The following is a 115,343-nucleotide window of genomic DNA, read 5'->3' as shown; positions in this document are numbered from 1 at the left end:
TAAAGTGTACCGCCATTTCCAACCACCACTCCGTTATTTTCATCTAAGAAGCTGATTGAATTTAACTTAACATTCGGAATTCCGGTATTAGCTGATGTCCAGTTATTTCCTCTGTTAGTGCTTTTATATACGATGCCTCCGTCGCCGCAGACATAACTTATGATGCCAAGGTTAGAACATGAATTAAGAGTATTCGATGTAGGCAGTTGAATAGTTGTTATAGGCGAGAGAGTTTTCATTGTTTTAAAAAGCTTTCCACCTGAACCGACTATCCAAACATTATCATTATAACTGCAAACCCACATTAAATTGTCAGTACCGATTGTATTACTTGACCAGGTATTACCTCCGTTAGATGAACGGAATAATAATCCGTTGTTACCGACTGCTGTAACGTTCTGCCCGTCGTTTGTGGTAACACTGTTAAAACCCTGAGCAAAAATATTTGTTGTGAGGAAAAGCGAAAGAAGGAGTACAATAGATTTCATATAATATGGTTTGAGTTATTGAGTAAAGAATACAAAAAAACCTGATACAGAAAAATTTCCTTTCCATATCAGGTTTAAAATTAAAAAGAATTATTTACTTAATCAAAAGCATTTTCTTTGTCTCTCTGAAGTCATTTGCCAAAATTGTATAGAAATAAACTCCTGAAGTCAGATTTGAAGCATTGAAATTAAGTTCGTAGCTTCCTGCATTTTTGAATTCATTTACAAGATTAGCCACTTCTCTTCCTGAAACATCGAATACTTTTATCATAACCTGGCTGTTAACAGGAATATCGTATTTAATTTTGGTTGCCGGGTTGAAAGGATTTGGATAGTTCTGAGAAAGAGCGAATCTTTCAGGAATAATTGAAGAAACGGTTTCTTCGACAGAAGTTATTACCTCATAGGTAATCTGCATCTTAAAAACATTGGAAGTCTGCTGGCTGATAATCCATCCTCTTTCCGGAACGATAACGCCTGCACCGGAACCTGACATGCCTGATGTTCCGGTAGTCCAGTTTGCACCATTATTTGTAGTGAATGATGAACTCGGTCCGTAATTTCCCGTATAAATTACATTCGGGTCCTCGTGGCAAATATCAGATGCCCAACCGCTAAAACCTGTGCTGTGACTAATTTCAAAATTATATCCGAAGTTTGTTGAACGGTAAATTTGTGAACCCGACCATTCAGTTGCATAAATTTTTGATAAATCAAATACGGTATTACACATTGAGGGAATTTCACTTGCAGTTGCTGTTCTTACGTCAGTCCAGTTAACTCCCCCGTTTGATGAACGGAAAATTTTTGCCTGACCTGAACCTGTGACGCCGTCACCAACAAAAATAACATTCGAGCTGTCCCACATTACAAGAACATCGCAGGGACTTCTGAACGGGTAATTTCCGCTGATTTCAGTCCAGTTAGCGCCCATATTGGTTGATTTCCAGAATCCACCGTTATCGGGAGCAAAATAATATGTATTAGGATTGTTTTGATCTTGTTCTAACGGCTGACCATAGTTACTGAAATTTGCCGAATGAACTGCAGTCCATGTTTGACCGTAGTTTGTTGAGCGAATAACTTTATCGGGTGAAGATTCAACTGCAGCAAGCATAATATTTGTATCAATTGGATTTACATAAAATGAATGCGCATTATTTCCGGTTGCACCCCATGTTGCAATCTGGGTCCAGTTATCACCTCTGTTCCAGCTTACATAAACTCTGTTACCCATAGTAACAAAAACTGCATCGTTATTATAAGGATGTCTGCATAAATTATTTCCGATACCTCCGCTGGTTGTAAGTTTTTGCTGCCAGGTTCTTGAAACTGATGTTCCTGAAGGCCAATTCCATATAGTTCCGCCGTTAGTTGTTTTTATGACAACTTTGTTTAAACTGCTGACTGCAAATCCCAATGTGGCATTGTGATAATAAATGTCAACAAGATTTGCCTGCATCGGATTAGTTTCGAAATTATAAAACTTTGAATTGCCGCTTGTATTATTTCTTATAAAACCGCCGCCTCCGCAAATGTGAAGGTCAGTCATTGAAGTTCCCGATATTCCGCGAATGTCGGAACGGGTCCTGGTATTTAATGCACTCCAGTTAACTCCGTTTCTTGTTAAAAGTGTGCCCCATTCACCAACTGCAATAGCGCCGTTAGAAAAGGTTCTGACTCTTAATAAATTTCTTGTGGTTCCGGAAGTCTGCTGTGTCCATCCGCTTCCGCCGTTATTTGTAACATAAATTGTTCCGTTATCACCTACAACAGTTCCGTTGTTGGCATCAGAAAAATGAATGCTATTCAATTTAACAGAAGAAATTCCCGAACTTGAAGAAGTCCAGTTGTTTCCGCCATTAACGGTTTTATAAACTACACCACCGTCACCGCAAACAAAGCCTGTTGAAGAATTTACAAAAAATACCGAGTTAAAAGTATTTGAAGTTCCGGTCTGGACTGAACTAAGCGGCGAGGAAGTCTTAAAAGTTTTATAAACTTTTCCGCTGCTTGCTGCAATCCACACATCATTATCTATTGCATATACAGATTTAAAATTGTCAGAGCCATAAGTATATTGAGCCCAGACGTCGCCGGAATTTGAAGACCTGAAAACAAGTCCTGCATCTCCGACTGCAGTAACATAAATTCCGTCAGGGGTATAAACACTGTTTAAACCTTGTGCATTTACTTGGCTAAATGCGAGGAGTGTAACTGCTAAAGAAAGTATAAAATACTTTAGAAGAGAAGGTTTCATTTAATTTTTTTGGATTGAAAGTTATTAAAATTAATTTTTTTACATCATAGGAACTTATAAAATAAAAATTCAATTATCAATGAAGATACTGATTTATCAGTATTTTTGTTCAAAAAAGTGGTGTATTTTGTATCGTGAATTTAGTAATTATTTTGGGTAATTTTAATGGTTGAAACATATGTATAAAATCTTATTATTTTTAGTTCTGCTCACGGAACCGGTTTTTTCCCAGATTAACTCCCCTATAGTTTTTGTTTCAAGAAATCCGGCATCAAACGGAAATATTTTCTTCCCTCAGGCAGGTTTACTTCCCGGCATGGGCGGCTTTTCAAGGTTCAAAGCTCCAGGCGGCAGAATGCTAATAAGAGAAACTAATGGAAACGTCATAACACTTCTTGACAGCATAAAAATAATCAACGGCATTCGTTTAATTGACGTTCAGCAGCCCTGCGTAAGCTGGGATGGTTTAAGAATCTTATTTGCTGGTATTGAAAACCGTGACAGCAATTGGAGAATATATGAAATCACTGCCGATGGCAGCAGCTTAAGAAAAATTACTCATACCGACAGGTTCATTAATTTATCACAATTCGGACCCGCGGCATCAAAGTTTGTAAAATATGATGACATTGACCCGGTTTATTTACCAAACGGAAAAATAATTTTTGCTTCGACAAGATTCCCTACTCTATCTCAGATTGACGGTTATCCTGCAACGAATCTTTATATTATGGATTCGACAGGACAAAATATGTTCAGGATTACTACCGAAAGAAACAGTGCTGAGAAACCTACAATTGACCCGCTCGGACATATAGTTTATTCACGATGGCTTTTAAATATCGACAGACCAAGTAACTCAGCACCTAATAATATCACACGCATTGACTCACTTGCCTTAACCAATGATATTGCAAACATATGGCAGAACATTCAGATAAGACCTGACGGTGATATAATGAAAATTTACAGCGGTGACCCGCGAAACCGTAAATCATTTTTTACATACCGTTCAAGAGTTGCTCAGGACGGCACTCTCTTCGGAGTTTATGTCCCGAGTCTTTCCATGTCGTTCACAGGAGGAAGTCCGGGCATAAGATATTTTGAAAAAGGTTTAGCTCAATATAAACACATAATCGGTGTCGATACAACAACGTCGCTTTATGTTAATAATCCCCCGTCAACAGGAACATATTCACCCCCTTATGCAACCGACCCGTTGCCATTGAATAACGGAAATATCTTATTGTCTTATGCAACTGACCCGCTGACTGCTGATTTCGGAATTTACACATGCAATATCAACGGTTCGGGATTACAGCAGGTAATTAACTTCCCGGGAACACTTGAGCTCAATGCAGAACTTTTGGTTGCGAGACCTGTGCCGCCGTCATTACCTTATCTCACAACATTTGATACTAATAGAGTTCCGCCGACTTCTGATCCTTCAACTTTTTATCAGGGCGGATTATTCAGATTTGATTGTCTAAACATTTATACAAATGCACCTGTTGACGTTCCGATTGATGATGCCCCTAAGATTAACCGCAAAGTAAAGATTCAATTTTTTATGAATCATCAGCGACAGGACCCGAACGGGCAGGACTTCCCTATTTTATTCGGTGAACAGCCGATTGAACTCACAGGGCTTCTTGCAAGCGGTGAAAGTCCCGCAAACGTAAATTTATTTGAACAACTTGTCGATGACAGCGGAAAAGTACTCACTAACAACAACGGAAAATTTGCTCACGTTTCGGGAATGAACTTTGGCATTAACGGCTCAGGCGCAAAATGTGTCGGATGCCACGCAGGACACACATTGATTCCGCTCCCTAACTCAATCGGTGAAGCTCAGTTCACGAATTATTCGACCTCGGCTCATGTAATCGAAAGCAGTGTAACGGGAAATTACAAAGGCAAAAACGCAATCGACAGAAAAGCTCAGAATAAAAATCTGAACGTCAACTGGATTTCTGCCGGAACGCAAGACCAGTATCTCGAGCTTAGCTGGGATTTATATATGGACGTTCGTGAATTAAAATTATATAACATTCTTTCAAATTCCGAAAACGGTACTAATATAAACGTTAATGACTGCGATGTTACATTTTACAAAGACGGCGAGGTTGTGAATTTTATTAACTCGACAGGTGTTTTAAAACCAGACGGCAAGTCTGTTCCTGTATCACCGGCTGTTCTTTGCAACAAAATAAAAGTACGTATAAAAGAATTTACCGGAACTGTGAACGGAATGAATGTTGCCGGACTTGCGGAAATCGAAACGATTGCAAAAATCAGTTACGCAAATATCGTGAACGTGAATAACGGAACCGAGATAGTCGGTGAATATAAATTATTCCAGAATTATCCGAACCCGTTCAATCCTGCAACGAAGATTGATTATTATCTTCCGAAAAGCGGACATACGAGCTTAAGAATTTATGACATAACAGGAAAAATGATTGCAGCTCTTGTTGAAGGTAAAATGGAAAAAGGTTTTAACTCGATTGTGTTCGATGCAAAGAGCTTACCATCGGGAGTTTATTTTTATATTCTGAAATCGAATGACTTCGTGCAGTCTAAAAAAATGGTGTTACTTAAATAATTTTTTTCTTTTAATAATTTTGTTATGATGCATAGACCCGATAAAGGAAAAATATTAATCTCCGCCCCCTTTCTAAACGATATATTCAAGCGCTCAGTAATTTTTTTAACTGAACATAACGATGCAGGCAGTGTCGGTTTTATCTTAAACAAAAAACTCGACATTAAGCTTGATGATGTTGTCGAGGACTTTCCTCAATTTGATGCGAATGTTTATATCGGAGGACCTGTCGAACAGGAAACGCTGAACATTGTTCACCGGGTCGGTTCGGTTATCGATGATTCATTTGAAATCGGCGACGGGATTTACTGGGGCGGCAACTACGAGCAAATCAAATCTCTCATTTCTACAGGCGTTTTAAAATCCGATGATGTTTTGTTTTTTTTGGGATATTCCGGCTGGAGTCCCAACCAACTTGACGGTGAAATTAACACCAAATCATGGTATGTTTCCGATATCGATGAAGAAAATTTATTTGATAACGACCATTCACATCTCTGGGCTGACTCGCTCAAACGCATGGGCGGCGAGTATTCCATCATTTCCACCTTCCCCGAAGACCCGATTGTCAATTAGTAATTTGCAATTAGTAATGTGCAATAATAATTAGTAATTAGTAATTAGTAATGAGTAATTAATAATGAATATATTTTTTTATTACAACATGAGTGTGTCATTCTGAGCGAAGCGAAGAATCCCCTTTCAATATCGATTTATTCAAATCTTTATTAAAAACTTTTAACTAGAAATGTCATTCCCGCGCAGGCGGGAATCCCAGTACCTCTCTCAATCCCTCTTTCACTCCCAACGGCATCAATCCAAGCTTCTTAATTTTTTCTGTATTCATTGAAACATCCTTAACTTTTTTTATATTAGAAATTTCATCCATCGAAATTGCCTCAATTAAAGAATTATCAAAACCCTTCAATTCACACAACGTCTCCGCAAGCTCCACCCTGTTCACTCTCTCTGCACCTCCCCAATTTAATATAATATTGCCAACTTCCATATCGCATAATTTCGCAATCAATCTTGCAGAATCAATCACTGACATCGGAGTTCTATACTGGTCATAAAATAATTTTGTTTTTCTGCCCTCATTGAAATTATCATACATTGTCTTAAAATAATTCATCGCTTTGCTCAAACTGAAACCATACATCAACGCCTGCCTCAAAATGATATAATTCTTTGCAGTTTTTCTGATAAGCTCTTCACCTTTGTATTTTGTCTCTGCATAGACCGTGATGGGATTTATCTTTGCTTCTTCGTTCAGCATCTCTCCCTGCTCGCCGTCATAGACTAAATCGGTCGAGGTATAAATTAATTTTGCTGAAAATGAATTGCAAAGCTCTGCAAGAAACTGCGGAAGCTCCGAGTTTATTTTATAGACTTCTTCATAAGGCATCTTGTCGCAAAGGTCGGTGCGTGAAATCGCCGCAGTGTGAACAATCACGTCCGGCTTAAACTCCCTCACCATCTTCTCGACCTTGTCGAAGTCGGTGAGGTCAATTTTGATTGAATTATAATTCAGACAGTTGCCGGTATTGTTATTATAAGTTGTGAGTACCTCATTCTCCTTCGAAAGAAAAACATTGAGATACTCTCCCAGCATCCCGCTTCCACCGGTTATAAGGATTTTTTGATTTGGCAAATTTAAAAATAAATTTTATTAGAATTTAGAGGTGACAATTTTTATTTATTTATCATCGGTATTCTCTTTATTTTCTTCTTCCCGTATAAATTGAGGTAATTCTTTTATATCTGGAATTTCCAATTGCCGGGTATCTGGTATTAGTTCTTTTGTTTCTTCAGGCGCCTTCAATTGTGGTGTAACAAAAAGTCCTTGTCCTAATAAATTAGATAACTTATCAATTGCAGCAGAAACAGAGTTTGTTAATTCAGGAGTTATTTTTAATTTTATGTCAATTTTTTCTGAAACCTTACTATCTTCATATTCTTTAATCGTTTCCTTGGTAGCCTCTATAACAATAGTTGCTTGCTCACTAATTTCCTTTTTTAATTTTTCCTTAATCTCATTTTCTGTTTCAGACTTATTTGTAGTTTTAATCTTTAATTCACTTAAAGTTTTTTTAAATTCTAAAAATTTCTTTTTAACATTCAAAATATGTTTAGCACTTATTACAATTAAACCTATAAACTTGACTAATATTTTTGCATTTTCCACTGGTTCATCTATATTTTCCACAAAAGTTTTAAAATCTAACCACAATGAACCAATGTCATAATCAGTGATTTTTATATTTCCTCCTAATCTTGCAATTGGATCAGAGAAAATAATATATAATTCGTTAATAACTTTTTGAAGTTTTTGAACGTCTTTGATATCTTCAGGAATTTTTATACTAAATGAATAATCTTGATTTTTAATATATAGATTTACAAAATTATATAATAATCTACTTCTTTCTTTAATTTGGTTTAAAGTACTTACTAGACGAGAATAATCATTGGAAGAAATTATAGTTCTGTTTGAATTATCCTTCGCTACTACAATTTGCCCTAATGTTACCAATTCTTCATTAAAAATATCTAACAAACTTAAATTACTCTTTAGTGCCAACAGTTTATCATAACTTTCTAAATAATGTCGCTCATTTCCACCAAAATCTACTCGTTTAAATTCAGTAAGTAATATTTCTTCTAAAACTAGTTTAACCTCTCTTAATCTCATATTATTTATTTATTTTTATAAAAATAACATTGTAATTCACCGCAAACAATTCAAGAAAAATGTCTATTTTTATAGTATGTTAGTAAGTTTAAAATATTAATAATACTCCTCAAATTCCATCTATCCTCTCATTATATTTGTTTTACGTTTGACGTTTTACGTTTTAAAGAATTACTTTCTTTTCTCAAATATCCCTTATATATTTACGGTATGGAAGTCAGCTCGAAATATTTCATACCGCGAGAGGACGGCAAAGACGTCTGGCATGCGAAACGCGTGCGGATGATGCCGAATTATTCCTTTCCACACTTCAGGGACATGGATTACCGCATCAAGGAGCATAAGAACAGGTTTTTTATGCACTTCGACATAGACGCTTTTTATGCGCAATGCGAACAGCGCGACAACCCGCATTTCCGAGGCAAGCCGGTTGCTGTCGGCGGCTCCGAAGACGGCAAAGGAATTGTGCTCTCGGCTTCCTATGAGGCGCGCGCAAAAGGTGTTGCAACCGTAATGTCGATGTATGAGGCACTGAGAATTTGTCCTGATATAATCTGCCTTCCCTGCTGCGGTCAGAAATACGAAGCCGCACTCATTAGTATTCTTGAGATTCTTGAAAATTTTGTCCCGCCGGAGTTCATCGAACAGTACAGCATAGACGAGTGCTTCGTTGAGCTTACACCAATGGCGAAGAATTTCGATGCTGCTGTGAAGCTTGCGCAAGCAATCAAACAGGAAATAAAAAATGTCGAGGGACTCACTGTCTCCGCAGGAATTTCAAATAACAAAACTTACGCAAAACTCGGAGCGGGACTTAACAAGCCCGACGGGTTTGTAGTTTTAAAACCTGAAGAAAAAGAAGAAAAAGTTTATCCGCTTCCCGCAGGTAAAATCTGGGGAATCGGGAGACGAATCGAACGAAGATTGTTCGCATATAAAATAAGAACAATAGGCGAGCTTGCAAAAGCAAACCCCGAGCTTCTCCGCAAGGAATTCGGTATCAACGGAATTGTGTTTCATAAAATGGCGCGCGGCGAAGATACATCGGGTATATTCAAAAAAGAAGAAAGAAAAGAAAAATCCTTGTCGCATAACCACACAATGAGCACCTCGATTTATGAATATGATGACTGCATGAAAGAAATAAGAAGAATGGGAGAGTACCTGTGCAGAAAAATGCGTTCGAAAAAAATTGTCGGAAAGGTTTTGTATCTGACAATCAGGTATGAAGATTTGCGTTTTAAATCCGCTGCCGGTGAGCTTGAGCATCATACAAACGACGACCGTATTGTCTTTGAGCTTGCAAAAGAACTATTCAAACGAATTCCCTCACCTGTTGCAAAACTGAAAGCGAGAATGTTCGGGTTATCAGTTGTGGATTTGAAACCGGATTTGAAACGCGACAGTTATAATTTATTTAAGAATAATATTTTTCTTCCCTACGAAACGCTGGATAAGATAAAAACAAAGTTCGGTGAAGGAGTAATTAGGGTAGGACTGGAGGGATAAATTATTTCTAAATTTACAATTTCAAAAAATATTATTAAACTTAACGTAAAATCCCAAATAACATGAACTCATTTAAATCTGCTTTAGTATTATTTTTTTTATTTTTTATATTTAATGCATGTTCAAAGTCTTCCAAACCTGAAGATGAAATATCAGAAAAAGATATAATAAAAAAAGGAACAATGTATGATGGACTCCTGAATCCTACTGCTTATAAATATGTAGCTGCAGAAAAGGATGGAGTAATATTCGCAGCTTTTGAAAGTTCAATGCTATTAAATCAGGAAACAGATTCCCAAAAAGTCGCTTTCATTTCAAATGCAGTTGCTAAGACCATAAATGATGTTCTGGAATCTACCGAGATATCCTTGATAGATATTGTAAATGTTCAGTTAAAAAAAGACGGATATATAGTGCTTAAAGGGAAAAACTGCACATATGAAGTTAAGATTCATATGACACCCGATCGATTAAAGGGTTTTGAATATAAGAAGTGTCCTTGAATGTGTCTTACTGCAAATGTACGAACCTCGACAGCTTATAAATAAGTTCTTCCTGTCTGAAAGGTTTTGTTATTAAATCATTCATTCCGTGGCTAAGAACTTTTGTTTTTGTCTCTTGCGAAACGTCAGCAGTAAACGCAATTATTGGAGTATTTCTATTGAGATAAAATGCCTGGTCGCCGCGGATATATTTAGCAACATCAAAGCCGTCAATGAAAGGCATCTGCAAATCAACAAGCACAATGTCGTAATCATTTTTTCCGAGCAAGTCAATTGCTTCCTGTCCGTTATTTGCGACATCAAAAGCTATTTTCCATTTTGCAAAAAGCTTTGTTACAAAAAACTGGTTCATTACATTGTCTTCGGCATATAAAATTTTTAATCCTTCAAAATTTAAATACTTAGGGTCAATATACATTGTCTTTTCGGAAACTTCATCTTGCTCCTTGATTCCAAAGCTAAGCTCAAAAATAAAACATGACCCGTTTCCGCATTCGCTTTCAAGGCGAATGGTTCCTCCCTGCAGTTCGATAAGACGTTTTACGATAGTAAGTCCTAATCCGGTTCCGCCAAATTTTCTCGGAATATCCGAATATGCCTGAGTAAAACTTTCAAATATTTTAGAATGTTCTTCTTTGGGAATTCCGATACCGGAATCTTTAACATAAAATTCCAGCAGAACGGTATCAGTAGATTTATTTTTTTGTTTTACTGAAACCTCAACCGAACCGCGTTCAGTAAACTTGATTGCATTTCCGACAAGATTAATTAAAACCTGATTCAGCTTAAACTGGTCACCGACAATTACATCGGGAATGGTATCATCAAAATTCGATTTAAGCTCTAAACCTTTTTCTTTTGCTTTTATTGAAAAGGTCTTCACCAAATCACGCAATGTTTCCCGCGCATTAAACTTAAGCGACTCAAAAGTAATTTTGCCCGATTCAATCTTTGAGAAATCGAGAACATCGTTTATGATTGCAAGAAGATTATCTGCTGAAAATTTAATTGCCTTCAGATATTCAATATTGGACTCGGACTGGTTTTCCTGAAACAGCAAATCTGTTATGCCAATAATTGAGTTAAGCGGAGTTCTGATTTCATGACTCATGTTTGAAAGGAAATCAGATTTAATTTTAAGCGCATTTTCAGCGTTCGACTTTGCCTGTTTAAGCTGTTCCTCTGCAATTTTATGATATGTAATATCTGTAATAACACTTAAAACCTGCCTCACTTTTCCTTCGTCATCGCGTTCAAAAACGAGATCACGGAAAAACAGCCAGCGGTATTGTCCGTCATTATGTTTAACTCTCAAAACAGACTCCAAGAAGTCGGTTTCAGAACTGTTCATTATTTTGAACTGTCTTATGTTTTCCCTTTCAAAGTCATCGGGATGTATCAGCATTTTAATGATGTTAACACCAATTTCATTAAGTTCTTTCTCGTTATATCCGAGAAATTCACCCATTGATTTGTTTGAAAAGACTATGCGATCTTTTTCGAAATCATAAACAGAAATAATTTCAGGAATTGAATTAGTTATTCGGGCAAGAAGCTTTTGATTTTCGTTGTTTTCCTTAACAGCTTTCAGTTTTGCAAGATTTAACTCGCGCAAATTCCATCCTCCGCGGATAATTTTTTCTATCAACTCAACACTAAGTTCGGATTTTGAGTAATAATCAAACGCTCCTGCTTTCATCATTTCAACAGCAAGCTTTTCATCGCCCTGTGATGTTAAAACGGTCGTAATTATTTCTTCATAATGGCGCTTAATGAATTTAAGCAAGCTCAGTCCGTCAGTTCCGGGAAGCTGGTAGTCAAGAAAAATAAAATCGACTTTGTTATTTTTGAGAACGTCTTTTGCAGAATCAGCGTCGATTGCATTCAGAAAGCTGTATTTGAAGTTGCATTTTTTTAATAAACGCTCGAACGCCATTGTGTCAATGTCGTCATCTTCAATTAAAAGAATTTTTACTTTTGAATGCATAAAAATATTAGTTAGTCATAATCGGAAATTCACAGAGCATCCAGTAATTTTTCAGAATGCCGACTGCAGAAATAAATTTTTCGATTGATAATGGCTTTAGAATATAACCTGCAACATTTAAGTTGTAAGCTTCAATTTTGTCATTATCTTCATTTGAAGTAGTCATAACAAATACGGAAATGTTTTTTAATCTGTCATCATTACGGAGTTCTTTAAGAAATTCAATGCCTCCCATTTTAGGCATATTTAAATCAAGCAAAATAATTCTCGGCATCGGAACGATTTTCTCAGTTGATTCTCCGCGAAGAATCGCAAGAGCATCCAGTCCGTTTTCCGCAACATACAGCGGGTTTTTTATGTTATTCTTTTTGAAAGCTCTCATTACGTTCATCACATCGACTTCATCATCTTCAACGAGTAAAATATTAATTAAGCTGTCTCCCATTTGTCCTATAGTTTATTGTTTATTGTTTAATTTATTAATTATGTTTTAACCATGTAAAGAAAAACTTTGCTCCTTTTCCTTTTTCTGATTCGAGCCATATTTTTCCACCCGTATCTTCAATGATTTTCTTCACTATTGCTAAGCCCACACCGGTGCTTTCAAACTTGTCACGTGATTGTAATGTCTGAAAAATCGTAAAGATTTTATCGTGGAACTGCTTGTCTATTCCCCCTCCATTGTCCGAAACGGAGAATTGATAGTAATTTGTTTCGTCTTTAAATTCAATACTAATTTCAGGGTTCGGATTGTTATTATATTTAATTGCATTACTTATGAGGTTTGAAAAAACTTGTTCAAGCAAAATTTTATCAAACTTGCTTGTCGGCATATTTTCCTGAATGTTAAACTTAAAATTATCGGGCGGGTCAAGGTTTTCAATTATTTCTTTAAGAAAATCATTTATATTAAGAAGCGATAAATTGGATTTCAGACGTCCGATACGCGAATACTCAAGAATTCCGTTAATCAAATCTTCCATTCTTTGAACTCTTCCTCGAAGCATGTCAAAATTCTTTTTAGTATCAGCAGAAATCTTTTCTTCTATTTCTTCCTCAATCCACATTGAAAGATTAACTATTGCGCGGAGCGGTGCTTTTAAGTCATGCGATACGATATAGGCAAACTGATCGAGCTCTTTGTTTATTTTTCCGAGTTCGTTTGAGTAAGACATAAGCTGTTCATTCTTTTCCCTCATCTCCTCTTCCATCTTCTTACGCTCAGTAAGGTCCGTAATTGTGCCGACCAGAAAATCTTTTTTCTGTCCGTTAGAGAATAAAGTTTTCTTTGTCAGAATAGTCCGCTGAACGCCATCTTTATCGGTTAGCTGTTCTTCATTTATGTTTTCAGTACGTGTTTTAAAAACAATATCGTCATGAGCTCTGAAAACATCAGCTTCTTCTTTGGGAAAAAAATCGAAATCATTTTTGCCAAGCAGTTCGATATGATGCTTGCCAAGCAGTTCGCACATTACATCATTTGCCATTAAGAACCTGTGGTCTTCGTCTTTCACGAAAATAGGATTTGCAACAGCATTCAGAATTGCGTCAAGGAAATTTTTGGATTGTTCAAGCTCGGTTGTTCTTTCTTTGACCTTTTCTTCAAGCTCTTCGGTATATTTGTTCAGCTTTTCGTTTGCCTTGAAAAGCTCATTTGAACTCAGCTCAAGCGTTCTTTCAAGCTGCTTATGGTCGTTATTAAAACTGGAATACGCTTCATTTATTGCAGTGAGAAAATTCTGCATTTCAGGCGTGTTTACATCAATAGATTTTAAATGCTTGTCAATCTGCCGTTTGAGAAGGCGGTGAAAGTTGCTGATATCAGTCATTAATCTTTAAATTTCCGATTTGGAATTCTTGTTTAAAGTTCCTTAAATGTAGTTATTGTCATTGTCTGGTTATGAAGCTCGCACTTTGCTTCTTTCATGAACGGTGCGATTTCACCATAAGAATAGAATCCGGTAATTTTTGCGTTTGACCCGATGACTCCCTGAACTGCCTCGACTTCTTCTTCTACCATCTGCTTCAAAACAAGTTTTCTTCCGACACAACTGATTAATATTGCTAAATCGGGACTTGCCCCGTTTAAGCTAACCTTTGCTGCTTCTTCGGCGCCGTCGATTAGTCTGTCGAAGTTTGCTTTCATTAAGCGGACGTATGAACCTTCAGGAATGTCACCTGCAAATGTCAGACTTTGTTTGTTTTCATCAATTGCAAGAATTGTTCTTACAACGGGAGTTGAATCTGCATTTGAACGTAAGCTGAGAGGAAACAGCAAACCAGATGATGGAAGATTTGCAGCCTGCTCACCGAGAAAAGATTTATATAGAGATAATGCGGGTGTGTTATCAAGCTCGTATAAAACATTGTCGTTTGATTTAGTTACAAGACGGTCGATGCCGAAGCTATCCCAGCCCCCCAGTGAGCCATAACCGATTGCGAGATTGTTTCCATAAAATCCTATTGCTGTTATAACTTTCGACGTCGGATTTCCATCAGCATCTATTACGTATGTTTCCGTAAAGTTTGCTCCGTCTCCTGCGAGCCCTCCGGTTATGCTGATGTTTGACGGTGTTACGCTTCTCATTCCTTCAACAAGCTTGCTCCCGTTTATGTTGAGACCGTCAGATAAAACGAATATGTGAACAAGGTCTTTTGTATCAAACTTTTTGATGAGTCCAACCCCGAGGTCATAGCTTTTATCAGGTGATGATATGTCAATACTATGAGCTTCAAGTTTAGTTTTTTCAAATTCAACAAGTGTTGCAATTAAAGTATCATCTGAAACTTCAGTTCCGCAAATTTCTCCTGAGGTCGAACAGCCCGTCATCACAGCTCCCGGATAATTTTCTTTCAGAAAATCTGTGTATTGTGTGTCCTTAATTAAGCCGGTGCTTCCGAATAATAATATAAAATTTGGCTTTATACTATTTTCTGAATCTCCCTGAGGTTGCCAGTTATTTCCTTTTGACCATTTTAATTGTTGAATTTTCATATTTTAATAATTTATTTTTATTTGATTAATGTAATATAAATACTTTTATGTTTAAATATTATTAGCTAAATGACTTATTTTAGTAAAACTTATCATAAAAATATTTTAAAAACCTATTGAATGCAAATAAAAATAAATTATTTTTAAATAACAACATTCTTTTAATGTGTAATTTGAGTTAAATAACTTACATTCTTGAAGGTGATAGCATGTTGAGGGGAAATTTCGCTTGAAGCTAAGCAATTATACAATTTTTTCATAAATACGAAAAAGAGCTAACGAGGGGATTTGAACCCCTGACCTGCTGATTACGAATCAGCTGCTCTACCAGCTGAGCTACGTTAGCTTAACTTTAGCAAAGTCAGGTAAATATAATATTTTTTAATGAGGGATATAAGGAAATTTTCCCGTGTCATTCTGAACGGAGCGAAGAATCTCATTTTTTATCTCTTTTATTCATCTTGAACTTATTATTAAATAAATTTCGCTTTTGAAGTGATAAATGTGATTGAGAAAATGCTGAATAAGTTTAAAAAAACATTATACCTCACCGGAATAATTATTATTAACTACTTATTATTCATTACGCCTTGTTATGCACAATGGATACAGCAAAGCATGCCTGAAGCGGACAACCATTCGATATGGTATTTTTTGATGCAAATACGGGGATAATTTCTCTTAATACAAGCCCCTCTCCTATTCCTGCAACATTAAGGACAACTAACGGAGGTTTTAATTGGAGCCTTTCAGCTAACATCAGAATATTTAGAATGGATAAAATTGATAGCACAACTGTATATGGAAATGGAAGAACAAATCATGGTGGTGATGTTATATATAAAACTACAAATAAAGGTATAACTTGGGATAGTGTATCAATATCAACTAATAATGGATATGCAAGCATTTCATTTGTAAATCGAGATACAGGCTGGGTAACAGGAGTTGAAGGAGATTCATTAACAATTTGGAGGACAACAAATGGGGGCGTAACTTTAGTACCACAAAAAAGAAATATGGGTGATGGAAATTTATTCTTTCTAAAACAATCAATCGGAGGAAATTATTACGGATGGATAGCAGAAAAAGGTGAAGGAATATATAGAACCACTAATGGAGGTATTAACTGGACTTTAATGTCAAACGTAATTGGAACAATATATTTTTTAAATCAGGACACAGGTTGGAGAACATTTGGAGGTGAGATGTTTAAAACAACAAACAGCGGAGCTAACTGGATAAATCAACCTCTGCCTTCAGGAAATCAAATTTTAAATAGAACTATAGAAAGATTTGATGTGGTAAATAGTAATGTAATATATGGTGTTGGCGGAAACAGGTTTTTAGGTCCCGGGCAGTTTAAAGGAATAATATGGAAAACAACAAATGGCGGTGATGTATGGGGATTTCAGCAACCGGATACATCAATATCAATAGGATTATATAACGTCATAGATTTTATAGATACAAATACCGGTTGGGCTTATAATTCAAGCGGAATGTATGGAGCATTTACTAATGTGGGTGCCGGACCAATTACGAATATTACAAAAGAAATTACATCAGTTAATACTGACAACTATGAATTAAAACAGAATTATCCTAACCCTTTCAATCCTTCTACAAAGATTTCATTTTCTATTCCTCAAAGCAATTTCGTTAAATTAAAGGTTTATAATGTTCTAGGAAAAGAGGTTGCGGTGCTTGTTAATGAAAATTTAGCAAGAGGGACGAATGAATATGCATTTAATGGAACCAATTTGGCGAGCGGAATGTATTTTTATAAAATAGAAACTAATTCTTATGCCCAGACAAAAAAAATGCTTTTACTTAAATAAGATTCGATTTACAAAAATCTTTATTTTTCAGTTCATAATTATAGTTTTCATATCTTCAGGGTTTTCTTCAAGTTTTAAAAATAATCCTCTTCCCTACCAATATTCAAATTCAAAAATGGATTTGAATAAGTTTTATGTCGGTATGTTCAGTCTTGGCGGAACAAAGCTGATGAATGATACTTTCACAACTTATTTAAATAGTTTAAATATAAATGCTCTGCAAAGATACGGAACCGGTGAAGATTTTGACGATGCTGATGGAGGATTTTTTACTCCAGTTTCCAATTACAAAAATAACCTTGAATATACATTGAGACAATCCGATGCCGTTTTGCAAACAAACTATGCATTGTATTTGCATAGAGAAAAAATCGTCCGTCCAGCATATGGACAAAGCAGTAAATATCAGTCAGAGTACAATTCATCAGATTTAAAAAATAAAATAATAAAACCCGGTTACGGATATTTAACATCAGAAACAGGAAAAATTGAAATCGATAATCTGAATGGAAATATCCAAACAGTAAGAAAGTGTTTAACAAATTCACAGAGAGCAGGATATGTTGTTAAAGATTTATACGAAAACCTTGAACAAGTTAATGATTTAAGCAGCAGCCATTACTATTCCGACAGAAAATCAAATAGCAAACTAGCAAGTTGTACAAATCTGCGATGGTACATTAAGCCAAGGATAAGAATAGAGCAAACATTCGCTAACAATCCTAATAATAAAAATGTAAATGTATTTAGATTGGACATTATTGGATTTAGCGGAAACCTTGTAAAGTCAGTTGAAATAAAAGCATCAAATTTTTTAAATAACGGATATTATGACGGTGGATATTTAGAAAATTATTTTAATTTGAATGATACTACAATGAGTATTCTAGCGGATATTCTGAATAATGGTGCAAATCAAGATAATTATGTTAATTCAAAAATAGATTATAGAATTTACTGGTATGATAACGTGGATATGTGGATTGATTACGTTCGCATTGATGATGAATGGGCGCATTTTTTGATTGAAGATCCTGATGATAGAATACCATCTGACATTAACAGGTGGCAATTTAATCAGAAAATCCGTGATGAGGCAGAACAAATTGCAGCAATGAACGGCTTTGGTTATTTTTATATGGACGAATTTAAGTATAATAATATAGCCTGTGTAGCTGAAGTTAACAAAAGAATAAAACAATATAATCCGAATACAGGACTTGTACCTGTTGTCTGTGAAGTATGTATTCAATGGGGCAGCGGACTTAAAAATACTCCGGAACTGCATGCAGTTTATGATTCTCTTCATTCTTCCGGAGCAGTAACTGACATCCTCCTGACGGATATATATCCCATTAGCACAAATATTCCTGTTCCATATAATCTTTCTCTTCCAAATGATACAACATATCCCGGAACGGTAGAATATATTTTGGCAGAAAATAGAGAACAATATAATGACAAATTGAGCTCAGTCATAACAAATGCTACTTTGTTCGGACTTGAGAATTTTAAGAATGCATCGCTCAAAGCGAAGCAATATGGATGGACTTTATGTTATGGAACACAAATACATACATTTGAAAATTTTAATTGCACTTCAAAAGATTTTACAGGGTTGCGGGAACCCACAAATGAAGAAATAAAATTTCAATCTAATCTTGCATTGGCATACGGAGCAAAACAAGTTTTTCATTTTATTTACACCACTGAGCACTATTATTATCAAGATTGTGGAAAAAACTATTTCTTATGGGGGATGTTGAATTCAAATAACTCAGCCCCCAGAATAAATAATTATTACGAACAAAATAAATGGACAGGGCTTGCCGACATAAATGCTGATTTGAGAAAAATTGGGGAATATATTTATAATGAAAAGAATCTCAAGTATAATGCGACACGAACAGTCAATACAGAGGGTTTGCCTTTTAAATATATTCATACTATAAAGTCGGTTTATCGAAATAATCAATTAATATTTCCACAGCAAGGAAATGAAGATCCATCAAATAAACTTTATTGGGAAATCGGATTTTTTAATCCAAGCCAAGAAATCGAACCAAATTCTAATGCGAAATATTTTCTTGCTGTGAATAAACGGTGCACTCCTGAGTTAAAACCGGGTGAAGGTGATTTACGGGAATTGAGAATAAGATTTAATTTAAATGATCTTGCAAATTTTAATAATTGGAAATTAAGTAACGCAGTGTCAAACGAAGTTTTAACAACATTTAACCCAAATACCGGAAATTACATTTCTGCAGGAGTTTTTAACCCCGGTGAAGGAAGATTGTTCAAACTTGAACCAGTTCTATAAATATATTCTTTTTATATAAAACAAAAACGCCCTTGTTTTATTCAAACAAGAGCGTTAAATATTTATAAATTCGAAATCGGCAATCTGAAATTCGAAATTTTTTAATATCTGTATAAATCGTTTTTGTATGGTCCGTCAACAGGTACGCTGATATAATCAGCCTGTTGCGGAGTTAACTTCTCAAGCTTAACACCGATTTTCTCAAGGTGAAGTCTTGCAACTTTTTCATCGAGATGTTTTGGAAGAACATAAACTTTGTTCTCATACTTCTCGCTATTCTGCCACAACTCGATTTGCGCAAGTACCTGATTTGTGAATGAGTTTGACATCACGAATGATGGATGTCCCATTGCACAACCAAGGTTTACCAAACGACCTTCAGCAAGAACAATAATATCTTTTCCGTCAAGTGTATATAAATCAACCTGTGGTTTAATGGTGTCTTTTGTGTGTCCGTAATTTTCGTTTAACCAAGCCATATCAATTTCATTATCAAAGTGACCGATGTTACAGACAATAGCTTTATCTTTTAAAGCTTTAAAATGTCTGTCAGTTACAATGTTGAAGTTTCCTGTTGCAGTAACGACTATATCAACTTCTTTAACAGCTTCATCCATTGTCGTAACTTTATATCCGTCCATTGCTGCCTGTAAAGCACAGATAGGGTCTATCTCAGTAACGATAACTCTTGCTCCGGCACCTCTTAAAGAAGCAGCAGAACCTTTTCCAACATCACCATAACCTGCAACAACGGCAACTTTACCTGCAAGCATTATATCAGTTGCTCTTCTGATAGCATCAACAAGAGATTCTTTACATCCGTATTTATTATCAAATTTTGATTTTGTAACAGAGTCGTTAACATTGATAGAAGGAAGCGGCAATGTTCCTGCTTTCATTCTGTCATATAATCTGTGAACACCTGTTGTCGTTTCTTCTGAAATTCCTTTGATGTTTGCAACCAACTCAGGATATTCATCGAGAACCATATTTGTTAAATCACCGCCATCATCAAGAATCATATTCAACGGCTGACCGTCAGGGAAAAACAATGTCTGTTCGATACACCAGTTAAATTCTTCCTCATTCATTCCTTTCCATGCATAAACAGGAATTCCTGCAGCAGCAATAGCAGCAGCAGCATGGTCTTGTGTTGAAAAAATATTGCATGATGACCATGTAACTTCAGCTCCGAGAGCTACCAATGTTTCTATTAAAACTGCGGTTTGAATTGTCATGTGAAGACATCCGGCAATTCTTGCGCCTTTAAGCGGTTGTGATGCTTTATATTCTTCACGGATTGTCATTAATCCCGGCATTTCAGCTTCTGCAAGCTTTATTTCTTTTCGTCCCCAGTCAGCTAAGTTTATATCTTTTACTTTATATTTCGGTTTCGTTGCGGTTTTTTCCTTTACGGTTGTAGAACTCAAAATATTTTATCTCCTTAATTTATTGTAATATGTAATTTAACGAATTTTGATGACTTAAAAAATTCATTTAGCGGGTAAGACAGACATTCTGTCTGTCTCGACAGGCATGAATGCCTATCGTACCCTTAAAACTATGATAATTTAATACCCAATTCTTTAAGCTGTTGTTCCGAGACAGGGCTTGGGTTTTCATCCATAAGCGATGCAGCGCTTGTAGTTTTGGGGAATGCAATCACTTCGCGTATATCTTTTGTTCCGCATAAACTTGCAACGATTCTATCTAAACCCGGAGCAATACCACCGTGCGGAGGAGCACCGTATGAAAATGCATCGAGAACAAATCCGAATTTTTGGCGTGACTCTTCATCTGTCAGCCCGATTATGTCAAACACTCGTTTTTGAATATCGCTTTTGTGTATTCTTATGCTTCCGCTTGCAAGCTCCTGACCGTTTAAAACCAAATCATAACAGTCAGCTCTGATTGCAAGAATATCTTCGGCTTTATTGCTTTCAAGTAAATGCAGATGCTCTGCCTTCGGCATAGTAAAAATATGATGCTCCCCTGCATAACGTTTTTCTTCTTCGTCATATCTGAATAAAGGAAAATCAGTTACCCATAAGAAAGCAGGTTTTGAATCATCATAAAGATTAAAAGTATCTGCAAGATTTAATCTTAACAAACCAAGAACTTCACTGACCTTTTTAAATTCACCGCTTAAAATAAAAATGGTATCACCTTCTGCAGGGTTTTCAAACGATTCAAGAATTAATTTCATTTCCTCAGGTCCGAGTGATTTTGTAAGCGGAGATTGAACTCCTTCGGCAGTTAATTTTATGTAAGCAAGACCTCCGAGTCCGTTTGATTTAACAATCTCGGTTAAGTTATCGATAATTTTTCTTGAAACCTGCTGACCGCTTAACTTAATACCGGCAATAATTCCCTTTGCATCGATTGCATTTTTAAATGGTGCGAATTGTGAATTCGCGAGATGATGTGTTATGTCAGCAATTCTCATATCCCCTTTTACACGCAAGTCCGGTTTATCAATGCCGTAATATTTTATACATTCATCATATGTAAGTTGAGTGAACGGAGTATCGATGTCGATATTCAGAACACCTTTCCAAATTTCTTTCATAAGACCTTCAGTGATTCTGAAAACGTCTTCCTGTTTCACGAAGCTCATTTCAAGGTCAATCTGAGTAAATTCCGGCTGTCTGTCAGCGCGCAAATCTTCATCACGGAAGCATTTACAAATCTGGACGTATTTGTCGATTCCAGCAACCATTAAAATCTGTTTATAAGTCTGGGGTGACTGCGGGAGAGCATAAAACTTACCTTTGTGAACTCGTGACGGAACAAGATAGTCTCTTGCACCTTCGGGAGTTGATTTCATTAAAATAGGAGTTTCGATTTCAAGAAAACCGTGCTTTTCGAAATATTTATGAACAATCTGAAAAACCTGATTTCTCACAATCATATTTCGCGTCATTGAATTGCGCCGTAAATCAAGATAACGGTACTTGAAGCGCAGTTCTTCAGATGCTTTCACGTCTTCTTCAACGACAAACGGAGTCTGTTTTGACTCGTTTAAAACCTCGATATTCGAAACTTCTATTTCTATGTCCCCTGTCGGGATGTTTTTATTTATGCTTTCGCGTTTAATAACTTTTCCCGTTGCTGAAATAACAAATTCATTTCCCAAAGTAGCTGCTATATCAATTAATGCTTTATTGTCAGGACTGATTTTGAGTTGTGTAATGCCGTAACGGTCGCGTAAATCGATGAAGAATAAACCACCAAGGTCACGTTTTTTGGCAACCCAGCCGTTTAATGTTACATTTTTATCCAAATCAGATAAACGAAGCTCACCACAGGTATGCGTTCTTTGAGAAAAAGACATATAATTAATTGAAATTTATAATACTTAAAAATAACTAATTAAAATGATTTATAAAGGAGAGAAAAAGAGGTATTAATTCTTAATTAAGATTTTCGAGTTCATTAAGAGTAAGTTTATACAAGTCTTCAACCCTGTCGACAATTTTACCAAGTTCCGAATAGTCATCAACATCATTAATTTTTTCAAGCTTCAGGCAGACCTCAGCAAGACGTTTTGCTCCGACACGATAACTTACACGTTTTAAATCGTTTGTATACTTCTTGAACATATTGACATTCTTAGCACTTTGGGATGAACGAATGTTTTTTATTAATTGAGGCGCAACACTTTTATAAATATTAACAATATTCTTAAATTCCGAACCACTGCCATTACCGTTTTCATTATTCAAATCAATAATTAAGGCAAGGTCGAGAAGCATGCTGACCTTAGGTCGTGTTTTGGTGGTTTCAAGCTCTTTCTTTATAATTTCAGACCATCTTGACATTAGCTGCTTTAGATCATCCATAACAATCGGCTTGCTGATATAATCATCCATGCCTTCGGCAATAAATTTTTCTTTATCCCCCGTCATTGCATTTGCAGTCATAGCAATGATTTTCGGGCGTCTGAAATTTTTCCAGTGCTTTAAAATATATTTTGTAGTTTTTACCCCGTCCATTTCAGGCATTTGTATATCCATAAACACTATGTCATAATGTTGTCTGTTTAAAGATTCCACAACTTCAATACCATTGCCTGCAACATCTGCTTTGTAACCTATCTGACCGAGAATTTTTACTGCAAGCTTTTGATTAAGGAAATTATCTTCTGCAATGAGAATCCTTATAGGATTACTCTTAATAGCCGAATCATCAGGTTTGCTTTCATCAAATGTTTTTTTAATAATTTCATTTTCAAAAAGTCCCATTATAATATCAAGAAGATGGGATTGTTTTATCGGCTTGCTGATATAATAGGAAAAAACCTCATTAAACGTTTCAATATTATCATCAGGCTGACCCAGTGATGTTAACATAATCATAGGAAGCTTCGATTTATTGTACAGTTTCCTGATTTCTTTACCGAGAAACAGTCCATCCATATCAGGCATTTGCATATCTACTATTGCAAAATCAAACGGTTCATTATTTTTAAGCCAATCAAGGGCTTCAGCACCACTTGATGCGGCTTTTGGAATCAATCCCCATGATTGTGTCTGAAGTGTTAATATCTGCCTGTTGGTTTTATTATCGTCAACGATAAGAACACGCTTATTATTTAGAATTGAAAGTTTTGATTTCAAATAAACTCTTGCAGGAGTAACGGTAGATGATGCAGTTTTTATGGTAAAATAAAATGTTGACCCCTTTCCTGCTTCACTCTCAACCCAGATTTTTCCACCCATAAGTGTGACAAGCTTCGAACATATACTTAAACCAAGCCCTGTTCCGCCAAATCGTCTTGTTATGGATGAATCAGCTTGTGAGAAAGATTGGAATATTACATCAAGTTTTTCTTTAGGAATACCGATACCGGTATCTTTAACAGAGAAAATTAATTCAATCTCGCCGTTTCCGAGATCTTTATTTTTCTTTACATTAATAAATACTTCACCCTGATCGGTGAATTTTACTGCATTGGAAACAAGATTTACAAGTATCTGCCTTAATCGTGTTACATCGCCAATTATGAAGGCAGGAACGTGCTCATCAATCAAATGCAGAAGGTCAAGTTTCTTCTGCACAGCTTTTGTTGCAAGAAGGTCATAAGCATCTTCTATGCATTCGCGAAGCTCAAACGGCTGTTCTTCAAGCTTCATCTTTCCTGACTCTATTTTCGAGAAGTCAAGTATGTCATTTATAATCGTAAGCAAAGTATCACCGCTTACACGGATTGTCTCTACATATTCTTTTTGTTCGGGAGATAATTTTGTTTCAAGGAGCAAACCTGTCATACCGATAACACCGTTCATAGGTGTTCTGATTTCGTGGCTCATTATTGCAAGGAACTCTGACTTTGCTTTCAAAGCAGTCTCGGCATTCTCTTTTGCTTTGATAAGTTCAAGCTCATATTTTTTTCTGTCAGTAACATCTGTTAATATACCTGTAGAGCCAATGTAATTATCATTCTCATCGAATAATAAATATCTATGGTATGCAACGACTTTTATGCTATTCTCTTTTGTGACGATTCTATACTCGCCGCTGTCAAGATTGCTGTTTTCAGCTAAGGATTTCTGAAATGAATTTAAAAATTCATCTTTGTCTTCCGGATGTACAAATTTAACTTTTTCTTTACCTATAGTTTCTTTCTCGGAGAAACCGGAAAGTTTTTCCCAGGCAAGATTTACAAAAACAATTTTTCCCGTCGGATCGGTTTTGTAAATTGCATCGTTGATTACATTTATTGCCTTATAAATACTTTCATTGTGCTTTTTGTAATCGCTTATCTGCTGAATTAAAATTTTTCTGAGGTCACCAATGGAGAGTGTGTTGAAGTCCGGATAAATGGTATCGATATCAGATTTAAAACTTTTGCAGATTTGTTGAAGTAAAACCCTGATTTTTTCTTCCTGCAGCTTGTCAAAAAACTGCGAAGCAATGGCATTACCGCCTTGCTGATTTGTTAAATTCTTCATTAAATCAACAAAACGGTCTGCATATTCAGGGATTTTAATGTAATTCTCGAGGTTGCAAAGCCAGGCATGAATACTGGCTAAGTCTTGAGCTGATTGTCCCCCCAATATAGAGTTCTTTATACCGTTATCCGCATTCATAAACATTAGATAGTCCATAAAATATTCCGTAGATTTTGAGCAATTAATATGCCAAATCTAAAGACTCGCTATCTTCATTAACTCTTTAACTGTAATTAAATAATAAACATCCAGATTTTCCAATAGTTTATCTACATTATCAAAATCGTTATTTTTACCTTTTAGTTCCAATTCCTTACAAATTTCGGCAAATTTGCGGACTCCTACATTTAAACTCGAACCTTTTAAAGTGTGAGCTGCTTTACTCATTTGCTCAGCATCTTTCATATTATATGAGTTTCTTATTTCATCAATAAGTCCCGGCGATTGTCCCAAATAAACAGTTATCAGTTCAGTATAAAAAGACGGCTCTCCAGGTTCATCCAGTTCTTTTAAGCTTTCGATTATATTAAAATCAAATAACTCATCAGTATTAATTTCCATTATTGCTTCAGTTAATTAAAATATTGATATTGAACTTCTTTGCACTTATTTAAGATATTAAGTACATCATTGAAAATTACAGGTTTTGAGATATATCCAAACATTCCGACTTCATAGCAGTTTCTTATTTCTGCTTCTCTTACATTAGTCATCATTGCAATAATGAATGGTTTCCTATTAAGTGAACTTGAATTAATGCGCATTGTTGTTTCAAAGCAATCCATACCGGACATTTCAACATCCATAAAAATCACATCGTAAGATTTTTCCGCAACTTTATTTAAAACCCCCGCTCCATCTGAAACAACATCAGCGTTCAAATTCAATTTTTTCAAATATTCAATTATAAGCTTTTGACTCAATATATTATCCTCGGCAACAAGAATTTTAAATCGAACATTGTTGACGAATTTTGGATATAACAATTCATTCTCTAAACGAGAATTTGATTTTTCAAAAATCTTATTTATCAAATTAGAGTATTTAACCGGCTGGCTTAATAAATTAACATACTCAGCATTAAAATTTGAAGAAAGATAATCTTCACTTATGCTTATTATGTTTAACCCTGATTTTAATTCTTCAAATATTGCATTTTTTATTAAATTGCTTAACGGTTCGTCCGTGATTAAAAATTGTTGTACATTATTATTTTCATTTTGTGATGCATCGTCCAAATTCATAGAGTTAATATTAAAATAATTCAATATACTCTTAACGTAGTTTTCGTTTTCTTCATTAAGCTTAAGATAAATTAACGGAGATGGTTTTTCATTTTTTACATATTCCGATGATAACGGCAATGATTTCATAGAAACAGTGAAGCCAAAAGTTGAACCCTCACCTAATTTGCTTTCCGCGCGTATTTTTCCTCTCATCATATTGACCAGCTTTGCGCTGATAGCAAGTCCAAGTCCCGTTCCGCCATATTTCCTCGTCATTGAAGTATCTATCTGTGAAAATACCTGAAATAATTTATCGATTTTATTCTGAGGTATGCCGATACCTGTATCTTTTACAGAAAACTCGAGAATAAGATTTTCACCATATTTCTGAACTTCTCGTACTGAAAGAATAATTTCACCTTTCTCAGTAAACTTAATTGAATTTCCTATAAGGTTAAGCAAAACTTGCTTAAGTCGGGTAATGTCTCCGAGGAGATTATATTGAATCTTCGGGTCAATATAATATTTAAAACTCAGATTCTTATCTGTTATTTTTGCTCCAAGAATGTTTATAACCTGTTCGATGCAGTCGTTTAGATTAAAATTAATTTCTTCAAGTTCGAGTTTGCCTGACTCAATTTTGGAGAAATCAAGAATATCATTAATCAACGAAAGCAAAGTATCACCGCTGACTTTAATCATATTTAGGTACTCGCTTTGCTCGTTGCTTAAAGGTGTTGTTGTCAGTAAATCCGCCATTCCAATTATTCCGTTCAGTGGAGTCCTGATTTCATGACTGATAATTGCAACGAAGTCTGATTTTGCGCTATTTGCAGTTTCCGCTTGTTCTTTTGCATCCAGAAGCTCCATTTCGGCATTCTTCCTTAATGTTATATCAATTAGTATGCCTGCAATATAGAAATTATCGTCATTTTGATTTTTTTTCTGAATTATGTGGTCTTCAAGCCAGATATACTCCCCTGATTTTTTTTTGCATCTGAATTCAACCGTAAGCAGACTTTTAGGGTTTTGGTCTTTCCATATGCTTATCAATTCGTTTATTCTGTCTCTATCGTCGGGATGAATTAGTTTAGAAAAGAAATGAATATCTTCATAATAATTATTTAAATCATATCCCAGCATTTTGACAATATTATCACTTACAAATCGTTTCCTGTTGCCCGACTCATATAATACTAAATTTGAAATGTTATCAAAAATCAGGGCAAGACGGTTCTGAAATTCACTAAGTTTAAGTTCGGCGAGTTTGTTCTGTGTGTTGTTGATTCCGTTACCGATGATTCGGTATACTCTTCCTGAAGAGTTGATAAGAGGATTTAAAGTAGTAATCCACCACGTTGATTGTTCATTGCATTTTATACATTCATCGAATTGTATAGTTTCTCTTTTTGTAATACATTCATAATATCTCCGGTAATTTTTTTCATAGAATTCTTTTGACATTACTTCCTCAGGTGTTTTCCCGGTAATGTTCTGTGATTTGAGCCCTGTGAGACGCTCGAAAGCAGGATTTGCACCGGCATATCTTATCTCATTATTTTCGTTTACATCAAGAACAAAAATTGAAATATCGACACCGTTGAAGATATCATTTAATAATTGATTTTTAGTCTGCGCGTTTTCCACTAGAGCAAGGAGGATTTAACAAAATTAAAAAATTATTATGTTTAATTAAAGAGCATATTAAAACAAAAGCCCCTGTTAATAGGGGCTTTTTGCTATTATACCTCAACTTTAAAAATAAAATTATAATGTTCCGCGAAGTTCCTGTTCTCTTTCAATTGCCTCAAAAAGAGCTTTAAAGTTCCCTTTGCCGAAGCTTCTTGCACCTTTGCGTTGTATTATCTCAAAAAATACAGTCGGTCTATCTTCTATGGGTTTGCTGAATATCTGCAATAAATATCCGTCCTCATCTCTGTCAACAAGAATACCCAATCTTTCTAAGTCTTCAATATTTTCATCAATCTTTCCTACTCTGTCCTGCAATTCGCGATAATAGGTAGTAGGAATTGTTAAAAATTCTATACCGCGTTTCTGAAGTTCAGTTACGGTATTCAAAATATCTGGAGTTGCCATTGCAATATGCTGGGCGCCGGCACCCTTATAGAAATCAATGTATTCTTCAATTTGTGATTTCTTTTTTCCCTGAGCAGGTTCATTAATCGGAAATTTAATTTTTCCTGTTCCGTTCTGCATAACTTTGCTCATTAGAGCAGTGTAATCTGTCGATATATCTTTGTCATCAAATGAAATCAATTGATTAAATCCCATTGTATGCGCATAAAACTTCACCCATTCATTCATATACCCAAGTTCAACGTTGCCCACTATATGGTCAATTGCACGCAAGCCGACGTCGGTAATCCCTTTAACTGCTTTATGATGGGCAGGAACAAAACCAGGCATAAAATGTCCGTTATAATTTTTACGTTCGATGAACGAATGAATCGTATCACCATAAGTCTGAATGGCAGATTTAATTAGCACACCTTCACCGTCTTCATATCTTGTAGGGTCCTGAACAGGCTTAGCGCCGCGTTTAACTGTTTCTTCAAAGGATTTTGTTGCGTCATCAACCTCCATTGCAATGTCACGAACGCCGTCACCATGGCGTTTATGATGCGCTGCAATAAAGTTATCATCGGTGAGAGGCGAAGATAAAACAAAACGAATTTTACCCTGCTCAAGCAGATAAGACGCTTTGTCTCTGTTACCGGTTTCAAGTCCTGAATAACCGGTTAGCTGGAAACCCATGCAATATTGATAAAAAAACGCAGATTGTTTTGCATTTCCGACATAAAACTCCAGATGGTCAATCCTTTTCAGAGGAAGAAAATCTTCCTGTTCTTTACTGTTCTCAGCTTTTTCTTTTTTTACTTCCGTTAATGTTTCCATAATTATAAAATTTTAATACTTATTATAAATTTAACTTTTAAATTCCTTAGGGTCAATGCCAAGCTTAGCTAATTTCTGACGTAAACTAACGGGATGAAAATTAATCGCTTTTGCTGTAGCGGCAACATTGCCTTTATAGTGTTTTAACTTATTTTTAATGAAATTGATTTCAAAATCCTTTATCATTTTATCTTTTACTGCATTATAATCTTCCGTATCGGAATAATCACTGTTGTTTTCAGATATGATATTTTTTTCTCCTTCGGTAAATTGGAAATACTTATTGGGTATTAAATCAGTCGTTATAATGTTTGTCTCGCAAAGAATTGAAACCCTTTCAGCAAGATTCTTTAATTCACGGATATTGCCGGGCCACTGATAGTTAATCAAAATTTCCCTGACTTCAGGATCAATTTTTGGAACGGGCTTACTGAATTGTTTTGCGAACTCCACAAGAAATTTCTCAAAATAATAAATTATGTCCTCAGGTCTTTCACGCAAAGCAGGAAGATGAAACTCAAAAACATTAAGACGGTAATATAAATCTTCTCTGAATTTTGCATCTTCAATCATATCTTTAAGATTTCTGTTTGTAGCGGCAATAATCCTTACATTTGTAGTTCTAATTTTTGTGTCACCAACTTTTGAAAACTCTCTCTCCTGCAGAACACGAAGAAGTTTTACCTGCATCAGCAATTCAATCTCACCTATTTCATCAAGGAATATCGTCCCGTTATTTGCAATTTCAAAATATCCTTTATGGTCGTTTATCGCACCAGTGAAAGCACCTTTCACGTGTCCGAATAATTCAGATTCAAGCAACTGGTTTGGAATCGCCGCGCAATTAACAACTATGAATGGCTGATTGGAACGCTTACTGTGATGATAAATATATTTTGCAAGGACTTCTTTCCCCGTTCCATTTTCACCGGTGATTAAAACCGTTGAGTCGGATTTTGCAACCTTTGCTACTTCTTTTAGAATTCCTTTTATCTGGGAACTATTAGTTGCATAGTCAAAAGCTGAAACTTTAGTTTCACTTTTCTCAAGTTCCTGTTTCAGTAAAATATTTTCATTTATGATTTCAACTTTTTCAAGTCCTCTGTTGACGGTTAGAAGCAGTTCTTCCTTATTGATGGGCTTTGTCAGGTAATCAAATGCGCCAAGCTTTATGGCTTCAACGCATGATTTGATTGTAGCGTATGCAGTTATGAGAACAACAATCAGATCAGATTCAAGTTCGAGGACTTCTTTAGTAAGCTGAATACCATTCATTCCGGGCATATTAAAGTCAGTAACAAGAACGTCAAATTCAAATTGTTTGATTTTTGCAAGCGCCATTTTACCGTCAGTAACAGTCGAAACAGTATGTCCCGAGTCTTCAAGCACTTTTTTCATAATAGCAACGGATGTTACTTCATCATCAGCTACAAGGATTTTCGCCACGAAATTGTATATTTTTGAATTACTAAACTGTAAAATACTAATAAAGTAAAAACTATGAAAGGTATTTTAACTTCTTGTTTTTATTACTTTTTTGATAAAAAAAATCCCGACCCAAATAAATGGACCGGGATTTTCTATTAGTTTTTAAAAACTATTACTTAATTAACATCATTTTCTTTGTTTCGGTGAATCCGTTTGTTGTAAGAGTATAGAAATATGTTCCGCTTGATAAACCATAGTTTGCGGCATCAAATGTAACTTCATAATTTCCTGCATCTCTTCTGTCATTTACAACCGAAGCAACTTCCTTACCTGCCATGTTATGAATTTTTAAGCTTACATTTGAGCTCTTTGGCAAAGAAAAGTTAATCTTTGTTGTAGGATTGAAAGGATTCGGATAATTCTGGCTTAAAGAATATTTTTCAGGAACGGTAACTCCGGTTGAACCTGCATTAGTTAAGCTTGTAACTTTAACCACATACAATCCGGTTTGCATATCCGAACCAACAATTTTTCCTGACGGAAACATATAAACACCCCAGCATCCGTTGAATGAAGCAGAGTTGCTGCTTGGATAAGTATCATACCAGCCAATCTCAACAGGATTTTCAGGGTCAGCAATATTCAGAACTCTGATACCTGCGGTATAATGCGCAATTACTGCGAGGTTACCGTAGATTTCGACATTGTGAACAATTGCAGTTGAGATACTTGTAGGCAGCCAATTTCTTACATAAGTAACATTATTTAGATTTGCTATATTCCAAACTTTCAATTTACCATTAGGTGATGAAGTCTCATCAGTTGTAAATAAATATTTTCCATCAACGGTTCTTGCAGAATTGTGAGTAAATGGATTGGGAACTGTCTGGAAAGTTTTTACTGTAACAGGGGCTGCTTTGTTTGTTGCATTGATAATGTTTATTTCGCCTGCATTGATGCATGAAGCATATATAGTGTCGTTAATAATTCTGCAATCGTGAACATATTTGGTTGCCCACTGCCCGATTTTTACAGGGACTTCCGGGTTAGCTAAACTTACTATCGCTATTCCCCCTGTAGGCACAAATGAAGTATTCACTCCATTTAAGTAAAGATAGGTGCCATCGGTAGAAATTGAGTGTGTGGATGAATGGCTTGTCATATTAAATTTACCGACATAACGAACTGAGTCAGGTAAATATTGTAAGTCCATTATCTGAATACCGCTTTGAGAAAGCTCTGAAACAACATAAGCATAATGTCCGACGAATTTCATTTCTCTCCAGGCATTTGAACTACCTGTTCCGGTATTAGGAACGAAATCAACTTCCCTGATATTTGCGGAGTCTGTTATGTCGATGAAAGCAGTTCCGTCATAACATCCTAAGATAGCATACTCACGACCGTTCGGAGCAACATAACCCCAAAGCGCTGAATATCTTCCTGCGGCAGAATGTTGATTCACATTTTTAAGTAAATGCATATTACTATGTCCCAATTGGGCGGAGACTGAGCTTGAGAGTGAGAGTAATATTAATAAGGTAAAGAGTTTGATTTTGTTTGTCATGTTTTTAATTAGATACTTTTAACTTCAATAACCATAAATTTAGGTATTTTAATATTAAAATACCATAATCATAACTATGATTTTAAAAAAATAGTTCATGCTCACGTAAAAATAAGAATAAATAAATACCTTATATTATTAAGGTTATTTTTGTAAAATAAGTAAACTAAAATTTTGACTATGAAACATCAGGTGTTTGAACCTGTTCAGGTAATAGCTCATTTTGATAATATGAAGCTTAATATCCTTAAGTTCAAAAAAGGAAGCACGGTTTATAAGGTATCGGAGGTTATTTCAAAATGGAAGTCGAACCAGGGGGAAGCGTTGGTTACTTACTATACGGTTAAATGCAGCGAGCAGAACATCGTTTGCGAGCTTGCAATGAATCATAAAGACCTGAAATGGGAGTTTATACAATATGATAATTTATCGTAATTATTTCATGCGTTTGATTACAACAACCGTTTTATCATCAGAATAAGCTGCTTGTGATGAAAAAACCTGCACTTCTTCTATTATATGTTCACAGATTTCTTTAGATGATAGATGATGATATTTTTCGAGTGCTTTTTTCAATCTTTCTTCACCATAAAACTCAAATTCTTTGTTAGTAGCTTCAGCTATGCCATCCGAATATAATACAAGAATATCATTTTTATTAAAATTTATACGTTCGTAATAATATTTCTGATCCGGAGAAGGTCCGAGCACAGGTCCTGTGGTAGACAGCATGGATATTTCGGAAGTTTCAGCCCGGTAAAAAATTGGTGGATTATGTCCGGCATTAACATAAAGTGCGAGTCCTTTTCTGTCATCAAAAAGCTCAATGTAAAATAAAGTTACAAATCTTTCAAACGGAAACGTATCATGAATAAGCTGGTTAATTTTTTTTATAAGCTTAGTCATCTTAATTTCAAACTCAACTCCCATTTTCAGCGCGCCTGAAACATAAAGTGCCTGAGCAGCAGCTGAAATTCCCTTGGAGGCTGCATCTCCTAATGCAATTCCTAAAACTTCTTTATCGGAGGTTAGGTAATCAAAAAAATCACCTCCGACAATTTTCTCCGGAATGGAGACCCCGAATATTTCATAATTGCCGAATTTATATTCATGTTCCGGTAAAATGCTTCTTTGTATTTCTCTGGCTTTTTCAAGTTCTTCTATATTTTCCTGTGCTTTCGTTTCTACGCGTCTTGTTCTCAGGATTGCACTGAGCGTTGTGCTTATTATGTTCAGCGTATTGAGAAGATTTTCATCAAACTTATCAGGATTTAATGCAATCAGATATTCATATAAAAAATATGATTCTTCTTTATCGTCTTTAGGTTTTATCCGGTATCTATCCCCCACGCCTGTGGCTGAATATTGATAAATACCTTTTTCAATGAGATATTCATCAGTTTCTTTTGCCAGAACCGAACGCACTCTTCCTATTTCTTTGAATATCGGATAATCCTCAATTTTAAGTTCATAAAAATCCTGAATAATATCGACATCGCCTTCCTGTTCAGTCAAAACATATGCTTTTTTATCGGGAGACAGTTTCCATATTCTTCCGCCACGGATATTGATTTCCTCATTTTTGATTAGCTGTTCGAGAAGATATTTCAGAAGCTCGTCGTCTGTTTTAAGCTTGGGTGCTTCCTTAATAAGATTTTCTATCGTTCTGTATAATTTTTTCTGTTCCATTATTTTTTAGAGATTAAGAAGTGGAGCTTGTTTCTCACAATATATAAATGTCCTATCTCTGCACCAAGCACAAATATAACCGAAATATAATAAAGCCAGAATAAACACGCGGCAAATGCGGCATAGGTTCCGTAAACTTTCCCAAAGTTTGAAAATTTAAGAATGTATAATGTAAAAATGTATTTTAATATTTCAAATAATATTGCTGAAAACAACGATGAAATAAATACTGCCTTCCATGGAATTTTGATTGTCGGAATGTATCTGTATAAAACATAATACATTGCAAATGTAATAATCAAAGAAAAAATCATTGATATAAATTCTTCCATGAAAGTCAGAGATATTTCAGCGCCAAAAATATTTTCTGAAAAATATTGCACAACCTGATAAGCTGAAGTTGCTGCAATTGAAAGGATAAACAATACAAGTGTTATGAAAACAAGAAAAAAATCTTTCAGTTTACTTATGAAATAATTTGTTTCGTCAAAGACGTCATAAATTTTATTTATAACATCACGCATAGAACTGAACAAACCGCTTGCTGTCCAGAGCAAACCAAAAATACCGATTGCTCCGGTTATAAATGTGTTGGTTGTAATTTCTTTTGTTCTGTCAATGAGATTTGTAATAACTTTGTCCTTAAAATCTTCCTGAAGTGGTAATACGTTTTTAAGATATGCACTGAGGTTGCTCAATGCATTTGATTCATCGAGATAAATACCCAGTATGGTTAATAAAATAAGCAAAAAAGGAACAATACAGATTATTAGATTAAACGCAACTGCGGAAGCTAAAATCCATATATGATCTTTCTCGAATTTCTTATAAAGACCGGATGAATAAAAATAAATCCGTTCATAAAAAGGAAAAGCCAAAAACCTGCTATGAACACCTTTAACCGCTTCTTCTATATTAGTGACAATTTTCAAATTTAAATTTTTAATTCACCCGTAATCTTTTCTATAGCATTTAAAAAATTATTATCATAAACAACTTGTTTTACAGAAGAGATGTACTCATATAATAAAACATCTTTTGTTATGTATGGAGTTTTGCTTCTGATTAACTTTCTCGCTGCTTCAACGGGTTTGCTGCTTTTTAATGGCTTTAACAAATCTATTCCCTGACAGGCACATAAAAACTCGATTGCAATAACATTCTTAACATTGTTAATAACATCCATGCATTTTTTTGCAGCAATTGAACCCATAGAGTTGTGGTCTTCCTGATTGGCACTTGTAGGAATTGAATCAACCGAAGCAGGATGAGTTAAAACTTTATTTTCACTAACGAGCGAAGCGGCAGTATATTGTGCAATCATTAAACCGGAATTTAATCCTCCTTCTGTTGTGAGAAATCTCGGCAATCCGCTCAAGCTGCCATCTACAAGACGAGCTATGCGTCTTTCCGAAATGTTTGCAAGTTCACTAATTGCTATTGCCAGATAATCAGCAATCAATGCAATGGGTTCACCATGAAAATTACCACCTGTAAGATATTCGCCGTCTTCGGGAAAAATCAACGGATTATCGGTAACTGAATTTATTTCTATTTCGAGAACTTCTCTGCAATATCTTATGGTATCTTTTACTGCTCCGTGAACCTGAGGCATACAGCGTAAGGAATAAGCATCCTGAACTTTTCCGCAGTCGCGATGAGATTTCATTATTCCGCTATTTTTTAAAAGCGTTCTTAAATTATAAGCGGTGTTTATCTGACCTTTGTGCGGTCTAATGCGTTGAATTTTTTCATCGAAGGCTGAATCTGTTCCTTTGAGGGCTTCGAGTGAAGTGGCTCCTGCAATGTCGTTTAATTTTGCAAGCCGTTCGGCTTCCCAAACGGCAAGACACATATAAGCCGACATCATCTGCGTTCCGTTTATTAGCGCAAGACCTTCCTTTGCAGATAAGACAAACGGTCTTAGTCCGCATTTTTCAAGAGCTGATTTGCTTTCAAGAATTTCACCATCAAGCTTACAGTAACCTTTTCCTATTAATGTTAACGCAAGATGTGAGAGAGGTGCAAGGTCACCCGAGCTCCCTACGGAGCCCTGTGACGGAACAAGTGGAATGATTTTGTAATTAAACAAATTGATGAGAGCTTCGACAAGTTCAACTCGGACACCTGAGTTGCCTTTGCAGAGTGAATTAATTCTGAAAAGAATCATCAGGCGGACAATATTATCGGGAAGATATTTTCCCACACCGGCACTGTGAGAAATGATTAAATTTTTCTGAAGAGTTTCTAAGTCTTGATATGAAATTTTTACGTCTTTAAATTCACCAAAACCGGTTGTAATTCCGTATATGGCTTTGTCATCCTTAATCCATTTTTCAACAAGAGAGCGGGATTTTTGGATTTTGTTAATAGTGCTTTTATCAATTTTAAGTAATGCATTGTTTTCTATAAGCTTTATAGAATTTTGAACAGTTAAATTATTACCGGTTATAGAAAACATTTAATATTTTTTTATTGCTAAATTATTATAAAATTGTAGTGTATTTAGTATGGGGGCTCCAAAAGAGCAATAATTCAAATTTTCACTCAGATAAGATTATTAAATGCTTTCTGCATATGCCCTTGCGGTTTTTTCACTGTTAAACCATTTGGCATATTTTTGTTTTTTAAAAAAAAGTATTTTTTTAGATACCCTGACAATCCACATATTCGGGTCTGTATCATAGTTGATTAATTCAACATAATTATCTGAATTATTTGAAATTACTGTATGTTTATCCATACCCCAAATTAATTAAAATGGTTTAATGAATAAATGAAATATTTGCGAATTTTAAATATTTCCTTAATCCTGTTTTTCATTGCTTTATCTTCAATTGCATCTGCACAGAATAATGTAATAGCAGAAGTTTATGTTGATATTGATAAAAAAACTATAACCATTCCAAAATCGTTTGCGGGTATTTCCATAGATTATGAATCAATCCCCTATTATTCAGGCAATGCAGATAAAGGTATAAACCAAATTTTTATTCGTTTGTTGAGCAACTTGGGAACGTATGGCAATGGTCAGGGAGTTTTAAGAATCTCACGCGGTTCGGATTATAGCTGGTGGAATCCCGGCGGAGCATTAAGACCAAAAAATATTATTTATGACATTAACTATGACTGGATTACAGTAATAACTGAAATTGCTCGTCAAAGCGGAATTAAATTTATTCTTGGAGTTAATTTTGCAAACGGCGATCCGAAGCTCGGGAAAGACTGGATTTTCGTTACAAGCAAATTATTTCCGAAAGGAAGCGTAATTGCTTATGAAGTTGCGGATTCACCTGAACTTTTTACGAACAAATATTTTTATGGAGAGGATAATAAATCAGTTATTCTCAAAGGAAGCGGATGGAACTTTGAACAGTTTAACCGTGAATATAATAATTATCTTATTCGCTTAAAAGAAATGATTGATATACAAGCCCTTCTTGGAGGAGCTGCTTTTATAAATAAAGACTGGCTTGCTAATCTGAATCAATTTATAGAATTAAATAAAGAACAACTGAATATTGTAACTCAAAAAATTTATCCGCTCGGAAAAACTTACACACATAAAGACATAATCTCAGAATCAACAATCAAAAATCAGATTGAACTGGTGAAAGAATATGTTGCTGAAGCAAATGATAATTCTTTAAAATACAGAATAACGGAGCTAAATATATCAGAAACAGGATTAAGTAATGTCAGCAATTCGTTTTATACCTCATTATGGTTAACTGATTTTCTTTTCGAACTTGCGACCGTCGGAGTAAACGGAGTTAACATTCATAATGCCGGTATAAGCTATGCTAATGCATTTAATTTTTATTGGAAAGACAATAAATCCATAGCACACGTTAATCCCATTTATTACGGTTTAATTCTTTTTTCTGAAGCGACGCAAAATAGTGCATCACTTTTAAATACGGAAATAAAAACAACAAGCAATATTAAAGCCTGGTCTTCGATTGATTCATTAGGAACGACACGAATAACAATCATAAATAAAGATGAAAGTGCCATGGGTAAAGTTTTAATAAGTGTTTCCGGAACTTCCTCTAAAGGTGAGTTAATAAGACTGGAAAGTGAAAGATTAAGCGATTCCTTAGGTGTTCGTCTGGCAGGAAAAACATTTGATGCTACAAATGATGGCGTGCTTAGCGGCACGTATAAGTTTGAAAGTATCATTCCCCGGGATGACACTTATGAAATCATATTGCCAAAATTAAGCGCCGCAATGCTTACAATCCGTAAAGATAATTATTAATGGTAATTGTTAATTAACAACTCTTATTACTAAACTTTTCAGATACTTAGTTTCTTCCATCTGAGGTAATACAGGATGGTCATATGAAGTAATTCCTGAATCAATTATCTGTATTTTCCGCTTTGTCAATCTTGCGCTTTTAACAATTATATTTTCAAAAATTTCTTCTGAAATATGATGCGAACAGGAGAAAGTGAATAAGTATCCTCCTCTTTTTATTTTATCCAGACATTTTTTATTTAATTCGATATAGCCTGAAATTGCGTTGTCAATGTTTTTCTTCCTTTTAGTGAAAGATGGCGGGTCTAAAATGATTACGTCATAAGTATACTTGTCTTTATCGAGATACTCAAAGACATCATCTGCAATAAAGTCTATGTTAGAAAAACTATTAAGCCTTGCGTTTTCCTTAGCTGTATTTAATGATGTTTCCGAAATATCTACAGCAGTAATTTTTGCAGTTTTTTGCAGAGCAGCATTTAAAGCAAATCCACCTTCATTACAGAATAAATCAAGAACATTATAATTTTCTTTTACATATTCACGAATTTTAATTCGGTTACCTGCCTGGTCTAAATAGAATCCTGTTTTCTGTCCGTTAACCAAATCAATTTTATATTTTATTCCGTCGATTGACTGAACGAAAGTGTAATCATCTTTGTTTTCTTTTGCGTAAGAAATATGTTCAAACTTTTCTAATCCTTCAAGAGTTCGAAGATTGTTATCATTTTTTTCAACAATTAAATCTGCATTAAAATCATTTTTTAAAAGTTCAATTAAATCTTCTTTGAACTTTTCCATTCCTAAAGAAAAAATCTGAAATGAGAAGTTATTTCCGAATCTGTCGATGATAAGTCCCGGCAAATAGTCGCTTTCGCTATTAATAACACGATATGCAGCTCGTTCAGGATATAAATTAATGCGGTAATCATTTGCATCAAATATTCGTTGCTTTATTAAATTAAAATTGATTTCGATATTTTCTGAGGTTAGCTGGCGGTATGCAATCAGAGAGTTTTTGTTATAAAAACCTTTACCGAGAAATTTATTTGATACGGAATAGAGGGAAATAATATCGCCGTTGGCAGGATTTCCCGTAATCTCTTTTATCTCATTGCTGAAAATCCATTGATGACCGTTTAGAAGTCGTTTCTCTTCATTCTTTTTTAATATGATACTTTTATTCATCAATTTATTTCAACTTTATTTTCAAGCATGCATTTAAAATGACCTTCGGGACATTTGTTGAGCCCTATATGTGTGCAGGGACGGCAATATAAGCCGACATATTCAAAAACTTTTGACGTTTCAAGCTGTGGGAAAAATCCGAATTCTTTTACAGTGCTGCCGAATATTGCATAAACTTTTTTGCCAAGTGATTCTGCAAAATGCATAACCCCGCTGTCGTTGGATATAACAAACTCAGAATTTTTTAATACATAAGCTAATTCAGGATAGCTTAATTTACCGCAGTAGCTGATAACTTTATCATCCTTACATAAATAATTGCAAATTTCTCTATCAGTATTTGAATCATCTCCGGTGAGTATAATTTGATATTTCTCTTTTAATGTGATTATAAGTTCAAGGTATTTCTCTTTAGGATATCTTTTGGTAAAATGCTTAGATGACGGAGCAATAACAATATATTTTTTATCAGTGAAATGTAAATTGGTTGATTTTAATTCTGAGGTCGTAAACGTGTAGTCTTTTTCGGTTAATGAAATGACATCCTTTAATGTTTGAATATATCTTTTATATACGGGAATAATTTCCTTAAATAAATTGATTTTAAATCTTACCAAAAGAAATTTTTTAAAATTATCCTTCTTATATCTTAAAATTTTAGTTCCTGCTGCGAAGGTAAACGCTTTGCTCTTAGGGTTATTCTGAAGGTCAATAATTAAGTCATACTTCTTAAAATCGAGCTTAAGATGTTCATCGAATTCTATAACTTCATCAATTAAAGGATTAATTTTTACTAATTCAGAATACTGAGGTTTAACAACAAAAGAAATATTTGCGTTTGGGAATTTCTTTTTGAGAAGATTGATAAGAGGAAAGGTAAGGACTATATCACCAAAAGATGAGAACCTGATTATTAATATTTTTTCCGGCACATTCAAGTGTTAAAATAAATCTTTCTGTTCCTTTACGTTTAGTTCAATTAGCTGATGATTAAATTCTGAAATATTAATATTTGTTTTAAGCATTTTCATCAAATCGATTCCGTATTTATTTAAAAAATATGATACGTTCAGAATGCGTTCCTGCAATTTGGATTCCGGATAAATGTTATTGTAAATCGATTTCATCTTTGCAAACACACCTTCATTCTGGTTTATCTGAGAATCTATAAATTTTTGCTTTAACATCTGAAGTGTCTCAAAGTTTTTCTGATTGCGGTTCTTAAAATTATTTACAAGGTTTTTGTCAACTTTGACTAATTCTTTCTCAAAAGAATAATTAAGCGAGTTCATTTCATCAATATATTCATTAAATAATTCTTCAAGATTTATTTCGGAAGTTTTCCCTAAAAGCTTTTCATTAACAGCTTCCTGATTAAACATTTCTTCTAACATAATATCATATTTTTTGAAGAACTGCATGGATTTTGATTCCATTAGTGTTACCGAAGTGCGCGGATAAATAATCGGCATACGGACATTAAAATATTCATACACATTTTTAAGCTGGGCAAAATAGGAAATCTCAGAAGGACCTCCGATGTATGCAATAGTTGGCAATATAAAATCCTGAAATATGGGTCGGGTAATAACATTAGAACTAAAATTTTGATAATTCAAATTTAACGAATCAATCATTTCAGATTTTTCAAACTTCTGTCTGGAGTTTTTTAATCCGAATGAATTATCGTCTCTCGGTTCTATAAGATAACGGTTTTCGTTATGATTATAAAAAAGATTGATTGCCTTAGGTTTAATCTGCGGTTCGTAATTATGTTCAAGCTGTGCGGAAGCATCGATGACTATTTCGCAGACTTTAGGAAAGGTGTTTAATTCTTTTTCAATTACGGGAATTAAAAATCTTTTTATCTCAGGGTCAGTAGGGTCAAAGAAAATTAATCCTGAGTTTTCAAACAGATAATTTAGAAATCTTGCAAAGGCAGTTTTTAAGTCAATGCCAACGCGGTATGAACGCCTTATATAGTCAAAAATTGCATCGGAAAAATCAGTATGATGCAAATTTTCCTCAAGCTCTTTGATTAAATTTTCAAAATTATCATCAACTAAAACCGATGTAGCAGGTTTTAAATATCTTTCCTGTTCCACTCCGCCTTCGAAATATCTTAAATTGACAAGTTCGTTTTCTTTATTTAAGATATTTATATTGTTTATCTCAAGAAAATCGTGGTCATCTGCTTCAAGCCAAAAGACAGGAACAAATTTATATTCTTTAAACTCAGAATTAAGTTTTTCAGCAAGCTGAATTGTGTTTAACGCCTTATAAATTGTGTATAAAGGTCCGCTCAAGATGCCAACTTGCTGCCCTGTTACAATGGCAAATGTATTTTCATCTTTCAATGACTCCAAATTCTCATACGTCTTTTCTGCAGAGTTAAAAAATTTATTCTGGCGGATTAATATATTTGAAAGTTCAGCACGATTAACTTTGCCGGAGGGATAAGATTGTTTTTTATCTTCGACGCATTTTAAAAAATCTTCAGAGGTCTGATATCCATACTGATAAAAACTTTTAACGGAATCAAAATTTTCTATGTAATCTTTATATAGTGCATTTAAACCGGGAACCTTATCAATATTTAATATCATTCAGGATATCAGTTAAATTAAATTAATAATGAGAAATTACCTAATTAAAAAGAAAGTTGAAATTTAGAAAGGAAAGATTGGTTTAAAGAGAGGACAGGCAGGAATGCCTGTCCTACTGAATTATTAGTTAAGGAATCATGACAGCACAGGCTATTACGGTAGTCCATAATCCGTTTTTATCGCCTTCTGCTGACTGTGTTACGTTGAAAGTTTTAAAAATTTTTCCGCTCGATTTATAAACATTCTCTCTTTCATTCCATGCCGTTTCCGGATTAAATTCAACTCCTAAAGTTGTTGCAAGCATTGTCGCAGCTAAGTCTTCGGCATATTCACCTGAAATTTTTTCAGGCTCACCGAAAGGATGATGTTCGGATATATATCCGTAATGCGAATCATCCGAAGGAAGCGCGACTCCTATAGAAGAAGCAATAAGACGATTCGGTTCGTTGGTAAAATTTCTTGCCATAACGCAAAATGTGATAGAGCCGGGGGTTAATTCCGCAACTCCCTGCTCTTTAGTTAAGCGCTTGCATCCTGCGGGATAGATACTTGAAACCATTACGAGGTTGCATTTTTCTATTCCGGCGTTTCGCAGCGCCAATTCAAACGACTGTAAATAATCTTTGTGTCTTCCGACCCCCTTTGTAAAAAAGATTTTGGTTGGTTTAAACAATTTTATTGCTCCTTAGGTGATTTTTTTATTTTTACAAAATTTCTTTTTCCCCTCTGAATTATAAAATCATCAGGAAAACTTTCGTCTATTATTAATTTAATGTCAGAAACTTTTTTCTGGTCAATCTGAATTGCTCCCTGCTCAATCATTCTTCGTGATTCTGAAAGTGATGATGTCAAGGCAGTTTCAACAAGAAGTTCAGATAAAGATTTATTTGAAACTTTTAATTCAAACACAGGCATATCATCAGGAAGTTCCTTTTTGACAAATATTCTGTCAAATTCATCAACTGCATTTTGTGCAGTTTGTTCGTCATAGTATAACTTAACCAGTTCAAATCCCAAACGGCGTTTTAAATCGCGCGGATTATTATTTGAATCCTCAAGTTTTAATTTAATCTGTTCAAGTTCAGATAACGGGAGTTTTGTTCCAAGCTGATAATATTTATAAATAAGAACATCAGGTATCGACATTGCCTTACCGAAAATTTCCTTAGGCGAATCGGTAATGCCTATTGCATTGTTCAGAGATTTGCTCATCTTTTCACTTCCGTCGGTTCCTTCAAGAAGCGGCATTGTGATTACCACTTGCGGTTCCATGTTGAAGCGTTTCTGCATGTCACGTCCGACAAGATTATTAAACCGTTGGTCCGTTCCGCCAAGCTCAACATCGGCTTTGATTGCATACGAATCATATCCCTGCATTATCGGATACAACAATTCATGCATTGAAATTTCCTGCTGTTCTTTTATTCTGTTAGTAAAATCATCCCTCTCGAGAATTCTTTGCACTGTGAATTTTCCTAAAATACCGATTAAATCAATCAGTGACAATTTACTCAACCATTCGGAATTATAGACTATCGTTGTTTTATCTTTTTGTAAAATTCTTGATGCCTGCTCAAAATATGTCTTGCCGTTTTCAACAGCTTCTTCGAATGTAAGCTGCGGGCGGGCTTTTTTTCTTCCTGTGGGGTCACCAATCATTGCAGTGAAATCACCGATAATCAGAATCGCCTGATGACCAAGTTCCTGAAACTGGCGAAGCTTGTTCAGAACAACCCCATGGCCTATATGCAAATCAGGTTTTGAAGGATCGCATCCAAGTTTGATGTTGAGAGGTTTATTTTCCTTAATCGACTTCTTAATTTTGGCTATAAGCTCTTCTTCGGGAATGATGTCAACCGCACCGCTTTTGATTATGTCTAACTGCTCATTTAATGATGGAAACTTGCTCATTTAAATTTTTTATCCGCCTCTCTGAATGCTTCTTTCAACCTCACGTTTTTTAATTGATTCACGTTTATCAAAAACTTTTTTGCCTCTTGCAATTCCAAGCTCAACCTTCACAAGTGAATCTTTCAAATATAATTTTAATGGAATTAAGGTCAATCCTTTTTCTTCCAGAGATTTTTTGATTTTCTTAATCTGGTATTTGTGCAATAAAAGTTTCCGTGCTCTTACGGGGTCGTGATTGTTCACGTTTCCGAATTTATACGGGCTGATATTACAATTAAGAAGGTAAAGTTCGTTCTTCATTAACTTAGCATAAGCATCCTGTAAATTTGCTTTACCTTCTCTTAAAGATTTTACTTCCGTTCCGTTCAATACGAGACCGGCTTCAAATTTTTCAAGAATTTCGTAAAGAAAATTTGCCTTTCTGTTGGTAACAATTATCTTAACTTTGTCGTTATCACTCAATATTTAATCAAACTTTGTAAAAATATTTATATTTGAAAGTAAAATCAATTTAGAAACTATTATGAAAGTCATTCAACTTCCTGTTAATCCTTTCCAAATGAACTGTTATATTTACTATGATGAGAATACAGGGGAAGGAATTATCATAGACCCTGCCGTTTATTTTCCTGAAGAAAAAGAAGAGCTTAAAAAGATATTGGAAAAAGAAAAGATCAAAATCACGAAAATCATCAATACACACGGGCATCTTGACCACATTCTTGGCAATAAATTCAGCAAGGAGCTATTTAATGTCGAGCTAACCGGACATAAAGATGACGAGCTTATGATTAAAAATTCGGTAACGCAGGGCAAAATGTATGGTGTGGAGGTCGAGGAATCCCCTGCTTTTGACAGCTATCTCGCTGAAGGCGATGATTTGAAAGTTGCGAATGCGAGTTTAAGAATAATCCATACTCCCGGGCATTCACCGGGAAGCATCTGCCTCATCGATGACAAAAATAAACTGGTTTTCTGCGGTGACGTAATATTTAAGGAATCAATCGGAAGGACTGACCTTCCGGGAGGTGACTACAACACATTGATTGATTCAATAAAGAATAAATTATTTAAAGAAGTAACCGATGAATACCAATTACTGCCCGGTCATATGGAAACAACTGATGTTGGATATGAAAAGATGAATAATCCTTTTCTAAAATAAACCTAATTTACGGGTTTGAATGAATCCGTTATCTGTTTAATTTCGGTCTCAGTATCATAATTATAAGAACCATTCGGTGTTATGAACCTTAATACATAAGCATAATTTGTACCGTCGGAGTTCTTTGTCCTGTAATAATAAATTGTCTCTGTAAATTCATTGTCCTTATATACTGCCATCTTGCCGTCATAACTGCCGTTATCGAAGCTTTTATAATCTCCCGAACGAGGAGGAATTTTCAGTGTGAAATCCTTTTCAAAAGTATAAACCAAATCGTCAAGCTCTTTAATTGCATTAACCTTAAATGCAAGAAGCATCAATGCATTTTTGCTGTCTTTTCTGTTAATGGAATAAGAGATTGCATCTTTCTGAGAAGTTTCTTCGGTTTTTTGCCTGTCCCAGCCGGAAGGGATATAAACAGTAAACTTAAATTCATTATCATTAATTTGGTCTGCGTGAACAAAACTAATTGATAAAAGAAATATTAAGACACTTAATAATATTTTTTTCATAAATTATATTTAGGGTAATAAAGATTTTATTCGTTGATATTCTTGTGTATTCAAACCCTTTGTAGGGTCAGCATTTATTTTTAAATCTCTAAGCTGTGTGCTTACGTTGGTAATTCTATCCTGGGGAAGAGGATGCGTTGAAAGCAAGCGTTCCAAGTCCCCGGGTGTAGTTCCCTTTTGCCGCTGTTCTTCTCTGATTTTATCGAAAAAGAAAGTTATCGAACCGGGATACCATTGTGTTGCTGTTAAATACCTTATAGAGTAATTATCAGCTTCAAGCTCATCGGAACGGCTGTTAGCAAGAAACCCAAGTCCGACAAATAAGTTCGCTGCAATCTCAGCAAATATATTCGGGTTGCTTCCAAGTACTAAACCTAAAATTGCATTTACACCGTAATAAGAAGTCAATCTTTGCGTCATGTGACGTCTTTCCGCGTGAGCTATTTCATGACCAATAACTCCTGCAAGAGCAGCTTCGTTATCGAGAAATTTTATCAGACCGGTATAAACATATATAAACCCGCCGGGTGTGCAAAATGCATTTACAATCGTATCGTTTACTACAGTAAACTGATATGGAAAAGTATTCTCATACTGAATAAAATTTGAATTTGTAAGAATGGTCTTTCCAATCCTGGTTACATAATCATTAACTTCGGGTCGCCCCTGAAGCATCGGGAATTGTCTTGGGTCTGCTTTTATCTGCCGGTCAATGTCTTTTCCTATTGCCACATCGTCGGACTCAGAAAATATATTGGCTCCGCAGCTGTAAAAAACCGAAATACTTGTTAATAATAAAACCGAAAATACTACACTGTAAAATAACTTCTTATTTTTCATATAAATATCCCCGTATTATCATTAAAAATTTAAACAAATTTATCGCTTAAATGTTCCGCAAAAATGCTTCCTAATTGCCTTTAAATACAGCTTTTCGTTTTTCTAAAAATGCATTTAGACCTTCTTTATAGTCATATGTTTCACCTCCAATATTCTGATATTCAGCTTCAAGTTCGAGTATATCGTCTAATGTTGACTGAAATGATTTATTTAGCAAGGATTTAATCATTCCGATTGCCTTGGTCGGCTTACTTGCGAAATTTTTGCAGGTAATATCGAGTAATTTGTTTAAAACTATTTGATTGCTTACGACCTTGTTAACAAGTCCTATATTAAATGCTTCTTTTGCAGTTACTTTATCTGCATTTACGCACATTTCAAATGCTTTGGCATAACCGACAAGACGTGGTAGAGTAAAGCTTGAGCCTGAATCAGGAACAAGACCGATATTAATAAAAATCTCAATCATAGTGGCACTTTCAACCGCAATTCTATAGTCGCATGCCAAGGCAAGAGAGAGCCCTGCACCTGCAGCAACACCATTAATTCCGCATATAACCGGCTTTGGTAAGGAAGTAATTTGCCTAACAAGTGGATTGTATTTTTTCTGAAGAGCTTCTTTGAACGTAGAATTTCTTGAAGCAAAATCTTTCAAATCCTGACCTGAACAAAAAGCTTTTCCCTCTCCTGTTATCGATACACATCTTATTTCAGAATTTTCTGCGGCAGTTTTGAAAGCATCCTGAAGCTCGTAAAGCATTTCTTCATTGAATGCATTATAAACTTCGGGACGATTGAGCTTTATTTTATAAACGTTTTTATCTAAATCTGCTTTTATGAATTTGTACATTATTTTGTTTAATTATTTTGGTCGATGAAAACAGAGTTTAATGCCTTATCAATTCTTGATGCGCATTCTTTTAAGTGAAACTCATCATAAATGCTGTTAGAACGCTTTGAGGCAATTTCACGCTTTAGGTTATTTAAATCATAATATGCGAGCGAGCGAGCTTCCTCAGGAGTACCGTAATACGGAGATAATACAAGCGCAATTAAAATATCAAGATGTGCTTTTTGGAGATTTTTTCTTGTCGATGAAAAACCTTCATTATTTTTAAGCTCAGACCATACATTTGTCTTTATATAATCAAACATTGTTGAAAGAGGCAGCGAGTTTGAACTGACTTTTTCCTGCTGAAGCATTCTGCCTGTCAAAATATTATTATAAAATCTTTGGAGATAAAACTTTTGATAGCTTAAGATTATTTCGTTTATTGGAATATCAAGACGGCTTTGTCCTTCCCAAACTGTTGCGGTGTTCGGCTGGAGCAACTGCAAAAATTCCGGAGAGAAATTCAGATGCCTATCAGCATGGAATAGATATTCATTTACTAATTCAAGCGCCTGCATTTGTTCCTGAGAACCAACCGGTTGGTATGGGTACTTTGTTCCCATAAAGTCACCGCTTTTCATTCTTGTTACATATGCACCTCCGACATATTTTGCTGCGTAACCAACACTTGATAGATAATCAAACAACACACCTCTGAAAACCCTTGAAAGCTGAATGAAACTTCTGTCATATTGCGGATAATGATTCTGAATTTTCTTTAAAAGGTCTTCGCTTATGATAATTTTTTCTTTTGCATATTCTAAGGGTGAATTTCCTAAGTCGAATTGTTGTGTCAGAGGGTCTAAGCTTGTCGGTCCGAAAGCGTCATAAACATCTTCATCCGTTCCATAAACATTAAGCGGGTCTTGTGATTTTGAAGCAACAGCAAGAAGAAACGGCACCTCATCATTTGGATTTTTTATATCAGGAAAAATTTTATACCCGTATTCGATAGCGAACAAATCATAATTTCCCACAGTGCCTGACCAGTACTGTCCCTGCGGCAATCCGGGTGCTGATAAGTTAACCGAATTATAATCCATTACTGATGAACCAATTGCGTTACTCTTTGTGAAGTTTGAATCTCTGATTTGCGCAAAAGTATAAGCACTCGATGCTTTGAAATTATGGCGCAAGCCGAGGGTATGCCCGACTTCATGAACGACCAAATCTGTTAGATAATCATTTACAAACTGCTGAATTAATTCAGAATTTTCATCAGCTGTAATATTATTATTAATCTTAATGGCAGTTAATGCATTTGCAACATATATTTTCGAATAATTTGCATAATTGCAAAACTTATCGGAACATTTATTGTTTTTGAAAAACTTCTGTTCATTATTGTTATAAAAATATTCTTCGGGTTTTGTCAACGCAAGAGAGCTGATTAATTCTCTCTCGGAACGCAGATAACTTACTATTTCGGAATTAAGAAGAACTGAAGCGTTTATAATTTCACCGGTGAACGGATTTGCAAGAGAAGGACCGACACCTGCAAGCCCTGACGAAGATGATGATTGCCAGCGAATAACATTATACCGGATGTCCTCTACATCCCATTTGGCAGTGTCTTCCTGAATTCTGCACTCAACAGCATTTTTAAAACCAATATTTTCAAATGCTTTATTCCAAAGCAATACACCTTTTCTTATCGGTTCGCGATATTCAAGCGGAGTTGCCCTGTCAATATAATAAACAATCGGCTTTACGGGCTCAGAAAGCTCTACATAAGGGTCTTTCTTTCTTAAATCCCAGCGGTTTATGTATGAAGTGTATTCAGTCGGACGGTTCGGACGAGAATAATCTTTAAAGTCGGAAGTAAAATATCCAACTCTATCGTCATTATATCTTGAAATGTAATTTTTGTTTTCAGGAATTTCTATTAGCGAGTAACGAACTTTAAAATTAATTGAGCGTGAATCAGGGACATTGGCATTGGGTCCTCCCTGTGAAGTGAAAACATAATTAACAAATACTTCTATATTGTTCGGAAAAGTTTTAACGTTTTCGATATATGTCATATCCATATTTATCACATAATATCCTCCGAACATCTGTTGAAACTCGTATGCTAAATTCGGAATGTCTCCCTCGAAAAACTGATTTATCTTACAAAGGCGATTTGCACTATCGCTTTCGTTTTGTTTGAAATCGATTTTTATGGGTCCAAATCTTGAAGTAACTTCCTGATTATAGTTTGAGAATTTAGAAGTGTCAGGTAAAATTTGCGTTCCAATCTGAACGAGGTTATAAGCACCTTTTACTTCCTGGAACTTCATAACCATCTGGCTCATTGGAAACCCCGCAAAAATTCCAAGATTATCTATTGAAGTAAGATTTGTAGAATAAAGGATAAAGTATTTATTTTTAATGCGATTATTAAAATCAAAATAATAATCTTCTTTATCTTTATAAGTTGTTATAAGTCCGTCTTGTTTTATTGAACGGCTGACAACTTCATTATAGCTTTGAGAAAAAACGGAATTAAAGCACCCAAAGAACAACAAAATTATAATATATTTCATTTATGAAACCTGATAAAATATTAATGTGTGAGCCGAAATACTTCGACATTACGTATTCCGGCAATGAATTTATGAGAGGTAATATAAACAATTTAGATAAAATTAAGGCTGTAAAAGAATGGTATGATTTGAAGTCAGTTTATGAAAACCTTGGATTTAAAGTCAGTTTAATTCCCGCAGTTAAAAGTCAGGTTGATATGGTCTTTACAGCAAATCAATCGCTTCCACTAATTGGCAGAACCGGAGAAAAAATTGTTTTTATGAGCAAGATGAAAAACAAAGAACGACAGAATGAAGTAAAATATTTTGAAGATTTTTATAAACAAAACGGTTACAAGATAATTCACTTGCCTGATACGATTAATCATTTTGAATCAATGGGTGATTGTGTGGTTGATTATGAGAGAAGAATATTATTCGGGGGTTACGGCTACAGAACTCAAAGCGAAGTGTATGACTTTATTGGTGAATATGTTGATTTTAAAATTCATAGAATCAATTTACAGAATCCTGTTTTGTATCATCTTGATACTTGTTTTTCAATTATTAATTCTCATACTGCCGTGATTGACAAAACTGCTTTTACCGATGCAGATATTGAAATGTTTAAAACTTATTTTGAAGATATTATTTATGCAGATGCGGAAGAGAATATGAAATATTTTGTGTGTAATTGCCATTCGCCTGACGGAAAAAATGTTATCGTTCAAAAAGGAAGCAAAGAGTTTAAAGAAGAAATTTTGAAACGCGGATTAAATTTGATAGAAGTAGATACCTCCGAATTCATAAAATCCGGAGGCAGTGTGTTTTGTATGAAAATGATGTATTATTAAAATGTTAAAACGGTAAATCGTCTTCTGAAACAGGTCCCGATTCGCTCGAGCCCGTGCTTGATTCAGAACTACCTCCTGAACCGCCGCCTTCTCTTTTATCGAGAAGAACAATATCTCTCATATCGCTGACAAGTATTGAATAAGAATTTCTTTTTACACCATCTTTTTCATATTCACTGTTAGTCAATTTTCCTTCGATGAATATTTTGCTTCCTTTCTTAATAAGTTTAGAAAAAGTTTCAGCGGTCTTTCCGAAAATAGTGATGTTGTGCCATTCAGTCTTGTTTTGCCACTCCCCGCTTTTGTCTTTTACCCTGTCTGTTGTTGCAAGAGAAAACCGCGAATAAGCTGTGCCTGTTGTTGAGTATGATAACTCGGGATCTTTGCCTACGTTTCCGATAAGCTGAACTTTGTTTAATGAATATGCCATAAGATTTTTAAGGTTTAAAAAAACTTAACTTATTTTTTTCTAATATAAAATACTTTTCGGAGTTATAAATTAATATATCCGTAATTTTACTTGAATCATATCCCGCCGGCAAACTTATTTCTTCTTTATATGAATTTGACGGAGGGTCGAATATCGTTATTTTATTATCCGCAGTTAATATATACAATTGCCCGTTATATATTGAGAAGGCTTTTATATTATCAAGCGATAATTTCTGAACAAAATTTCCAAAACTGTCGAACTTTAAAATACCTTTATACCCCTTATCATAGATATAAATAAAATTATTGTTGTCTTTCAAAAGCTTTACCGGTTCAAGTAAAGGAATTTTACTTGTCTTATAATCACCGAAAGAGTTATTTGGATTAGTCCCTTTTGGATAAATTACAACACGCCTGTTATCATAATCTATTACATAAATATCGTTCGAATTAACCACCAGCGTAGCAACGGGATTATTAAATTTAAATTCGGGAAAAAATGTTTCTGTAGTTGTTTTCAGTTCAGTAATGAATGCGAGATTTAAATCCAGTCTTTGAATTCTATAGTTGCTTGGATCAGATACAAGAATGTCAAGCCCTGATGAACCATCTATGTAAGTGGGATTATTAAACTGTCCCTGATTCCATCCGAAATCACCTAACCTTTTTATCAGATTCAAATTTGAATCAAGCTTAGATATTTCATTTCTGTCTTTATCGAGGACATAAATAAATCCTTTTCCGTCAGTTGTTATCGAGACAGCATTTTTGAAAATTGGCTGTTGAATTGAAAACCAGTTTAATAAGATTGTTATATAAAGTAATATCATTCTATTGTTACATATTTCAAATTATGAAATTCGGTTTCAGAAAAAAAAGCTCTGGAAATTGAAAAAATATAGTAATTATTATATTTGGGAACACTCTTTGCGTCAATACTAAATGCTTTCTTGTAAGTTAAAACTAAATAATTGGTGTGCAAATAATAAAAGTTAATTTCATCAGAATTAGCCTCAATTAAAATATTATAATTTAGATACTCAATTCCGGGAAATTTTTCTTCAAATAAATCAGATCGATAGTTAAATATATATTTGGGATTCTTAAATAAAACTTTGTTTGTTAATAAAAACACATAATCACTATCATTTCGATAAAGTTTAAAATCAGGGTCATCTATTACAGGTTCTTCATTTGGAGGCATAAGATTTGTTATATTTACAAAATCCAAAGCAGGATGTGAGATATAATCATAAAATTCATTTAAATAAGGCAATTCGGTATTAGTGGAATCAATGTTATTCAGATAATCATAATCACCTGAAAATTGTAAATAATGTGTTCTGTAAGCTTCAAATCCGACTTTCACAAATAGAAAAAGTGAGTACGCGCCTGCAACGGGGTATGTAATAGACGCATCTTCTGCCAAAAAATTTTTCATGGAGAGCAATGATTTTATATTAACAAGTCCGGATGTTATGCTATACTTCGCTGCTGGCATTAATGCAGGCATTAACAAGCCTCCTCTTCCTGCCATACCAGTAGCAAACCCTTCAAGAAAAAAAGGATGGCATGGTTTAATATTGGTTTTCAATTTATAATTCATTACAAAATGCATAAGCTCATGATAATGAGCATTGTATGTACTAACAACAATGTCATTCGCAACAAGAAAAACTCCTTTTGCACTCTGCCCTATTATATTTATCATATCAGATTCATTGCAAAAAACATATATCATTTTTTTAGTTTCTAACTCTTTTCTTTCGGATGCAGTGCTACTAAACCATTTTAATTCAATAAATTTATCCAATTGTTCTTTGCAGTATTCATTAAAATATATTGGTTCTTTAATATAAAAATCAAAATACTTTGACGAATCACGATGATAATTTCTTGAAAAATAAGTTACCGGGGCGATACATTTACCATCTTTAAAATAAAAATTAGCAGAATAATTTTTTTCAGGATAGAAAAATTTTAAAATGGTATAATCATCATCAAGCGGTTTAACATCCGCTTGGAATTTTTTACCTTTCTTAATTATATCATCTTTAACTTCATCCGGAATGTTGTAATTAATTAGAAACTTTATAGGTTCATTATAATATGTAATTCCGAATCTATTACTTCGTTTAAGTTCATCTTCATCTATAAAATCAATAACATCGGGATTGTTTTTTAAAAGATGGTCTAGGAATACTAATTCAGATACTTCATTATGAATAGAATTCTTTGCAAAAAGATTTGCGCTCCAAATTAAATAAAATACTGCAAGAAATATTTTATAAGTCAACCGAGAATCCAAGAGCTTTTATATTTAGATGTTTCTCATAATACTGGCCTTTGTAGTCCTGACCGTCGTAATATGTAAAAAATAAATTGACGCCTCTTGAGTTCAACTTCCCTATCTTGATTCCGGTTTCAATATTTGAATTCAAATTCCATTTATTCTTAACCTGAACAAGGCGCAATTCATTTGAAAAATATGCGGATAAAATACGTGTAATTTTGAAATTTGCTTCAAATCCATGTTGGAAATAAACTTTTGCAAAATCATCGGGTATTGAATGAAAGAGAAAGTTAATCGATAATTGATTTCTTAAAGAAATGCGTTTGTTCAGACGTGTGTCAAGTATCGCAGACAAATCCACGAACTCGCGGCTGTAAATAACCGGAATAAAAATCGTATCTGTTCTTTCGTATTTATGCCCGTCTTCGAAATGAGATGATATATGCGCTATCCTTAAACGTCCAGACAAGGTCATATTTTTTTTCAAAGGTCTTTGATAAGAAAATTTTAGACCGAAATAATAATCGATTGCATCAACGGGAAATTTGAAATTATCTTCGTTTCTTAAATTCGAGAATGTAAAAAATTCAACTCCGACAGAATAAGTATTTCGTCTTTTTTTGAGCGAAACAATATCAGGAGAATACCCGATGTCGAGCTTTAAGTAATCATTGTTTAAATTTTTTGCAACACTGATTCGTGGCTCGAATATAGAAGCTTTGATAGGTCTGAAAAGTTCTTGAGAAGGAAGAAATTCGATTTTGGATTTGTTTTTATGAGATTCTGATTGCGAGTTCTGAGAGTATAAAGGTAGTGAAATAAGTAAAAAGATTATTATGAAAAGAATGGGATTCTTCGTCACTTCGTTCCTCAGAATGACATTCTTTAAAATTATCAATTATTCTTTTTTCTGTTTTTGATGTAATCAGAGAAAATTAAGTTGCCGAGATTATCGAGACCTGAATAATATGCGCTGCCGTTATTTGCTTTTGTAAACTCATCTATGAAGTTTCTCAGGTAATAATCGCGTGCAATCATAAATGTAGTGATTTTTATTTTATCACGCCTGCAAGCAACTGCTTCATCGAGAGTTTTATTAACTATTCGAGGGTCTAATCCGAAAGAATTTTTATACAAACGTCCGTCGTCGGTAAATATTGCAGATGGCTTTCCGTCAGTAATCATAAAAATCTGTTTATTGACAGTCCCCTGCTTTCTCAGAATGTTTCTTGCAAGGCGAAGCCCTGCCCGCGTGTTTGTATGAAATGGTCCTACGGTTATGAACGGCAAATCACGTATTTCAATTTGTTCTGCATCGTCTCCGAATAATACTAAACTCAACCTGTCTTTACGGTATTTTGTTGTTATTAATTCCGCAAGTCCAAGCGCAACTTCTTTTGCAGGAGTAATCCTATCTTCCCCGTATAGAATCATACTGTGAGAGACGTCAATCATCAAAACAGTTGCACAAGTTGTGAGATGCTCGCTTTCATAAATTTCAATATCGTCTTCCTGCAGACGCAGGTTATCAATGGATGAGTTTACAAAAGCATTCTTAATTGTGGAAGTGAGGTCTATGTTAGTAATCGAATCACCGAATTCAAATTTTTTAAGCTCGCTGAGTCGGTCGATTCCTGAACCGGATTTATTCGTTTCATGAAATCCGTTTGTATCGAGCTTTAAACCTGAAAAAATTTTCTTGAATGAATCGGTGCGGATTCTTTGGGTACCTTTTGGCGTGAGGATGAACTTTCCTTCTTTCTCGGCAATATATCCCTGCTTTTTCAGTTCATCGATGAATTCGCTGAAAGAAAAATTCTCATCGAAAATTTTGTATTCGATATTTAACTCTTCAAGCCACTGTATTGCATCTTCAACATCTCCATTAGTCTGAATTAAGAGGTAACTGAAAAACGACACAAGTTCCTCAAGACGCTTATCGTCGGTTTTTGACCACGGCATCCATTTTGAATAACGGATATGCAACATAAAACTTAAACCTTAAAGAAGTTAAAAAATATTTCAGGGAATAATCCGAATACAAGCGTTCCGATAATTGAAAGTGTAATTGCAACGCTTGCAAATGCCGGCGTTGTGTATGTTCTCTCGGCATGCGCTGCATCTTCTGCATCCTGAAACCACATATAAACAATTACTTTTATATAGTAATAAACTGAAATCACGCTTAATGTAATACCGATTATTGAAAGCCAGATTAAATTTGCCTGGATGGCGGCATAAAATAAATAATACTTACCCCAAAACCCGGCAAAAGGCGGTATACCTGCGAGTGAAAACAGGAAGATTGTCAAAAAGATTGCAAGAACGGGGTTGTTCTTTGCAAGACCTTTATAATCATTCAAAGAAAGATTACTGAATTTATTTGTATCTTTAGAATTTTGTTCGATAATCGAAACAACAATGAAAGCACCAAGCTGCATAAAGACGTAAGCAATCAAATAATAAGTAATTCCCTTAATTGACAAATCATTCATTGCTGCAATACCGACCATTATATAACCGGCGCTTGCAACCGATGAATAAGCAAGAAGACGCTTTATGTTTGTCTGGGCAATTGCAATAACGTTTCCGAACAACATCGTTAAAATTGCTGCTGTGGAAAATATAACCCTGAACTCGGCAATGTTTGTTGAAATAACTATCGGCAGAAGAATTCCCACAGCAGCAATTTTTCCTGCAGTCGACATCATACCCGTAACTGTAGTTGGAGCACCTTCATAAACATCGGGAATCCACATATGGAATGGAAATATACCGAGCTTAAAGAAAAATCCTAAGAGAAACAAACACAGACCTATGAGAAATACTGCATTAGTTTTTAATGCAGGTGTTGATGCAATTATGCTGATATTAGTTGTTACGGCTGCACCGTACATCAAAGCAATTCCGAATAATAAAAATCCTGTCATAAACGCACCGAGAAGAAAATATTTCATCGCGCTTTCGTTTGACCAGGTTCTCTTGCGCATAAATCCCGCGAGAACATAAAAACAAATCGACATTAATTCCAAGCCAAGGAATACAATCAACAAATCATTTGCCTGAACCATCAGAACCATTCCCATAACTGAAAACAGCATCAAGGAATAATATTCTCCAAAGTTTATGCCTTCTTTCTCTATATAATTTTTTGATGCGATTATTGAAATAATTATACTCGTAAGAATCAGGATTATAAACGTATTAGATAAAATCGAAACTTTTATGAAATTATTCAGAATAATCGAATTGTAGTTTATATTGCTCATTGCAAAAGCAAGCGCAGCAATCACCGAAAGTAATGAAAACCAGAATACAAAGTTTTTGTTTTTTGAAAATGCATCAATTACAAGGGTAAGAACGGCAGCCCCGGAAATTATAAGTAAAGGAATGATTTGTAAGAGGTCAGTGGTTTGAATCATATTCTGTTTAATCAGCTTTAGAAGTTTTCTTCAAGTATAATTTTATTATTAAATATATCACAAGAGCACCAAGAAAATCCGCAACAACATCGAGAACGTCAGAAGAACGGTTAGGTGTGTACATCTGGTGAATCTCATCCGTTATTCCATAAAGCAACGTGAACAGCACGGCAAATTCAGGTGCAAACTTCTGTAATTTAACATATTTATATTGATTTTTTAAGGAATAAAAAAAGAGGAAGCATAATAAACCAAATACAAGAAAATGAGCGATTTTATCTGATAACTCAAATTTTATTTCCGGGAGATCGGCACCGGGAATTGAAGAGAGGATAAAAATAAATACTAAATATGATATTAAAGGCAGGTGATACCTGACAAATCTATTCGTTATAACCAATTTCTTTTTTTACTGTCTTTAAATTTTCAAGCATATCGGAAGCCATTAATGAATCACTTCCAAATTCATTATATAGTTTTTCGCTTATATAACCGTGGATTAAAACCCCATTAATTGCGGACTGTGCTGCTTCTTTTGACTGCGAGAAGAGTCCGCTTATTATACCGGATAAAACATCTCCCGTTCCAAAACTTGCAAGATTTTCTTTGCCGAGAGAATTAATGTAAAAATATTCACCGTCAGTAATAATCGTCGGAGCTCCTTTTAATACCAAAATCACGTTATACTCTTTAGCAAAATTCTTTGAAAGATTATAAAAATCATTTACAACATCCTGAGATGTAAGATTCAATAAATTTGCAAACTCACCTGTATGCGGAGTAAGGATAATTTTTGAAATTGAATTTTTAAGCAGTTCAAGATTGTCCTTAAAAGCAAAAATTCCGTCTGCATCAATGATATAGTTTGCTTTTACATCGGAAACTAATTTTCTAACAAGCGACAATGTGTTTTCATTTCTTCCTATGCCGGGACCGATAAGCGTGCAATCGCTCCATTCAACTTTTTCTTTAAGAGTATCAAAATTATCAAACGACAATCCACCGTCTTCTGTTTCTGCAAGCGGTAACTTTACAGGTTCAGTGATTTTTTCTTCTATGATTGCATCAAGCGATTCCGGATATGCAATGATGACAGCACCTGAGCCGATTCTCATTGCAGAAGTTGTACATAAATAAGCTGCGCCAGTGTATCCCTTTGAACCGGCAAGAACAAAAACTTTACCGGTTGTATATTTATTTGCATTTGCATCACGCTTCTGTAACTTAATATCAGATTTTTCAAGACGAAAAATTTTTTTAAGGTTTCTATCTTTAAAATCATTGAAGTTAACACCAATGTCAATAAGGTTGACGTTTCCGCTTGCTTCTTTTCCCTTATTAAACAACGTATCGAATTTATATGCACCCATTGACAACGTGCAGTCAGCTTCAACACAAATTGATTCCTGATTATATTGCTGCAAGCATGATGGAATATCAACTGAAACAATAGCTGCCGATGTAACAGAATTGATTATATCAATAATATATTTTGATTTTTCGTCAGGGTATCCTTTAAAACCAATTCCAAAAATATTATCAATAATTAATGAATTCTCAAAATCGTGAATCTGAAGATTATTTAAATCAGATATTTTTAATTTATCGGAATTTAAATTTTTTAATTTATTGAAATTAATTAACGCATCGTCTTTTAATTCTTTCTCATCATAAACTAAAATTAAACTCACAGGATGGTTTTTTTCTATAAGATACCGTGCAATGACGAAACCGTCGCCGGCATTGTTTCCCTTGCCTGCAATTATTATGATTGAACGATAAGTATGAAGTTTGAAATGGCTAAGAATAAAATCTGCAGAATTGCGTCCGGCATTTTCCATCAATACTAATGATGGAATTTTCAGTTCTTCAATGATACTTTTTTCGGCAATTAAATTATCCTGATTGAAAAATACATTCTGCATTAATTAATTGAAGAATTATCTGACAAGAGCTTTCAGCTCTGAAGTGGTTTTTTTAATATCTTTTGACTTAAAAATCGAGGCGCCGCAGACAAACATATCAACTCCGCAATCTGAAATCATTTTAATATTCTCCGGTCCGATACCGCCATCGACTTCAATAAGCGCTTTTGAATGAACTTCGTTAAGACGGTTTTTGATGTGCTTTATTTTATAACTCGACTGTTCAATATATTTTTGTCCGCCGAAACCGGGATTAACACTCATCACTAAAATGAAATCTACAATTGAATATAACTCATCGAGCATAAAAAAAGGCGTTGCAGGATTCAATACAACTCCTGCTTTGCATCCCGCATCTTTAATTTGATGAATCAAACGGTTAACGTGATTATTGTTCTCATAATGTACCGAAATATAATCAGCGCCTGCCTTTGCAAATTTATCGATAAAGTTTTCGGGGTTATTTATCATCAAATGCACATCAAGCGGCAAACCCGTAATCTGGCTGACCTGATGAACAATTTCCGGACCGAAGCTGATGTTCGGAACGAACTGACCATCCATTATATCACAATGAATTATATCCGCACCACCGTCTTCAGTTAGTTTAATATCGCGTTCAAGATTTTTAAAATCGGCAGCTAAAATTGAAGGGCAGATATATTTTTTGCTCATAAAAGTTTATTAGAATCCTGATTTATTTTCATCAGCTTTTTTGTCGTCCGTTTTCTGCTGATTTTTTTCACCTTTCTTCATTGGAAGAGGAGGTTTTGTTGTTTTATCAGACTTATCAGTCTCGGTGTTTTCTTTTGTTGATTTCTTTTCAGTTCCGGAATCCTCTTTAGCATCTTTTTGTAGACCTGACTTGTCCTGCTCTTTAGCATCGGTTTTATTTGTATTAGCATCTTCGGTTGTTTCAACTTCTTCAATCTGAGCTACGAATTTCTTGGATACAAACAAATCTACTGCAGTATTATCCGTTGCTGATTTATCTTTTTTAGGATACTGGTCAAGAATTTGTCCGGGCGCAACATCTTTACTTGAAATATAATTTATCTTACCAATCTTAAGTTTGTTATCAGCAATAAGTTTCTTAGCTTCTTCAAGCTTTTTCCCGATTAAATCAGGAATACGCAAGCTTCCAACTTCAGGACCATTGCTGACAATTAAATCAATTTTGCTTGACCGCTTTACTTTGCTTCCCGGCTGTATAATTTGAGATAAAACATAATCTTCCTGCAAGTCATGAGAGAATTTTTTCACAACTTCGCCAAGCTCAAGATTTCTTTGTTCAAGAGTGAATTTGGCATCACGCAATGTTCTGCCATATAATTTAGGAACTTCGACAAGCTGCTCACCACCGCAAACGGTAAGGTAAATTCTTCTATCCATTTTAACTTCTTGTCCACCCGGAGGATTCTGGTCAAGAACAAGTCCTATTGGTTTTGATTCATCATATTTTACATCTCCTTGCTTTACTTCAAGCCCGACCTCTTCCATTTTAGCTTTAGCTTCAATGAAATTTAATCCGACGACACTCGGCACCTGCACTGTGTTTGTGTGCTTCACATACCAGGGCATCAAAACGCTGTTAAATAAAAAGAATAAAACAACGATTCCTATTATTGCTATTCCAACTTTTTTAATCATAATAAAATTTACCTATTTCAAGTTTAATATTAAATTTATTTCGTTATACCTTTATTTTTCTTGTAGTTATACAACAAAAAAGGGACATATAGTCCCTTTTTAACTCAAAAAATTATTTATTGTTCGGATTTATTTTATCAGCATCATTCTATGAGTTTTCACAAAGTTATCTGTTTGCAGGCGGTAGAAATAAACACCACTTGCATATTTTGACGCATTCCATTTCGCAATATATTTTCCTGTCGTCATTTCTTTGTTCACAAGAGTTTCGACTTCTCTGCCGAGAGCATCATAAATTGTTAATTTTATAAAACTGTTTACAGGAACAGAAAACTCAATGCTTGTTTCAGGATTGAACGGGTTTGGATAATTTTGTGAAAGCTCGAAACCACCTGGAACTTCAGAACCAATTTGATGAACACTGATTGTTCCGCCTGCATCGGTTAAACGTTTTGCAAATTCCTGCCAATATAAATTTGCAATAAGCGAATCATAAAATATTATAACATTTTCATCATTATCAAAGAAAGCATTGTTAGAATAATTTGCGGAACCTGTTTCAACAATCGGATTGCTTGAAGGAGTTTCAGGGTCAATCAGCATATACTTATGATGAAGCTGTCCCGGTCTTGTATCAAGAAAAACTCTTGCAGGAGTTGTCCACGGTGATGAACCTCCTATGCCTTTCATTTCCATATATACATCCTGTGATGCCTGTCCGTCATCAAACACACCGCGAACCATTCTGCTTGGAGGCAGATAAAATGTACGCATTCTATTTGCGATATTAAAACGTGTAAAAGCAAATATGCAAAAGTTTACTGAAGTATTAGCAGTGGTGCTAATCAAATTTTCAATAACTGGAGAAATAAAATCCTCAGGACAGAAATACATTTCAACAGTTTTTCCGTTTATTTTATAAAGATTCGGAGTGTTTTTTGGTTTGTTTGCCCCGAATCTTGCTCTTGCAGAAATATTATTATCGGTATGCGAGCCCCACATTTTTTCAAATTCGATTGTATAAGCATTACACAAAGACTGGTCCTGAATAAGAAGCACATTCTGCGCATCATCGTAAAATTGTTCATCGGTTATGTTAGCAGAACCGCCCCATAACCAATCATTAGCAAAATTAGTCGTATCACGGGCATCGAAAACCAAGAACTTATTATGCATTAATCCGTTGGCATCGGTTCTTTTTTGAACTTTTATACCTGCTGAGATAAGGTCATCAATCAATTGTTGATTGGTTCTGTTTTCATAAACTACACGAATTTTCACGTTTCTTATCAAAGCAAAAATTAATTTATCTTTTAACTGAACGATGTCATCGAACGAATATATAGCCATATCGATTGATGACTGTGCTGAATCAATTCGTTCACCTAACCTGACCTTAAAGTCAGTATTGCCGTTCGCTTTATTATTTACAAACGCAAGTGATGTGTCAACAGATTTATTAAAATAAAACTCCATCTTGCCTGTGGATGATGGATGCGATGAGGTTGAAACATATTTCACAGGCGCAAAGCTTGTGCCCGTTCCGTTTGTAGAGCTTACTTCAAGCTGATAAATTTTTCCCGGTTTAAGATTCGTAAGATTAAGAGAATGATTTGTTGTCATTGTTCCGCTGAAAACAGAATCAAGATAATTGTTTGGCTGATAATTAGAATCAAGACGCATATATTTTATTCTGCTCGACCCGGGTTCTTGCGTTGACCATGATATAGTTATGCTTGTTGACTGAATGTTTGACTCAAGCGGATTAGTTACGATAATTGGACCCCCGCCCTGAATCACATCCTGCACAAATCGCGGAAGAAATTGATAGCCTGAATTGTACGGTGCTGCACTTTTAAACTGGCTTGCGACACCAATGCAATCAAAAGTTCCCGAAGGAACAATTGCACCTACAAGATTCGTATTATTGTCAATTCTCATTGTGCTCGCATAACTTCCCGTTCCATCCGCAACCGTGTAATTCTGATTTGAGCCCCACGTTCCTGTTGCAGTTGTAGTCAACCCGTTAAATCTGCAAAGTTTACTCTCATATTGTTCAAGACCATTCCATTGCTGAGTTGTGAACTGTAATAAATTAATCACTTCGGGTGTCACTGTTCTTCCGGAACTCACAACACTGAAAGTAACGGTTGTAAATTCGGTAAGTCCATTGAATTGAGCAATTGTTCCAGTAATAATTACGCTATCTCCGATTGTGACAGCTGCAGAAAAGGTATTGTCAAATATTGACATTCCCGCTGTGTTATCTTGAATACATGAAGGACCCCCGAATTGATTTGCAACCGTAACAACACCGGTAATTGTTCTTGTTTGGTTCAGCAGTACTGGAATCCCGTTTGCATCATTTTGCCTTATCGATGCGATTGGAACAACCTGAGAGAATGCGCTCTGAGCAATAAGCAATAATGTTATTAGTAAAAATAAATTTTTCATTTTATGTTATAAATTAGTTTAATTTGTTTCCGTAAGTTTGTAAAAATGAATTAACAATTACTCCATTCGGTTCCTCATTCATTTTTCGCTGAAGCTCTTTTTTGACAGTCTCTTTATCTTCACGAATTCCTTTCTCAAGTAATGCCTTATTATAAACAAAATTATATGGTGTAAGATATTTGTATGTGTATTTTTCAGTAACATCATTAAACTTGGGTTCGTTTTTTAGCCATAAGAAAGACTTATCATCCCAGAACACAAGACGCCAGTCGGGATTTTTGCTGAAATATGAAATCGAAGTTTGTTCCATTTCCTGCGGTGCGCGGACTAAGTCAGGAGCAAGATACATTGCATATTCAAAATTGTAATCTTTAACTTTTTGTTCAAAGCCGGGACGCTTTCCTGTAATGGTATTATACTCGAAGAAAATACTGTCATTCAAGTTACGGCTGTCAATAAAATTTTTCTCACCGGGGAAATTCCAGATTAAAAACCCGCCGGTTCCGAAGTGATTAAACACACGTTCACCTTTTTCGGGAATCTGATTCTGTTTCATAAAATCAAACATCTGTGTCGGAATGAAATCGGAATTAATTCCAAATCCTGAAATTCTATAGTACTGCAAAGTCTCAAGATAAAGTTTGTTGTTTGGCAGATTAAAAATGCAATATATAAGAAAAACAGAAATGATAACTTTGGGAATTGGATTAATCGTAAATAAATTTTTTATTCCTTTGCTTCTTAAATGTTCAATTATAAAACTAAGCGCAATCGTAAAGAAAACCGAAACTATTATATTGTAATCGACTGTAAATCTGACTGCTCGAACAGAATAAAACGCAAAACCGAGATAAACCAATCCGGCAAACAAATCTTTTTTCTTAACTGCATAATATAAAATTATAAGACCGCCGAATAAAAATATTTTGTAAATTGTCCCGACAAAACCACCATCGCTGCCATCCCCAAACGGCGAACGCCATTCATTAATAGTCTCAAGCAGTTTCATCTTCGTGTGGCTGTATGCATATATATATGTCTGATAAAAATTAGGATTTACAAGCATTATCAATATACACGCAAGAAAAATTAACGCTAAGCGTGTAAGTTCCGGTTTGCTTAATGCAGGAATTTCTTTCGATGAAAACGATTGCGGTCTGAAATAAATTATAATCTCAGAGACAAGCCATATCCCGAACAAAAACATTCCGGCAATTATGCCCATATGCATGTTTGCCCAGAATAAAAAAATCAAGGGAAGGAAAAATAAAATCTTATAATTTACACGGTTGAAATATCTATATTGAATTATGATATAAAGCAGCAGGACAAAAAATAAGAACGAGATAATGTGGGGACGCGGAGATAACCTGTCCATTGTTCCAAATGCAAGAACAGTCAGAATAAGAAACGAAATGGTCGGGCTGATTTTAAATTTTTTATAAATCAAAAAATAAATATAAAAAATCAAGAGAAATATTGCAGTTCGTAGAATTGAAAGCCCTTCATATCCGCCTATGCTGTAAATACCATAAGTTAATATATCCCATCCCCACTCAAACGGCATCCATTCTTGTCCTTCGGTTACATAACCAAAAATATCCTGAGAAGGAACATGTCCTGTTTCAATTATATACTTTCCGGTTGCAAGATGCCAGAACACATCATCATCACCGGTAATTTTAAACGTTGTAAGAAGAACAATAAATATTCCGAAGATTATAAAAAGCGCATAATCGTAATAAGGCGAGTAAACTTTTTGCGGCTGTGATTTATTTTTTTTGGTTTTAGACAAAAGGTTTTTGAACAGAATGGGATTCCCGCTTTCGCGGGAATGACTTCCTGCAATTTATTTATTAATTTAAATCTGTTGAGAGTTTGAACCGAACTACACGATTATTATCAGTATCAGCGATATATAAAACTTTATTAAACCACGCCACACCCATCGGGTTGTTAAATTTATTCTGTCCGTTACCCGTTCCACCGAATGATTCGCTTCTAAAACGTCCGCTGTTTGAGAATTTATATAATGAGTCTCTATCGGAGTCAATTACATAGACATTATTGCTGTTATCGAGAGTAACGTCCTGAGGCAGACCTAACTGAATGCGGACAATATCAACATTGTCTTCAGGTAAAAATTTTGGCAAATAAGCACCGTTCACGTTATCGTATTCAAACCATTCAACTTTAAAGGCATAGTCAGGCGTGCTTCGTGTAATTATGAAATCAGTCGAGCTGTTCGGAATTGTTGAAATTGCTGAAGTATTTTCAATTGAGTAAATACCATTGCCAGTTGTTGCAAATCCTGTGAGAATATTATATTGCTGAACACTAAATAAACCTTTTACTTTTATGAGTGCGTTATCAGGGTCAATAGGGCTGACGTTGTCAGGTCCTACACGGGTTATTATAAATGAATTATCGGGATAAGTTGAAATTCCCGTGAATCTTCTTCGTCTGCTTGAAATTGGTGTCGCAAAATCACTTGTAATGACAGCATGTTTAGATGCGTTTGATATTATGCCGCCGATGCTGACAAGCTGAATTCTATATACCACGCTAATAGTATCATTCAAGGTAGTTACTGAATCCGCAATTACAAGTAAATCAAAATTATTATCCTGTGCTAATGCTCTGGGATTGAGCATATTAAGCGAACCAATTTCACCACCGGCAATATTCATCTGAACAACTCGGTTATTTTTAGTATCAGAGATATAAAGCAGAGGTTCTTTTCCGACAATCAATGCTTCGGGATGATTAAATTGTGTCCAATCAGGTGACTGCTGAACATAAGTCGTATCATTAAACGTAGTATCCGTTCCGCCGGTTGTAATCGGGAATTGCGAAAGGTCAGTTTTCTCGCCGCAGCTATTTAAAACTAAACCGCAGATTGTACAGAAAATAAAAATATTTAATAATTTAAATTTCAAACGTTTCTTACATATGGATTTCTACCTTCGCAGAAATGACAGTTATTTATTGACTAAAATCAGGAAATAATAAATTCAAAGAAATTCTTTGAGCTAATCCAAGCTCTTTAAAATTTGCAATTGAGTAATCAAGATGAGCCATTGCAAAAGTTATCGGCAGTTTAACGCCTGCTCCGAGCGAAAAATTTTCAGAGTCAACATTGAATTTATATCCGCCTCTTAAAAACAAAAATTCTTTATATGCATATTCAAAACCAAAATTAACGTTCTCTGCATTATCATTAGGGCTGTTAAGCTGTATCGATGTTGTTAATCGGTTCGTTGTATTCATAAACGGTTCCATCGCAAAACCGATTCTGAAAAATGTCGGCGGCGGAAACTGCTGAAAATTATTTGCGGTTCTGTTGCCCGGTAAAGTTACCTCGCCTGCAGGAGAAATTTGCCCTCCAAAATTAGCAATCACAACGGCAAAACGTGTCGTTCCAAGACCTGTTTTATAAAACGTTCCTAAATCTCCGACTACACCTTTCATTTTCAGTAAACCAAGTGTTTCCTCTACATATTTAACTGTAAATCCAAATGAAAACTGTTCAGTCATTTTCCGTGCATATGAAAGACCAATTGCCAAGTCGGCAAACCTGAACTCATCACCCGTTCCGAACGGCTGGAACTCAGTAGTTACTTTCATATTTTCGGTTTGCAAAGAGTTAACGCTTATTCCAACAGCGTTATTACCTCCGAAATGATAAACTCCTCCAAAATATTGCAGACGAGTATCAACAAACCATTGAGTATAAGATGCGGTTATACCATTCTCAGTAAATTCAGTTAGCCCTGCGGGATTCCAATATAAAGATGATATATCGTCGGAAACAGCAACGAAAGATTCACCCATGCCCGTTCCACGCGCACCGTTGCCAATTTTTAGGAATTGTAGAGACGCAGTTCCGACTCTTTGACCTCCCAAGTTAGGAAAAAGCTGAGCATCAGCTTTACCTGAGACGAATAATGCAACTATCAATATTATAAGAAATTTATACAATTCTAATTTAAGTTAAATATACCTATAGTTTTATATTTTTAATGACAAGCCAAATAAAATCTGTCTTGGCGGTGAAAATCTTGCCGGACTAAAAGGATACGGCTCTAAAGGTGCCTGTAAATCCGGGTATAAAGGGTCATTCCAGCTGTTGGGAGTTGGGTCGCCGAACTCATATGCACTTCCAGTTACCGGGTCTATAATATCCGAATTCCTGTTATTAAAAAGATTTAAAATTGATATTGTGAATGCTGCTTCCGTGTTTAAGAATGTAAAATACTTTTCAAAATCCAAATCCATATAGAACCAGTTTGCAGCAACTTTGCCATTTACATTGTCAAAATCAGGAGTGAATTCAGGTCTGCCGTTTTCAAGTGTCCCGGTTCTGACTTGCTGAGTATACCTTTTGCCTGACTGGAAGAAAATTCTGGATTTAATGTTAATGTCATCAAGGATTCCAGGAGCAAACCCAAATAATGGTTTATTTTTTTCTATGTGAAAATACAGGTTCGCGCTTGCCTGCAAAGGTCTGTCCCAGCTAAGAAAATTTTCTGTGATTGTTTCCTGAGCGCCTCTTGTGATTACAAGATAGCCCTGATCAGCTCCTGAGCTTTTACCTGTTGCTACAGAATATGTGAAATTAAATTTACTGCTGAACCATTTACCAATTCGTTTTTTGTATTCAACTTCAATGCCTCGCGTTCTTGCATAGTCCTGATTGAAATAAGAAATAAACGACTGCCCTATTAATCTTCCGCTGTTAATTCTTATGCTTCTGGTCGCAACGTAATCATAAATATTTTTGTAATATGCCGTGATGGTAAGAACATCATCATTTGAAAACTGATTTCTAATCCCGAGCTCATACGATACTGTTGTTTCAGGATTTAGATTTGGATTTCCGAACCTCTGGAAAGTTGACTTCGCGGTTTGCGGATTGAGCTTAGCATAAATAAACTGCGGCTTCGGACGTTTTGAAAAATGTCCGTAAGAAAAAAATAAAGTCTGGTTATCCGTTATCGGATGCGAAATACCGACACGCGGCGATATTCTTCCTTTCCATCTTTGACCAAATAAACCATAAGTGTCTTCCATATATGCTTTTCGGACATCATCCGGAATCGTAACAACTTCAGGATTATTAACGGCATCATCCACGAATTTACCGGGAAACCAATAATCGAATCGTAAACCGTAATTCAAAATCATTCCCTTAAACGTAAGATTATGCTGTCCGTAAAATGCACCGAACGCAGGATAGACTTTATAAACATCATTATTCAATCCGAATGGTTTTACCCAAGGCTGATAAATATCAATTAACTGCATTTCCTGAAAGCTCGACTCAAAACCTGTTTTTAGCTTGCTTGTAGTTGAAAAATTGTGTGTTAAGTCACCTTTTATGGAATACTCCTCAACAAAATGGTCGTGCCACGTGAAAGGATTGCCAACATCATAAAATCCATCACCGGGAATTATACCCGTATGCGTGCTGTCAATTTCATAATAAACAAAAGGAGGTTTAACAATATCAAACGGTTCTTGATACTCATCCCAGTTTTTCCCGTTTGCATCAGCTCTCATCTTAGTAAAAAATCTGTTAAGCTTTAATTCATAAAGCGTTTTTGCGCTTAAAGTATGCGTCCAGGTAACTGTGTTGAAATTTGTATTCGATGTATATGTTAATGCGCTGTCCAGAATATCCTGAAATAAATATTGATAACCGGGAGACGGTTCAACGTATTCAAGATTTGACTGAAGCGAAGTAGAATTTTGATTTATCGAAACGGATTGATTATAAGAATACGCAAGTTTCATTTGCGGAGTGATGCGGTAAGTGATTTTTCCAAGCCAATACCAGTTATTATCCTGACGCGGAGCAAACCTTGTTCCTCCGAATGTTGATGAATACAGTTGATTTGCTTTTTTACCTGTCGTATTAACATAATATCCGTCAGAAAAGCCCATAAAGAAATTTCCAAAGAAAGTAATTTCACCGGGAATATTCACTCCTAATGATTTCAATAAAAATTTTGAAATTGGCTCAGGTCCGCTGAGGTTCATTTCGAAAATATCGGTGTTAAAACTTGTACCGGAATTTACCGATGACCCAAAATTATCACGCTTATAAGAAATGTAAGTATTATACCGTTCATATCTTCCCTCTTTCGTTCTGACATTAACCACGCCGCTTGTAGCCTGTCCGTATTCTGCATTATAACCTCCTGTTATAACCTCGACTTCTTCGAGTGAATTAGCGGACATTTGTAAACCAAATCCCGTTCCTGAAAGCGGGTCCTGGACAGATACACCATCGAGTAAGTATGAGTTTTCATAGCTTCTTCCGCCGCGAATAAAAATTTCATTGTCGCTTTTTACTACTCCTGCTTGTTGAGTTACAATGTCCTTAACATCTGTTACAATTGATTTAGTAATATCATCACTTGTTACAATATGCTTACTTGAAGTTTCTTCAATATCAAGTAAAGGTCGGTCACCAATGACAACAATTTCCTGGTCAACAGAAAATGCAGATGAACTTAATACTATGTTAAACTCTTTTCTTTCTTCCGGCTGAAACTGGATATCCGTGTATTCGACAGTTTTATATTCTATCGCAGAAACTTCAACTGTATATGCGCCAGGACTTATGCCTGTAATTTCATAAAATCCTTCATAATCGGAAACTCCTCCGAAATATGTTCCTTTAAGTTTTATTGTAACACCCTCAAGATAAATTCCTGATGAATCCGAAACTCTTCCATACATCGTTGCAAGTTGAGTGGAATCAGTTTGAGCAAATGAAAAATTAGTTATGAAAAATAAGATAGTTACGAATAAAAAAATTAACACACCCCGTCGCTGTGCGACACCCCTCTCAAGAGGGGAATTTTTCATTCGTGTAAAAGTTATATTTAAAATTTTAATATCCAAATTCCTGAATAAATATTCTTCTGAATAATGCTTTTGAGTTTTCCGGATTGCTGTTAAAATTAAAAACGGGGATTGACATATAAATTACTTTCGGATTTACGGCAACATCTTTTATTGCAACTGTAATTGTATCAAAGCATCCGCTTCCATGATAAAGTTTATAAACCACCGGTATATTTTTCTGAACTTTAATACCTTTTACATATAATGTCGGTGAGCTAGGTCCTATTATAGGATAAGATTTATCAATATTATATAAATCTCTTGCTCCTGAAGTATAAAATGGAATGGTGCAGAAGGTAAAACTATCAATAGGAACAAAATTATAAATGCTATCAAAAGGAACTATAAATGAAGTATTAAACCCCGATGAAAAAAAGACTTTACCACCACTTTGAAGATAAAATGGTAATTGCTCAGATAAATATTGATTTGCCGCTCGAGCATTTCCTGAGCCTGCCGACCACATTACTATCTCAAACAATTTTAATGTCTCTATAAACATAGGATTAACAATTTTTGGTACCAAAGCGCCATTGCGTGATCTTATGTCGAGAACATCATATTTAATTGTATCAAAGGCGATACCATAATAAGGATTTGCATATAAAGTATCAATCGGAGAAACATCTTTTATCAATAAAATCCGAGCTGTGTTCTTTTTAACATACCAATGTGAAGAATCAGACGGAGTTTTAACAATCGGGCTGAATGCTCCTGCCTGGTCCTGCGCTTTCATATAGAGAACGTTTCGGGCATCAAGTGCAAGTCCGCTATCAGCAGTTAATGTCATTATGTTAATGTTGCCATTAATTTTTTTAAAGTTAAGCGTATCGTTTAATGACCAGTAATAATATTTAATGGTTTCTATACCGTCAGGGTCAAAGCCATTCCATTTGAATGTAGCTACCGGAAATGTTGTATCGGGAATACTTGTGCTGGCATCAAAAGACATGGTTGGAGGTGTATTAATTGTTGGGTATAACATTGATGCAGGAGTCGGGTCAACAAGACCTTTGTCATCAACTGCAGCAGCAAAAAAATTAAATGTGCTGTCCTTGCCCTGTATAGACAAAACAAAAGCACTGTCCTGGACAGTAGTGAATGACCAGTTAACTGAATCAAAAGAAATTCTATAACCGACAATAAATCCATCAGCATCATCTCCCCACCAGCTTATGCATCTTAAGGTCGAACCCGGAGCAATAATGCTGTCAGGATATAAAGTGATATGCGTCTGCGGTGGCTGATTCGCAATGGGATTATTTGTTAACTCACTGCAAGAATAATATCCAATGCAAGCAGAGATTATAAACAGAAAGAAAAAAATATTTTTAAAACTTAGTTTCAATGAATGATTGTATTGTGTCATTTTGAGGAGCAAAGCGACGAAGAATCCCATTTTTTTGGGAATTCTTCGCTTCGCTCAGAATGACAAAAATTTTTTATAAACTTTAAACTATTTTATAAGCATCATTCTCTTTGTATCGGAGAATCTTGTGCCGTTTGTTCCGAATGCTTCAAGCTTGTAGAAATAAACTCCGCTTGCAAGTGCAGTTGCATTGAACTCAACTATGTAACTTCCTGCCGGGTTAAATCCATTTACCAATTGCTGCACTTCTCTGCCGAGAATATCATAAATTTTCAAGGTTACGTTTGCAGCGGTCGGCAATGAATAATTAAATCTTGTCGTTGGATTAAACGGATTAGGATAATTTTGTGAAAGCTTATAATTGTTAACAACTTCCGAAATATGGCTTATGCCGACAGGTGTTATCGTTCCGAAATCAGAATTTCTTCTTGGACAGGTTTTGTAATTACTAAATGAGAAATATAAAATTCCCTGAACAAACGATATGCTGTCGTTCTTTGTAAGCAATGTATTCGGCGGTGTGCTTCCAAGACCATTCCAGTTGTTTGAGTATGTTATGTTGCCATCCTGAAGCTCAATTCTTGCTTCAGCATTAGCAGGTTGATATACCAAAATTTCACCAAAGTTTCTTCTGAATGTTGTATCGATAAGCGGTTCCTGAGTTGTGCACGCTATACCCGTAGCGGCATTTATACAGCTTATAACGACAGGTGTATTAAATCTGATAAAGACAGATTCCCATTTTTCAATAGTTGAGTCACCATCCTGTTTGTTGTTCGCAATTTCACCTGTTGTAACATTCTGAACATCAGGCAAAGGATTATTTTGTGACAATACAACAACATTCGATGCCGAAGTAACGTTTATTCTTGTGACGCTGAAGTTTTCCTGAACTGTTCCTTTTACGCGTACTCGGTCTCCTCTTTTAAGCGGGTCAGTTGCATCACCAGAAATCCAGATACCGCTCCATGGACCTGTTCCGTTTTGAATATAAACCCTGCGTGGTGAGGTTTGTGTGCCGCCTGCGCCTGAATAACTGAATGCTCTGATGTCACTTGTATCTGCAGTTACAATTCCCTCAACTCCGCGGACATCGAAGTTTTCATAGGCCGAACGTCCTCCGTTGTTAGGACAATATTGAACGTCCTGTATTGATAATGAATCGCTTGATTTTACAAAGTAAAAAAGTTTTGACTTCGCGCTATCCTGTGGTAAAATTCTCACACCGCCTGAATTATCCTGCGCTCTGAAAATATATTCAACTAAAGAACCCAACGGCTGTTGCGGGATTGTTCCGCTGTATATGTTTCCTGCGGCTCCCATTGTTACGGTTGTATAAGGACCTCTGTTAACTCTATAAAGTAGTTGTGCGCTTGTAATGCTTCCATCATCCGTAATTGAACAAGTTGCCAGAACATTATTTGAAGGAGTCGGTACACCGGGATTTCTTGAAGGGTTTGCAATAATCGGAGGAGTATTTCCCAAACTTAAATCATTCGGATAAATCGGAACGATTGCATAAGGAATCTGAGTTCCAAATGCCCCTTCATTGTTTGCGTTGATAATAACTCCCCGTATATAATTAACGGGCGTTCCGAAACTCGGATGTCTGTAACCGGTATCAAGAGTCTGCGCAGGGTCAGTCGTGAAGAAATTCGAAAAATCTCTCATGTATAATTTATTTCCATTGGCATCAACAATGCTCCATGGTTGTCTGTTTGCAATGCCGGAGGCAACAGTGACGTTTCTTATTTCAACATACATACCTTCATATTTTTCTCCATCGATGTAATTTATCGTTCCGCCGTTCGGATAATCACCGTTTGCAAAATCGGTTATGTTAACAAGTTTAGGAGTAGGTCTTTTTGTTGCTGCTCCGATTGGTGTTACAGTGTAACCAACTGCAGTATCGATGGCAAGCTGAGTTAACCAACCTGAGTTTGACGCAGGTGGCGTTCCTGTTCCCCAAAATTCCTGAACAACACCGCGAACTCTTATAACTTGCCCTGTATCCATTTGATCAAGCAAAGTTGCAGGACCTCTTGTGCCCTGTCTGATGACAAGACCTCCAAATAAGCCGTTAGCAGTGTCCTGAACATAGGCAGTATAACTATTTTGTCCTCTTAAAAGAGTTCTCTGGTCATTATGAGCCGGTGATACTCTTGAAGGAGCAACAATGCGGCATACTATTTCTACAGAGTCATCAATGATGTTTGACCTGTCTCTGCCAAGAGCCAATGAATCCGGTTGTTTGGTTTGGATTGTCTGTATCGGCACGGGAGTAAAAATACCCGAAGATATAAAATTAAAACCCAGAGAATAACCAATAAGTAATGTTATTATTAAAAGTGGTAAATATTTTATGTATTTCATAAGATTATATTTTTAAAATTCCTTTCTGTATAAGATTGGGATTCCCGCCTGCGCAGGAATGACTTCTATCTTTATTTAACTATTAAAAATTTTCCGCGTTTGATGTTGCCGGTTACTACGTCTTTAACCGTGAATAAATAAAGTCCAGTTGCAATTGCCTGTCCTTCCCGTGAAATTAAATCCCATGCATGTTCACCGCCTGCAAATTTTTGTGTTCCATCTGAGTAAGTCTTGAACCATTCAATATCGCTTCCATTATATGATGCTGCGTCATGATCGAGCTTATCAATTAAATCGCCGGATAAAGACCAGATAGAAATTTCACATTTTGATGGAAGATTATAAAAATATATTTTTCTTAAAACTTCTTTTTTTGCACCGCTTCCGTCCCATATTGCGCTTCCATAATATGGGTTGGGATAAACTCCAATTTCTGCATTTTCATTATTGTTTGCAGGAGTTCCTACAACTATTCTTTGTGCATTTGATAAAAGCGAACTTTCAAGCGACTCAAGATTTTGTGCAGAATCACCCTTGTCATAAGCGGTTACGGTATATACATATTGAAAACCATTCAGCTGATTAGGAAAATCAAATTTGTACCAGTATTTTGTAGTATCACCTTCAAACGTCATAGGTGTGTTAAGTTTTATGAATCCGAACCCAGTGTTATTAAAGTAAGAATTATGCGCGCTGTCAAAATCTGCAATAAGATTCAATTGTTCAGTCAGATCACCCGATAGCGTGAGTTCCGAACCGGGATTAGTTCTGTAAATTCTATAACCTTCAAAATCTTTTCTGTTTGAGATAGGGTCAACTGAATTCTCGCCATTGGTTGACCAGTAAAGAGTGACGTTCTGGTTTGCGATGACAGTTTTTAACTTTGGAATATCAGGCGGTGATGGAAGCAGATACCTGTCGAGGAATAAATTCCCATTAACATCTTCACCAGGGTCAAGACGCCCATTTTCATTTCTATCTTCACCATTATAAGCTCTCTGCGCCCAGAAAGCATTGTTATATAAAATTTCTTTCTGGAAATCCGTATCAAGATTCATCGGGTCAGTTCCGTTTTTCTTTGCGCAGATAACTCCAAAAACTATATTAACCGTATCCTGCAAATATCTGAGAGAAAATGCGTTGCCTGAGGTATCTCTGTAAGGACCGTAAGTTACCAGTGTTGAACGGTTACCGGGGTTTTGTCTTAAAAAATTTATTCTGTTTGTATCAATTCTGATACCCGGCGCAAGAAAGCCCTGCATCTTTGAATATCTTTGTGCGTCAGTTGTGGGTGAGAAATAAACGGGGTCAGTTGTATTTCTGAACTGCCATACCGTAAAATTCGTTCTTTGTCTTGTTGCTTCCGTATATGGCTTGGGGTAAGTCCCGAGAAGCTTTATACCGATATAATTATTTGTAAAGCCCGGGTCGCCGTTATAATCAAACTCATATGCCATTCGCAACGTATCAATCCATCCGTCACCGCCTTTGTTATAAAATGATGTTCCGCCCGGTGGGGTAATGTTTGTGTTTCTTACAACACAATCTGTCCACAGACCAAGATACAAACTGTCAATCGGAGCGTTATCGCCGCGATAACCGATGTTGATTATTTTATAGTTTAAGAGAACAAAAAAGTTAGCGTAGTTAAAATCGTATGTATAAGACTGGAGAAGAACTTTCGTCCCCATTGGTGTGTGATTCTGAATTACAACATTGCCGACAGATAAATTGGTATCAAAAAAATCACAAACAAAATCCTGATGAGAAACAGCATCGGGTCTATAGAACGATGACGTAGGTAAGCTTGAACGCTCGAGGATTCCCGAACCTGCAGCGTTTGTGAACTCAAATCCTTCATTACGCGTTGCGGTAGATACGTCAAGGGCACCTGTTGTTACATATAGCTGACCGTTTTTATATCCACCAATCCACAACCCGCCAAGAAACATATTTTCGATTCCTGAACCTTTGGGATATTGACATGAGGGTTGGTTTGGAAAGTTTACAAAACCGTTACCAATGGTTCCGTAATTAGTCACAGTCATTGCAATATTACCGACGTTGGTGAACTTATTATTAACGTCGTCGGTTTTACCATTTTTATCACCGGGTATAAGAAAAGCGCTGAACGATAAAACACAAAAAAGGATGCAGACCGGGTAAAAATATCTCAAGTAAGTGTAATGTTATATTGTTAAATATAGGAACGTAATATTAAGTAAATATTAATTTTAAAGTAACTATAAAATTTGTATATAAAGTAAGAATGAGTTTTGATATTGAAAAATAATTTTAAATTATATTTGAAAATTAAGAAAAACTTTTATTAAAATCCTGTCTGACTTTATAATGAAAAAGTAAAAAAGTAATTTGGATTTCTATTAATTTCACCACTGATAAAATTAATAAATGGATAATCAGACCACTTTCTGGGTAGTTTTTAACGTTTTGGTTGCTTTATTATTGTATCTTGACCTCGGAGTAATCAACCGAAAGTCTCATGTCATTAAAATGAAAGAGGCTCTTCTATGGAGCGTCTTCTGGGTTCTCCTCGCACTTATTTTCAATGTTGGAATTTATCTGTTTTATGAATCACCGCTTGGTTTATCCAAAAATGATGCTGCCTGGCAATTTCTTACGGGTTATGTCATTGAACGTTCATTAAGCATAGATAACATATTTGTCTTTGTGATTCTTTTTGCATATTTCGACGTTCCTGCAAAGTATCAGCACAAAGTCCTATTCTGGGGTATTATCGGAGCGTTAGTATCAAGAGGTATATTTATTTTTGCAGGAGTTGTATTAATTAACAAGTTTGCATTCCTGATTTATGTTCTCGGAGCATTTTTAATTTTTACCGGTGTAAAATTAATGTTTCAGAATGACAGGAAACTTGAACCTGAAAAAAATCCGGTTCTCAGATTGTTTAAGAAATTTTTTAAAGTTACCACTGATTATCACGGTGGAGATTTTTTTGTCCGTTTGAAACACGGGCTTTATGCAACACCGCTTTTTATTGTGCTTATTGTTATTGAAACAACCGACATTATCTTTGCAGTAGATTCAATCCCTGCAATACTTGCTGTAACCCGTGACCCTTTCATTGTTTACAGCTCCAATATCTTTGCGATTCTGGGTCTGCGCGCATTATATTTTGCAATGGCAAACCTGGTTGAGTTGTTTCATTATCTTAATTATGGGTTGTCATTGATACTCGTATTTGTCGGTGTAAAAATGATAATTAATCATTATTACGCTGCACATGTAATTCCCACAGAGTTATCTTTACTCGTAATCCTTATATTACTTGCCTCATCGATAATACTTTCATTAAAATATCCGAAGAAAAAAAAATCATAAAATAAAAGGTATCGAGAAATAATTCCTGATACCTTTTTACTTTATAAATTTATTAACTTTACGAACTTAAAAACTGAGCTTATTTGTTCAGCACCATTTTCTTTACTTCGGAATTTGTACTTGTCTGAAGCTTATAGAAATATATTCCGCTCGAAAGATTAAATCTTGATGCATCAAGAATGATTTCCTGCTCACCCGATTGATAATATTTATTATTTATAAGCTTCGCAATTTCTTTTCCGCTTATATCAAATAACGATAAGTTCACTACATCAGGTTTATAAAGATTGAAGGAAATCTTTGTAACAGGATTGAACGGATTCGGATAATTCTGGTTCAGCTTAAAGTTTGAAACCACGCTTGAGTTGCCCTCGATTCCAACAACCAAGTGAATAACTTTGTTGTCAGCCCAGTTCCAGAAATCATTTTCAGAATGTCCGTCGTGGTCAACAGCATTTCCGTTTGCAAAGATAGTATCTGTAATACCGATTATCGGCGCTTGATACTGGAATGTCCATATTACGGTATCGCTCTGGTCTAATTTAGGAAACTTATGAGTCAGCTCGTATGCCAGGGAAATGTTTGTTGAGTCTCTTTTCAATGTTGTGTCGAGAGGAGATAAAAGAACGTTTCCAAATCTTGCCGATATATCTGTTCCGGCTGCATTCATTCCAAATCTTACGACTCTGACCTGAAATGTTGCGGTTTGTCCGAATACCACTTGTGAAGGTCCGAGTATGGTAACGGATGTTCCCGGTGATGCATCCAGACCATGACATCCGCATCCGAATGTCGGTTCGGTTTTTTTGGTATAACCAACAATACCATCTTCAAATGCTGTCAAGTTAATGTAAAGAATTCCCCCGAAGGACAGCATTAAAAGCCAAATAGTAAATTTTTTAAATCTCATTTTTATTTTTATATTTTAAAGTCATTCCAATTTAAACTCATATAATAATAAATTCCATATAGATTTTTTAACTCTTATTCCGTCAACGCATAAACTTGCTTATAGGTTTTATATTATTATTTAATAATAATTTTCTTACTTTTGTTAAATTTTCATCATTTTATCAATATATCATTATCCTTTCCATAAACCCAAAATGAAAATATGCAAATAATCGACTGGGTTATAATTGTCTTATATTTTCTCATTTCATTAGCAATCGGTTTATACTATTCCAAACGCGCGGGAAAAGATACAGAAAGTTTTTTTCTTTCAGGAAGAAATCTCTCCTGGTGGCTTGCAGGTATCAGCATGGTTGCAACAACTTTTGCAGCTGATACTCCCCTTGCAGTAACTGAACTTGTCGGGCAAAACGGAATTGCAGGCAATTGGTTATGGTGGAACATGCTAATTGGCGGAATGCTTACAGTGTTTTTCTTTGCAAGGTTATGGCGCCGGGCAAACATACTCACGGATATAGAATTTATTGAACTAAGATATTCAGGAAAACTTGCATCTTTCCTCAGAGGATTCAAAGGTATTTATATGGGTGTTGTTATGAATACAATTATCATGGGTTGGGTAAATCTTGCGATGATAAAGATTTTGCTTGGAATGTTTCCGGAATATGTTAATGAATCGAATGTTCTTTTTTATGTTGGCGCTTGTATGTTAATCACAGCAGTTTACTCAGCGCTTTCAGGTTTATGGGGAGTTGCGGTTACTGATGCTTTTCAGTTTTGTCTTGCAATGGCAGGCTGCATCATTCTTGCAATCATAGTTGTTAATGAACCTGCAATTGGAGGAATTTCAGGATTGAAAGCAAAACTTCCTGATTGGGCATTACAATTCACACCGACAATTACATCAGCAGAATCGTCAATAGGCGCAGGCGGAGTGCTGGCATTGACAATATCTTCATTTCTTGCATTCATTGGCATTCAATGGTGGGCTTCATGGTATCCCGGCGCAGAACCGGGAGGCGGGGGTTACATTGCTCAAAGAATGATGAGCGCAAAAGATGAAAAAAATTCTTTGCTTGCAACTTTGTTTTTTCAGATAGCACATTATTGCATAAGACCCTGGCCATGGATTATTGTCGGGCTTTGCGCAATAGTTTTATATCCTGAGCTTTCAATGGCTGACAAAGGAATGGGCTTTGTGAGAGCAATGAATGATTATCTTCCGGCGGGATTAAAAGGGTTGTTGCTTGCGGCATTTTTTGCTGCATATATGTCAACAATTGCAACTCATCTGAACTGGGGAACATCATATTTTGTGAATGATTTTTACAGAAGATTTCTCAAGAAAAATGAAACTGAAAAACATTATGTTTCAGTTTCGAAGATAATGACAATTGTGTTTATGTTTTTGTCAATTATAGTAACGACACAGATGACAAGTATTTCAGGTGTATGGAGCTTTGTTATTGAGTGCGGCGCAGGTCTGGGGCTTGTATTAATACTGCGATGGTATTGGTGGAGAGTAAATGCCGTTAGTGAAATCGTTGCAACAATTACTCCATTTGTGGTTTATAGCATTTTAAAATTCGGTTTCCCCGAGGTTGCATTCCCGACTACGTTATATATAATTGTTCCTGCAACTACAATTGTATGGCTTATAGCAACATTTTTATCGAAACCTGTTGAAGAAAGTAAGCTTATTGAATTTTATAAGAGAGTGCATCCCGGAGGAATCGGCTGGAAGAAAATATCGAATAAGCTTCCTGATGTAAAATCTGATTCCGGATATTTTTATTTAATGCTTGACTGGGCAATGGGAGTAATTCTGGTTTATATGTTTTTATTCGGAATGGGTAAAATTATTTTCGGTGAAATCGGCATGGGCTTATTGTTTATTGCAATTGGTTTAGCCGCAGGATATGTAATTGTCTGGAGCTTTAACAAAATGGGCTGGGAGAAGTTAAAATAAAAAATGAATTTTAAATTTATATTCAGGGAATCGATTCGGGGGTTTAATAATGCAAAACTGTCAACGTTTGCCTCGATTTTAACTATAACGATTTCTTTGGTTCTTATAACCTTATATTACGTTATTTCAATAAGGTCAAACGAAACCATTAAAGCATTAAAAAACAGAGTCGAGCTGGAAGTATTTCTTGTTGATAGTTATTCAACTGAATCTCTTGATTCTCTTCGTGAGAACATAAAACGGACAGGAGGAGTTAAGGTTTTTGATTTTTTCAGCAAAGAAGAAGCATATAAAAAATTTGAGGAAGATTATGGAAAAGAAATGCTTGAAATATTTGAATATAATCCCCTGCCTGCTTCATTCAGAATAAATTTATATGATGAATATAAATCAAAAGACAGGCTTGAAAAGATAAAGGAACAGTTATCCAAAAACCCGATTGTCAGCGACATAATTTATCCTCAAAAAGACGTTGAGTTAATTGAATCAATGTCTTCATCACGATTATTTTATAATCTGGTAATATTAATAATCGTAATTATTGCATCATTGTTTCTCGTTTCAAATACAATACGGCTTGTGATTTTTTCCAAACGAAAGAATATTGAGGTTATGAAATTGCTTGGCTCGACAAGATTTTTCATTCAAGCGCCATTTTTAATCGAAGGCATTATACAGGGATTGCTTGGAAGCGTTTTATTTGTAATTTCTCTTTTGATTTTTAAATCGGTATTTAAGAATACATATTTGGAATCTGTTTTAACTACAAACTACTGGCTCGTTTTTGGCTCCGGTATTCTTCTCGGATTAATCGGAAGCGCAATATCTGTGAGAATGTTTTTTCCAAAAGGCGCAGCGGTAAAAAATTAAAATATATAAATGCTTAAATTTGGTGATAAAGCTCCTGATTTTTCTTTACCTGCCGATGATGGTTCGGTTATCAGTTTAAAAGATTTGAACGGGAAAAAAGTAATTTTATATTTTTATCCGAAGGATGACACATCCGGCTGCACGGCAGAAGCATGTGATTTCAGAGATAACATAAAAACTTTTAAGAAAAAAGATGTGGTTGTTATTGGAGTCAGTAAAGATTCCGTTAAATCCCATGCAAAATTTAAAAAGAAATTTGATTTAAATTTTCCTTTACTATCTGATGAAAGCTTAAGTATGCTTCAGGATTATGGAGTGTGGAAAGAAAAAAGTATGTACGGAAGGAAATATATGGGAATAGTGCGCACAACATTCATTATTAACGAAAAAGGAATTATAGAGAAAATTTTCGATAACGTTAAAGTTCCGAAACATGTCGAAACACTTCTATCTGAAGTTTAGAAAATATTTTTTTCTCTGAATTCATAAAGTGTATATAATATTAAATCAGTATTTAAACCTTAATATAAAGGAGGTGTAATGAACAAATATCTTACAGAATTAGTTGGAACATTTTTCTTAGTCTTAACAATCGGGATGTCGGCAAACCCAATTGCAATTGGTTCAATCTTAATGGTCATGGTCTATATGGGAGGAAACATTTCGGGGGCTCACTATAACCCTGCGGTTACATTGGCAATTTTAATCAGAGGTAAAATTAACGCAAAAGATGCAAGCATATACATGGTGTTTCAGATTATCGGTGCAACAATAGCATCTTTCATTATTCAAAGACATTTCGGCACAATTGGCTTTCCTATGCCGAGCCTTGGAGTATCCTTTATCGGTGCGGTTTTTTATGAAATTGCATTTACATTTGCTCTCGCATTAGTTGTATTAAACGTTGCAACAACCAAAAAAGCTGCAGGTAATTCTTATTATGGTCTTGCAATAGGTTTTACAGTCCTTGCAGGTGCTTATTCTGTCGGTTCTTTATCGGGAGGAGCATTCAACCCAGCGGTTGCATTGGGACCAATGATTGCAGATTTGTTCGGAACAAGACAGTTGCTTTCAAATACCGCAATTTACATTCTTGGACCATTTGTCGGAGCATCAATTGCAGCATTTTTCTTTAAATTCCAGAATCCGGACGAGGAGTAAATTTTTGTTCAATGTCATTTCGAGGAGTGAAACAACAAAGAATCCCTTGACACTGGGATTCTTCGCTTTGCTCTCCACAGGAGTCCTTTGGACAGAATGACAAAAATTTTAATTAAACATCATGTCAGAACTATATCTCAAAAAAGTCGAAGACGACGCATACAAAAAAAAGTTTATCGATTTTCCATATCAACTTTACAGAGGAAACGATTATTGGGTTCCACCTTTAAGGTTTGATGTTAAGAACAATCTCGATACTGTTAAAAATCCTTTTTATCAGCATGCAAAAATTGCAATGTGGCTTGCTTACAAAGATGGGGAGATTGCCGGAAGAATTGCCGCAATTACGAATGAATCACATAATAAATTTTATAATGATAAAGTCGGGTTCTTTGGATTCTTTGAATGTATAAACGACGTTCAGGTTTCAAGGATGCTTTTCGATGAAGCATCTAAATGGCTGAAGGAGCAAGGTAAAGATGTTATGCGCGGACCGGTTAATCCTTCAATGAATGATGAATGCGGTTTGTTGATAAATGCATTTGACCAGAGCAATGTTTTATTGATGCCGTATAACTTTGAATATTATATCAAGCTTTTAGAAGATTTCGGCTTTCATAAGGCAAAGGATTTATATGCATTCTGGATAAGCAAGGATGTAATCAAGAATGAAAAGATGATGGCAAAGCTCGACCGTGTTGCTAATATGATTATTAAGAAAGAAAATATTAAAATCCGAAATGTGAACATGAAAGACTTTAAGAATGAAGTTCAGAAGGTTCGTGAAGTTTACAATAATGCTTGGAGCGCTAACTGGGGCTTTGTTCCGATGACCGAAGCTGAGTTCAATTTTGTTGCAGCAAACATGAAGCTCGCAGTTGACCCTGATTATGTAGAGTTTGCTGAAATAAACGGCAAGCCTGTCGGTTTCACACTTGTTCTTCCCGACTTAAATCAAGCAACAAAAGGAATTAACGGCAAGCTGTTCCCCTTCGGAATTTTTAAGTTTCTTGCAGCGAAGAAAAAAATTAACCGCGTAAGAGTTATTATTATGGGTGTGATAAAAGAATATCAGAAAAAAGGAATCGATGCAATTTTTTATCGTGATACAATTGTGATGGGGAATAAAAAAAATGTAACCGGTGCTGAAATATCATGGGTGCTTGAAGATAATATGCCAATGGTGCAGTCAGCAGTGAATCTCGGTGCGGAAATTTATAAGACTTATAGAATTTACGACAAGAGTTTATAATACTTGTATTTAAATGAGAAAAATAATCACTCATACATTCGTAACCTTAGACAGCGTAATGCAAGCGCCGGGCGGTCCCGATGAAGATAGGACGGGCGATTTTGCTTACGGCGGATGGACTTTCAATTATATGGATGATGTGCTGGACAAAATTCTGCATGAATTTATGGCGATACCTTTTGAACTGCTCCTTGGCAGACGAACATATGATATTTTTGTTAAATATTGGCCGAATGATACGACCACTGAATTTGTAGCAACGCCTTTCAATAGCACAAGAAAATGGGTTGTATCTCATAAGAACATAAACCTTTCATGGAATAATTCTTCGCTTATCACCGGTGATGTATTAAAGCAAATAAAAAAACTCAAAGAAGAAGATGGCAAAGATTTATGGGTATACGGCAGCGGGAATCTTGTTCAAACTCTATTAGCAAATCACCTAATAGATGTTATGCATATTTGGATTTTTCCGGTTATTCTTGGAAAGGGTAAGCGTTTATTTGAAAACAGTGTTCAAGCTGAAGGATTCAAACTTGTTGATTCTGTTATTTCTACAAGCGGTGTGATAGTTGCCACTTACGAACCAGGCAAAGAAATCAAGACAGGAAACGTGGACGGTTCATGAAAAGTTCTGTATTTTTACAAACCTGCCATTAAGGCGATGGTTATTATTAATACGAAGAGTTTTATCCAGGTCATATTTTTCATCAGAATCCCGCCTTCGCGGGGATGACTTCGGTTTTATTTCTTTCTCGAATCGGCTATGTCTTCTCTTAAATTATCTGACAAGTTATAAGCAATCTTTGAAGCGGATAAATCAATACTGTTTCTTATTTCTTCATCACTCATATTCATTAACTTAATTATGTTAATAACTCTGTTTATATCTTTAATTTTTTTATCGTTTGGATTGTAAGCATACCATTCCTCAAATGGTTCGTTTATACCCTCGGTATTTTTCCAGACTATTGCCCCGGATTTTCTATCGAAAATTGATAAAGTACCTGAGAAGTGTGAATAAATATTATAGTCATCAACATTGAGAGTATACTTATTCATTTGTGTTTCAACTATTATGTCCGGATTTTCATCAAGTGATTCTACCGGCACAATATTGTAATATGTTCTGAGGATTTCTTCAATTGAACCCGAAACATTTTCGGCAATTGAGTCAGGATTGAATAATCTTTGAATTTTTGCCTCAACATCTTTTTTTACATATCCTCCTCCTATATCATATATAATATCAATTAAAACTCCTTCTTTACTTTTCTTTGAAGATTCAAAGTTTATGTTCACCCGGGATGCAGCAGTTCCTGTTCTTGTCTTGAATAAAACCTTTGTACCTGAGAGATTATATTTGGAAAGTTCATTAACAGAAGAACACGAACCCGCCATAACTGTTATAATCAGAACTAATAAAAATAGTTTAAACCATTTCATATTATTGTGACATTTTATTTAACCTGTCAAGACGGTCTTTTTCATACTCGGCTAACCAAATATCTTTGCTTAACAAATCATAAGCTTTTTTAAAATACGGTTTCGATTCCTCAATTCTTCCAAGAAGATATAAGTTTTCAGCAATCTCTTCATAGCCATAGCCGTCTTCTTTCAGCTTCTTACCCTCAGTTTCTTCCATAAGTTTCATTTGCGCATTGAGAGCTTCCTGGTACTTCCCCATTTCACGTAAAATGCGCGCTACAGACCATCTCGCGATAAGCGTTTCTTTCACTGAACCTTTTTGGGAATGCCATTCCACATTTTTTTGATGAAGCTCCATTGCCTTATCAAGATTTTTCATGTCAAAATAAGTCCATGCAGTATTATTATATAAAGAACCCAGCCAGTTTCTTGCTTTCTCGTCTTTGGATTCTTCCGCATCTTTTATTGCAATCTCATTCCACTTAAGCGACTCATCACCTTTTTCAACAATACCCATCATATGTGCTGCATCAACTGCATAGCTGTCAAATCCCCTTTCCATTGCTTTTTGATATGCTTCAATGAAAAATTTTCTTGCTTCATCGGAATGCTTAGATGAATTATAAACTCTTCCGCGTTCGAGCATGTAACGAACTTCACCTAACTGTGTATCTGTATCTAACATCTTCAGAGCTTTATCAAGGGTCTTATGAGCTTCATCAAATTTCATCTGCAAGCCCTGCGTGCGTGCAATCTGTGTGATAAGCTGAACAAGATAATCCTTATCACCGGACTTTTCAGCTTCAGATAAAAGAGCGGTAAATTTCTTTTCAGTTTCCGCGGGATTACTGTAATCCCAGAGAGAATTTATTTCAGGTAAATTATTTTCCACAATAAATATTATTTGAAATTATTTTGAATTAAAAATAGATTGCAGTGTATATCTTGCCCAGCCGTGATGAGCGATTTCTTTATCGGACGGCAAGTTGTTAACATCAAACCATTTTGCCTCATCGATATTTTTCGATGGAGTTGTTTCAGGCATAGAACTTAATCGCAGCGCATAATGAAATATAAGATGCCATGACTTATCTCCGCCTTTAAATGATTCAAAAAAACAAAATTTAATTTCGCTTGGATTTTGCGGATTGTAGTTAAGCTGTTCCTTTAAGATTCTCATTGCGGCATCATCGGGATGCTCAACTTCGTGAATATAATCATCGGGAATGAACCATCCTTTCTGATGGTCATAATCATTGACATCCTTGTAACGAACCAGCAAAGTTTGTTCTTTGCAGATTACTGCAACATCACAGACAAGTTTAACTTGATGTATCATTTTTTTTAATTTATTGCTTTAAAATTTGGAAATTCTTCATTTGCCTCGGGTAGCTTTGATAAATGCGTTCCGACTTCGTCGCACAGAACCTCAAATTCTTTCCAGAACGACCAAACGCCTTCATCTTTGTGAGCATCATCGATGCGTTTCTGGCTCACCCACTCAAAAATTTCCATGAATATATTCGGGTCATTAAATGAATTCACAAAAACACTTGGTCGTGAAGTTACAAAATTATTTTCAAGCAAATATTTTCGTTTTCTGCTTACAAGGTCGGTGAGCTTTTCACCGCATCCCGGCTTTGCTTTATAAACTGCAAGCACTAATAATGGTTGTTGCATTGTAGTTTGTAAAGTTAAAAGTTTTAAAGTTCATAAAGTAACACACCCCGTCACTTCGTGACACCACTCTCAAGAGAGAATTTTAATTCTCACGTTTCACATTTGACGGTTGACAAGAAATTACCATTTACTAAAATAATCTGCAATTTCCGAATATGCCAAATATCCAAATAATAATAATGAAATGATAAGAAAAATATTTATCCATATAGGATTACGAAATCCTTGAACCAAAGTTTTTTTGTTGTTCAAAATAAGAAGAGTAACCGCAAGAAACGGCATAAATAAGGCACCGATTACCGTATATATCAAAATAATATAGACAGGTCGATTTACAAACAATAAAACAAGAGGAAGAATTGCGATATAAAATAAAAACCAGTTATAATACTTTTTGAACTGCTTTGAGTCAATATTACTTGTGGTTGTATGTTTTTTGTATGAATCAATAAAGTCAGCAAACATGTACGGCACACCCTGAAAAACCCCAATGAGTGAAGTCACAACTGCCGCCCAAAAGCCAATAAGATATATCCATCTTAAAAAACTGCCTGATACTGCCTGAATCTTGTCTGCAACTGCAACAAGGATTTTCTCACCCGTTACCATTTCAGGACTTATTCCCGATGCAATAATTGCAACTGATATACAGAACAATCCTGTGAAGAAATAAGCGGCGAACAAATCCACTTTTGATTTTTTATAGTCAGACTGACTGTTCCATTTTTTCTCGCGTATCCAGTAACTATATGAGAGAATCGTCACGCTTCCGCCAACACCACCGATAACGCTCAAGATGAATTTTGATGAACCTTCGGGCAATTCAGGCACAAAAATAGACTTAAATGTCAAACCCCAATCAGGATTTATCCAGATTGCACAAGATATAAGCGTGATGAACATAAGAACAACGAAATATTTCATCAGCTTTTCGAAGAACGAATATTTGCTATAAAATATAATTGCTAATGTAACAAGCGAATGCATCACCGCCCAGACTTCGATTGAGAAAACAGGGAACATTGTATTAAAAACCAGTCCGCAAGAAATGGTAAGCGCTGCACTCACAACAAATCCCCACAGAAAAAGGTAAATTATAAAGTAGAATGAAACAAATTTATGTAAATGATGAATCCATCCTTCAAGAAGAGTGGAGCCGGTTGCAAACTGCCAGCGGGATATACCCTCGTTCAATACATACTTCAGAACCGCTCCAAAGACAATCGCCCATAATATGATAAGCCCGTATTTACCTCCGGAAACTGTAGCAGCTACCATATCTCCAGCACCAACGCCTGTAGCAGCTACTGCGAAACCGGGTCCAATTGACTTCAATAAGTCTATGATTTTCTTCAAGTTACCTTTAAATCTTAAAATTTTACTTTAACCGGACAAATATAATAATTAAAATCGATAAAATTAAGGTTAGAAAGATTTGCCCGACCGGATGGACTGGCTAATGGTTTGCAATTTAAAATTAGGTTGAGTATCTTAATTATCGTTTTTAACAGATAATCAAGTTTTTTCGAAATATAAGCGTTCTTTGAAATTTCAGCACAGGATTAAATAATAATGTGCTAATATTTTGAAACCCAAGTGTTGTTAAATCATTTGATAAATTAAACAGGAGATGCATTTGCGGACACTCAAAATTAATGCTTTAGTTATTATATTAACAGCATTATTTTTATTTAATCCAATTAACTCAAAAAACAGTAGTTTAAACGCCAAGACCAAAAATGATGGTATAGGATTTACCCAGTCAGGGATAGCTTCCTGGTACGGACCAGGATTCCAAGGTAGAAAAACTGCAAGCGGCGAAAGATTCAATACACATGATATGACTGCAGCACACAAAACCTTGCCCTTTGGCTCAATTGTTAAAGTAACAAATCAAGAAAACGGTAAATCAGTTGTCGTAAAAATCAATGACAGAGGTCCTTACATAAAGGGAAGAATCATTGATTTATCACATGCGGCAAAAGAAGAATTAGGAATGGGTGGTCTTGCTGACGTGATAATCGAAGTCATTGACCCGGAAACTCTGGAATCTGAAGAAGGCACTGAAATAACAACGGTAACGTTGTTTGAAAACATGCTTCCGGCAAATTCACAGGTTATTATCGAATACTCAAAACAAGAGGGTCAAGAATCGAGTGAACAGTTAGCTCAATTAGAAGTTAACGAAATATTCGGTTCTATGAACAAGATTAATATCAAGGTTATCACACCAGGAGTTGATACTAAATCGATATCTTACACTTTTCCCGACGGGACGTATTCGCCGGAGCAAAAACCCGAAGTAGGTTACTTAGATGTAACTTCAAAGATTAAATCATTATCGGGGTTCACTTTTAAAATTGCTCAAGTCGCGGACAAAGAACAAGCATACGAGTTAATTGGAAATCTTGAGTCTAATGAATTCCAGACAATTATGATGGAAGAAACCATTACAGCAGACTCAAGGTACTATACGATTTACGCAGGAAATTATGAATATAAAAGCCAGTCACGAAGCGATAAAAGAAAGTTAGTAAGGATGGATATAGCGCCATTGTTGGTGAGAATAGGAAGTTAAGTTAAATCGTAAAACACACTTAAAAAAGCCGGTCACAAGCCGGCTTTTTTGTTTTGTAAAAGTTTTTGAAGTTGAACAACGCTGATAGTTATGATTTTTTATGATTATACTTTATTGAAAAACTTAAACTTTTTGACACAAATTAATTTGGATTTTCAAACTTATCCAAAATTTTATAACATTTAAAAGCTGAAGTCATTCCCGCGCAGGCGGGAATCCCATTCTAAACATACTTTGCCCCTGAAATAAATTTCTAAGAGGATTGCTTTAGAGTATCGTATGATTTGTGAGAGAGTAATACGAGATGAGTATGGATTCCTGCCTCCGCAGGAAAGACAGCTTTGCTGTTACTTATAGAAATTATTTTCAAAATCATAGTCCATTTTGAAATATCTTACTGCCTTATATATGGAACTTGCTAATTGGTACTGTCCGTTTTCTGAAACAAGATAGTTCTCATCATTTTCATTTGTTAAAAAACCGCATTCAATCAATACTGCAGGCATCGAAGCACCATAAAGCACAATGAACGGTTCCTGTTTTATTCCCCTGCTGATTAACGAAGTTCCTTTAAGCATTTCAGTTTGCAATATAGAAGCAAAGCGCTCTTCGTTTTTATAAAACGAAAATTCAAAAAGAGATGATAATACTTTTTTGCTTACAGTGTCTTCAGGATAATATCCGAGCTCTTCGAGATAATTATTCTGCTGCATTGTTATTTCTTTAGCTTTCTCAAGGCGAACAGGGTCTAATAAATAAATTTCAAAACCTGTTTTCGCTTCTTCTGTCGGAAGCTTGGAATTACAATGAATGCTTATAAATAAATTACCGTCATTCTCATTTGCAATCTTTCCTCTGTCAAGCAATTCAATGAACCTATCATCTTCCCGTGTCATAATGACATTCAAATCACGGTAATTGTTTTCTAAAAATTCTTTCAGTTTGAAACTTATCTGGAGATTCAAATCTTTTTCTTTTATTCCATTTGGACTGATTGCGCCGGGGTCTTTACCTCCATGACCGGGGTCAATGATTACTGTTGTAATTTTTTTGGGATAACCGGGATTATCCTCTGTCTGTGTTGTTGAGACGATAGGAATTGAGAATAAGAATATAATTATAAATAAAATTTTCATTGCCTTGTGAATGGGATTCCCGCCTTCGCGGGAATGACTTCTAAAATCAATTATCTACCTGTAATTCGTAAATTGAAATGCAAAGTCGAGATTTGCGTTTCGCATCAAGTTCATTACTTCCTGTAAATCATCTTTTGCTTTCCCAGAGACTCTCACCTGTTCATCCTGAATCGATGCCTGAACTTTCAACTTGCTGTCCTTAATCATTTTCACAATTTTCTTTGCATTTTCCTTATCAATCCCCTGCTGAAGCTGTATTGTTTGTCTTGCAGAACCCATTGTTCCCGTTTCAATCTCATCATACTTTAAAGCTTTAATAGAAATTCCACGTTTAATTAATTTATTCTGTAAAATGTCATTCACTGATTTAAGTGAAAACTCATCTTTTGAGCTGACTTTGATCAATTTATCTTTTCTGTTAAGCTCAATCTCACTTTTCGAGTCTTTTAAGTCATATCTTTGCTGGACTTCTTTAATTGCCTGATTAACTGCATTATCAACCTCCTGCAGGTCAATTTCAGAAACTATATCAAATGAGAAACTATTTGCCATAAATTTGTATTTAAAATAAAAATAGCAATTTTTTTGATAAGGTATTAGGTATATATAAGTTACAATAAGTTAATTTTATTGGCATAGAATAAAACCATTAAATTATATATATTATTACCACTTAAATAAATTTCCGGAGAAAATTATGAAATACTTAAATCAAAAGTTCACAGGATTTTTTCTTACATTATTTGCTTTGGCATTTGCAGTTTATGTTATGGGGTGCGCATCTGCGGAAACAACTACAGGTAAGCTTGCCTTTCAACAGAAAGATTATGTAAAAGCAGAGATAGAATTGCAAAAGGGATTGCAAAAAAATCCTAATGATGCAGAAGCATGGTATATGCTTGGCTATTCTCAGTTCCAAAACGGGAAATTTAATGATTCTCATGTTTCATTAACTAAAGCTGCAAGCTTATCACCTACTTACAAACCATATCTTATTGAAATGTGGGGACTTGGAATTAATGAAGGAGTAAAAGTTCTTAATCGCGGAGTAGACTTTTATAACAAAAAAGACTCTCTCAAAGCAAGAGATGAATTTATGAGAGCCCGTGATTATTTTGCATTTGCAAGAGGTGTAAATCCGGATAGTATTCAAAGTTACCAATTTTTAGCTGATGCATATACTCTGCTTGGTCAAAGTGACAGTGCATTGACACTTTATGATTTCATATTAGCGAAAACCTCAAGCGCGGAAGATGCAGAACGAGCTGCAAAACTTTTATATAATTCGGCAAGAAACGCAGCTCAGAATAAAAATTATACTGATGCTGCGGTTATTTATGACAGAATTTTGAGTATATCCAGCCTGCCTAAATCAAATGAATATTATATCGGAACATTGTTTGATGCAGGATATAATCAATATCAATTAGCTTTGACAAAAGAATCAAAAACTGAATACGAACCATATTTAAGAAAATCACTCGAATATTTAGAACCATATACACAGGTTTCAAATAACAGAGAAACATTAAAATCAACCTATCAGATTTTGGTTGAAGTATATGAAGCATTGAATATGGATGACAAAAAAGCTGATGCACAGGCAAAATTAAATGCTTTAAATTAATTCAATGTCAAACGGTTATCAACAACAATATCAGCAGCAGCCAAAAAAATCTTCCTTCTGGAAGTGGTTCTGGGGAATAACACTTTTTGTGTTACTCATCTGCATTATTGGGTTGAGTGTTTTATTTTATGTAGCCATTAACAGAATTTCAGGCGGTGACGGAAAAGATTTTTATTTTGAATACTCAGGCAGCGGCAAAGGAAAAATTGCTGTTGTTGAGCTTGATTATACGATTATTACAGCAGAACCGATTGTCAGGCAGTTTACTAAATTTAGGGACGATAAATCAATCCAGGCAATTGTCCTAAGAATTAATACCCCGGGCGGCGGTGTTGCAGCTTCACAGGAGATGTATGAAATTATCAAAAATACCAGCGAGAAAAAGCCGGTTGTTGTTTCAATGGGAAGTATCGGAGCAAGCGGTGGTTATTATGCTGCATGCGGAAGCTCATTGATTGTCGCGAATCCCGGTTCGCTTGTCGGCAGCATTGGAGTAATTGCAAACTTCATTTCAATTAAAGGTCTTGCAGATGACTGGGGCATCAAGGAAACGACAATTAAAAGCGGCGAACTTAAAGATGCAGGAAATCCTTTCAGAGAGCCGAATGCAAAAGACATAGCATATTTTCAGGATATTGTTGATAATAGCTTCAGACAATTTTTTAATGTTGTAAAAAATGCAAGAAATTTAGACAGCACGGAGCTTATAAAAATTGCCAACGGCAGAGTGTTCACCGGAGAACAGGGAATTGGTTTAGGCCTTGTTGATACGCTTGGAACATTTGAAGATGCGATAAAGATAACGGCAGACATGGTCGGCATAGAAGGAAAACCTGTTTTAGTGCGTGAGCGTGAGAGAAGAAATTATTTCGATTTATTTTATGAGAGCATGTTTAAATCGGAATTAAAAGAAGTTAAGGATGAATTGAAAACTGAATTTCTCGAACAACCTATTTTGCAGTATAAGTTTGTTCCATCAGGAATAAATATTCCGTAAACTAAAATAAATTTATGACCAGAGCTCAGATAGCCGCGAAAATTTCAGAGGCAACGGGATTAAGCAAAAAGGAAACAGAGATTGTTGTCGAAGGATTTATTTCATGCGTGATTGAATCATTAAGAAATAACGAGTCTATTGAAATAAGAGGATTCGGAACATTCAAAAATAACGTAAAAGAACCAAGGGAAGCACGAAACCCTAAAACGGGTGAAAAAGTGCATTTATCTAAGAGATATATTCCCTATTTTAAGGTGTCAAAAGAGTTTAAAAAAACAGTTCAGGAGAGCTTAGAAAAAAAATAAAAAAAGGAAACATCAATGCCTTGCGGTAAAAAAAGAAAACGTGCGAAGATGTCAACGCACAAAAGAAAGAAAAGACTAAGAAAGAACAGACATAAAAAGAAAATCAGATAGTTTTGTTTTGATTTAATTCGATTGACTGATGTAAGGGGCTTAACGCCCCTTTTTGCATTTATGATGGATATATAAGGTTTAGTAGGACAGACATTCCTGTCTGTCCCGACAGGCAAGAATGCCTGTCCTACTCATATAGTTAAGATGGATTACTTGCGCTTTGAAGAAACTGAATAAGTTTATCTTTGCCGTAGATGGTGGCAATGTTCGGAAGCTCCGGACCATGCTCTTCACCTGTTAAAGCTATACGAACCGGCTTGAATAAATTCTTTCCTTTAACCTCGGTTTCTTTTCCAACTTCATTTAATGTATTCTTAAACCAATCAGGCGTAATTTCATTAATTCCCTGTAACTTAGCTATTAATGCTTCAAAAACTTTCTTGCTGTTTTCGTTGTATACTATCTCTTTAAATTCGGATGGAATAGTGATATTATCTTTCTCTAAAACCCTCGTCTGTCCCGGAATATCTGATAGCTTTTCAAGATAAACTCTTATAGTTGATAATATGAATTTTAGTTTTTCTTTATCGTTTAAATCGAGTTCAGTTCCTGCAAAATACGGCATTGAGATTTCTAATAAGTTATCCAAATCATAAGATTTGATATACTCATTATTCATCCAGTTAAGTTTATTTAAATCAAACACTGCTCCTGCAATCTGGACACGTTCTAATGAAAAGTTTTTAATAAGTTCTTCCATTGACATGATTTCTTCATTGGCTTTACTTTCTTTGTCATCCTTCTTCTCATGTTTTTCACCCTCAATATTAGAATGCGCAGGATGCCAGCCGAGCAAAGCAATAAAATTTAGAAATGCTTCTTTGAGATAACCTTTGCGTAAATAATCCTCGACAGCAACATCACCCTGACGTTTGCTTAGTTTTGATTTATCCGGATTCAATAACAGTGGCACATGAGCCATTTTAGGAATTTCCCATCCGAACGCATTATATAATAAAATATGTTTAGGAACGGAAGTAATCCATTCCTCACCGCGAATTATGTGCGTAATTTCCATCAGATGGTCATCGACCACATTAGCAAGATGATATGTTGGAAAGCCGTCTGACTTCAATAACACCTGGTCATCAACCTGATTTGTCTCGAATTTTATAGTTCCTTTAATAATGTCATCAAACTTCACTTCTTCGTTCAAAGGAACTTTAAGGCGGATTACATATGGTTTGCCTTCTTTAAGATTTTTTCTGACTTCTTCAGGAGTTAAATTTCGCGCTCTTCTATCGTAAGCAGTCTGCCTTCCTTCGAGCTGCTGCATTTTTCGCATTTCATCAAGCTCTTCGGGAGTTTCAAATGCATAATATGCGAAACCTTTTTCGACAAGCTCATCACAATATTTTTTATAGATATCTAAACGTTCAGATTGAAAATAAGGACCATAGTCACCGCCCCACATAGGACCTTCGTCATAGTCAATGCCAAGGTCTGAAAGAACCTTCACAAGATTTTCAATTGAGCCCTCGACAAATCGTGTCCGGTCAGTATCTTCAATACGAATTATTAATTTTCCGTTATGCTTTTTTGCAAAAAGATAATTAAACAATGCTGTGCGCAATGAGCCAACATGAACATACCCCGTTGGTGATGGCGCAAACCTTACTCTTACTTCTTCTGAAATCATTAAATTTTTATTAAGTTAATCTATAAATTATTAATTACTATTACAAACTCACCTTTTGTTTTAAACTTATTTTTTCCATCTTTGTTGGTGTTTTCACCAACAAAATCTTTGACTTTTCCTCTTATTTCTTCCTCAAACATCTTTGTCAGCTCACGACAAATTGCAATTTCTTTATTGCCTAAAAACTTATGAATATCTTCAAGAGTCCGCATAACTCTGAATGGTGATTCAAAAATCACAAGCAATGCTTTTATCTTTGAAAGCTCTGTAAAAGTTTTTTCACGTCCTTTTTTCTGAGGAAGAAATCCCTGAAAATAAAATTTCTTAATTTTAAATCCTGATAAAACCAATGAATGAATAACTGATGACGCTCCGGGAATGCTGATTACATTAATTCCCTGCCTAACGCACTCGTTGACCAATATTCCACCCGGATCTGAGATACAAGGAGTTCCTGCATCTGAAACAACCGCAACGGAATCCCCATTTTGAAGTCGTTCGATTATATATTCAATTTTTACATTCTCATTATGAGAAAAGTAACTCGTCAGTTCGTTTCTTATGCCATAATGTTTCAGCAAAATACCTGTTTTGCGTGTATCTTCACATGCAATCAAATTAACATTTTTAAGAACATGCAGTGCACGAAATGAAATATCTTCAAGATTGCCAATTGGTGTTGAGACTATGTATAACGTTGACCGCGCAACTGATAATTCAGGAAATTTTGTGCTTATAAATCCTTCATGATTTTCTTTAGTTATTATCATTGTTTCAATCCCGGGATTCCCGCCTTCGCGGGAATGACTTCATTTACATCACAGCACCAGCTTTCGCAATTTTGAAGATAAATAATCAATTGAAAGAACAAGAACGATAATCGTAATCAAGATTATGCTTACTTCTTTATACATAAACAGCATCATATATTGATTGAGAAGGAATCCAATACCACCTGCACCGACAAGTCCCAGAACTACCGCCGCTCTTATGTTCAGTTCAAACCTGAACAAGAAATAGGAAATAAAATATGGCAGCACTTGCGGAAGAACAGCCCAACGAATTACTTCGAGCTTCGATGCTCCGACAGATTCAAGTGCTTCGACAGGACCTTTATCGATTGTCTCGATTGATTCATAAAAAAGTTTCCCAAGCATACCAATTGAGTGAATTGCCAGTGCAAGGACACCCGGAAACGGTCCGAGTCCGACTGCCGATACAAATATCAAAGCAAAAATCAGAATATCAATAGAACGTGTGATATTGAAAATCAGCTGAGTGAACCAGCGGAAAATTTTTCCGATGATTGATTTCTCGCTCGTTAAATTTCTTGCAGCAAAAAAGCTCAGCGGAAATGCAATGATTGCAGAAAGTGTTGTACCGATTAAAGCTAACTGAACGGTAATGATTACAGCCTCAAGAACCTGTGGAAAAATATCTATGTTCGGCGGAAAAAGTCCTTCCATAAATATCCAGATATTCGGAAGTCCCTGGTAAAGCTTCGTAATTGAAAACTCAACAGCTCCAAACGAGATATAATATATCTGTAGAACAATTATGACAAGCAGAAGCTTATTGAGTTTTTTAAACAACTCAAAATCTTCTTTCTTGATTTGTTTGATGTCGGATAAATCCCGCTGTTTAATATTTGAGCTTAAATCCGTCAATAAATTAATTATAAATTTTCTAAATCTTGTTTATCCTGGTGATAAATTTTTTCAATCATGTGATGAGTAAGTTCTTCGGGCTTTCCGTCAAATACAACTTCGCCTTTGTTAAATCCGATAATTCTGGTCGAATACATCTTTGCATATTCAATCACGTGAACATTCAACAAAATTGTTATCTGCTTTTCATCGTTAAATTTTTTGAGAAGTCCGAGAATAATTCCCGAAAGCTTGGGGTCAAGCGATGCCATTGGCTCATCTGCGAGAATAATGTCCGGCTCCTGCATTACCGCGCGGGCAATTGCAACACGTTGCTGTTGTCCGCCTGAAAGATTATCTGCACGAACTTTCATCTTTTCGATAAGTCCGACTTCATTCAAATAATACTTAGCTTTATCAATGTCAGTCTTAGAATAAGAGCCGACAAGATTCCGCCATAAAGTGTTATATGCAATTCGTCCCATCAAAACATTTCGCATCACTGAAATATTTTTAACCAGATTGAATTGTTGAAAAACAAACCCGATTTTTTTTCTGATTTCTCTGAGCTGTTGACCGTGAGCATTGGTAATATCCTCACCTTTGAAAATCATTTTACCCGAACTGATCGTATTCATGCGGTTTATACAGCGCAAAAATGTTGACTTCCCTGCTCCGCTAAGTCCAATTATAGATACAAATTCACCTTTCTCTATTTTCAGATTAACGTTTTTTAGAGCATAAACTTCTTTTGTATGCTCGGTTGCCGGATATAATTTTGTAAGATTGACCGCTTCTATCATTTTTCCGGTTGAACGTTTAACATTTTTCCTGCTTCGCGGACAATATCATATTCTTCAGGTTTTGCCAAAACAAATTTTTCTCGGTCAAATGATTTTATAATCTTCTTTCCTTCTTCACTATCAGCTATCGTTAATAAAAAATCTTGAAGTTTTTTTGTAACATCAGGATGTGAAACTTCAAAATCTCCACGCACCGTAAAAACATCCATCGGGATTTTTTCAGTATAATAAATCGCCTTAATCATTTTTTTATCTTCAGGGTCTTTCAAATATCTGTCCCATGCACCGCTTATGTTCTCGTTATCGTTTGCAAATGTTGCGCCTGCGTCAACTTTTTTATTAAACACCGATAGCACAACTGCATCGTGTCCGCCTGCATTCAGCTCTTCACCAAAAAATGTTTTATCCTGGTCATCAAGCAGAATGTGATTTTTAATCAAGCTTGCTTTCGGAAAAATATATCCACCTGCAGATGTCGGCTGAGCCCATGCAATGGTTTTTCCTTTAAGCTGTTGAATGCTGTCTATTCCCGAATCCTTGCGGACGATGATTGCACTAAAATAATAATCTTTGCCATCACGAACGGTTTTTAAAAGCAATTTTGCATTGGCAATTTTTTCTGCTTCAGTGAAAGCAAAAGGTGGAAAAGTTGCAAAGTCAATCTGATTTGCTTTCATTGCTTCGATAAGCGTATTGTAACTTGTTGAAATAAATATTTTTACGCGAAGACCGGTTTTTTCTTTTATCATTTTTGCCAGATTATCGGCGTTGGTTTTCACAACATCGGAATTTTCCGACGGCACAAAACCGATAACAGCATCATATGTTTCTTCTTTTTGAGTGCCCTGCGTAAAAATCACATAGCCCAAAAAGATGAAAATAATTAACAATAATACGGTTGTTAGAGGTGATTTCAATTAAAAATTATGATAAATATATTTGTAAATATAGCGAAATTCCGCTTTTGAATAAGTTGAAATGCTAATACCCTAAAGGCGGGTAAATAATTTTGCTGTCATAATGGTTTATGGTATCGGAAACGTTTTCATATAAATTCCACGTTCCTGATGTTCGTATTTTCATAAAATTTGTGATTTTTCGTTCGGCTGAGTCGCGTGTAATAATGTAATCCATATATTTAAACCTGTCATCGTACTTATCCGACATTGAAACCCACGCAAGATACGGCGGCAGACAGTCCATGCTGACCTTGCGGCGGATAAATGAATATCTAAAATCTAAATTACTGTTTGAAGTAATTCCCTTCTTCCAGATTGTGTAATAATTCTGATAATGTATGTAAACCGAGTTTGCTCTGTACTTACCATCATAAATCAATCCCGATAAAGTTTGTCCTTTTTTTGCATCAGGAAAAATATCTTCAGTAAAATATCTTGTTTCCTGTTTAAACTCAAAAAAATAATTTGAAAGTAATGCCATGTAAATAAAAACAATCACTACTCCCACAGGAACGTAATTTTTAACATATTTTGACAAATCAAAAGTACTTGAGAGTATAATCAAAGTCAGCATTATAAAAATCGAAAATCTCTGGAAAACAACATTCTGTCCCGGTAAATTATCAGGTAAGATAAGAAATAAAATTAAAGAAATTGTTAAGAAAATTGTGAAATAAATATTATTACCTGATTTTAATTTTGTAATAAGTTCAGGTTTATTCTTAAAGAAAAGAAAAACTATTGGGAAAGTTATAAATAACACAACAAATGTTGCAATAGTCCATCCCCACTCCTGAGTAAACATAAAGAAATTTTCAAGAATGAAGAAATCACGAAGACGTTCAATAAAAGTAATCCAATATGTTGAAGAATAGTAATCGAGAAAATATGAAAACAATCCCTGGTAATGTGGAGATGCATCAGAAGAATAAGAAATTACCATCAAAACAAGCACCGGGACAATTGCAATCAGTTTCTTTAATATATTATCCCAAAAATGTTTATAATTATATAAACTAAATATCAACAGAATCACCAATGCATATATTGCGGTTTGAAAATGAAAAAAGAAAAGCAATATATTCAGAAACATCAGATAAAAGGTATATTTATAAGTCGGTGTTTCAAAGAAGTCTATTAGAAATAAAATAAGTAAAATCAGGAACGGCACGGACATAGTATAGCCGACAAATCCAAACGTAACCTCAAAGTTAAACACAAACATAAATGCAAAGAGCGAATACCAGATGTTACCATTAAGTTTTTTTATGACAATTAAAATCGAAAGAGGAAATAAAATTACGTATAGTAAATAATAAACTTTATTAGCAAAATCCACCGAAGGAAACAAACTTGAGCTTGTAAAATATAAATGAGCAGTGTTTGATTTGATTTTATCGGGAATCGAATAATAATCTTTGAAATTGTTTCCCGGTTCATCGTAATAGCGGACAATTGTCGCAGCCGAAAGATGGTTTGGAACGTCTATGAATGGATACACATGCAGATTTAACATCCACATTGCATTAGAACAAATAAAAAATGTGAATATAATATAAAAGTATTTATGATTAGATTTGTTCAATAAAAGAAAATAATGATTGTAATTGGTAAAAATCCTGTGCTTGAAATGCTCGAAACCAACCCTAAGGAAATTAACAAGGTTGTTTTATTAAAAAGTCTTAAACCCGAGCCAAAACTATTAAAAATAAAAGAATTAGCTGAGAAAAACAGGATAAATACTTTGATGCTGAAAGGTTTTGAGTTTGAAAAATTTTTTGACAGGAAAAATAAATCCGAAGGCATCACTCAGGGAGTTATATGCTTCATAAAAGATTTTGAATATACTTCCCTCTCTGAAATTTTTGAAAACACCAAGAAAGTTCAGAATCCTTTATTGGTTTTGCTCGATGAAATCACCGACCCGCATAATATGGGTGCAGTAATTCGCTCTGCAGTTTGTCTTGGTGCTGATGGTATTGTGATACCGCGACATAACTCTGCGGAAGTGAATCATACGGTAATAAAAACTTCTTCAGGTGCAGTGAACTACCTGCCTATTGCTAAAGAAACCAATCTGGTTAATTCAATTACATATCTAAAAAATAATGGTTTTTGGATTATCGGTACCGACATGCAGGCAAAGAAATTCACTTATGAAATGGATTTTAAAAGACCCATAGCACTTGTATTAGGAAGCGAAGGAAAAGGGATAAGGAAAATTATTAAAGATAATTGTGATGATTTTGTGAGAATTCCTATGACAGGGAAACTCGACTCTCTCAATGTTTCCGTATCCGCAGGAGTTGTTATGTATGAAATATTAAGGCAGAAGAATGTTTGATTTATTTTACCAGCAGCATTTTCTTGGTCTCTTTGAAGCTTGATGTAATCAATGTGTAAAAATATATTCCCGAATTTAAATCCGAAGCGTTTAATTCATATTCATACTTTCCAATATTCATGTCGGCATTTAGCAAAGTTTTTACTTCCTTGCCTGTTACATCATACAGTTTCAAAGAAACAAAATCCCGTTTTGGCAAATCAAAAGCGATTTTTGTTGAAGGATTAAAAGGGTTAGGATAATTCTGATAAAGCTTATAGCTCGATGGGGTTTGAGATGATACGATATTTATCCCAACCTGTTGAGAATACTTAACCGTTGCATAATCATTCATTGAAGTATTTCCCATGCTGTAACCTGTTACATAAATGTATCTGTTGTTTAATAAAATCATATCATACATTAGCTCCGTCTTGTTTCGCGGACCATTATATAAGATACTCCAGAAAAACTCACCATCAGGTTTAAAACAAACAACATTGTAATTATATTCCTGCCCCACTATCCAAGAATGTCCACCCAGATAAACATTTCCAATGTTATCATATGTTATACGCTTCGCAACATCAATCCACGTTGAAGTCGGATGATTATAAACAAAAGTTAGCAGCTGATTTCCATTTGAATTATATTTCACTGCACACATATCCATATTTCTTGCAGTGCTTCGGAATGATTCCCCGGCAATAAAAATATTTCCCGCAGGGTCGATTGTCATTGAATATGCTTTGTCAGTGCTGTCAGTGGGTCCGTTATATCTTGCAGACCAAACCTGGTCGCCGTTTGAATTATATTTAATCGTCACTATGTCGTTCCGTGTGATTAAGTCATAACTGTAACCTGTTACAATAACGTCACTTCCATTTGATAAAATTGTTGTCGCAATGTCATCCCTGTTTGCAGAGTGTGAATATCTTTTAACCCATTGTTCATCGCCGTTACTGTTATATTTTATCGTCACATAATCTCTTGCTGTTCCGTTTCCGAAACTTTGTCCCGTCACAAATACGTCATCATTTAAATTTATTGTAATAGAATTCGGCTGGTCGTTATTATTTCCCGTACCATTATAAGTTTTACTCCAAAGTAACTCCCCTGCAGTATTATATTTTAGTGTTACATAATCATCTCCGCCTGCTCCATTCCATATTCTTCCGCAGACAAAAATATTTCCTGAATTATCAATTGCAAGGCCGCGTGGTTCATCTGCAAACGAACCTGCTCCGCTATATTTTTTTACCCATTGTTCATTTCCAAACGGATTGTATTTTATTAAAGTAATATCATCACCTGCTCCATCAGTTGCGGCTGTTACGTAAACATTTCCCGAATTATCAAGTTTAATGTGCACTTGCTCTGAAGATAAATTATTCGGAGCACCATTATATTCGGCAAACCACATAATAATATTCTGTGAATTATATTTTATGGTAACAATCTTGCGCGCTCCATTCATAAATGCAATACCTGTTACGTAAGCATTGCCTTCTGCATCGACTTCCATGTCATATGCATAATCATTTCCTGAGGATGTTCCATTGAAACGGGCATTCCATTCTTCTTCGGGAGCGTATTGAGACAAGGCAACTTCAGTGATACAAATTATTATAAAAACAATATTTAGAATGTATCGAAAAATCATAATTTTCCAACACATTAAAATGCAAATTTCGTTCCAAAATTTAATAAATCAATTATTCTGCGGTGCGTTTTGAAGGAAGCGGAATATTGTATTTATTCATTAACTTATAAAGGTGGCTGCGTTGTATTTGCAGCGCCTCGGCGGTTTGTGTGATGTTATATTGATAATCATTGAGCATTTTCATAAGGAAAAGCTTTTCAGATTCGTTCTGGAAGTCGTTGAGAGAAAGGTTTTTATTAATCAGATCCGAGATAACACGCGTATGCTTAGTGCCGGGAACTTCGATATCATCAGCAGAAATTTTCTTTTTATCGATTGTAATTATTAATCGTTCTATCAAATTTTTCAACTCTCGAACGTTGCCCGGAAAGCGATAATCTTTTAAAAGCTCAATTGCGTCATCTGAGAATTTTTTAACAGATATATTATTCATTTTGCAAAGTAGCAACGAATAATATTCAATTAATTCAGGAATATCTTCAACTCTATCACGCAAAGGAGGAATATTTATCTGCAGTACATTTATGCGGTGAAATAAGTCGTCTCTGAATTTCTTTTCTTCAATCTCGCTTGGGATATCTTTGTTGGACGTGAAAATAAATCTTATGTTGAGTTTTAAAATACGATTATCAGAAACCTGAATCTGATTCTCTTCAAGAGCTCTTAACAAACGTGATTGCACTTCAGGTGAAAGATTGCTGATTTCATCAAAGTAAATAGTTCCTTCCTGAGCTTCTTCAAATTTTCCTTTCTGATAAATTCCAAAACTGTCAACATAACCGAACAGTTCATTCTCGATTTCAAGAGGATTAAGATTTGCACAGTTTATTTTAATAAACGGGCAAACACTTCTTTGAGATGCCAGATGAATTTGGCGAGCTGTAAGTTCTTTACCTGTTCCGCTCTCACCATAAATAAAAATATTAGAACTTGAATCGGCGAATTTTTTAATTAAATCTCTAATCTGAGTTATCTCGGGACTGCTGCCGATAATTTTATATTTTTCTTCGAGCTCATGTTTAATTTGCTTTAATTCGTTTTTAGCGTTCTTAAAATCGAGAGCGTTTTTAATTATCAATCTAAGTTCATATAAATCAGGCAGCGGTTTTTGTAAAAAATTATATGCGCCGAGTTTCGATGCTTCAAATGCAGTCTCTACGGTTCCATGACCCGTAATCATAATCACAACATTGTCTTTATCCATTTCCATAAGTTTGGCAAGAACCTCAAGACCGTCCATCATTGGCATCTTTATGTCGAGCAGGATTAAATCAAAATTTTCCTTCTTGCACATTTCGAGCGCATCCATCCCATTTAATGCACCTTTGACATCATAATTATCACCTTTGAGTATAAGCGATAATGAGTCAACTATGCTCTGCTCGTCATCTACTATTAAGATTTTGCTCATTATAATTACTATGCATTCAATTTAACGAAAGCTAAAGCTTTCGGCTACGAATAAATTTATTCTTCAAAAGAATGGGATTCTTCGCTTCGCTCAGAATGACACAATGGTTATTAGTTCAATTCCACGATTGTAACACCCATATCGCCTTCATTCCAGTTTCCAAGCCGGTATGATGCAATTCCTGAAGTTTTCGAAAGAATTTTTTTAACTTCATCACGAAGCTTTCCGCTTCCCTTTCCATGAACAATTGAAATCTCTTTAAAATTATTGGACTTTGCCTCGTGAATAAACTCCTCAATTATGTCTGCAATTTCATTTGCATACTTTCCCCGCAAGTCGAGCCGGTTTGTGACAGGTTTCTCATTAAATTCAATCGATGAAGAAGTATACTCAGTTTGCTGAACATTTCTCTTTGAAGTTTTTTCAAGATCTGAAAGCTTAGCCTTCATTATCAGACCATTAATATTAATTGACGCTGTGTCTTTAGAGATATCCATCACTTCACCTGCAGAATGAGAATCTCTTATTTTTACCATATCACCAATTTTAATTGGCTCTGTATCCTTTGCCTCTTCCTTGAATCCACTTACATCAGTTAACTTTGTTGCTTCGGTTTTAAATTGTTCTTTTATTTCCTTAATTGGAACATCTTTTGATTCTTTAATTTGTTTAATCGTGCTTTCAATAAGTTTGTTTGCATCCTTAACGATTTTATCTGCCTCAAGCTTTGCAGATTTAATTAAATCTTTCTTGCTTTGCTCGATTTCAATATTTCGTTTTTCATACAAATCAACGAGAGATTTTAATCGTGAATTTTCAATGTCATAATTGTTCTTAAGCTTTTCGTAATTTTGTTTATTTTCATTTAGTTCTTTAATTAAGTCTTCAATCTTTGTATCGTCTTTATCAGCATATTGCTTTGCTTCTTCCAAGAGCTGTTCAGGATAATGAAATTTCTGAGCAATCTCGAATGTAAAGCTTTGTCCGGGGACACCGATTATAAATTTAAAATTCGGCGACAATGTTTTATAATCAAACTCAAGAGATGCATTTCTCACGCCAGGAGTTGAATATGCAAATTTTTTAAGCTCACCTATGTGAGTGGTCACAATCGTGAATGATTTTCTTTCTGTAAACTCTTTTATAAGAGCCGATGACAATGCGCTTCCAAGATTCGGGTCGGTTCCGCTGCAGATTTCATCAATAAGTATCAATGATTTATCATCAGCGTTATCAAGAACGTCCTTTAACGCTAATAAATGCGAACTGAACGTACTCAAATCATTATCGAGAGATTGTTCATCACCGATATTAACAAAAATTTTATCAACCAATTTTAAATTTGAATATTCGTCTGCCGGGACAAATAATCCGGACTGATACATTAATTGAATCAACCCGACAGTTTTTAACGCAACGGTTTTACCCCCTGCATTTGGTCCGGTAATCACAAGGGTAAAATAATCTTCACCTATAGCAACATTAAGCGGAACAACCTCATTCCGCTTATGATTCTGCAATAATACAGGATGGTATGCATTTATCAGATTTATATTTTCAGAAATAACCGGGGCGCTCCCACCAATCTCAAGCGCATACCTGGCTTTCGCCTGAAGGAAATCAACCTCTGCAAGTATTTCACAATTAGCTTTCAGTTCATCATAATGAGCAGCTATCTGCCGTGAAAGTTCAATAAGAATTTTTTGGACTTCCCGTTTTTCTTTGAAATGCAATTCAGTGATTTCATTGTTAAGCTCAATTGACTCAGTCGGTTCAATAAACACAGTTGCGCCGGTTGTTGAAGCATTATGGACAATACCGCCGACCTTTCTTTTATTTTCTGATTTAACCGGAATCACAAGCCGTCCATCTCTTTGAGTTATGATATCTTCCTGAGAGTATTCTTTTTCAGATAAATCTTTTAGAATTTTTGCAAGGGTCTTGCGAACTTTCTCTTCATAAATCCTAATTTCTTTCCTGATTTTTTTCAAAGCAACAGATGCAGAATCTTTTACCTCTCCGTTTTCATCAATTGTTATTTCAATGTTATGTTCGAGAATTTTATCAGCATAAAGATTCTCGGTTAAGTTTTTCAGGAGAGTATATTTATCATAGCTGTCTCTGTTCTTTTGCGCTATAGTTGATTTAAGAACTCTCGATATTTTTAGGAAATTCAAAATCCAAAGATATTTCTCCGCGTTAATATAGTTACCTTCAATTTTCAGAAGGTCAAGGTCGCGTGATATGTCTTTCAGCCCTGCAAGTTCAAGAATGCTTTCTATGGAGATGAAATCCATAGTTTGTTTTAAAATGCTTAACTCATTTTCGAGTTCTCTTTTATTAGTATAAAAAGGTATAGCTTCAATTTTATTCAGCCCTAAATCTGATGAAGCATAAAATCTCAGCTTATCGAGTATTTTATTAAATTCTAATTTATATTTTACTTCTTCTAAATTCATTATTTTACTAAAATCATTTGTATGTCATGGGATTCCCGCCTCCGCGGGAATGACTTCGCTAAATTATTTTATAAAGCTTAATTGTTCGATATACGGTCTTGTAAATGGTATCCACATTGCGATAAAATTAAAAACTGCAGGAGCAAATCCGACCGTATAGTTATAAAAATAAGATTTACTCAAAACATTTTCAGGAATAAAATTTACTTTATTAAGCATAATCAAAATTATGCTGCATATTAATAATGCCTGAAAAGCTCCGAATGCCGTTCCTAAAATTTTGTCTATTAATGAGGTAACCGTATTTGCATTCGATATTTTTCCTGCAATGTATGTCGATACAAAATAGCAAATAAGAACAATTGTTAAAAACGAAATGACATTTGTCAGCACGTCAAACCAACCCAGCTTCGAAAAATAACCCGCAAGTTCATCATAATACATAGATGCAAAAACAATCCCGACAATTATGCCAGCAAATGAAAAAACATTTTTCAACAAGCCGGTTTTAAGTCCAATCAATCCGAATATTATCATTACAACAACTATAAAAATATCGATTTGGTTCATAAACAAAAAAAGGGCTTAATGCCCTTTTAATTTAAACTTATCATAAGCTAAATTATTTAAGCATTAAGCTTTGATTTAACAATCTCCTGAACGATAGTGCCGTCTATTTTACCTTTAAGCTCTTTCATCACTGCTCCCATAGCTTTTCCTGTGTCCTTTGCAGATGAAGCACCAATGTCACTGAGGATTTTTGAAACAATCTTCTCGGCTTCTTCTCTCGACATCTGTTCAGGCAGATACTTTGCAATAATTTCAAGCTGAACTTTTTCTTTATCGGCAATGTCGTTACGACCTGCTTTCTCAGCCATCTCGATGGTTTCTTTTCGCATCTTAACCTGTCTGTTCAGAAGCAGGATTTCTTCTTCCGGAGTCATTTCGCGATTCATTCCCGACTTATCCATCTTGATTATTTCCGCTCTTATAGAACGCAATGTTTCGGTCAGCACTGCATCCTGTGCTTTCATCGCAGACTTTAAATCCTCGTTTATCTTATCTTTAAGACTCATTATAAATAAATTATACTTTATATTTTTCAGCCTGAGCAACGTATTGAGATTTCGGATAATCTGCTTTCAACTCTTTGATGACTCTCTTTACATTCTCCTGGTCATTTGCTTTTGAATAATTTCTGATTGCATAATATAAATATTCATCATTATTTGCCAATTCTTTATTAACATCGGCAGCTTTTTCGTATTGTTTTGCAGCATCGGGGAAATTTCCATTGGTTTCCAGAACCGCAGCTACGCCTGCTAAAGCGGCAGCTTTCAGAATTTCATTATTACCGCCATAATCTTTATATAATCTTTCAGCGTTTCCATAATCTTTTGAATAATAATAACAATTTGCAAGCAATATTTTTGCAAGCTCACCGCTTGGAGTTGAACCGTATTCGTTTACGATGTAAATCAGACCTTTAAAGCTTCCGAGCGAATCACCGTTCATTGCTGTTTTAAAATCCTGCATGTCATATGCATTTTGTACTTTTGAAAGCGCAACAGCTGCATTGTCTTCGTTAGCCGATTTTTTGTTGAAGTATAAAATAACTCCTGCAATAACCACTACAAGAACAGTCAATCCGATGTATATATTCTTTTTATGGGTTTCGAAATAATCCCTTGCGTTGTAATACGTGGTTAGTAATTTGTCGTCGTTATGTTTTTTCTGCATTTATGTATTAAAATTTATCCGAACTGTAAAAATATGAAATTTTGAGGTAAAATTAAATGGCATAACGTAGAATTACAAAAACTTCCATTTAAAATGCTACAAAAAATCGCTATATTTGTAAGATTTGAGTTATTATTTGTCAAATATCGGACTTGCGAAAATATCAGGCAATGATGCTTTGGATTTTCTGAATAGAATGTCAACAAATGACCTCACTAATTTAAAACCCGGTCATTATAAAAAAACTGTTCTTACAAATGATAAAGGCAGAATCATAGATTTAATTTATGTTCTTAATGCAGGAAATTTTTCTTATTTACTAACTTCCGCAATTTATCTTGACAAAGTAATTGAACATCTTGATAAATATGTTATTATGGATGATGTTAAATTTGAAAAGATAAATGACGCTGCAAATTGCTATATAAAGTTAGATTCAATCGATGGAGCTATAACAGAGTTTAATGTTAATGATGATTTAATATTTTTCTATGACAAATTTAAGCTGAGCAAAAAAATTCTTATTGATATACAGAACAAAGGAATACCCGAGGTTGAGGTTATTTTGCCAAAGGAAGAATTTGAGCAAATCAGAATCGAAAATTTAATCCCGGCTGCTCCGAATGAGATAAATGAAAATATAAATCCTGTTGAATGCGGATTGAATGAATACGTTTCTTACAACAAAGGATGTTACATCGGACAGGAAGTTATTGCAAGGTTGGATGCACAAGGAAAGATTCCAAAACAAATGAAGTTATTCTCCTGTGACAGCAATATTAATCCCGATGATAAAATTTATTTTGAAATAAAGGACGAAAAAAAAGAATGCGGATTTGTTTCGAGTTACCTGAACAATATTAACGAGGGGCTTTGCTTCATAAGAAGTGTGAACTTAAATCCTGATTATAAATATTTTGTGAATACAAACAATAATTTTATACCAATTAAAATAATTAAATAATATAATGTTAAAAACTATAAAAGAACTTCTTGGCACCAATGAATCGCTTTTATCTTTTGACAAGCCGGCAATATCAAAAGACATGCTTCATTTGCCCGGACCTGATTTTGTCGACCGAGTATGGAAAGATTCCGACCGCTCACCTGCCGTTTTAAGAAATATGGCTTTGTTATATAATACGGGTCGCCTTGCAGGAACAGGTTATGTTTCAATTCTTCCGGTTGATCAGGGCATCGAACACTCTGCAGGTGCGTCTTTTGCTCCGAATCCAATATACTTCGATTCTGAAAATATAGTTAAGCTTGCTATCGAAGGCGGATGCAATGCAGTAGCTTCGACTCTCGGCGTGCTTGGTTCAGTTGCAAGAAAGTATTGCCATAAAATTCCTTTTATTGTTAAGCTTAATCATAACGAATTTTTATCATATCCAAATAAATATGACCAGATTATGTTTGGTAATGTAAAACAAGCATTCGATATGGGTGCCGTTGCAGTCGGAGCAACGATTTATTTTGGTTCTGATGAATCAACAAGACAAATTCAGGAAGTATCCGATGCATTTGCTTATGCACATGAATTAGGTCTTGTAACTATCCTATGGTGTTACTTAAGAAACTCAGCTTTTAACGTTAAAGGCGATAAAGATTATCATTTGAGCGCTGATTTAACAGGTCAGGCAAACCATCTTGGAGTTACAATCGAAGCTGACATCATAAAACAAAAGCTGCCTGAAAATAATGGCGGATATAACGCTTTGAAATTTGGAAAGACTCATAAAAATGTTTATGAAAAATTATGTACCGATAATCCGATTGATTTAACCCGATATCAGATTGCAAATTGCTATATGGGCAGAGCCGGATTGATTAACTCAGGTGGTGCTTCCACCGGAAAAGGTGAATCTGACATGCAGGAAGCAGTTAAAACTGCGGTCATCAACAAACGCGCAGGCGGCATGGGGCTTATCTCCGGAAGAAAAGCATTCCAGAAGCCAATGGCTGACGGCGTAAAATTGCTGAATACAATTCAGGATGTTTATCTGGAAAAAGAAATTACAATAGCATAATTTGAAATCCCCTCTTGAGAGGGGTGCCTCGGTAGAGGCGGGGTATGTAACTGAAACTAATATTTAAAACATAAATCACAAAATGAACAAACCAAAAAAGAAAGCTTTAAAGAAACACAGAAAAACAAAACAAAAGACTAAAGCTAAAATTAAAACCGCAAAAGCTAACGCAAAGAAATAATTACGTATTTAGAAAAAATTAATCACGACTAAGTCTGCTTAGTCGTGATGCAATCCCTGAATTGAAAAAATTTTTAATTGTCATTTATTTGACTTTCGCTGCAGGACTTACCCCTGTTGCCGCTAAATATGTAACCTCGGAAATTTCACCCCTTTCATTAGCATTCTTTCGCTTTGGTATCGCAACTCTCCTTTTAATACTTTTCTTTAAGTTAAAAGGAATTACTTTCAGAATAGATAAAAAGGATATTTGGTTTATGGCGATGCTTGGTGCGTTGTGCATACCTATAAATCAATTTTTCTTTTTAGTTGGAATCAGTCTTTCAACATCTTCAAATTCCGGAGTAATGTATGCAATGACACCGATGATTGCTTACCTGATTTCCATAAAAATGAAGAAAGAAAAATTCGGCTATGTGAAGCTGCTGACAATTTCTTTAACAATAATAGGTATAGTAATAATTTTCTGGGAAAGTTTAATGCAGTCACTTTCGCAGAAAAGCAGTTTATTTCTCGGGAATATTTTATTGTTCTTTGCAGTTTCAAGCTGGGCTGTCTATGTAACATTGTCAGTGAAAATGATAGAAAAATACGGTGCACTAAAGACATCTACGATTGCATTTATCTTTGGAATGGTTTTATATATTCCTGTTTTTCTCTTTGATGCTCATAATTTTACTTTAAGCAAATTAACTTTTTGGGGGGTTATAGGTTTTATACATTTATCGGTTCTCGTAGCTTTCTTGAGTTACTTTATTTATAATTATTCAGCCAAGTTTATCAAAATAAGCACGCTCACAACATTAACAAATACATCTCCGATTATAACAATAATATTTTCATATTTTCTTTTAAAAGAAACTTTTTCTGTTTATTTTATAGTAGGAGCAATAATTACTTTAGTGGGAGTTTTTTTAACCCAATTTATCGATAGAAAACCAATAAAAGAAAATATTAATGATTAAGATAACTGTAATTGGAATAGGACATTTAGGGCGGCTTCACGTAAAAAATCTTAAAGAGATTGAAAAAGAAAGAAATGATATTCAGATAACGGGAATATTCGATGCAGATTCTGAGAAACTCAATAAAGCTGCCGATGAGTTTTCAGTTAAGAAATTTGATTCGGTTGATGATGCCATTGATAATTCAGATTCCATTATTTTAGTTACTCCGACAACAACCCATTTTGAACTTGCAAAAAAAATAATCGGGAAAGATAAAAACATTTTTATTGAAAAGCCCGTAACTGAAACAATTCCTGAAGCCGATGAACTATTAAAACTTTCAAAGAATAAAAAAATAAAAATTCAGGTCGGGCACATTGAGAGGTTTAATCCCGCTGTTCTTGCATTAGAAAAATATAATCTGAAACCTTTATTCATCGAGACGCATCGACTATCGCAGTTCAATCCGAGAGGAACGGATGTTTCTGTAATTCAGGACTTAATGATACATGATATTGACATTATTTTAAAACTTGTCAACTCACCCGTGGAGCGCATCGATGCAAATGGTGTAGCAATATTAACCGATAAAATTGACATCGCTAATGCGCGGATAAGATTTAAAAATGGATGTGTAGCTAATATAACTGCATCCCGTATTTCCCAAAACAAAATGCGGAAGATGAGAGTCTTTCAGAAAAATGCATATATCTCAATAGATTTTTTACAAAATTTATCAGAAATTTTTCATCTTGAAGATAGCGATGGAAGTGAAGGATTTAGTTTTGCTTCGTTTGATATCGGCAACAATAAAAAAATTGTTTATGAAAGAGCTACCGTTGAAGATATTAACCCCATGAAATACGAGCTTAATAAATTTATTGACTCCATAAAGAATAACACCGAACCCGTTGTCAATCTTGAAGAAGGCAAACGAGCTCTTGAAGTTGCCGAGTATGTAATCAAAGAAGTAGAAAACTCTTTAACAAAAATTACCAACAATTAAGTGTATAAAATTGCTCATATATCGGACACGCATATTAAGGACGCCAAGCATATTCATTTTGAATTTTTCAATAGATTGCTGAAAGATATTAAACGAAGAAAAGTTAATCATATTTTGCTTACAGGCGACATTGTTGATTATGGAACTACTCAAGAATTTAATCTGGTTAAAAATACTTTCGATAACTATGGCTATTATGATAAAGATAAACTAACGGTTATTCCCGGTAATCATGATATTTATGGAGGACCGTCAGATAAAATGCCGTCTTATTTGTTTATTCAATATTGCAGGAAACTAAATTTTCAAAATGCTGTCAAAAAATTTAATGAGGAGTTCTTCAATTTAGACAATGTGAAAGAGTTTCCTTATCTAAAAGTAATAAATAATATTGCATTAATCGGATTAAATTCATTATATGAATGGGATTTACATGAAAACCCTAATGGCACCAACGGGTTTATAAAAAATTCTATTATAAAAAAATTAGTTAATGTTTTCGATAATAAAGAAGTAAGAGACAAAATAAAAATTGTTTTAATTCATCATCATTTTAGCGAACCAATGTTCAGGAAAAATCATATTGAACAGAGAATGTGGCTTGAGACTGAAGAAAATAAAATGAAATTATACAACAAAAAAGGGTTGATAAAAATATTTACTAAATATAAAGTTGATTTTGTTTTGCACGGACATACACATATAAGCGAATCTTATAAGATTGATAATGTTACCTATGTTAATTCTTCAGGATGCGTGAATCCATTTACAAAAGAGAAGAAAAGAGAATATCACATGATTACAATTGATAATAATAAAACAAAACTTGAGAAAGTTGCAATATGAAGTTAAAGATTGAAAATAAAATAATAAAAAAAATTTCTGAAATCGCTAAGGAATCAAATGTTGATGCATACTTAGTCGGTGGATACGTCCGTGATTTAATCTTAAAACGCGAAGATAATGATATTGATATAACAGTAATCGGCGATGGGATAAATTTTGCAGAGCTTATTGCAAACAAATTTAATACGAAACCATCGGCTATATATAAAAAATTCGGAACTGCACTCATTGAAATTGATAATTTAAAAATTGAGTTTGCTTCTGCCAGAAAAGAAAGCTATAAAAAAGATTCGAGAAAACCGGATATTGAGTTTTCGACACTCGAACATGACCTGTCACGCCGTGATTTTACCATTAACACGCTTGCAATCAGCTTAAGCGATGATGGACATGAAATTATTGATGTTTTTAATGGTATAGCTGATTTAGACAATAAAATTATAAAAACTCCTCTTGAACCGGAGAAAACTTTTGATGATGATCCTCTGAGAATAATGCGTGCAATTCGATTTGCTTCGCAATTGAACTTCAGAATTGAAGGTGATACCTATAAAGCAATCGTCAAAATGAAAAACCGTTTGGTTCCAGATGAAGTGGTTTCACAGGAACGTATAACCGATGAATTTCTAAAAATTCTTGCTTCACCAAAACCTTCGATTGGTCTGGACTTGATGTTCAAAACAGGAGTAATGGAAATTGTTTTTCCCGAAATTTCAAATCTTGCAGGAGTAGAACAACGCCAGGATTACCATCATAAGGATGTTTTTTATCATACTCTTCAGGTCGTCGATAATATTTCAAGGATGACTGATAATGTCTGGCTCAGATTTACTGCGCTTGTTCACGATATTGCAAAACCAAAAACAAAGAAATTTATCGAAGGCACCGGCTGGACTTTTCACGGACACGAAGATGCCGGCGCAAGAATGATGAAAAAGATTTTTAACCGGTTGAAATTACCCTATGATAGGCTTCCTTATGTTGAAAAGCTAGTGAGAATGCATCTTCGCCCTGCTGCTGCTGCTAAAGAAGAAGTTTCCGACTCGGGCATAAGACGACTTGCCGCCGATGCCGGCGAAGAGCTAGAAGATTTGCTTACTCTTTGCCGTGCAGATATTACATCAAAAAACCCCAATAAAGTTTCTGAAGTACTTGCAAATTATGAGCGTGTAGAGAAAAAAATTCTTGACGTTCAACAGAAGGATAATTTGCGAAACTTTCAATCCCCTGTCCGCGGTGAAGAGATTATGGAGATCTGCAAACTTAAACCATCAAAAACCGTCGGCATAATTAAAACCGAAATAGAAGAAGCAATTCTCGAAGGAATTATCCCGAACGAATACGATTCAGCAAAAGAGTACTTATATCAAATAAAAGATGGTATTCTTCAAAAAGCTCCAAAAGAACACTTTTTAATTTAAATTCCAAACTCTATTTGCAAACGATTCGCGATTTTTAACTTGCAATTCATTCGCATATAATTTATTTTGCAAATGATTCGCAATTAATTTTACGACCATCAAACATAAAATTATACAACAGCTTGATTTTATAGGACTTTCGGCATCAACCATTTGCGCAATACACTGCGCATTAATGCCGTTCATAATAGTCACTTTACCTTTATTAGGGTTAGAATTTATTGCAAATCCAATGATTGAGTTCATAATTATCGGACTAAGTTTTATAATCGGGTTGTTCACGCTTCGCGCTGGTTATTTTGAACATCACGGAAGAATTACTCCGGTGTTAATTTTTATTATCGGATTAATAATTGTAATAATCGGTCATGTATTTTTCCATAGCCATTCACACATAGAAGAAGCCGATGAACATTTCAATGAATATATGTTTTTCATAATTGCTCCTCTTGGCGCGCTTCTTATTGCGTATGCTCACTTCATAAACCGAAAATGGACAAAAACTAGGTGCACACATCGGCATTCATCAAATGAAGACTAAATTTTTATTCATATTTATATTCTTATTTTTCATTTCTTCAATCTCATATTCCCAGAATAATTTATCCGGAAAAGTTTTGGATGCGTCAACACAAAAACCTTTATCCGGAGCAATAGTTTCAATTTCTGATTTAAAAATCAGCACGGCAACAGACACAAACGGATATTATTTGTTGGATAATCTCCCTGAAGGAAATTTTGCATTAAACATAAAATATACCGGCTATAAATCTATTACTGAAAGGATTAATATATTAGGAAGTATGAAATTGAATTTTGAATTAACGGAATCAATTGTAGAAATTTCGGAGATAGTCGTAACCGGAACAAATAAAGCAACCGAACTTCGTGATAATCCTCTTTCAATTTCGACAATCGCCAATCAATCTTTATTTAATTCGACTTCTACGAATATAATAGATGCCTTAAGTAAAACTCCCGGAATTTCACAATTAACAACAGGAACAGGAATTTCAAAACCTGTTATTCGCGGGTTAGGTTATAACAGAATCATTACATTATACAATGGTATTCGTCAGGAAGGACAACAATGGGGTGATGAACATGGTATTGAACTTGATGAATTTTCAATTGATCGTGTCGAGATTCTCAAGGGACCGGGAAGTCTTGTCTATGGCTCGGATGCACTTGCAGGAGTAATAAATTTTCTTACTCCCGACCCTCTACCTCGCGGCGAAATAATGACAAATTTTGCCACCAATTATCAAACAAACAATAATTTTCTCCGTGCAACGATTTCAAATGCGGGGAACATAAACGGATTTAATT

98 protein-coding genes, 1 tRNA gene and 1 pseudogene (2 of these 100 only partly in view) are annotated in these 115,343 nt (G+C 35.1%); 30 read left to right on the top strand and 70 right to left on the bottom strand.

The annotated features are described in order from the left end of the window. Together VHP32_08645 and VHP32_08640 are read right to left on the bottom strand one after the other, a co-directional pair. Positions 1-488, bottom strand: the start of a protein-coding gene (locus VHP32_08645; protein ID HEX2787959.1) for a T9SS type A sorting domain-containing protein. 1,636 nt of this gene lie to the left of the window's left edge; the window shows 488 of its 2,124 coding nt (coding positions 1-488); its start codon is at positions 486-488; its stop codon lies beyond the left edge, outside the window. 94 nt (positions 489-582) lie between these two features. Beyond that, positions 583-2,748 (bottom strand): T9SS type A sorting domain-containing protein, encoded by a 2,166-nt coding sequence (locus VHP32_08640; GenBank protein ID HEX2787958.1) that lies wholly within the window; start codon positions 2,746-2,748, stop codon positions 583-585. 178 nt (positions 2,749-2,926) lie between these two features. On the opposite strand from VHP32_08640, the gene VHP32_08635 reads away from it, so the two are divergent. Continuing rightward, positions 2,927-5,353, top strand: a complete 2,427-nt coding sequence (locus VHP32_08635) for a T9SS type A sorting domain-containing protein (protein HEX2787957.1) — start codon at positions 2,927-2,929, stop codon at positions 5,351-5,353. A gap of 24 nt (positions 5,354-5,377) precedes the next feature. Beyond that, positions 5,378-5,929, top strand: a complete 552-nt coding sequence (locus VHP32_08630; protein HEX2787956.1) for a YqgE/AlgH family protein — start codon at positions 5,378-5,380, stop codon at positions 5,927-5,929. Between the two features lie 175 nt (positions 5,930-6,104). Here the strand turns inward: VHP32_08630 and VHP32_08625 are convergent, their stop codons facing one another. Continuing rightward, positions 6,105-7,007, bottom strand: a complete 903-nt coding sequence (locus tag VHP32_08625) for an NAD(P)-dependent oxidoreductase (GenBank protein HEX2787955.1) — start codon at positions 7,005-7,007, stop codon at positions 6,105-6,107. A 45-nt stretch (positions 7,008-7,052) separates the two neighbouring features. Next, positions 7,053-8,048 carry a hypothetical protein gene (locus tag VHP32_08620; GenBank protein ID HEX2787954.1) on the bottom strand — a complete coding sequence of 332 codons (996 nt, stop codon included), beginning with the start codon at positions 8,046-8,048 and terminating at the stop codon, positions 7,053-7,055. A gap of 210 nt (positions 8,049-8,258) precedes the next feature. Between VHP32_08620 and dinB the strand changes: the two genes are divergently transcribed. Then, positions 8,259-9,557 (top strand): DNA polymerase IV, encoded by a 1,299-nt coding sequence (gene dinB, locus VHP32_08615; GenBank protein ID HEX2787953.1) that lies wholly within the window; start codon positions 8,259-8,261, stop codon positions 9,555-9,557. 62 nt (positions 9,558-9,619) lie between these two features. Further along, positions 9,620-10,060: a hypothetical protein gene (locus tag VHP32_08610; GenBank protein HEX2787952.1), complete on the top strand. Its 441-nt coding sequence runs from the start codon at positions 9,620-9,622 to the stop codon at positions 10,058-10,060. A gap of 7 nt (positions 10,061-10,067) precedes the next feature. Here VHP32_08610 and VHP32_08605 read toward each other — a convergent pair whose 3' ends face one another. From VHP32_08605 to VHP32_08580, 6 genes are all read right to left on the bottom strand, one after another. After that, on the bottom strand, positions 10,068-12,047 hold the full coding sequence (locus tag VHP32_08605; protein ID HEX2787951.1) for a response regulator: 1,980 nt from the start codon (positions 12,045-12,047) through the stop codon (positions 10,068-10,070). Positions 12,048-12,054: 7 nt separating this feature from the next. After that, positions 12,055-12,492 (bottom strand): response regulator, encoded by a 438-nt coding sequence (locus VHP32_08600; protein HEX2787950.1) that lies wholly within the window; start codon positions 12,490-12,492, stop codon positions 12,055-12,057. 34 nt (positions 12,493-12,526) lie between these two features. After that, positions 12,527-13,876, bottom strand: a complete 1,350-nt coding sequence (locus VHP32_08595; protein HEX2787949.1) for an ATP-binding protein — start codon at positions 13,874-13,876, stop codon at positions 12,527-12,529. Positions 13,877-13,908: 32 nt separating this feature from the next. Further along, a complete protein-coding gene (locus VHP32_08590; GenBank protein ID HEX2787948.1) occupies positions 13,909-15,042 on the bottom strand; it encodes an FIST N-terminal domain-containing protein in 1,134 nt (377 codons plus the stop codon). A 273-nt stretch (positions 15,043-15,315) separates the two neighbouring features. Beyond that, a tRNA-Thr gene (locus VHP32_08585) sits at positions 15,316-15,388 on the bottom strand. A 237-nt stretch (positions 15,389-15,625) separates the two neighbouring features. Then, on the bottom strand, positions 15,626-15,802 hold the full coding sequence (locus VHP32_08580; protein ID HEX2787947.1) for a hypothetical protein: 177 nt from the start codon (positions 15,800-15,802) through the stop codon (positions 15,626-15,628). Between the two features lie 13 nt (positions 15,803-15,815). Between VHP32_08580 and VHP32_08575 the strand changes: the two genes are divergently transcribed. Beyond that, complete coding sequence (locus tag VHP32_08575) at positions 15,816-16,883, top strand: T9SS type A sorting domain-containing protein (protein ID HEX2787946.1); 1,068 nt, start codon at positions 15,816-15,818, stop codon at positions 16,881-16,883. 115 nt (positions 16,884-16,998) lie between these two features. Continuing rightward, positions 16,999-19,203, top strand: a complete 2,205-nt coding sequence (locus VHP32_08570; protein HEX2787945.1) for a hypothetical protein — start codon at positions 16,999-17,001, stop codon at positions 19,201-19,203. Between the two features lie 101 nt (positions 19,204-19,304). Here the strand turns inward: VHP32_08570 and ahcY are convergent, their stop codons facing one another. The 8 genes from ahcY to VHP32_08530 form a co-directional block, all read right to left on the bottom strand. After that, positions 19,305-20,633, bottom strand: a complete 1,329-nt coding sequence (gene ahcY / locus VHP32_08565) for an adenosylhomocysteinase (GenBank protein HEX2787944.1) — start codon at positions 20,631-20,633, stop codon at positions 19,305-19,307. A gap of 131 nt (positions 20,634-20,764) precedes the next feature. After that, positions 20,765-22,537 (bottom strand): aspartate--tRNA ligase, encoded by a 1,773-nt coding sequence (gene aspS, locus VHP32_08560; protein HEX2787943.1) that lies wholly within the window; start codon positions 22,535-22,537, stop codon positions 20,765-20,767. A 79-nt stretch (positions 22,538-22,616) separates the two neighbouring features. Further along, positions 22,617-25,313, bottom strand: a complete 2,697-nt coding sequence (locus tag VHP32_08555) for a response regulator (GenBank protein HEX2787942.1) — start codon at positions 25,311-25,313, stop codon at positions 22,617-22,619. A 39-nt stretch (positions 25,314-25,352) separates the two neighbouring features. Continuing rightward, positions 25,353-25,718 carry an Hpt domain-containing protein gene (locus VHP32_08550; protein HEX2787941.1) on the bottom strand — a complete coding sequence of 122 codons (366 nt, stop codon included), beginning with the start codon at positions 25,716-25,718 and terminating at the stop codon, positions 25,353-25,355. A gap of 11 nt (positions 25,719-25,729) precedes the next feature. Beyond that, on the bottom strand, positions 25,730-28,030 hold the full coding sequence (locus tag VHP32_08545) for an ATP-binding protein (GenBank protein HEX2787940.1): 2,301 nt from the start codon (positions 28,028-28,030) through the stop codon (positions 25,730-25,732). Between the two features lie 120 nt (positions 28,031-28,150). After that, complete coding sequence (hppD, locus tag VHP32_08540; protein HEX2787939.1) at positions 28,151-29,299, bottom strand: 4-hydroxyphenylpyruvate dioxygenase; 1,149 nt, start codon at positions 29,297-29,299, stop codon at positions 28,151-28,153. A gap of 30 nt (positions 29,300-29,329) precedes the next feature. After that, a complete protein-coding gene (locus VHP32_08535) occupies positions 29,330-30,745 on the bottom strand; it encodes a sigma-54 dependent transcriptional regulator (GenBank protein HEX2787938.1) in 1,416 nt (471 codons plus the stop codon). Positions 30,746-30,899: 154 nt separating this feature from the next. Further along, on the bottom strand, positions 30,900-32,210 hold the full coding sequence (locus VHP32_08530; protein ID HEX2787937.1) for a choice-of-anchor B family protein: 1,311 nt from the start codon (positions 32,208-32,210) through the stop codon (positions 30,900-30,902). A 264-nt stretch (positions 32,211-32,474) separates the two neighbouring features. On the opposite strand from VHP32_08530, the gene VHP32_08525 reads away from it, so the two are divergent. Beyond that, complete coding sequence (locus VHP32_08525) at positions 32,475-32,729, top strand: hypothetical protein (protein HEX2787936.1); 255 nt, start codon at positions 32,475-32,477, stop codon at positions 32,727-32,729. Here the strand turns inward: VHP32_08525 and VHP32_08520 are convergent, their stop codons facing one another. From VHP32_08520 to VHP32_08505, 4 genes are all read right to left on the bottom strand, one after another. After that, on the bottom strand, positions 32,730-33,983 hold the full coding sequence (locus VHP32_08520) for a PP2C family protein-serine/threonine phosphatase (GenBank protein ID HEX2787935.1): 1,254 nt from the start codon (positions 33,981-33,983) through the stop codon (positions 32,730-32,732). It lies immediately after the preceding gene. Further along, the gene (locus VHP32_08515; protein HEX2787934.1) at positions 33,983-34,915 is read right to left on the bottom strand and encodes a YihY/virulence factor BrkB family protein; all 933 of its coding nucleotides are present in this window, start codon (positions 34,913-34,915) and stop codon (positions 33,983-33,985) included. The genes VHP32_08520 and VHP32_08515 overlap by 1 nt, the downstream gene beginning before the upstream one ends. Before the next feature lie 2 nt (positions 34,916-34,917). Next, on the bottom strand, positions 34,918-36,444 hold the full coding sequence (gene hutH / locus VHP32_08510) for a histidine ammonia-lyase (GenBank protein HEX2787933.1): 1,527 nt from the start codon (positions 36,442-36,444) through the stop codon (positions 34,918-34,920). Between the two features lie 99 nt (positions 36,445-36,543). Next, positions 36,544-36,726, bottom strand: a complete 183-nt coding sequence (locus tag VHP32_08505) for a hypothetical protein (GenBank protein HEX2787932.1) — start codon at positions 36,724-36,726, stop codon at positions 36,544-36,546. A gap of 33 nt (positions 36,727-36,759) precedes the next feature. Here VHP32_08505 and VHP32_08500 point away from each other — a divergent pair, with 33 nt between their 5' ends. Then, entirely contained in the window at positions 36,760-38,244 is a 1,485-nt protein-coding gene (locus VHP32_08500) for a hypothetical protein (GenBank protein HEX2787931.1), read from the top strand. 9 nt (positions 38,245-38,253) lie between these two features. Here VHP32_08500 and VHP32_08495 read toward each other — a convergent pair whose 3' ends face one another. From VHP32_08495 to smpB, 6 genes are all read right to left on the bottom strand, one after another. Continuing rightward, the gene (locus tag VHP32_08495; protein HEX2787930.1) at positions 38,254-39,432 is read right to left on the bottom strand and encodes a class I SAM-dependent rRNA methyltransferase; all 1,179 of its coding nucleotides are present in this window, start codon (positions 39,430-39,432) and stop codon (positions 38,254-38,256) included. After that, a complete protein-coding gene (locus VHP32_08490; protein HEX2787929.1) occupies positions 39,432-40,364 on the bottom strand; it encodes a glycosyltransferase family 9 protein in 933 nt (310 codons plus the stop codon). Before VHP32_08490 ends, VHP32_08495 begins: the two co-directional genes overlap by 1 nt. 9 nt (positions 40,365-40,373) lie before the next feature. Beyond that, on the bottom strand, positions 40,374-42,038 hold the full coding sequence (bshC, locus tag VHP32_08485; GenBank protein HEX2787928.1) for a bacillithiol biosynthesis cysteine-adding enzyme BshC: 1,665 nt from the start codon (positions 42,036-42,038) through the stop codon (positions 40,374-40,376). A 127-nt stretch (positions 42,039-42,165) separates the two neighbouring features. Continuing rightward, positions 42,166-42,711: an arginine decarboxylase, pyruvoyl-dependent gene (locus VHP32_08480; protein HEX2787927.1), complete on the bottom strand. Its 546-nt coding sequence runs from the start codon at positions 42,709-42,711 to the stop codon at positions 42,166-42,168. Between the two features lie 2 nt (positions 42,712-42,713). Then, the gene (tyrS, locus tag VHP32_08475; GenBank protein ID HEX2787926.1) at positions 42,714-43,949 is read right to left on the bottom strand and encodes a tyrosine--tRNA ligase; all 1,236 of its coding nucleotides are present in this window, start codon (positions 43,947-43,949) and stop codon (positions 42,714-42,716) included. A 9-nt stretch (positions 43,950-43,958) separates the two neighbouring features. Beyond that, positions 43,959-44,411, bottom strand: coding sequence for an SsrA-binding protein SmpB (gene smpB / locus VHP32_08470; protein HEX2787925.1), 453 nt, complete (start codon positions 44,409-44,411; stop codon positions 43,959-43,961). Between the two features lie 61 nt (positions 44,412-44,472). Between smpB and VHP32_08465 the strand changes: the two genes are divergently transcribed. Further along, positions 44,473-45,114: an MBL fold metallo-hydrolase gene (locus VHP32_08465; GenBank protein HEX2787924.1), complete on the top strand. Its 642-nt coding sequence runs from the start codon at positions 44,473-44,475 to the stop codon at positions 45,112-45,114. 2 nt (positions 45,115-45,116) lie between these two features. Here the strand turns inward: VHP32_08465 and VHP32_08460 are convergent, their stop codons facing one another. The 4 genes from VHP32_08460 to VHP32_08445 all read right to left on the bottom strand — a co-directional run bounded on the left by VHP32_08460 (position 45,117) and on the right by VHP32_08445 (position 49,886). Next, positions 45,117-45,626, bottom strand: a complete 510-nt coding sequence (locus VHP32_08460; protein ID HEX2787923.1) for a hypothetical protein — start codon at positions 45,624-45,626, stop codon at positions 45,117-45,119. A 9-nt stretch (positions 45,627-45,635) separates the two neighbouring features. Then, a complete protein-coding gene (locus VHP32_08455; GenBank protein HEX2787922.1) occupies positions 45,636-46,466 on the bottom strand; it encodes a M48 family metallopeptidase in 831 nt (276 codons plus the stop codon). Positions 46,467-46,536: 70 nt separating this feature from the next. Next, positions 46,537-47,316: an enoyl-CoA hydratase-related protein gene (locus VHP32_08450; protein ID HEX2787921.1), complete on the bottom strand. Its 780-nt coding sequence runs from the start codon at positions 47,314-47,316 to the stop codon at positions 46,537-46,539. Between the two features lie 8 nt (positions 47,317-47,324). Then, positions 47,325-49,886, bottom strand: coding sequence for a zinc-dependent metalloprotease (locus tag VHP32_08445; protein HEX2787920.1), 2,562 nt, complete (start codon positions 49,884-49,886; stop codon positions 47,325-47,327). Positions 49,887-49,888: 2 nt separating this feature from the next. Here VHP32_08445 and VHP32_08440 point away from each other — a divergent pair, with 2 nt between their 5' ends. After that, complete coding sequence (locus VHP32_08440) at positions 49,889-50,719, top strand: arginine deiminase-related protein (protein ID HEX2787919.1); 831 nt, start codon at positions 49,889-49,891, stop codon at positions 50,717-50,719. A 4-nt stretch (positions 50,720-50,723) separates the two neighbouring features. Here the strand turns inward: VHP32_08440 and ssb are convergent, their stop codons facing one another. The 18 genes from ssb to VHP32_08350 all read right to left on the bottom strand — a co-directional run bounded on the left by ssb (position 50,724) and on the right by VHP32_08350 (position 75,729). Beyond that, positions 50,724-51,149 carry a single-stranded DNA-binding protein gene (gene ssb / locus VHP32_08435; protein ID HEX2787918.1) on the bottom strand — a complete coding sequence of 142 codons (426 nt, stop codon included), beginning with the start codon at positions 51,147-51,149 and terminating at the stop codon, positions 50,724-50,726. Between the two features lie 7 nt (positions 51,150-51,156). Next, complete coding sequence (locus VHP32_08430; GenBank protein HEX2787917.1) at positions 51,157-51,981, bottom strand: NHL repeat-containing protein; 825 nt, start codon at positions 51,979-51,981, stop codon at positions 51,157-51,159. Further along, a complete protein-coding gene (locus VHP32_08425; protein ID HEX2787916.1) occupies positions 51,978-53,447 on the bottom strand; it encodes a hypothetical protein in 1,470 nt (489 codons plus the stop codon). Before VHP32_08425 ends, VHP32_08430 begins: the two co-directional genes overlap by 4 nt. After that, positions 53,437-54,306, bottom strand: a complete 870-nt coding sequence (locus VHP32_08420) for a DUF1207 domain-containing protein (GenBank protein HEX2787915.1) — start codon at positions 54,304-54,306, stop codon at positions 53,437-53,439. Before VHP32_08420 ends, VHP32_08425 begins: the two co-directional genes overlap by 11 nt. A 32-nt stretch (positions 54,307-54,338) precedes the next feature. After that, positions 54,339-55,433 (bottom strand): VWA domain-containing protein, encoded by a 1,095-nt coding sequence (locus VHP32_08415; protein HEX2787914.1) that lies wholly within the window; start codon positions 55,431-55,433, stop codon positions 54,339-54,341. Positions 55,434-55,438: 5 nt separating this feature from the next. Beyond that, positions 55,439-56,866, bottom strand: coding sequence for an NADH-quinone oxidoreductase subunit N (locus VHP32_08410; protein ID HEX2787913.1), 1,428 nt, complete (start codon positions 56,864-56,866; stop codon positions 55,439-55,441). 7 nt (positions 56,867-56,873) lie between these two features. After that, positions 56,874-57,266: a VanZ family protein gene (locus tag VHP32_08405; protein HEX2787912.1), complete on the bottom strand. Its 393-nt coding sequence runs from the start codon at positions 57,264-57,266 to the stop codon at positions 56,874-56,876. Further along, the gene (locus VHP32_08400; protein HEX2787911.1) at positions 57,250-58,791 is read right to left on the bottom strand and encodes an NAD(P)H-hydrate dehydratase; all 1,542 of its coding nucleotides are present in this window, start codon (positions 58,789-58,791) and stop codon (positions 57,250-57,252) included. Before VHP32_08400 ends, VHP32_08405 begins: the two co-directional genes overlap by 17 nt. A 15-nt stretch (positions 58,792-58,806) precedes the next feature. Further along, entirely contained in the window at positions 58,807-59,466 is a 660-nt protein-coding gene (rpe, locus tag VHP32_08395; GenBank protein HEX2787910.1) for a ribulose-phosphate 3-epimerase, read from the bottom strand. Between the two features lie 9 nt (positions 59,467-59,475). After that, positions 59,476-60,441, bottom strand: a complete 966-nt coding sequence (locus VHP32_08390; protein HEX2787909.1) for a PASTA domain-containing protein — start codon at positions 60,439-60,441, stop codon at positions 59,476-59,478. A gap of 129 nt (positions 60,442-60,570) precedes the next feature. Beyond that, positions 60,571-62,895: a phospholipase D-like domain-containing protein gene (locus VHP32_08385; GenBank protein ID HEX2787908.1), complete on the bottom strand. Its 2,325-nt coding sequence runs from the start codon at positions 62,893-62,895 to the stop codon at positions 60,571-60,573. A gap of 13 nt (positions 62,896-62,908) precedes the next feature. Then, positions 62,909-64,690: a hypothetical protein gene (locus VHP32_08380; protein ID HEX2787907.1), complete on the bottom strand. Its 1,782-nt coding sequence runs from the start codon at positions 64,688-64,690 to the stop codon at positions 62,909-62,911. 61 nt (positions 64,691-64,751) lie between these two features. Further along, a complete protein-coding gene (locus VHP32_08375; GenBank protein HEX2787906.1) occupies positions 64,752-65,834 on the bottom strand; it encodes a hypothetical protein in 1,083 nt (360 codons plus the stop codon). A 46-nt stretch (positions 65,835-65,880) separates the two neighbouring features. Further along, positions 65,881-66,876 (bottom strand): PorV/PorQ family protein, encoded by a 996-nt coding sequence (locus VHP32_08370; protein ID HEX2787905.1) that lies wholly within the window; start codon positions 66,874-66,876, stop codon positions 65,881-65,883. Between the two features lie 30 nt (positions 66,877-66,906). Further along, on the bottom strand, positions 66,907-69,771 hold the full coding sequence (locus VHP32_08365; protein ID HEX2787904.1) for a TonB-dependent receptor: 2,865 nt from the start codon (positions 69,769-69,771) through the stop codon (positions 66,907-66,909). 25 nt (positions 69,772-69,796) lie between these two features. After that, positions 69,797-71,209, bottom strand: coding sequence for a hypothetical protein (locus VHP32_08360; protein HEX2787903.1), 1,413 nt, complete (start codon positions 71,207-71,209; stop codon positions 69,797-69,799). Between the two features lie 57 nt (positions 71,210-71,266). Next, the gene (locus VHP32_08355; GenBank protein HEX2787902.1) at positions 71,267-73,552 is read right to left on the bottom strand and encodes a T9SS type A sorting domain-containing protein; all 2,286 of its coding nucleotides are present in this window, start codon (positions 73,550-73,552) and stop codon (positions 71,267-71,269) included. Between the two features lie 71 nt (positions 73,553-73,623). Next, positions 73,624-75,729: a hypothetical protein gene (locus tag VHP32_08350; GenBank protein HEX2787901.1), complete on the bottom strand. Its 2,106-nt coding sequence runs from the start codon at positions 75,727-75,729 to the stop codon at positions 73,624-73,626. A gap of 235 nt (positions 75,730-75,964) precedes the next feature. Here VHP32_08350 and VHP32_08345 point away from each other — a divergent pair, with 235 nt between their 5' ends. Then, positions 75,965-76,915, top strand: coding sequence for a TerC family protein (locus VHP32_08345; GenBank protein ID HEX2787900.1), 951 nt, complete (start codon positions 75,965-75,967; stop codon positions 76,913-76,915). 79 nt (positions 76,916-76,994) lie between these two features. Here the strand turns inward: VHP32_08345 and VHP32_08340 are convergent, their stop codons facing one another. Continuing rightward, positions 76,995-77,792 carry a T9SS type A sorting domain-containing protein gene (locus VHP32_08340; protein ID HEX2787899.1) on the bottom strand — a complete coding sequence of 266 codons (798 nt, stop codon included), beginning with the start codon at positions 77,790-77,792 and terminating at the stop codon, positions 76,995-76,997. A gap of 237 nt (positions 77,793-78,029) precedes the next feature. Between VHP32_08340 and VHP32_08335 the strand changes: the two genes are divergently transcribed. From VHP32_08335 to VHP32_08310, 6 genes are all read left to right on the top strand, one after another. Continuing rightward, complete coding sequence (locus VHP32_08335) at positions 78,030-79,796, top strand: sodium:solute symporter family protein (protein HEX2787898.1); 1,767 nt, start codon at positions 78,030-78,032, stop codon at positions 79,794-79,796. A 3-nt stretch (positions 79,797-79,799) separates the two neighbouring features. Next, positions 79,800-80,666 (top strand): permease-like cell division protein FtsX, encoded by an 867-nt coding sequence (locus VHP32_08330; GenBank protein HEX2787897.1) that lies wholly within the window; start codon positions 79,800-79,802, stop codon positions 80,664-80,666. A 9-nt stretch (positions 80,667-80,675) separates the two neighbouring features. Then, a complete protein-coding gene (bcp, locus tag VHP32_08325; GenBank protein ID HEX2787896.1) occupies positions 80,676-81,128 on the top strand; it encodes a thioredoxin-dependent thiol peroxidase in 453 nt (150 codons plus the stop codon). 78 nt (positions 81,129-81,206) lie between these two features. After that, a complete protein-coding gene (locus VHP32_08320; GenBank protein HEX2787895.1) occupies positions 81,207-81,827 on the top strand; it encodes an aquaporin in 621 nt (206 codons plus the stop codon). 121 nt (positions 81,828-81,948) lie between these two features. After that, entirely contained in the window at positions 81,949-83,079 is a 1,131-nt protein-coding gene (locus tag VHP32_08315) for a hypothetical protein (GenBank protein HEX2787894.1), read from the top strand. 13 nt (positions 83,080-83,092) lie between these two features. Next, entirely contained in the window at positions 83,093-83,707 is a 615-nt protein-coding gene (locus tag VHP32_08310) for a dihydrofolate reductase family protein (protein HEX2787893.1), read from the top strand. A 116-nt stretch (positions 83,708-83,823) separates the two neighbouring features. On the opposite strand, the gene VHP32_08305 is transcribed toward VHP32_08310, so the two are convergent. The 5 genes from VHP32_08305 to VHP32_08285 form a co-directional block, all read right to left on the bottom strand. Next, positions 83,824-84,525 carry a hypothetical protein gene (locus tag VHP32_08305; GenBank protein ID HEX2787892.1) on the bottom strand — a complete coding sequence of 234 codons (702 nt, stop codon included), beginning with the start codon at positions 84,523-84,525 and terminating at the stop codon, positions 83,824-83,826. Between the two features lies 1 nt (position 84,526). Further along, entirely contained in the window at positions 84,527-85,399 is an 873-nt protein-coding gene (locus VHP32_08300; GenBank protein HEX2787891.1) for a tetratricopeptide repeat protein, read from the bottom strand. Between the two features lie 18 nt (positions 85,400-85,417). Further along, complete coding sequence (locus tag VHP32_08295) at positions 85,418-85,846, bottom strand: NUDIX hydrolase (protein HEX2787890.1); 429 nt, start codon at positions 85,844-85,846, stop codon at positions 85,418-85,420. Positions 85,847-85,851: 5 nt separating this feature from the next. Continuing rightward, positions 85,852-86,187 (bottom strand): hypothetical protein, encoded by a 336-nt coding sequence (locus VHP32_08290; GenBank protein HEX2787889.1) that lies wholly within the window; start codon positions 86,185-86,187, stop codon positions 85,852-85,854. Positions 86,188-86,307: 120 nt separating this feature from the next. Then, positions 86,308-87,543, bottom strand: coding sequence for an Nramp family divalent metal transporter (locus tag VHP32_08285; protein ID HEX2787888.1), 1,236 nt, complete (start codon positions 87,541-87,543; stop codon positions 86,308-86,310). A 274-nt stretch (positions 87,544-87,817) separates the two neighbouring features. On the opposite strand from VHP32_08285, the pseudogene VHP32_08280 reads away from it, so the two are divergent. Then, positions 87,818-88,246 (top strand): annotated as a pseudogene (locus tag VHP32_08280) (septal ring lytic transglycosylase RlpA family protein). A gap of 866 nt (positions 88,247-89,112) precedes the next feature. On the opposite strand, the gene VHP32_08275 reads toward VHP32_08280, so the two are convergent. Then, entirely contained in the window at positions 89,113-89,901 is a 789-nt protein-coding gene (locus tag VHP32_08275) for an N-acetylmuramoyl-L-alanine amidase (protein ID HEX2787887.1), read from the bottom strand. Positions 89,902-89,955: 54 nt separating this feature from the next. Next, the gene (locus VHP32_08270) at positions 89,956-90,453 is read right to left on the bottom strand and encodes a YajQ family cyclic di-GMP-binding protein (GenBank protein ID HEX2787886.1); all 498 of its coding nucleotides are present in this window, start codon (positions 90,451-90,453) and stop codon (positions 89,956-89,958) included. A gap of 145 nt (positions 90,454-90,598) precedes the next feature. Here VHP32_08270 and VHP32_08265 point away from each other — a divergent pair, with 145 nt between their 5' ends. The 3 genes from VHP32_08265 to VHP32_08255 are packed head-to-tail and all read left to right on the top strand — an operon-like array spanning position 90,599 to position 92,830. Then, on the top strand, positions 90,599-91,528 hold the full coding sequence (locus VHP32_08265; GenBank protein HEX2787885.1) for a tetratricopeptide repeat protein: 930 nt from the start codon (positions 90,599-90,601) through the stop codon (positions 91,526-91,528). 4 nt (positions 91,529-91,532) lie between these two features. Further along, the gene (gene sppA, locus VHP32_08260; GenBank protein ID HEX2787884.1) at positions 91,533-92,525 is read left to right on the top strand and encodes a signal peptide peptidase SppA; all 993 of its coding nucleotides are present in this window, start codon (positions 91,533-91,535) and stop codon (positions 92,523-92,525) included. 14 nt (positions 92,526-92,539) lie between these two features. After that, positions 92,540-92,830 (top strand): HU family DNA-binding protein, encoded by a 291-nt coding sequence (locus VHP32_08255; GenBank protein HEX2787883.1) that lies wholly within the window; start codon positions 92,540-92,542, stop codon positions 92,828-92,830. Between the two features lie 250 nt (positions 92,831-93,080). On the opposite strand, the gene gltX is transcribed toward VHP32_08255, so the two are convergent. The 6 genes from gltX to VHP32_08225 form a co-directional block, all read right to left on the bottom strand. Continuing rightward, positions 93,081-94,580, bottom strand: coding sequence for a glutamate--tRNA ligase (gltX, locus tag VHP32_08250; protein HEX2787882.1), 1,500 nt, complete (start codon positions 94,578-94,580; stop codon positions 93,081-93,083). 20 nt (positions 94,581-94,600) lie between these two features. Next, complete coding sequence (rsmI, locus tag VHP32_08245) at positions 94,601-95,350, bottom strand: 16S rRNA (cytidine(1402)-2'-O)-methyltransferase (protein ID HEX2787881.1); 750 nt, start codon at positions 95,348-95,350, stop codon at positions 94,601-94,603. A 48-nt stretch (positions 95,351-95,398) separates the two neighbouring features. Then, positions 95,399-96,247 carry a phosphonate ABC transporter, permease protein PhnE gene (phnE, locus tag VHP32_08240; protein HEX2787880.1) on the bottom strand — a complete coding sequence of 283 codons (849 nt, stop codon included), beginning with the start codon at positions 96,245-96,247 and terminating at the stop codon, positions 95,399-95,401. Between the two features lie 8 nt (positions 96,248-96,255). Then, the gene (phnC, locus tag VHP32_08235) at positions 96,256-97,029 is read right to left on the bottom strand and encodes a phosphonate ABC transporter ATP-binding protein (protein HEX2787879.1); all 774 of its coding nucleotides are present in this window, start codon (positions 97,027-97,029) and stop codon (positions 96,256-96,258) included. Then, entirely contained in the window at positions 97,026-97,946 is a 921-nt protein-coding gene (locus tag VHP32_08230; protein ID HEX2787878.1) for a phosphate/phosphite/phosphonate ABC transporter substrate-binding protein, read from the bottom strand. Before VHP32_08230 ends, phnC begins: the two co-directional genes overlap by 4 nt. Before the next feature lie 64 nt (positions 97,947-98,010). Next, on the bottom strand, positions 98,011-99,504 hold the full coding sequence (locus VHP32_08225) for a hypothetical protein (GenBank protein HEX2787877.1): 1,494 nt from the start codon (positions 99,502-99,504) through the stop codon (positions 98,011-98,013). A gap of 81 nt (positions 99,505-99,585) precedes the next feature. On the opposite strand from VHP32_08225, the gene rlmB reads away from it, so the two are divergent. Continuing rightward, on the top strand, positions 99,586-100,332 hold the full coding sequence (gene rlmB, locus VHP32_08220; GenBank protein ID HEX2787876.1) for a 23S rRNA (guanosine(2251)-2'-O)-methyltransferase RlmB: 747 nt from the start codon (positions 99,586-99,588) through the stop codon (positions 100,330-100,332). Position 100,333: 1 nt separating this feature from the next. On the opposite strand, the gene VHP32_08215 is transcribed toward rlmB, so the two are convergent. The 6 genes from VHP32_08215 to VHP32_08190 all read right to left on the bottom strand — a co-directional run bounded on the left by VHP32_08215 (position 100,334) and on the right by VHP32_08190 (position 107,584). Beyond that, positions 100,334-101,974 carry an SBBP repeat-containing protein gene (locus VHP32_08215; GenBank protein HEX2787875.1) on the bottom strand — a complete coding sequence of 547 codons (1,641 nt, stop codon included), beginning with the start codon at positions 101,972-101,974 and terminating at the stop codon, positions 100,334-100,336. 52 nt (positions 101,975-102,026) lie between these two features. Next, on the bottom strand, positions 102,027-103,385 hold the full coding sequence (locus VHP32_08210) for a sigma-54 dependent transcriptional regulator (protein ID HEX2787874.1): 1,359 nt from the start codon (positions 103,383-103,385) through the stop codon (positions 102,027-102,029). Between the two features lie 110 nt (positions 103,386-103,495). Continuing rightward, complete coding sequence (locus VHP32_08205) at positions 103,496-105,844, bottom strand: endonuclease MutS2 (protein ID HEX2787873.1); 2,349 nt, start codon at positions 105,842-105,844, stop codon at positions 103,496-103,498. A gap of 63 nt (positions 105,845-105,907) precedes the next feature. Beyond that, positions 105,908-106,414, bottom strand: a complete 507-nt coding sequence (locus tag VHP32_08200; GenBank protein HEX2787872.1) for a CvpA family protein — start codon at positions 106,412-106,414, stop codon at positions 105,908-105,910. Between the two features lie 56 nt (positions 106,415-106,470). Next, complete coding sequence (locus tag VHP32_08195) at positions 106,471-106,920, bottom strand: GatB/YqeY domain-containing protein (protein HEX2787871.1); 450 nt, start codon at positions 106,918-106,920, stop codon at positions 106,471-106,473. 10 nt (positions 106,921-106,930) lie between these two features. Then, positions 106,931-107,584: a tetratricopeptide repeat protein gene (locus VHP32_08190; protein HEX2787870.1), complete on the bottom strand. Its 654-nt coding sequence runs from the start codon at positions 107,582-107,584 to the stop codon at positions 106,931-106,933. A gap of 136 nt (positions 107,585-107,720) precedes the next feature. Here VHP32_08190 and VHP32_08185 point away from each other — a divergent pair, with 136 nt between their 5' ends. From VHP32_08185 to VHP32_08150, 8 genes are all read left to right on the top strand, one after another. Beyond that, the gene (locus VHP32_08185; protein ID HEX2787869.1) at positions 107,721-108,548 is read left to right on the top strand and encodes a hypothetical protein; all 828 of its coding nucleotides are present in this window, start codon (positions 107,721-107,723) and stop codon (positions 108,546-108,548) included. A 4-nt stretch (positions 108,549-108,552) separates the two neighbouring features. Beyond that, on the top strand, positions 108,553-109,614 hold the full coding sequence (locus VHP32_08180; protein ID HEX2787868.1) for a class I fructose-bisphosphate aldolase: 1,062 nt from the start codon (positions 108,553-108,555) through the stop codon (positions 109,612-109,614). A gap of 242 nt (positions 109,615-109,856) precedes the next feature. After that, entirely contained in the window at positions 109,857-110,759 is a 903-nt protein-coding gene (locus tag VHP32_08175; GenBank protein ID HEX2787867.1) for a DMT family transporter, read from the top strand. Further along, the gene (locus VHP32_08170; GenBank protein HEX2787866.1) at positions 110,752-111,747 is read left to right on the top strand and encodes a Gfo/Idh/MocA family oxidoreductase; all 996 of its coding nucleotides are present in this window, start codon (positions 110,752-110,754) and stop codon (positions 111,745-111,747) included. The genes VHP32_08175 and VHP32_08170 overlap by 8 nt, the downstream gene beginning before the upstream one ends. Next, a complete protein-coding gene (locus tag VHP32_08165) occupies positions 111,748-112,593 on the top strand; it encodes a metallophosphoesterase (GenBank protein ID HEX2787865.1) in 846 nt (281 codons plus the stop codon). It begins immediately after the preceding gene. Continuing rightward, on the top strand, positions 112,590-114,014 hold the full coding sequence (locus VHP32_08160) for a CCA tRNA nucleotidyltransferase (GenBank protein HEX2787864.1): 1,425 nt from the start codon (positions 112,590-112,592) through the stop codon (positions 114,012-114,014). The genes VHP32_08165 and VHP32_08160 overlap by 4 nt, the downstream gene beginning before the upstream one ends. 82 nt (positions 114,015-114,096) lie before the next feature. Next, positions 114,097-114,555: a MerC domain-containing protein gene (locus VHP32_08155; GenBank protein ID HEX2787863.1), complete on the top strand. Its 459-nt coding sequence runs from the start codon at positions 114,097-114,099 to the stop codon at positions 114,553-114,555. Beyond that, positions 114,545-115,343 carry the start of a TonB-dependent receptor gene (locus VHP32_08150; GenBank protein HEX2787862.1) on the top strand. The gene runs 1,622 nt beyond the window's last position, so only the first 799 of its 2,421 coding nucleotides appear in the window; the start codon lies at positions 114,545-114,547; its stop codon lies beyond the right edge, outside the window. The genes VHP32_08155 and VHP32_08150 overlap by 11 nt, the downstream gene beginning before the upstream one ends.

The organism is Ignavibacteria bacterium, from assembly GCA_036262055.1.
Classification (GTDB): domain Bacteria; phylum Bacteroidota; class Ignavibacteria; order Tepidaquicellales; family Tepidaquicellaceae; genus DATAJP01.
This window is presented reverse-complemented; position numbering and strand designations above follow the sequence as displayed.

What these genes read in the sequence shown, in the direction of transcription:
- VHP32_08265 (HEX2787885.1), top strand. Translation starts at nt 90,599, where the DNA reads ATGAAATACTTAAATCAAAAGTTCACAGGATTTTTTCTTACATTATTT.
- hutH (HEX2787933.1), bottom strand. Translation starts at nt 36,444, where the DNA reads ATGTTTTCTATAACCGGTAATAATTTAACTGTTCAAAATTCTATAAAG.
- phnC (HEX2787879.1), bottom strand. Translation starts at nt 97,029, where the DNA reads ATGATAGAAGCGGTCAATCTTACAAAATTATATCCGGCAACCGAGCAT.
- VHP32_08600 (HEX2787950.1), bottom strand. Translation starts at nt 12,492, where the DNA reads ATGGGAGACAGCTTAATTAATATTTTACTCGTTGAAGATGATGAAGTC.
- VHP32_08360 (HEX2787903.1), bottom strand. Translation starts at nt 71,209, where the DNA reads ATGGGATTCTTCGTCGCTTTGCTCCTCAAAATGACACAATACAATCAT.
- VHP32_08630 (HEX2787956.1), top strand. Translation starts at nt 5,378, where the DNA reads ATGATGCATAGACCCGATAAAGGAAAAATATTAATCTCCGCCCCCTTT.
- VHP32_08315 (HEX2787894.1), top strand. Translation starts at nt 81,949, where the DNA reads ATGTCAGAACTATATCTCAAAAAAGTCGAAGACGACGCATACAAAAAA.
- VHP32_08355 (HEX2787902.1), bottom strand. Translation starts at nt 73,552, where the DNA reads ATGAAATACATAAAATATTTACCACTTTTAATAATAACATTACTTATT.
- VHP32_08400 (HEX2787911.1), bottom strand. Translation starts at nt 58,791, where the DNA reads ATGCAGAATGTATTTTTCAATCAGGATAATTTAATTGCCGAAAAAAGT.
- VHP32_08410 (HEX2787913.1), bottom strand. Translation starts at nt 56,866, where the DNA reads ATGATTCAAACCACTGACCTCTTACAAATCATTCCTTTACTTATAATT.
- VHP32_08635 (HEX2787957.1), top strand. Translation starts at nt 2,927, where the DNA reads ATGTATAAAATCTTATTATTTTTAGTTCTGCTCACGGAACCGGTTTTT.
- VHP32_08385 (HEX2787908.1), bottom strand. Translation starts at nt 62,895, where the DNA reads ATGAAAAATTTATTTTTACTAATAACATTATTGCTTATTGCTCAGAGC.
- VHP32_08205 (HEX2787873.1), bottom strand. Translation starts at nt 105,844, where the DNA reads ATGAATTTAGAAGAAGTAAAATATAAATTAGAATTTAATAAAATACTC.
- VHP32_08310 (HEX2787893.1), top strand. Translation starts at nt 83,093, where the DNA reads ATGAGAAAAATAATCACTCATACATTCGTAACCTTAGACAGCGTAATG.
- VHP32_08320 (HEX2787895.1), top strand. Translation starts at nt 81,207, where the DNA reads ATGAACAAATATCTTACAGAATTAGTTGGAACATTTTTCTTAGTCTTA.
- VHP32_08495 (HEX2787930.1), bottom strand. Translation starts at nt 39,432, where the DNA reads ATGAATAAAAGTATCATATTAAAAAAGAATGAAGAGAAACGACTTCTA.
- VHP32_08290 (HEX2787889.1), bottom strand. Translation starts at nt 86,187, where the DNA reads ATGCAACAACCATTATTAGTGCTTGCAGTTTATAAAGCAAAGCCGGGA.
- rsmI (HEX2787881.1), bottom strand. Translation starts at nt 95,350, where the DNA reads ATGATAATAACTAAAGAAAATCATGAAGGATTTATAAGCACAAAATTT.
- VHP32_08365 (HEX2787904.1), bottom strand. Translation starts at nt 69,771, where the DNA reads ATGAAAAATTCCCCTCTTGAGAGGGGTGTCGCACAGCGACGGGGTGTG.
- VHP32_08190 (HEX2787870.1), bottom strand. Translation starts at nt 107,584, where the DNA reads ATGCAGAAAAAACATAACGACGACAAATTACTAACCACGTATTACAAC.
- bcp (HEX2787896.1), top strand. Translation starts at nt 80,676, where the DNA reads ATGCTTAAATTTGGTGATAAAGCTCCTGATTTTTCTTTACCTGCCGAT.
- VHP32_08605 (HEX2787951.1), bottom strand. Translation starts at nt 12,047, where the DNA reads ATGCATTCAAAAGTAAAAATTCTTTTAATTGAAGATGACGACATTGAC.
- VHP32_08440 (HEX2787919.1), top strand. Translation starts at nt 49,889, where the DNA reads ATGAAACCTGATAAAATATTAATGTGTGAGCCGAAATACTTCGACATT.
- VHP32_08335 (HEX2787898.1), top strand. Translation starts at nt 78,030, where the DNA reads ATGCAAATAATCGACTGGGTTATAATTGTCTTATATTTTCTCATTTCA.
- VHP32_08620 (HEX2787954.1), bottom strand. Translation starts at nt 8,048, where the DNA reads ATGAGATTAAGAGAGGTTAAACTAGTTTTAGAAGAAATATTACTTACT.
- VHP32_08210 (HEX2787874.1), bottom strand. Translation starts at nt 103,385, where the DNA reads ATGAGCAAAATCTTAATAGTAGATGACGAGCAGAGCATAGTTGACTCA.
- rlmB (HEX2787876.1), top strand. Translation starts at nt 99,586, where the DNA reads ATGATTGTAATTGGTAAAAATCCTGTGCTTGAAATGCTCGAAACCAAC.
- VHP32_08450 (HEX2787921.1), bottom strand. Translation starts at nt 47,316, where the DNA reads ATGTACAAATTCATAAAAGCAGATTTAGATAAAAACGTTTATAAAATA.
- VHP32_08550 (HEX2787941.1), bottom strand. Translation starts at nt 25,718, where the DNA reads ATGGAAATTAATACTGATGAGTTATTTGATTTTAATATAATCGAAAGC.
- hppD (HEX2787939.1), bottom strand. Translation starts at nt 29,299, where the DNA reads ATGGAAACATTAACGGAAGTAAAAAAAGAAAAAGCTGAGAACAGTAAA.
- VHP32_08575 (HEX2787946.1), top strand. Translation starts at nt 15,816, where the DNA reads ATGGATAAAATTGATAGCACAACTGTATATGGAAATGGAAGAACAAAT.
- VHP32_08200 (HEX2787872.1), bottom strand. Translation starts at nt 106,414, where the DNA reads ATGAACCAAATCGATATTTTTATAGTTGTTGTAATGATAATATTCGGA.
- VHP32_08595 (HEX2787949.1), bottom strand. Translation starts at nt 13,876, where the DNA reads ATGACTGATATCAGCAACTTTCACCGCCTTCTCAAACGGCAGATTGAC.
- VHP32_08330 (HEX2787897.1), top strand. Translation starts at nt 79,800, where the DNA reads ATGAATTTTAAATTTATATTCAGGGAATCGATTCGGGGGTTTAATAAT.
- VHP32_08530 (HEX2787937.1), bottom strand. Translation starts at nt 32,210, where the DNA reads ATGCATTTACTTAAAAATGTGAATCAACATTCTGCCGCAGGAAGATAT.
- sppA (HEX2787884.1), top strand. Translation starts at nt 91,533, where the DNA reads ATGTCAAACGGTTATCAACAACAATATCAGCAGCAGCCAAAAAAATCT.
- VHP32_08170 (HEX2787866.1), top strand. Translation starts at nt 110,752, where the DNA reads ATGATTAAGATAACTGTAATTGGAATAGGACATTTAGGGCGGCTTCAC.
- VHP32_08275 (HEX2787887.1), bottom strand. Translation starts at nt 89,901, where the DNA reads ATGAAAATTTTATTTATAATTATATTCTTATTCTCAATTCCTATCGTC.
- VHP32_08505 (HEX2787932.1), bottom strand. Translation starts at nt 36,726, where the DNA reads ATGGATAAACATACAGTAATTTCAAATAATTCAGATAATTATGTTGAA.
- VHP32_08225 (HEX2787877.1), bottom strand. Translation starts at nt 99,504, where the DNA reads ATGTTAAATCTGCATGTGTATCCATTCATAGACGTTCCAAACCATCTT.
- VHP32_08465 (HEX2787924.1), top strand. Translation starts at nt 44,473, where the DNA reads ATGAAAGTCATTCAACTTCCTGTTAATCCTTTCCAAATGAACTGTTAT.
- VHP32_08195 (HEX2787871.1), bottom strand. Translation starts at nt 106,920, where the DNA reads ATGAGTCTTAAAGATAAGATAAACGAGGATTTAAAGTCTGCGATGAAA.
- VHP32_08610 (HEX2787952.1), top strand. Translation starts at nt 9,620, where the DNA reads ATGAACTCATTTAAATCTGCTTTAGTATTATTTTTTTTATTTTTTATA.
- VHP32_08180 (HEX2787868.1), top strand. Translation starts at nt 108,553, where the DNA reads ATGTTAAAAACTATAAAAGAACTTCTTGGCACCAATGAATCGCTTTTA.
- VHP32_08160 (HEX2787864.1), top strand. Translation starts at nt 112,590, where the DNA reads ATGAAGTTAAAGATTGAAAATAAAATAATAAAAAAAATTTCTGAAATC.
- dinB (HEX2787953.1), top strand. Translation starts at nt 8,259, where the DNA reads ATGGAAGTCAGCTCGAAATATTTCATACCGCGAGAGGACGGCAAAGAC.
- VHP32_08340 (HEX2787899.1), bottom strand. Translation starts at nt 77,792, where the DNA reads ATGCTGTCCTTCGGGGGAATTCTTTACATTAACTTGACAGCATTTGAA.
- VHP32_08555 (HEX2787942.1), bottom strand. Translation starts at nt 25,313, where the DNA reads ATGGACTATCTAATGTTTATGAATGCGGATAACGGTATAAAGAACTCT.
- ssb (HEX2787918.1), bottom strand. Translation starts at nt 51,149, where the DNA reads ATGGCATATTCATTAAACAAAGTTCAGCTTATCGGAAACGTAGGCAAA.
- VHP32_08345 (HEX2787900.1), top strand. Translation starts at nt 75,965, where the DNA reads ATGGATAATCAGACCACTTTCTGGGTAGTTTTTAACGTTTTGGTTGCT.
- VHP32_08430 (HEX2787917.1), bottom strand. Translation starts at nt 51,981, where the DNA reads ATGATATTACTTTATATAACAATCTTATTAAACTGGTTTTCAATTCAA.
- VHP32_08390 (HEX2787909.1), bottom strand. Translation starts at nt 60,441, where the DNA reads ATGATTAAAAAAGTTGGAATAGCAATAATAGGAATCGTTGTTTTATTC.
- VHP32_08455 (HEX2787922.1), bottom strand. Translation starts at nt 46,466, where the DNA reads ATGAAAAATAAGAAGTTATTTTACAGTGTAGTATTTTCGGTTTTATTA.
- bshC (HEX2787928.1), bottom strand. Translation starts at nt 42,038, where the DNA reads ATGATATTAAATATTGATAAGGTTCCCGGTTTAAATGCACTATATAAA.
- VHP32_08570 (HEX2787945.1), top strand. Translation starts at nt 16,999, where the DNA reads ATGGATTTGAATAAGTTTTATGTCGGTATGTTCAGTCTTGGCGGAACA.
- VHP32_08445 (HEX2787920.1), bottom strand. Translation starts at nt 49,886, where the DNA reads ATGAAATATATTATAATTTTGTTGTTCTTTGGGTGCTTTAATTCCGTT.
- VHP32_08525 (HEX2787936.1), top strand. Translation starts at nt 32,475, where the DNA reads ATGAAACATCAGGTGTTTGAACCTGTTCAGGTAATAGCTCATTTTGAT.
- VHP32_08305 (HEX2787892.1), bottom strand. Translation starts at nt 84,525, where the DNA reads ATGAAATGGTTTAAACTATTTTTATTAGTTCTGATTATAACAGTTATG.
- VHP32_08215 (HEX2787875.1), bottom strand. Translation starts at nt 101,974, where the DNA reads ATGATTTTTCGATACATTCTAAATATTGTTTTTATAATAATTTGTATC.
- VHP32_08270 (HEX2787886.1), bottom strand. Translation starts at nt 90,453, where the DNA reads ATGGCAAATAGTTTCTCATTTGATATAGTTTCTGAAATTGACCTGCAG.
- VHP32_08255 (HEX2787883.1), top strand. Translation starts at nt 92,540, where the DNA reads ATGACCAGAGCTCAGATAGCCGCGAAAATTTCAGAGGCAACGGGATTA.
- VHP32_08500 (HEX2787931.1), top strand. Translation starts at nt 36,760, where the DNA reads ATGAAATATTTGCGAATTTTAAATATTTCCTTAATCCTGTTTTTCATT.
- VHP32_08295 (HEX2787890.1), bottom strand. Translation starts at nt 85,846, where the DNA reads ATGATACATCAAGTTAAACTTGTCTGTGATGTTGCAGTAATCTGCAAA.
- VHP32_08580 (HEX2787947.1), bottom strand. Translation starts at nt 15,802, where the DNA reads ATGTTAGCTGAAAGGCTCCAATTAAAACCTCCGTTAGTTGTCCTTAAT.
- tyrS (HEX2787926.1), bottom strand. Translation starts at nt 43,949, where the DNA reads ATGAGCAAGTTTCCATCATTAAATGAGCAGTTAGACATAATCAAAAGC.
- VHP32_08640 (HEX2787958.1), bottom strand. Translation starts at nt 2,748, where the DNA reads ATGAAACCTTCTCTTCTAAAGTATTTTATACTTTCTTTAGCAGTTACA.
- rpe (HEX2787910.1), bottom strand. Translation starts at nt 59,466, where the DNA reads ATGAGCAAAAAATATATCTGCCCTTCAATTTTAGCTGCCGATTTTAAA.
- VHP32_08460 (HEX2787923.1), bottom strand. Translation starts at nt 45,626, where the DNA reads ATGAAAAAAATATTATTAAGTGTCTTAATATTTCTTTTATCAATTAGT.
- VHP32_08415 (HEX2787914.1), bottom strand. Translation starts at nt 55,433, where the DNA reads ATGTTGCATATCCGTTATTCAAAATGGATGCCGTGGTCAAAAACCGAC.
- VHP32_08520 (HEX2787935.1), bottom strand. Translation starts at nt 33,983, where the DNA reads ATGGAACAGAAAAAATTATACAGAACGATAGAAAATCTTATTAAGGAA.
- VHP32_08590 (HEX2787948.1), bottom strand. Translation starts at nt 15,042, where the DNA reads ATGAAAATTCAACAATTAAAATGGTCAAAAGGAAATAACTGGCAACCT.
- gltX (HEX2787882.1), bottom strand. Translation starts at nt 94,580, where the DNA reads ATGATTTCAGAAGAAGTAAGAGTAAGGTTTGCGCCATCACCAACGGGG.
- aspS (HEX2787943.1), bottom strand. Translation starts at nt 22,537, where the DNA reads ATGTCTTTTTCTCAAAGAACGCATACCTGTGGTGAGCTTCGTTTATCT.